This is a genomic window from Pseudothioglobus sp. nBUS_23 (assembly GCF_051201565.1).
GTDB lineage: Bacteria > Pseudomonadota > Gammaproteobacteria > PS1 > Pseudothioglobaceae > Pseudothioglobus.
This window is the reverse complement of record NZ_CP179200.1, coordinates 747,042-862,384: the sequence shown is the minus strand read 5'-3', so window position 1 is coordinate 862,384 and position 115,343 is coordinate 747,042. Positions and strand designations below refer to the sequence as shown.

The following is a 115,343-nucleotide window of genomic DNA, read 5'->3' as shown; positions in this document are numbered from 1 at the left end:
ACCTCTTAACAACTCTTTCTTTACAAATTCTTCCATATTTTTCATAACCAGATATACAACCCCATCCATTCGATCCAGCTGTTGAATATGCATTTGATGGAACTTTTTCACAACCATTTTTAGCAATAGTTAAACGGTAGTTAAAATCACAACGCCAAGTATTGCCAAAAACAGTAGCATTGTTAGGCGCTTTTAACTTTGGTGTTTTCAGAATACATCTATCACCACTTTTTTGATAATTTGCCTTGCAGTCCCAAGAATTACTATATCTAGAGGAATAACCATTTAAAGGTACTTTTTGACAGCCATTTCCTGTTTCGTTAAGTGTGTAATTTGAACCGCAGACCCAAGAATTTCCAAAAGAAATTGCATGATCAGGAATGAAATCAGCCTCAAGCACACAATTATTGTTATCTTGAACATATCCTCCTCTGCATTTCCATCCTTTAGCAGTAAGGTTGGTAAAGTATGAGTTATCAGGCTTGGTCTTTTGCTGCTTTGTTTTCTTTAATATGCATCCTGATCCAGATATATTTTTTTCATAACCATAATTACAACGGAATGAACTTTCAGAAGTTTTATATGAATTTGAAGGGAGTGATTTGCAAGCATTTCCTGAACTATTTTTTATATAGTTGAAATTACAACTCCAACCAGATGCTGTCTTGAAAGCATTTTTAGGAACATATGTATCGGCTTCACACTTTTGTCCTTTTTTTACATATCCCTTTTTACAAGACCATCCATCAGAGGATGGAATACTGCAATCAAGTTTTCTCTTATTTGCCTCATAGGAATAACACTTATGGTTAACCTCCCTGCTAACACCAAGACAGATTCCTTGATTATTCCACGTGTTAAATCCAAGGTCCTCAGCAAATTGAATACAGCTCTGAGCATGAGCAGAGTTAAAAAAACTTAAAAAGAAAAATAAAATAAATGATTTCTTCATAGCAGAATTGTACTTAATTTATATTGATTTAGATCCAAAATGCTCTACAATTTGTACTATAAGACTTTTAGTGCATTTTCATGAGAACAATTCCCCCTCAAATCTGGAACCATGAGATAGAGAATAATGGTGAAAAGAGAGTAATGGACCTTCTTGAAGAGATCAATTTAAGTTCATGCGATGTTGCAATGCATTCATTAAATATCCCAGGAGGGAGACGACAAGGGTGGTCTGAAATTGATTTTCTTGTAATCACAAAAAGAGGGATTATTGGTATTGAAGTCAAAGCAGGCCCTGTCAGATATATTGAGGGTTATTACAGGATTTATACTGATAAAAGTTGCAAAAAAGAAAGATATAAAAAGAAAAAATCTCCTTTAGTACAGGCTAGCGATGCAGTCGAAACACTAAGGAAAAAATGGTTTAACGATCGATCTTTTTTTAAGATCCCTTTTGTTAAAGTAGCTATTTTATGCAGTAACAATAGAGTAATTAATGATTGGCCTGAGATGCAGGATGAGTACTGTCTCTATGAGGAAAACCTTATAACACCAGTGATATTTAAAGAATACTTGAATATTGCAATCGATCACTTTATTGCAAATGACTTTCCAAACAAGCCAGCTTCAACCTTATCAGATGAGCAAGTAAATCAAGCTTCCATTCTTTTAAGACCAGATTGGGATAAGTCATATGTTGATCAACAAAGTGTTATTTCAAATTTAAATAAAGAACAAAAATCAATGACTGAGGGTCAATACCAAGTTATTGATATGTTCTCAAGTCTTGATAGGCTTTTAATAGATGGTGGTGCCGGCACAGGTAAAACATTTTTATTGCTTTATGGTGCTAAATTTGAATCTACTAACAATAAAAAGATTGCAATCATTACAAAGCCCAATAGATTAATCAATTTTTTAAAGCAAGAGGTTTCTTTTGATTCATCTATTGAGTGTCACAATTTAGAAAGCTTATCAGCTATTAAAGATGATTCATTTGATGTTGTCTTAATAGATGAAGGTCAGGACTGGTGCAATAATGATGGCATTGATCTCATAGATAAAGTCTTAAAAGATGGACTTGAAAATGGTCGTTGGAGGTGGTTTGGAGATTTTGAAAACCAGTTTGACAACAACTCTTCCTTTGATAGTTCCCATCTTGATTATATCAAAACATGTACAGGAAATAATTCACTGATTCCTCTTGATATTAACGTTAGAAATACTCCTAATATTGTTAAAGCCTTAGAAACTATTTCTAAAGCAAGAGTTGGCAGAACAACTGCTAAGGGAGCTGGACCTGAAGTGAGACGAATTGACAATGATGCTTTGGAGAATATCATTACCAATGGTGACATTATTGATATTAGTCAATCAACAATTCTTTATTCAAAAAAAGAGAATCTAGACAAAATTAATTATATTTCAAGGCTTCAAAAAGAAGGCTGTACGATTGCTCAAATTGATGAATTTAAAGGAATGGAATCAAACTATGTCTTTATTATTGGGCTGGGTGAGGTTTCTAATGTTGAGGTTTTTCGTGATCAATATTACAAATCAGTTTCACGATCAACAGGTATTTGTTATATTGTTGAGAATGATCAAGTTAAAAAATATTTATTGGAGCTATTGAATGCATAAATCTGAACTTAGACAACAAGTAGCAGATGAGTTTAAATCACTAGTTTTTGGCCCTCGAGGTGGAAATGATGAGTTTATAGAGGGCAATAGAGGCTTAACTTTAAGATACCTTACTGGCATCTTATTTCCGCAGGGTGAAAAAAGAGCTGATCTTTCTTCAGATGATGAATCATTTAGTGAAGAGGATGGATCAATTGAAGGCAAAACAAGAGAGGATTTTAGTGGAGATTCCGATAATCCCTTGTCCATGGCTAATGAAGAGCTCCCTTCTTCAGTTGGTATTACCTTTGTAATAAAAAAAGGAGCCGATTTCACCATTCATTGTTCTGCTGCAAGATATAAATATCAAGCTAAAAGTGAAGATTCGCCAGTTGGCTATAGAAGAATTCCCCTAGAAGATTCAGTCATTAAAGCTAATTCAATTAAGAAAAATCAGGATATTTTTCATGATGGTGAAGAATATAAAGCCAAAGTACATATTTTCAGAAGAAACTCAAAAGATCGTAAGGATTGTGAAATTGTTACGGTAACTCTTGTGAATGAGTTAAATAAAAATGACAAGAGTCAAAGAAGTATTAAAAATGTTGAAAAACGCTTGTATCAAGTAAATCTAAAATGCACTAGTTCTGAAAATCATATCAAACCCTACGACTTTAACAAAGTTGAGCTAAATGATATGGAAGAGAATATCCTGTCTCTACAATATAGTGACAATCCTATTTATGCCATTGGGCATGGTGCCTCTGTTGATTGGCATGAGGATAATGGATTAATTAATCAAGTAGAAATCTCGTATATACCTTTTGAAACAGTTTATAGACCAATATTTGACACCTTAAAGGGGTCTGATGGCTCAACTTTTGAAAACTCATATATATTCAATATTGCAAATCTAGCTGACAATAAATTTGATAAAGATAAATTAATCTCAGGGTTTTATGAGCTATGTCAATTTTATGAGCAATGGATTGATAGTGAATCAAACTTACCACAAAAAAGTTTTAAAAATGCTCAAAAACACCTTGTTAATGAAATGAAAGAGTGTTCTCAGAGAATGCGTAAGGGCATAAAGGCTCTTGAGAATAATGATAACTTTTGGGAAGCTTTTAGATTGTCTAATAGAGCAATGCTTATTCAAATGCTCCAAACCAAAAAAAATAGAGATTTACGATCAGTAAGAGAAAAAGAAAATAAGCCATGGCCAATTGATTGGAATGAAAATATTGATAACTCTCTTGATCTTGACCAAATAAACTCAGAAGATAGCCCAAGATGGAGGCCATTTCAGTTAGCCTTCTTTTTAATGTGCTTTTTAGACTTTGAAGAAGAAGGTAAAGAAAATAGAGAAATTGCAGATTTAATTTGGTTTAGTACCGGTGGAGGTAAGACAGAAGCATATCTTTTTCTAGCTTGCTATGAGCTGATTAGAAGAAGGACAAGATATGGCACTCCTGAAATAGGATATGGCACTGGAGTGTTGACACGATATACACTCCGTTTTTTAACCTCAGATCAATTTTCACGAACAACTTCGCTTGGATGCGCATTAGAAAAAGTCCGACTAGAGAACGAAGATTTATTAGGTGATGAACAATTTAGTATTGGTCTATTTGTTGGAAGCAAAGTTTCTTATAATCGAATTGAGGATGCTAGAGAAGGCTTTAATCAACTGGTTGACAATGTAACAACTCATTTGTTTCATGTAACAGAATGTCCATGCTGTGGAACGAGCATAATACCCAGCAATATCGAAAAAGATGTAGATGGTTTTTACCCTGGTCTTGGTATTAGAGTTACAAATAATGCTGTCATTTATCGATGTCAAAATTTGAAATGTACCTTTAACAAAATTAATATCCCTGTTAAAACTGTTGATGAAGAAATATATAAAGCGCCACCCTCCTTCCTTTTAGGAACTATTGATAAATTTGCTGAGGTTGCATGGAAACCTGAGCCGGGTGGTATTTTTGGCATTAGACCAAAATCTAAGCAAAATACTATTCCACCTACGCTAATAATCCAAGATGAAATACATTTAATTTCAGGACCATTGGGCACAATAAGTGCTATCTATGAGGCAGGTTTTGATTCCTTAATAAGAAAAGCTCAGAGAGATCACAATCTTGCTGACACTGGTCCAAAATATATTGCCTCAAGTGCTACCGTTAGAGACTCCAAAACACAGCTTCAGAGGCTCCTTGGAAGGGAGTCCAAAATATTTCCACCAAGGGGTCTTAGAATTAAAAATTCTTTCTTTGCTAATACTGATGCCAATCCAAGTAATGGAAGACTCTATCTTGGAATTATGCCCCAAGCCTTTAGATCAACAAGTGCTGCGCACGCAGTGAGTGGAGCTTTTCTTCAATCAGTCAGATATATCGCAGAAAAAGATGATTCAAAAGAGGCATTAGATTTTTTATGGACTACACTTTGCTATTGCAATAGTTTAAGAGAGTTAGGTTTAATTAATAGCTCAGTAAATCAAGAAATCTTAGATAGAATGAAAGTTTGCTGTGATGCTCAAAATCAGGATCGTGATGAAATTCAACCTCTAAATAAAGAGGAAATAAGTGCCAACATAACAAAATCAATTTCAGAAACAAGTGATGCTTTGAGAACTACAAATAATGACTCATCAGTCATTGACTTTGTTCCTGCTACAAATATGATTTCAGTTGGTATTGATATAGACAGACTAGGCTCTATGATTATTAATGGTCAGCCCAAAACAACTTCTGAATATATTCAAGCAAGCAGTCGAGTTGGAAGAAGCCCTGATAATATTGGCCCAGGACTGATAATTGCTTTATATTCTCCTGCGAAGCCAAGAGATCGAAGCCATTATGAACAATTTAAAGCCTACCATCAAAAACTCTATCAACTTGTTGAGCCAACTAGTGTCACCCCTGGCAGTGCCCCAGCACTTGAAAGAGCTCTACATGCTAGCTTAGTAATCCTCATTAGGCATGGTGTTAGTCATATGAAAGATAACAATTCTGCTGGATTATTTAGCAAAGGTCATGAAGAAATTGAACCTTTATTATCAGACTTTAAAAAACGTCTAGTAAACATATATGATGAAAATAAATACAATTATGAAAGATCAATAATTGAAAAGCATATAAAGAAAGTCCTGAATAATTGGACAGATTGGACCAAACAGAGACTTTATTATAATGCTGGCAAAGACAAATCTATGCATTCACTGTTAATAAACTTTAATCAAAAAAATGACAATAGTTCAGGATTTAGAACAATGCATTCTATGAGGAATGTTGACTCTGAAGTTCAAGTGAGGGTCGAATGATTGACAATCTAAAAAAAATGCGAAGGGCTCAAACTATTCAACCCTTTGGTGTTGGTGCAATTATTGATATTGATGGAGAGTCATTTGTTGTTAATGATATTTCAAAATGGAGGAGACCATCTCAAATAGTCGAGCTAGAAAGACTAAATAAACTCTTGGGGTTCAAAAAAGAACTTAGAAGTTTCTCTAGTTTTGAAAATCCAGAGGAATCTTTAACGGTTAGTCGCTTTCCTCAATGGCATCATTGCTCAAAATGTAGCAGTCTTCAGCTTTTAGATAAAGCTCTTCTTGAAAAGCATGGTGAGCCAAGGTGCGGAAATTGTAAAAGTAAATCCAAGCTTTCTCCAATGCGATTCATAGCCTATTGCAATAATGGTCATTTAACTGAATTTAATTGGTGGTTATTTGCTCACTCAAATCAACAGCAAGCAAATACTGGAAATTGTACTGTCTACGACCAAATATTCTTTACTACAACAGGAAAGCATGGTGGTGATTTTGATCAGATGATTGTCAAATGTAGAGCGTGTGATTCTCCAGGTGTTTCCTTAAAACGATTGCAAGATAGGGCTATTCCGGGTCACTTAGTGTATGCAAATAATCAAGCATGCTGTGGAACACAACCTTGGATGGTTCACCCAAAAATGTCTAGGGATAAAAGAATGGAAGTTGCCACAACTTGCAAAGAAGTAACCATGAAATTTGAACCAAGAGGAAGTTCATCAATTCATAGGCCTAAGATACTTAGCGCGATAGATATTAGTCTAAAGGCCAAGGAAAGTAATGATTTTGACTCTTCGGCGCTCAATTTACTTCTTGAAGATATTATTGAAGAGATAGGACTAGATCTATGTATTTTGAGCCTTGAGTCAGATGACAATAAATACGAAACCAAGATAGAGAGGTATGCAAGTCAGGCCAATATTAGCTATGAAAAAGCACTTGAATTTTTAATTAATTCAGCAAAGAAAAAATTAGAGAATGATTTTGGTGATTCTAATGATACAGAGGAAGAAGTTGATAAAAAACAAGAGAACCTTCTTAAAGATGAATTAGATTTTTTTAAAAAACGAATTGATGTCCATCAAGATAACTTCGATATTACTTTTGAATCTACAGCAACTGGAAGTAAATTTACTAGTCTACTGTTTTCTCATATTGCCAAAATAAGAAGATTAAGAGAAATTAGAGTTTTAACTGGATTTACAAGAGGGCAAGGTTTAGTTGACGTATCTGTCGACATAAGTGAAGAACGAAACTGGCTTCCAACAATAGAGGCTTTTGGAGAAGGTATTTATTTTGAGTTGAATAAATCAACAATTACAAAATATTTTAAAGAGCATGGTGATGAGTTTTCTAAGCTAGTTAGAGGTCAGCAACAGGTATTAGAAAAGCTTAATGATAACTATCTTTTGGACATTCCTGACTCTGACTTATTTATTCTCACTCACACCCTTTCGCATCTATTGATAAGGCAACTCACCTTTAACAGTGGTTATTCTTCATCAGCTCTTAGAGAGAGGGTCTTTGTTGATCCAGATTCAAACTATGCAGGAATAATGATTTATACCTCAGAATTAGATGCTGAAGGCACAATGGGAGGGCTTGTTGATCAAGCTCGAATAGAGGCAATAAATCTGGTTTTAGATAAACTTAATGAATCTGCTATCTGGTGCTCAGCAGATCCGGTTTGCAGAGAGACAGATTCACAGGGGTTTTCTGGTTTAAATAGATCAGCATGTCATTGCTGTTCACTAATTGCTGAAACCAGCTGCACCTTTCAAAATGCAATGTTGAACCGTCTCACTTTGGGCGGCCTTGGAAAAGAAAGGGACGAGGTTTCTGGTCTTTTTAACTTTATTCAAGAGCTTATCTAATGAAATTTCCCGCATTTGCAGATTTAGACCAAGACCAAAGGAACGTCTACTCAGAATCTCCCCAAGATAAGGGTGTCTTAATAGTTGGTCCTCCAGGGTCAGGAAAAACTGTTCTCGCAATGCATCGGGCTACAAGACTGGCAAAATCAGGAAATGTAATTGTTGGAATGTTTAATAAAACCTTAAGGCAATACACTTCTAATTTTGAAGGTTTGCCAAAAAATGTTAAGGTAGTTCATATTAATGAATGGGCAAAGGAATGGTATGAATCTGCATTTGGAGAGAGAAGCTTTCCAACAACTTATCGTAAACCATGGGAGATTAATTGGTCGAAAATTGATCAAAATATAGCTAACGCAACAGATAGTCAAAAAAAGAAACTTCATTGGGGGCATCTAATTATTGATGAAGGGCAAGATTTTCCAAAAAAAATGTACTCCACCTTAATGAACTATGTAAATAACCAAAAAGATCCAACGCTTACTTTAAGTGTTTTTGCAGATGAAAATCAAACAATTACTGATGTTAATTCGACTATCTCAGAAATTAGATCTGAAATAAATGCAACTGCAAGAAACAGAAGATACTGGAGAGTAGATAAAAATTATCGGAACACTAAAGAAGTTGCAAAATTCGCTAGGCATTTTCAAGTTTTAGGAGCTGGAACAGTTAGTTTGCCTGATCATGAAGGAATTAAACCAGTTATATTTGTAAATAAAGATCTTAATAGTCAAATAGAGCATATCGCTAACTACTGCAACGTCCAGACAAATAAGGAGGTTGGTGTGGTGGTTTTAGGCAAAAATAAGGATGTTAAGTTTGTTTATTCCTCAATTAAAAAAATTCTTGAATCAAATCAATCAAAATATCATGTGCAAACTTATATTGGTAAAGATACTTTCAAACTCAATGACTGGGAAAGCTTACAGTTTGATAAACCTCCCTCTATAACTATTATTCATCAAGCCAATTCTAAGGGTTTAGAGTTTGATGTTGTATTTGTTATTAATCTTGCAGGCTTATATCTCAGCGCAGGTAATGAAATTGATGGTTTTAAGAAACTTTATGTAGTTTCATCTAGACCAAGAGAACACTTATTTTTTATGGTTGAAGGATCTCCTGATAATGGAGGCTTTAAAGATGTTTTAAGATTATTTCCTTCACATAGTGATAGTGAGCCTTTATGCACCTATACCACCCTTGAAAAGGATTTACAAAATCCAGTATTAGAAGATATGTTAAATGATGTTGACTGGCTTGCATCAGCTTCAACAGTAGCTAGGGATTTATATGGGGATTTAGCAAAAAAGCTATCTAAAATGGATCTTGAAACTACCAAACAAGTCATTATTGAGGCTGTTTCTGGTCAATTTGAATATGGCCATATTCCTCAATTAATTAACGATAGATTGAGTGCAACAAATAATCTAGAGGAGTCAATTCTTGATACACTAGTAGAATTGAACAATTTTTCTATAAAGGAAATTAAAGATAAAATCGAGCTTTGATAATGGATAAACTAAACACATATTTTGTACCCTTGGAAAAAACACTACTTCCGGAATATTTAAGCTCTGGTTTTATTGGGCTGACATCAAGCATTGAGCCTGATAGTGACATACAGTCTTTAAGCTTTCCAAAAGTTTCTGTTGTAGGCTCTATTGATGAAATTACGCATGATTTATGCTTAGAAATAACTTCAGTTAAGTCAGCTATACCGGCAAAAAAGAAAACATTTAAATATCTCATGCTAGATGGGCCTATAGCAATTTCAAATATAAAAAAAATTATATTCTTCGATCAAAAAACGAAAGATAACTTTATTGCTTCATTTTCAATGCTTCCTGATTTACCCATTGAATTATTTGAATTTGAAGTTCGTGAAAAAACAAGTAAATTAAAGCGCAGCAGGGTATTACCGCCTGCTTCAAAAATTACACAAAGAGCGCTTCATGTAAATCATCTAACTAGTTTAAATATAGCTGTGGTTGGTCTATACAAAAAACTAAATATTGATTTCAACTATTCTTCAAAAATTACAGGCAGCACCCCCTTTGAAATTTGTTATGAGCTAACAGAAAAAGTTCTGGATGAAGTTCAGCTCTCAAAAAAGATTCAGGAATATGAATTTCAGTTACTAAGACTCTATATTTTTAGCTTAAAAAAATTGGGCATTTCTGATAATGGCGAGTTAATCAATATCAAATTTTCATCACAAGAGATTATCAAAGAAATGACGCTTCATGCATCAAGTCAAAAGCCTATTAGATTTGTAACTCATGAAGAAACTATTAATCCAGTTATTCCGAGGATATTAGATAAAACTCAAAATATTTTAATTGGTATTGAATCACCATCTGAATTGGGTGATAAGGATCGCGTTTTACAACGATCAATTTTTCTTGCATGCATATCTGATAATCAAGAGTCACTTGACCATCATATAAATTCACTTAACGCAGGAAAAACTGTTGCAGCAATAGCTGAATTTTTAACTTTATTTAGAGACAAAACTAACTATCTTGCAGGTAGTTTATGGAGAAATAATAGAGATGAGCTTGATAAATATTTAATGCTTTCAGAGAATATTGCTAATTCTTCAAACTACTCTGTAATTTCATCTCTAGAACAAAATTTAAATGGCTTTGGCTCACAATCAAAGCTATTAATTAATGGCATTGAAATAGCTTCAAAAGAAATCAAACCTGACCCTGAATTGATGATTGTAGTTGAAAGACTTAAGTCATTTAAATTCAACCCAAAACCAGGGCCTAATGATTCAATTCAAATTAATGTTCAAAATAATGGCCTTAAGGTTCCAATTACTCTCTCTATGATGCCCTGCTCGGTTACAAAAGAAAAGCGCAACTTAATCATCAATGCATTAATTCCAAACAGTGCGAATTTATTTGACAAAAAATCATCGAGAGCTCAATTATTAGAAATAATTCATAGCCATATGGTTTCAATTGGAATTATTGGAAATAATCTAGAGATTTCTAGATCACAACTAGCAGATACTTTGGATCGTGACGAGCTTCAACATCATATTGAGCTCATTGCTGCTGCATATACTGAGATATTAAATAAATTCAGCCTTAGCTAACTTCAAAGCTTTAACTATCAGTCTTATTATAAGCCAGAGTCGATCATTCTTATTAACTCTGGCTTAATGAGATCACTTTTTGTTTTGGTCTTTTTTGGCTAGTTTTTTCTTCTCATAAATTTTTATCTTTTCAGATTGATTCTTATGTGATGAAATAACCCATCCAGCTTTAAAAATAGGATGATCTTTTGGTAGCTTTTTAATGGTAACTTTACCCATCTTATACCTCCGTTTTAGTACTTTAAGGGAAATCCTAGGGCGACAATAGGAACAAATGCCCAGCTCATTAAGTGAGCCAATCTAGACTTAATTTCAGCTATATGTAAATGTTGATGAGATATGAATCCAATCTGACTTAATCGTTCTTTTAAAGTATTCACCAAGCTGCCTAAGCATTTGATCATTAAACTTTAGAATGGATATTGGATTGCCTGACAGATCTTGTATGAACTCTTCAAAAAACATAACGACTGGAAAAGTTCTTCCATCATTGTTTGTAAAACCATGAAAAGGCTTAGCAAGACGCACTTCTTCTCCAAGAAGATTTGTAAGAGCTTTATCAATAGGACTTTTGTAGTCAGGCTCAAACTGCATTGTGCCAATATCAAAAGTTCTTAATACATACTCAACCCAAACTTCTTCTTCAGTCCTGCATTCATCAAATGCAGTTTCTGAAACCTTAGTTTTGAATTTTTCATCAGGATTGCCTATAACAACCGTTATATGGTTTTGGTAAGGGTGTGACATAATAACCTCCGTTTTAGTACTTTAAGGGAAATCCTAGGGCGACAATAGGAACAAATGCCCAGTTTGTAAGGTAAACCAGCCCTTTATGTTCTATATATAAATAGTGCCTGACTTTAAATAATATCGACGCATATCGGACTACCTAAAGTGAAGCAAGGAAGAGGAATCAGCTTATTAATTGACGTAATCAATCCATTGAAATTTTCAGGGTATGCGTTTGAGCCTCCAGTATCTATTTCAAATGATTCAGTTCTAATTTGAAAAAGCCACTGAGTTCCATCCAAAATTGATGGATCAATATAACTTTCTTTCCAATTTAAAACATCAAGTCGTTCAATACTTTCCAAGAATTTATTCCACTCTTCAATAGATGGGATACAAGTCATTGGTTCATTATTGAATGAGCATGGGTCTGGAGTAACATTAACTGCATTACCCTCAAGGATAAGTTTGTAGCCTAATGGCCAACTTCCGAGTATAAATTTAAGACTTAATATCTTCGAAAACTGACCAGAGTCAGAGTGATTTTGTTGTGACATATAAACCTCCGTTTTAGTACTTTAAGGGAAATCCTAGGGCGACAATAGGAACAAATGCCCAGTTCGTAAAGTGAACCATTTCTTAAATCAATCTCAAATATACACCTTCTCATTTAAGTATTCAATAGTAAATAAATAATCTTCATTGAAAACACATAAAAATGCGCTGCTAAAGCAAAGTCCGAAAATCAGACTATGGGTCGAAATAAAAGTCCGAAAATCAGACTATGGGTCGAAATAAAAGTCCGAAAATCAGACTATGGGTCGAAATAAAAGTCCGAAAATCAGACAAAAGATAAAAGCCAAAGTCCGATTATCGGATGTCCGATTATCGCATTCTCCGAAAATCGGAACGTATTAATAATAACAAAGCTTTTAATAATAAAGATTTATATATAAGGAAAAAAATAAAAAAAAATTAAAGGGAAAATCTTATTAAAAACTATAGGTTCTTCCAGCATCATTACCAAGGGTAATTCACAATCCCGCAATTTAACTAGTCTCAGGCAAACTTTTATGACTATTAATACTAATCGAAAACCAGACAAATATCAATTAATTAAGGCTGTATCCCCTATTATGAAAGGGTTTTAATCAAATTAAAAATCCAAAAAAATTAAAATATATTTGACATTTTCAAAATGGTTAATATATTAGACACCATTATTTTCAATTATTTATCATGACCAAAAATAGTGACTCAAGCAGTTTAGGAAAATCATTTAATAAAGTGATTAAGCTTAATGAAGTTAAACATCTTACTACATTAAGCACTGCCAGTATTTACAGGCAGATTAAAGACAACTCTTTTCCTAGACAAATAAAGCTTGGTGAGAGAAGTTCTGCCTGGTTTTACGAAGAAATCATACAATGGCTCGAAGATAAGCGCGTTGAGAGGGATGGAGAATCAAAATGATCTCATTAGGTGATAATCGATTGTTTATCAAAACTGACAAATACAACTGGATTCTTATTGAAAAATCCTCGGGAAAAAGAGACAGACATCACTATTTTTCAAATCAAAAGCAACTATCAAGGTTTATAGGGGAATTGAAGCTCAAAGAAAGCTTATCAAGGCAAGGGCCTCAATTAATAGAAATATCCTCTGTAACCCCTTCATATTCCTCTGTAATCGAAGAAAAAATTGAAAGATTAGATGCATATATCGATCAACTAGTCAAAAATGAATGAAATTAAAAAATGCTCACCTGAAAAGTTGATTTGACTATTGATTTAATTTAAAAAATTCCTGCCAACCTTTATCTCCAGATGGAACAAATTCTTCATTTTTAATTTTATTAAAAATTCGTTCAAAATTATGCACTTTTCCCTTGAAATCTATACCCATATCTTTAAGTATTTTTCTCACACTCGCATCTTTTTTTGAGCCATCTTGCCTCCATCTCTCTTCTAGATACCCTGCAAGTAAATAAGCTTCTTTAGAATTTATTGTAAAGGTTGGCATTTCCCAAGGTCTTCTAATTTTATAAACCTTACCAGAGCTTGTTCTTTTAATAGTTGGACGAACTGACGCCTCATCTCCCTTTAATACCCATCCATTTGCATGACTCTGATTTCCTTTAACTAGCTGACTGACGAGTGAATACGATAATTTTTTAGTATTGGCAAAATCTTTTTGTTTGCCAGTAAATTTTTCACCATCGAATACATTGATAAACTCATATTCTTTGTTATACAAATTTACTGTTCCATCATAATTATCTAATACCCAGCCTTTAACTGACTTAACACTATCGTCAGTAAATAATTTTCTAACTTGTGTTGATTTAATATTTAAATATTTAGATAAATCATTAGACGATCCTTCAAATGTTTCTTGAGTATCTATATTCTTAAACCTCAAAATTTCTTCAGTTCCAAAGCGCTTAAACATGGCCTGTGCTTGTTTTTCTCTGACTTCCTTGCTAGGGTTTGAAACTCCATCACCTCCATCAGTATTATTAAAAAGCGTTCCTTCGCCCTGATCTGCCCTTCCAAATAGCTTGATTAAAGCTTTTTCAAGAAGAAAGGCATGCTTTTCATCATTTGTTTCACACACTTTTACTGGATTGATTTCAAACCCATCATTAAGTCTAGAATTAATTGTTTTCTGAAGTCTATCATTTGAGGAATTGTTGATATGTTGAAACATTCTAGATTTCTGCCCTTTGCCAACATATATAGTCTCACCGGATTTTGGATCTATGAACAAATAAATATAGAAGTTATCTTTATCACTCATAATTGTTTATTTAATACACTATAAAACGAGAGAGAGTAGCAACATCAGCATTCTTATAGAAACCATAGTAAGGGTTATCTTCACTAGGAAATACGTATGCCTTTAATTTAATTACCTCATAATAACCATATTTAGGCTCAAACTCATTGACTGAAAGATTTGGATTAAAATCTTCCACCTCCTCTGGCTTATGACTAAAAGTTAACTCAGGACCTTGTAAGACAAAGCCCTGATTAGAAACAAAAACATAATCCATACCATCAACCTTATTATCTAACTCATTCTTAAAAATGCAGCCATTAAGAGAAGTTTTGTAATTATAGGGACTAGGCCCCGGAACAGGCGCAGCACCTTTCCAAGTAATGCCATCATTAAGAAGAGCCTTCATCCTCTTGGAATCAGGCCCATTAAGCCAGGTTGTGTCAGAGCCGTCCTTTATATTCAATACACCAGAAGGTTTTAGATTCTTCATGATATTTTTAAATATCTCTGAATTTTCTTCTTTTTTAGACTGCTTTGACACTTTGTTTCCTTTAATAACTATTGGATAATATTATCATTTCATTTAGCCCTTTTGAGAATCATTAGACTTAAAGTATCAACCATTTAATTTTTTAGTTACACGCTTTTTAGCTTCATATTTACGCTCTTCCTGTATGCGTCTGCCGCGCTCAATCAGAATATCTTTATGCCCATCATTCAACGTTACGTTCACCGCCTGTCTTAAAGCGTCATTGAAACGCATATCTCTTTGACACTCTGCTATTTTCTCTTCATTTCTCTCCTCAATAGCCTTTTTAAATATTACTGAGAGGTAATTCGCTGCAACTCCTAAAGTCTCCTTATGCAATGCGACTTGAGTCTCCTGTAATTTAGAGTTTTCAATCTCCTCATAAGAAGCCAAGGTATCAGTTTCTGAGTAGCCTATAAAGGCCAATGCGCGACCCACAGCGATGGTCTCACAGACCTCATAATGAGATGTGTTGTTTGTATTAGTTGAGCCTTCAACTTCGTGAGCATGGCCCGTTCCTTTGATTGTGCCATCGACCACAGCATGCGCTTTAAAAATTACATGACCTAACTCGTCCTTAACAATCTCTGTGAGTATTTGAGCGGTCTCAAAAGTTGAACAAAATGCTTTGACTCTTGAGCTGATTTTTGAATAATCTGCTTCTTTTAGATTGGCTATTTTATTTAAATTAAATGTAGTCATATTAACCCTCCACGTGGTTTGTTCGACCCAAGCAAAAGCCATGCTTGTAGTTCTCTTCTTTTCTCTTGCTTCCATTCTCGCGATAAGTAACGCTGTACCCATCTAGAAGACCATCCTCATAATTGTCCTCGTAATGCTTTTGACCGTTTTCATACCAACCTATTCTCTTTCCCTCTATCCTGTTATATTGATAGAATGATTTTTGACTCATTTGACCATTGTCATACCATTGTATTTGCTCCCCATCAAGCTTATTATCTTTCCAAATATATTTTCTTATTAGGGTGCCATCCTTATTCCAAGTCATGTGAGTGCCTTCAGCCTTACCGTCTTTATAAAAGGATTTTTTGAACATCAAACCATTTTCATGCCAGCCAATCCATTTGCCATGACGCTTTCCATCTTTATATCTTTTTTCTGACTTTAATTGTCCACTCTCATACCATTCCGTCCATAATCCATGAGGTTTACTATTTTTATAAGTAACTTCTCCTGATTTCTTGCCATTGTCAAAATAGGTGGGTAGTGTTCCATCCGTTAGATATGCCTGCATACAGTTCTCCTCCGATAACTAGTGGTGTAGTTAAATGATTGATTGGTTATAAAAACCAAAAGCTTATTGTGTGACAACAGAAACTGATTTAGTGGCTTAGCGTGCCGATTCCCAGTTCACTTGATGAAGGGATTATTTGTGCGTTTCTGAGGGGTGATATTATACAACATTATGACTTAAAAGTCAAGTGCAAAAGCTCTTAAACCCCTATATAACATGCTTTAGAGATAAATTACAACTCATAATGTATTCTTGTCAAGATCCTGATTATAAAAATGTTCATCTATATAATCTTGTTTCTCTTGTCCAGTTAATGGAACGCTTTCACTTCCACTTCTCTTGAAAAAGTTTCCGTTTAAAAAACTTAATAGTTTGCTTGTTTCTTGAATAATACAAGGCTTATCTGATGGCTTACAAGTTATATGAAATACGCATACCTCATCTTTTATATCAACAAACTTATACGAAATATTTTCATTTACAAACTTCTCTAAGAATGCCTGATTTAATTTACGAGAAAATTCAATAGTAAACTTGTCTTTCTGCTCAGTAAGCGTTCTACCCTTCCCTCCAAAATAATGATTCAGTTCAGGGTTTAGTCCAGTAATATCATGATTTGCATCCTCAACCCCAATCAAGAGGTCCCCACCATTAGTATTAATGAATGAATTTATAACCTTCATTACACCTGCGCTAATTCTAGAAGACATCACTTCAAATTCTTTTTTCTTTATATCGCCTACTGGCAATCGAAATGTTTGTTTAAACTCTCTATCTGGACCCTCTTCCCCTCGAATTATTGAATAAACTTGGTCAATATCATTTAGTTTTCCAATGACTGAAAGCATATCATCCAACTTGTAAATGTTTTCATTTATTGTGGATCTGGGATTCTTCATAAAGCTTTCATTGAGATTATTAACTTCTCTTAGAAGCTCATTGATTTTTTGATTAGCTTTAATTGTTGAGTCGAGTAATTCATTTTTTTCAGGCATTAATATTTTTAGGTTGCCAAGATTTTTTGGTGAAAGGAGTTTGTTTTTGCCTTTAAACTTTAAATTTGAACGATACAACTGTCGCCCAACCTCAGAATTCAAAAATATTTCTATATACTTAGCTAAAGAACTATCTTTAACATAATAAAATAAATAATCATCAGACCTATCATCAAAAATTTCTTTAAACAAAACCTCAGGCTTGTTAACACATATCCCAATCTTATCTGCATACCGATCTTTATTTGTTCTAAGTACACAAATAATCTGACCAGAGGTATTTGTCTCTCTTCTAGATAACTCATCTACTTTTTGTGCAAAATTTTGAAAATCATCTTCATGGTTAAAACTTACCAAGTCCTTTAAAGAGTGTTCCTTATATCCCTCGCCATAATTATGAAAGATATTTATTTCAGACTTATCTAGTGATTCTAATTGTTCATAACCATAAAAGTCTTCTAGCCTCATAAAATATCCATCGGATAGTTTATTTTCATCATCTAATTGAGATGGCTTTTGGAAAAAGTTAGCAATAAATGGGCAAACATATTCATTATTAATATGTATGAAAAGGGCGTTTGCTCCTCCTAAATCATCAGGGCAACTATGATAGGCATCAACCCTTGGGTGTCGCCTTAAAGCATCAAGAACAGCAGATTTCTTAAACTGATTGTCGTCAGAATTTGATGTTTGAATCCTTAAATATAATAATCCAGTTGGATGAATAGAATTATAAGAAAAAGCATTTCGAATTGCATTTACTGCTACTTTAGCATCTAAAGAACTCAAATCTAAATAATCAAGTTTATTTGCAATTATTTCTGAAAGATCAGATGCTCTTACTCGCCCTTTACCTGATAAAAATTTTTCTGATACTTTCTCTACATAAATTAGAGGCCCTCTCTCATCATCTAGAGCCCCATATTCAAAGTCTCCTTTCTGCATCTTACTAAAAATATCATTTGGAACAGTGGGTTCTGAGTAACTTAACACGTCAAATTCTTCAGAATTTGGACTTGAAAGAGAATCATAAGTAAAGGAGAAAGAAAAGTCCAAATTAGCAAGATAAATTAGGCTATTTGGATTGTTTTTAGAAATAATATAGGCATAGAAAGCTCTGCTGCTTCGAGAATTACTATTTAGATTTTTAAAATATGCATTCACATAAAAACCAAGCTTGTTAAGCAGCCCCAAGAATACCTCATCGAAATGAAAGCCAGTTGGTCTATGTTTCAGGTCATGATTAGTAAGTATTAGATAGCCTGTTTTATTTAACATTTTCAAAATTGTAAATAAAAACTCTATAGAGTTATCATAAGAATTAAAAACATACTCTTTATTTCCCAGCACATACTTAGTGGATTCTTTGCTAATCCGCCTAGAGACAAGAGATATTAATTTTGGGTTCTCTATTCGAATATTATCAACATAGATATAATCATAGAGATTTTCATCTTCGGTATTAAGCTCCGAAGATAATTCACCATCAAATGCTCGGTTTTGTTCATTCACTTTAAGAAAATATTTTTTACTATTTCGACGCTCAGAAAAAGTTAAATTTAGATCATTAGTGCGCTCTCGGAGCTCTTTCAGAGTAATCCCTGGGTTTTCTTCTTTTATCTTTGATCTTGCCTTATCTCTTGCATTCGATATAGGAATACTTCCATAATAAAGGCCTTTTGCATTACTTCCTTTGATGGAAATTAATTTGGAAACAATCTGTTTTCGAAAAAGTGATTCAGTATTTAAGTTGTGCATTGACCTAATTAGTTTATTTTTAAGCAAAATAAATTAGTTTATCTAAATTATATTGCAATCGAATGTTTCTTAATTTAAATATAGTTTAATTTTGAAGTAACTTTCTAAAGTGTTTTCCAATCTCACTAGCGAGCTTAACAGGAACTGCATTTCCTATTTGGGTATATCTTGGAACCTCTCTTTCAAAGTTAGATTCACGGGGGTTACCCGCCCTTCTAATTCCACCAGTTGTTCTTTTTCCAGCAAACTTATACCAATCAGGGAAAGTTTGCAATCTTGCCCATTCACGAACAGTCAGACTTCTAGCTTGAGAATAATGAACAAAATCATCAGGCAATGAGGTCACAGTTATTTTAGGGCCATTATCTCCCCATTTTTTTGGAAGTACGCGCTGCGCAAACTTTTTAGTTTTAAGGTGCTCTGGTATCTTTCCCTGGTTTTTGATCATATGACTAAATTTTTCAACTACCTTATCCGAGTGTCTGCTGTATTTCATTTCTGTCAGTTCATCCCCTTTTTTCATTAAGACACCTGAATGGATATTTGTACGGTAACTTTCCTGAAGTCTATTTAATGGATCTTTTCTGTATGACAGTGACTCACCGCCATATTCAAAATTGTCATCAACTAAATCAGATAATAGATCCTCTATGTCAGGATAGTCATTTGTTGGCTCAGGAAGTAAACCTCCTTCTAATGCGTCTAGAGCAGACATTGAATTGAAATTAAAGTCATTTCTAATCCCGATTATTAGAACTCTGGGTCTATTTTGCGGAACGCCATAATCATTAGCTTTTACTAATTTAAACTTGACTGTGTAATTAGATAAACTATCAAACGTTTTAAATACATCCTTGAAGATTTCACCTTTCATTCCATCTTTAGTCCATTTTGCATTTAACAATCCCCGAACGTTTTCGAATAGAAAAATCTTAGGCTGAATCTGACTAATAAAATAGGCCATATCCTGATATAGATGATTAGATGGCAACTGTTTTTTGTCTACAGAATAAGACCTTCTGATGCCTAAAGCAGAGTAGCCTTGGCAAGGAGGACCTCCAGTTATCAAATCAACTGAGTTTTCTCTAAAGTCACGTTTAAAATCGACTTGCAGATCATTTAAAAGCGAATCAAAATAATCCTTTTTCAGAATAACTTCTTTTATATCTTTTGAGTGATATTTCTCACGCAAATGAGGATATTCTTGATCTCTATTAATTAGGTAAGTTTCTAAAGCATCAGAGTTTAGCTCATTCACATAAAGAGGATAAAATCCCGCTTGCTCTAATCCCAAAGAAAGTCCACCACATCCAGCAAATAAATCAATAAAAGTAAGCTTCTTGTTGAGATTTTTAATCATTTAAAAATTATAGTTCAAATTTAGCTCAAAACAGACTCTGTTGAAAAGCCAAAGTTGAAATTACTTCTTTGTTTTGAAGGTTATCTAAATAATCTGACCATTCTTGCATCATTAATCTTCGCTCATTTAAATACTCAGCATGGTTGTATGCCGCTCTGACTTTATTTGCTGGTAGATGTGAAAGCTGAATTTCTATTAAGTCATCTTTATAGCCTAGTTCATTAAGCCTAGTACTAGCCATAGATCTAAAGCCATGAGGGGTCATCTTCTCTTTACCTACACCTACCCTTCTTAAGGCCAGTCTGAGTGAGTCAGGAGTAATTGGTTTATTTTTATTTCTATCTGTTGGAAATACATAGTCACTATCTAAATTTACATTCCTTAAATTTTGAAGGGCCTTAAGCACCTGAAGACTCATAGGAACCAGATGAGGTTTTTTAGTTTTCATTCGTTCCTTGTTAATTCTTATGAGATGATCATCAAAATCAATCTCGCTCCATAACATGCCTGTTAGTTCTGTTGGTCTTAAAAAGACATGGGGGGCAATAACTAGTGCTGCTCTTACCTCATAAGTCCCCTCATGCTGCTCTAACTTATCAAGAAGCCATGGAATCTCTTTAGGATCAGTAATTGTTGCATAGTGTTTTTCAAGTTTCTTTTCAAAGATGTCATTGGGCAAGTCTCTTACTGGATTAATCTTGATAATATCCATACCCACTGAATACTTAAAGATACCATTCAAGATACTTCTTACCTTCTTGAGCATATCAAGCTTTCCTGTCTCCTGAATCTTAAGCAGTAAATTTCTTATTTCTGATGACTTAATGTCTTCGATAGGCAAATTACCAAGTTTAGGCAGTAAGTAGTTGTTTGATCGTTGTATGGTGTCTTCAACATACCCTATGCTCCACTGATTCTTATTTTTATTGATCCACTTATGAAACATATCTTCAAAGGTAGCTCTAATTCGAGGATTAAGCTCCTCCTTAATTTGTTTTGGATTTATTCCCTTAAAGAGGAGTTGTTTGTTCTTATTTCGAGCCTGACGAGCCTCCAAAAGAGAGACCAATGGATAAGGTCCAAGTGACATCATCGTCGCTCGATTATTAAATCGATAGCGATGTCTCCATAATTTTGATCCATTCGGATTAATTTCTAAAGTAAGCCCTTGAGAATCAGCAACTCGATAAAGTTTCTTTTTTCGCTTAAGATTTCGTATTTTTGTGTCTGTAAGCACCGTGTGATGAAGCCTTGTATTTTTTTGAGTGTTTCAAATCTACTCACAAGTCTACTCACTTTAGTACAAGATGTCAAAAATATTTATGAGATGTTATGAAAATCTAAAAATTATAAAACCCCTTATTTAAAGGGCTTTAAATGCTAATTATGATACGTTATGATTCTTTATGAAAATCAAAGTGTGGTGGAGGGAATGGGATTCGAACCCATGAAACCGTGAGGTTTACACGCTTTCCAAGCGTGCGCGATCGACCACTCTGCCATCCCTCCTAAACTTTTGATTTTAACCTTTCGAGGACTCTATCATTGCTTCTATCTGTTCATCCTCTATGCGCGTCATAAGCGGCTTAAATTTATTAATTTGGTGCCCTAAAAGAGGACTCTTCATGTCATCCCAGTTCAGAGAGTCAACATTTAGGAATACTTCTGATTTCTCTGCCATCTCAGGGAGTACAGGCTTTAGATAAGTCATTAACACTCTGAAAAGGTTAATTGCTAGTGAGGTAATCTCGTGAACCTCTTGCATCTTGCCTTCTTCTTTCGCGAGCTGCCAAGGCTTCTTGTCATCAATGTACTGGTTTGCTTTATCCGCAAGCTTCATAATCGAGCGCATGGCCTGACCAAAGTTTCTATCTTCGTAGTGACCTACTATCTCGCTGCTAGCAGCTACAAACTCATCATAGAGCTCTTGCTCACAGCAAACTTTAGAGAGCTCTTTGTCAAACTTCTTAACCACAAATGATGCACTCCTTGAGGCAATATTAACTACCTTACCAACAAGGTCCGAGTTGACGCGCTGCTTGAAGTCTTCCAGATTCAGATCAATGTCATCGATCTTTGATGAAAGCTTGTAGGCATAGTAATAACGAAGATACTCAGGATTGAGAGATTCTAGATAGGTTCTAGCAAGAACAAAGGTGCCACGCGACTTACTCATTTTTTGCCCATTCACCGACAAGAATCCGTGCGCAAAGACAGCGTTTGGTGTTCTAAAGTTAGATCCAATCAATGTAGCCGGCCAGAATAGAGCATGGAAGTAGACAATATCCTTACCAATGAAGTGATAGAGCTCAGTATCAGAGCCCTTCTCAAAGAAGTCATCAAACTCAAGGTCAGAGTTATCGCAGAGCTTCTTGAAACTTGCCATATAGCCTATTGGGGCGTCTAGCCATACATAAAAGTACTTGTCCTCAGTTCCAGGTATCTTGAAGCCAAAGTAAGGCTTGTCTCTTGAAATATCCCACTGCTCTAAGCCCTGATCGAACCATTCAGCCAGTTTGTTGCTGACCTGTTCCTGAAGATGGCCTGCCTTAGTCCAATCTTTGAGTTCTTTTTCAAATTGTGGTAAATCAAAGAAGTAGTGCTCTGAATCCTTCTCTATCGGAACCGCGCCAGAAATGACCGATCTAGGATTTTTGATTTCAGTCGTTGAATAGGTTGCGCCGCACACTTCGCAGTTATCGCCATACTGATCTTCTGCGCCGCACTTAGGACAATCACCCTTAATATATCGATCCGGGAGGAACATCTCCTTTTCAGGATCAAAAGATTGCGAGATTACCCTCTTCTTAATGTAGCCCGCATCATTCAAGCGATTATAGATTAATTCTGAAAAATATCGATTCTCATCAGAGTGCGTTGAATGGTACTGACTAAAGTTAATGTGAAAATCACTCAAATCAGCCTGGTGACGCTCGCTGACTGAAGCAATGAGCTCTTCAGGCGTAATGCCCATTTCAGCAGCCTTAAGCATGATTGGGGTTCCGTGAGTATCATCAGCGCACACGTAGTAGCACTCATTACCCTGCATATTTTGAAACCGAACCCAGATATCAGTCTGAATAACTTCGAGCATATAACCCAAATGAAGATCGCCATTTGCATAAGGGAGTGCTGAGGTAACTAGAATTCTACGTTTAGTCATAAATAGTCTTCAATAATCCTAATATAAATAAGGATTTGTGGGATAGTTGTACGATAAAATATCGCTATTTTACCGACCGAGGTCAACAAATTGTCAACTATAACCGAAGATAAAATTCAAACGATTCTAAGCGGCATCATCGATGAAAACACAGGCAAAGACCTTGTCTCATCTGAGAATGTAAAGAAAATCTCGATTGATGATGAGATTGTGAATGTTGAACTGCTGCTCAAATACCCTGCAGCGAACTTCCATGAGGATCTTAAAGGAATCGTCGAAGAAACGCTCTCTAAGGAAGGAGTCAACTATTCGAATATTTCAATTAATTCAAAGATCCCTTCTTACGAAACGCAAGGCGTTGAGGCACTACCGGGGGTTAAAAATATTATCGCTGTTGCCTCAGGAAAAGGAGGCGTAGGTAAGTCAACGACTGCTGTCAATTTGGCTCTTGCTTTGCAGTCTGAAGGCGCTAATGTTGCAATACTGGATGCGGACATTTATGGCCCCTCTCAGCCGCGCATGTTGGGCGCTAAAGATCTTAGGCCCCAAGAGTCTGAAGGCGGCAATATGAAGCCTGTTATGGCTCATGGCCTGCAGTCCATGTCGATCGGTTTTTTGGTTGATGAAGCCTCTCCCATGGTGTGGCGCGGTCCAATGGTCACACAGGCTCTTGAGCAGCTTCTAAAGAACACAGAGTGGGACGATGTCGACTACATGATCATAGACATGCCGCCTGGAACTGGTGACACTCAATTGACTCTCTCTCAAAAGATTCCGGTGAGCGGAGCGGTCATTGTTACAACGCCTCAAGATATTGCGCTTATTGATGCGCAGAAAGGTCTTGCGATGTTTGAAAAAGTTAACATTCCAATCCTTGGTATCGTTGAGAATATGTCGATTCATATCTGTTCAAAATGTAACCACGCTGAAGAGATTTTTGGTCATGGCGGCGGTAAACAGATGGCTAGCAATTCTGAGACTAACTTTTTGGGCGCACTTCCACTTCAATTAGACATCAGGACAGATGTTGATGAGGGCACCCCTAGTGTTGCCAAGGACCCTGAGAGTCAGGTTTCTGCGATGTATCAAGAGATAGCCAGGCGCGTTGCTGGAACTCTTTCACTCAAGAACGAGTCCGTTGGGGCATTTCCAAAGATTACTATCGAATAAATAAGCTCTAGTGGTTCTCTGAGACCTGGTTGATGGTGTATTTTGGTATCTCAATGACTATGTCTTCTTGATCGATGATTGCCTGGCAGGATAGCCTTGAGTCTGGATCCAGGCCCCATGCCTTATCAAGAAGATCGTCCTCGACCTCGTCTGACTCCTCGATCGAATCAAAACCTTCACGAATATAAACGTGACATGTCGTGCACGCGTTAGACATCTCGCAGGCATGCTCGATCTCGATGTCATTATCTAGAAGCGCTCTACAGACGCTGGTGCCTGTTTCTACATCAAGGACAGTACCTTCAGGGCAAAAGTCATCGTTAGGAAGGATAATTATTTGTGGCATAGTAATATTTTATAGTTGATCGTTAAATTCATCAATTCGGTGTCCTTTCATAGCGCTCATAATGGATTGATTCATCCTCATTTCTACAAACTTTGCACTCACCCTTTCAAGCTCCTGGGTTGCCTCTTTAATCTCATCTGCACCTGTGGAGTCAATAATAAGAGACAAGTCCTTTCTCGCAGATAGAATTGAGTCAAGCATTGCTTTGTCTAGGAGTGATTGATCCGCCTCAAGCGCAGCGTCAATTGCTTCAATAGTTCTGTTGGCATCCACTCGCTGCTCCTGGAGCATTCTTAGCTGAATATCTTCCTGTGCAAAAACAACCGAATCTTTAAGCATTTTTTCCATTTCTTGATCACTTAGGCCATAAGAAGGCTTTATCACTATCTCAGACTTAACGCCTGAGGTCTCCTCTTTAGCAGAGACCGATAAGAGTCCATCAGCGTCGACCTGAAACTCGACCAGTATACGCGCCCTTCCAGCAACCATTGGAGGTATGCCTTTGAGCTCGAATCGGCCCAGAGAGCGGCAATCCTTCGTGAGCTCTCGCTCGCCTTGATAGACATGAATACCCATCCCGGTTTGGCCATCTTTATAGGTGGTAAATTCTTGCGCCCTAGTGATAGGGATTGTTGTATTTCTATGAATCACCTTCTCTACAAGACCGCCCATCGTTTCAAGGCCCAAGGAGAGAGGCAGGACATCTAGAAGCAGGACATCATCCTTACTTTTGTTACCAGCCAGGACGTTAGCTTGAATTGCTGCACCTTTGGCCACAACCTCATCTGGATTAATAGAGCACAGCACTGGCTTTTTGAAGAGCTCACCCACCCTCTCTCGGATTACGCTCATGCGCGTTGAACCACCCACCATGATGACCTCTTTGACATCCTGAGTGTCAATACCGGCATCTCTTAGCGCTCTTTTGGTAATTCGAAGCGTTCTTTTGACAAGGTCTTCAGTCATGGCTTCAAAATCAGATTTGGTAATTTGATAGTGCTTATGATCAATTTCAAACTCGGCAACATCTTTTGTAGATAGCTGCTCTTTTGAAGATTTTGCGAATTGCCTAATGATCTGAATTTGACTTGCAGACAGATTCTGCAAGGCAAGCTTATTGACGCAATCTTCAAAGATTAAATTATCAAAGTCGTCTCCCCCCAGGCTAGAGTCTCCGCCCGTAGACATCACCTCAAAAACACCTCTATTAAAGCTTAGTATTGAGATATCAAACGTACCCCCTCCTAAATCATAAACCGCGTGAATACCCTCTTCTTTTGTCTCTAGACCGTAAGCAATGGCGGCCGCTGTGGGCTCATTGAGTAGTCTCAATACATTTATTCCAGCGAGCTTTGCAGCGTCTTTTGTGGATTGTCTTTGTGCATCATTAAAATATGCAGGAACCGTTATAACTGCCCCTTTAAGTTCATCGCCAAGGGCTTTCTCTGCTCTATTCTTAAGACTATTGAGAATTCTGGATGAGACCTCGATTGGCGTCAAAACGCCCATTGCCGTCTTGAAACCAACTGAGCCATCAAGATTAACTAAATCATAAGGAAGGTTTTTAATAGCTTTAGCTTCATCATAACTAATCCCCATAAAACGCTTAATTGAAAAGATTGTGTTTGAAGGGTCCTGAATAGCAAAGTTGAGAGCCTCTTTCCCAATCGACACTTCTTCACCACTGAAGTGCGCTATTGAGGGAAGAATGACCTCTCCATCGGTATCTTTTAAAAGCTTTGTCGCGCCACTCATAACACTAGCTACCAAAGAGTTGGTTGTGCCTAAATCTATACCACACGCAAGGTTATGGCGATGAGGAGCTGTCGATTGACCAGGTTCTGAAATTTGAAGTAATGCCATTATTTATGCCCTATAACCATTCATCCATCAACTTGCTTGACTCACTGAGTAACTGTTCATAGAACTTGAGCTCTCTGACATCTTTCTTGATCTCCAAGTGCCCTTTATTTTCCTTAAAAGCATCTGAGATCAAATCAATCTTTGATTGAATTTGTTCTTCTACTTTGTCCAAGTAGTCCTCTAAATCATCGGGGTTCTGTTTTAATCGCAACAACTCTAACTCTTCCCTGAGCTCAATCTGAGAAATCAAGAAGTCATGGTCCATCGAAGTATCTCTCTCATCGAATGCATCAATACCCTCAAGCTTTAATAAATAACTGGCCCTATTGAGCGGCGATTTGATAGACTCAAAGGCAGTGTTCAGTAGTGATGTATTTTGGAGTGCTTGCAACTTTTCTGAATCACCTCTGCTGGCAAACTGATCTGGGTGAAAGCGAGCTATCTCTCTTTGATAGGCCTCTTTTAAGCTGGATTCATCAATGAAAAACGATGTTTCAAGGTCAAATAACTCAAAATAATTTTGCATATAGCCAATGCCCTAGAGACCCATGAAAACTATCTAAACGGTGAAAGATTCTCCGCATCCACACTCAGCCTTAGAGTTTGGATTGTTGAACTCAAATCCCTCATTGAGCCCTTCTTTTTGAAAATCAACCTCAGTACCATCAATATAGATAAGGCTTTTGGCATCGACAATCACTTTCACGCCTTTATCATCAAAGGTCGTATCATCATCGTTGACCGAATCAACAAACTCCATATTGTAACCAAGACCAGAGCAGCCTGTGGTTTGCACTGACAGTCTAACGCCGACACCTGAACCTCTATTGGATAGGTAGTCGCTCATTCTTTGGGCCGCTTTGTCAGTCAGTGTTATTGCCATAATTTTTAGCTAGCTTTGTTCTTAAGATCTGTGATAGCAGCTTTGATAGCATCCTCAGCTAAAACCGAGCAATGAATCTTCACTGGAGGCAGTTCTAACTCATCTACAATTTCCGTATTTTTAATTTGCGAGGCTTCATCTAAAGTTTTGCCTTTGACCCACTCTGTTAAAAGAGATGAGGACGCAATTGCAGAGCCGCAACCATAAGTCTTAAATTTAGCCTCTTCAATGACTCCGTCATCGTTGATCTGAATTTGTAGACGCATGACATCGCCACACGCTGGCGCGCCAACCATACCAGTTCCAACATTGACTGCATCTTTATCTAAAACTCCTACGTTCCTAGGGTTTTCATAGTGATCTAATACTTTCTTACCATATGCCATAAGTTACTCCGAATTTAACTGACAATTTTACGCTACAGCTTGCTGTAGATTTTTTAAATCTTTTCAAATTAGTGAGCAGCCCACTGCACAGAATTTAAATCGATTCCATCCTTGTACATATCCCATAATGGCGATAGTTCTCTTAATTTTTCAACTTTTTCACGAACCAGAGTGATGGCATCATCCACATCTTTTTCTGTCGTGTAACGTCCTACACTAAAGCGAATCGAGCTGTGTGCAAGCTCGTCACTCAGCCCAAGTGCACGCAGCACATAGGACGGCTCAAGACTCGCAGATGTGCATGCCGACCCAGAGGACACAGCCACGCCAGAGATAGCCATCATCAGTGACTCACCCTCGACATAGTTGAAGCTAATGTTAAGATTCCCTGAAATCCTTTGATCTAGATCACCATTGACGACGACCTCTTCCATATCCGAAAAACCATCGTAGAGTCTTTGTCTTAACCTTAAGGTTCTCTCGCTCTCCTCTTTCATCTCAGCTTTGGCAATGGCAAAAGCCTCACCCATACCAACAATTTGATGGGTAGCGAGCGTTCCAGAGCGCATACCTCTCTCATGACCACCACCGTGCATTTGAGCTTCTAGTCGAACTCTTGGCTTACGAGAGACATAAAGAGCTCCCATACCTTTGGGCCCATAGATCTTGTGAGCAGAAAAACTCATTAAATCTACTGGAAGAGAGGTTAAATCGATTTCTATTTTGCCAACCGACTGAGCAGCATCTACATGAAAAAATACTTTATTTTCTCTGCAAATCTCGCCAATAGTCTGTAGATCTTGAATCACACCAATCTCATTATTAACATGCATGAATGAGGCCAAAATTGTGTCTTCTCTGATCGTACTCTTGAACTCTTCAATATCTAAAAGGCCGTTGGCCAGAGGGTCCAGATAAGTCACCTCAAAACCCTCTCTCTCAAGCTGGCGACAGGTATCTAGAACAGCTTTATGTTCTGTCTTTAGAGTAATGATATGTTTACCGCGCTTGTGATAAAAATTTGCGATTCCCTTGATTGCCAGGTTGTTAGACTCTGTTGCGCCTGAAGTCCAAACAATCTCTCTAGGGTCAGCACCCACCAAATCAGCGACCTGAGAGCGAGCCTCATCAACTGCTTTTTCAGCTTGCCAGCCATAATAGTGTGAGCGCGAAGCTGCATTACCAAAGTCACCCTCCATAGTCAGATATTTAGCCATTTTTTTAGCAACACGAGGATCAACCGGAGTGGTTGACGAGTAGTCCATATAAGTTGGATTAAGCATTACAATATTCCTTTAAAAAATTAATTAACGTTAAGTGACTGATTCAAGCGATAGTCATCCATCACCTGCTGAAGGTTTCGAGTACTTAAAAAACCTCTAATTTGGTCGCTCACCTCACACCATAAATGATGCGACAGGCACTGCTTACCTCGGTTACAGTCTTTTGAGCCGTGGCAACGTCTTAGATCAATATTTTCGTCGACCGCTTCAATGATTTGCGTAAGTGATACCTCGTCTGCATTCACATTCAAAAGGTATCCTCCGCCAGGACCTCTAACACTCTTAACAAGCTTAGCTTTCCTGAGTTTAGCAAAGAGCTGCTCTAAATAGGAGAGTGAAATATTTTGTCTCTGTGAAATCATGTCCAGGGTAACTGGCCTTGTTGATTCGTTAGATGCTAAATCCAACATAGCCGTCACCGCGTATCTTCCTTTAGTGGTTAATTGCATAAGATTCTCAATCTAAAAATAAAGTTTAAATTATACTATTAACCTAGTAATTTAGTCAAGTATATAATTCAACTCAAAGTTTAGTTTTTTTCAACGCTTTTAGTCGGCTTTTTTGGGGAAACTTTTTCAAGTTGCTTTTCCATCTCTGAGAGGCGATCGATAAGGGAGTTAACGGCCTGGAGAGTTGGATCATTTGATATGCCTGACGCCTTAGCTGCATAAGAGTCAAATGAGTCTTCATCTTCTGTTTTTTGCCTCACAATACGGCCCGGAATACCAACCACAGTCTCGTTATCATCAATCGACCTAACAACGACAGAATTGGATCCAACACGCACATTATTCCCAAGGGTTATGGGTCCTAAAATTTTGGCACCAGCACCAATCACAACGCCATTTTTAAGGGTAGGATGCCTCTTGACTTTATCCCAAGTTGTTCCGCCCAAGGTGACGCCGTGATACAGCATACAGTCATCACCAATGATAGCTGTCTCTCCTATCACCACACCCATACCATGATCAATAAAAAAACGCCTTCCAATGACAGCGCCAGGATGGATCTCGATGCCAGTAATCCATCTGGCAAGTGTGGATATAAAGCGTGCAAGCCAGCGCAGCTTATAGCGCCATAAAAAATGAGTGAGTCTATAAAGAATGACTGCCTGAACCCCTGAATAACAGGTCAGTATTTCAAATACATTTCTTGCTGCAGGGTCTCTAGCAAAAACGCTGCGTACGTCTTCAATAATTCTCATCAATGAATTATACCATTATTGATACTTTTGAGATTTTGAGAGTCTAAATAATAAAGCTTACTGATAAGAGTGTGATGACTTAAAACGTTTATAGCCCCACATATACTGTTCAGGTATTTTTCTGACTAAAGATTCAATCGATTTATTCATAACTTTGACACAAGATTCTAGATCATCACCATCCTTGCTCAGGTTCACAGGCTCAAAATTTAAATCATAACCTTTTCCTTTATCAAGCCTCTTAGCCCAGAACATCAAGACTTGTGCATTGTGCTTTTGAGTAAGCCTTGCAAGGAGAGTCATAGTGTTCACCTCTTTATTAAAAAAAGGAGCCATAATGCCGCCATCTTCACCTGGATCTTGGTCAGGAAGCATTCCAACTAATTCGCCGTTACTCAGAGCTCTTTGAATTTTTAGGATGCCTGACTTATCAGCGCTAGCCATTGTCAGATTGCCCTGATTTCTTCTGGCAAAGAGGTACTCGTTCTGTTTCTCACTTCTCAGAGAACGATACATAAAGGTAACCTTTCTTTTTTCAGCGATAACTCTTCCAGTTATCTCCCAACACCCAATATGAGGAACCAAAAGGATAGTTTTTTTTGAGTCATTAAGGTATTGCTCACCATTAATATTCCTAATGAGATTTGCATTCTCTTTGAATGACTGGTTCCAAATTAAACCTGACTCTGTTAAATTTTTTCCCGTTTCAATCAGAGATTTCTTTAAGAGAGCTTTCAAATGAATCTGATCAAGATTCGGAAAACAAATCTCTAGATTTTGCCTAGATGCATTTTTCGCATCTGAATTAAAAATAAATAGAAGATGGCCCAACAAAGTGCCAAAAGTATGATTAGCCTTTAGCGGTATAAAAGAGCAAAAGGCTAGGAAAAGGCGAATCATTTCTAGTTATAGAGCTGATCAATTGCCGCCTTGTAATCAATAATAATTTTTTGATAAGTTCCAGCAGCTTGCAAGTAGGTCATATTTGCCTGGTTTGCATTAATCTTGGCTGCAAGTACCAAAGATTTTTGTCCTCTAGCTTCACTAAATTTTATCTGCTCTTCGATAACCTTTTCCTCAGCAAGAGCGCCCTGCTCTAAATACAATTCTACAAGTTCAGACAGAAGGTCTACCTGTGCCAATAAATAATTAATTTGCTGGACACTGTTCATTTCTGCCTCTGCTCTTTTAGCGTCAACATCAGACATTTTAATTTCGGTATTCTCAACTGCAATCAGCTCTTTTCTTGATCCCAATGGGTATGAGATATCAACTCCGATGTTCCAGGAATAGTCTCTGTTACCAAAGCTTCCAAAGTACTTATCGTTTTCTCCTAGAGAAGACAGCCCTAAGTTTAGATTCACGTTAGGCATGGTTTTGTTCTCGTTTGTTTCAAGCTCTCGTTGAAGTTTAGCTTTGTCAAAATCATACTTCTGCATTGCTCTTGAGTTTTTAACAAATTCTCGCACGTCGACGCTCACCAAATCTTGCTCTTCAAACAAATTCATATCTACAATCATTTCTGACTCTTTAAAACCAATCAGGTTGGCCAACTCTCGCCTCTCTATAATGAGCTCTTTGTTTGATTGAAGAGACTGCTGTTTTGCTTTGACAAAATTATCCTTCTCTTGAATCAGAACAGTGATATCTACAAGAGAGTTTTTAAATTTGTCTTCTGTCAAATCTAATTGCTGTTTGGCAAGGTCAAGAGCGACTTTGTGATTTTTAACTATTTCTTGTTTGAGAGCCAAATCAATAAACTTAGAGAGCTTAGAGGCTAAAAAGCTTTCAGCTTGCTCTTCTAGACTCACCTTCTTTGCCATAAGTTCAATGGATGCAAGGTCAAGATTGAGTTTGTCGTTTAAACCATCTTTGTTTTGAAGCAGCGGCCTGGTGTAGTCAACTGAAAAAAGGTTCGAGTGAGTGGCATTGCTGTCTTTATCGTTTCTAGTTAGAGAATGTTTGAGATTAACGCTAGCACCTGAGTTGTCAACTTTTCTTGTCGCGCCTATTTCATACTTTGTAGAATATAAGTCTTTATAGAGCCTCGAGCCAACATCTTCACCTCCAGTGAAAGTTTCACTTGCGCCAGCTTTAATGTTCCAATCTGTGTAAGCTGCTAATGATTTCTGATTAAGGAGACTTGACTTTTCTGATAGAGAAAGCTGAACAAAGTATGGGTGGCTCTCTATAAGTCTCTCACTAAATTCACTCAGCGTGATAGCACTTGCATTAATAGATATTAGAAAAGTAAAAGCAGATAAAACAGTACGATAAAACATCATTTCCCCTTTTGAATTTAATAAATCAAATTTAACAATATCGCTAGTTTAGAGCATCAAAAACCTATTTTAGTGAAGTTTTGATGAATTTTAGGCAAAAGATTTAAATAAATTAATTTGGCAAATGAATCTTGATTTCATTGATTATCTCAATGAGTTTTTTACCATTCGTATTTATAATGACGCTAGCAACCTCTCGATATAGAGGGTCTCTAGAATCAATAATATCTGAAATTGTCTTTCTACGATTCGTACTATTTTCAAGAAGTGGTCTTGTTTTTGATTTTGCCGTCCTTCTTAAAATTTGCTCTACAGATGATGATAAATATATCACGGCACCAGTCTTCTTAATTACTTCTCTATTCTCTTTTGACAAAACTGCACCACCACCAGTTGCAAGCACGATATTAGGTTTTCTGCAGAGATCCTCTAAAACATCTGACTCTCTTTTTCTAAAGCCCTCTTCACCCTCTACATCAAAAATGTGATCAATGCTGACGCCTGTCTTATCTATAATTTCGTGATCTGCGTCATAAAAACTTATTTTTAAATTCTCAGCAAGGCGCCTTCCAACTGTTGTCTTGCCTGAGCCCATAGGGCCTATTAAGACAATGTTGTTGCATTTTTCCTGCATATTAAAAAATTAAAATTATGGAGTCAGTTTATAGAGAGCTCCGCAATAAGGGCAACTCGCATTGCCAAACTCATCAAATTGCAAAAAGACTTTAGGATGCATATTCCATTTTGAAGCATTTTTTGGCGGACAGTGAGCAGGCAAGTCCTTTTTAGAGACTAGAGCAACATCTGACTGATTGGAGCTTATTGAATTCACCCGCACATACCTTTTTTGATCCAGTGCAAATAATCAGCATTCCTTCCATGAACACAATCAAAGTATAAAGCTTGGAGCTTTTCGGTTATTGGGCCACGTGAACCAATACCTATTTGATTTCCATCAAGGTCTCTTATCGGTGTGACTTCGGCAGCAGTTCCAGTAAAGAAAGCCTCATCAGATGCATATATTTCATCGCAAGACAGTTTCTTTTCTACAATTTCATAACCTAAAGACTTGGCTAGTGTGACGATTGTATCTCGCGTAATTCCAGGGAGTGCAGAGGTCAAATGAGGCGTGTAAATAACCTCATCCTTGATTACAAATATATTTTCACCACTTCCTTCTGATACAAACCCTTCAATATCAAGCATTAGAGCCTCATCAAAGCCATGATCTAGTGCCTCTTTAAGTGCCATCATCGAGTTAATGTAGTTTCCGTTTGTTTTTGCACCGCTCAGAGTTGGATGCGCTGGATGCCTAACATAAGAAGAAGTTCTAATTCTTATACCATTCTTCATGTTGTCTTCACCAAGGTAGGCTCCCCACTCCCAAGCAGCAATCATGGTATGCACTTTAAGGTTATCAGCTCTCAGACCCATGCCTTCTGAACCATAAAAACACATCGGTCTAATGTAGGCAGATTTTAGATTGTTTTTCGTGATTACCTCTCTTTGAGCTTGATTCAGCGTATCAGCATCATAAGGTATTTTCATACCCAGAATTCTTGTCGAATTAAATAGTCTTTCCGTATGCTCCTCCAGTTTAAAGATAGCAGGACCATGATTAGTTTCGTAGGCTCTTACACCTTCAAATGCGCCCATTCCGTAGTGCAAAGTGTGCGTCAGTACATGAACTTTTGCCTCTCTCCAATCCAACCATTCTCCATCCATCCAGATGAAGCCATCTCTGTCTTCCATTGTCATCATAAAACTTTATCAAAATTAAACATTAATCACGAAATTATACCCATCTCATATAGATATTCATTCAATATCTCTCATTTGATTTTTTGCAATTAAATTAGCTAGTTAAACCTCATAATAACTGAAATATAACTGAAAATAATTTGAGAATTCAATCATAAATATCTATAAATTGGCTAGGTATAATTTGTTATCTCTTAAGAAAATTTGTATCAATGGAATTTAATTTTTTTACATTTATATTTTTGTTTGCTATCCTAACCTCAGTGGTTGCTTTGCTTTGGTTGAACTTTAGGCAAGACAGAGCCATCACTATCTCCTTCGACAAAGTACCTGAGGGCTTTAATGAGACGATCAAACTCGAAGACCATCAGAAAGCAGGGAACTACACTAGGGCTAAGCTCAGACTCAATCATTTTGAAATCATTTTTTCAACCATTGTTCTTTTGTTATGGACACTGGGGGGAGCCATGAACTTGATAGATGGCTTTTGGTCAGAGAGAGTTATGGATCCAGTTTTGATGGGCACTTTCTTTATCTTAAGCATTATGCTGATTGCTAGTTTTATTGATTTGCCATTTAGCATTTATAGGAATTTTGTTCTTGAACAAAAATTTGGTTTCAATCGGATGACTATTGGTACGTTCGCTGGCGACCTGATCAAAGAGTTAATTTTAAGTCTTGTTCTTGTGCTGCCTTTAATCTATGCGATTTTATTCTTGATGAATTTTGAAACTATTGGAAAGTATTGGTGGATCTATGTATGGGCTATCATCACCGTCTTTTCTTTGTTTATGATGTGGATTTACCCTTCTTTTATTGCTCCATTTTTTAATAAATTTAATCCTTTGGATAATGAAACTTTAAAAGCAAGAATTACAAACCTTCTAGAGAGAACTGGGTTTGGGAGTGATGGTATTTTTGTTATGGATGGATCAAAAAGATCATCCCACGGAAATGCCTATTTCACAGGGATTGGTAAAAACAAAAGAATTGTTTTTTTCGATACACTTCTTAAAGGAATGGAAGATAAGGAGATTGAAGCGATACTGGCCCATGAACTAGGCCACTTCCATCATAAGCACACGCGACAAAGAATGATCAGTTCTTTTATCTTTAGCTTTGTAAGTCTTGCGCTTTTGGGATATCTCATTAATCAGCCTTGGTTTTTCAATGGACTTGGAGTTAATCAGCCCTCTTCCCACGCTGCTCTCGTTTTGTTTAGCTTGACACTGCCAGTCTTTAGCTTTTTTATTACCCCAATCAGCAACCTGATGTCTAGAAAGCATGAGTTTCAGGCAGATGCCTTTGCGGCGAGCCATACCGATGCAAAAGACTTGATTTCATCTCTCATTAAGCTTTATAAGGAGAACTCTTCTTCACTATCTCCAGATAAATATTATTCTGCTTTTCATGACTCTCACCCTAGCGCGGTTCTTAGAATTGAAAGATTACAATAAATCCTTTCCAGAGTGCCATTAACAAGAAAACAAAAATGGCGCATCAATAAAGTACAATCGGAGAAGATTGCTCGTGCTGACAAAGCAGCTTTAAAAGCTGAATCAGAGCTCGATGATGAAAAAGAGTACCAAGGAATAGTAATAACGAGATATGGTCAACGTCAGCTCGTTGAAGATGAAAATGGGATAGTCTTTCAGTCTGTAAGCAGACAAAACATTGGGTTCTCTGTTGCAGGTGACAAGGTTCTTTTTCAAAAAACAAAACACGATGATGCTATTGTGACTGCTATCTATCCTAGAGACAGCGAGCTCAAAAGACAAGACAAATTGATTGCAGCCAACATTGATCAATTATGGCTTGTTGTTGCCATAGAACCTCACTATGAATTTGAACTCATCGATCGCTACCTGATTATGGCTGAAAACTCCAATCTTCCTATAGGGATTATTGTTAATAAGATTGAACTCTCAACCAATAAGAGTAAAACTGAGGACGACTTTCTAAATTATCAATCTCTTGGCTATGATGTTCATTTCTTAAGTGTTAAAAAGCAAATTAACCTTGGTTTTTTTAAGGAGCAATTAGTTAACAAATCTCACATTTTTTTAGGTCAATCTGGCGTTGGGAAATCCTCACTCATTAACTCCTTGATTCCTGATTTACAGCTCAGAGTCAACGAGATTTCAAGCAAAAGCAAACTGGGCAAACACACGACCACCAATACGACCATTTACCATATACCTAGCGGTGGTGATTTGATTGACTCTCCAGGGGTTAGAGAGTTTCAACTTGACAGCTTAACTGAACTTGAAATCAAGAGCGGCTTTAAAGAGTTTAGGGCTTTATCTGATGCCTGCCGCTTTAGAGACTGCAGACACATCAATGAGCCCAATTGCGCCGTTAAAGTGTCACTAGATCAAGGCAAAATTAATCCAAACCGTTACCAGAGCTATCTGAATATACTGGCTTGACTCTTTTTAAAAAATATAACTCGGTCTGAAAACTGCGTTATCTCAAGCTCTAAAAGACTTGCCAAGCCCGTTAATGATTTATCATTGTAAAAGCCGATATGTGAAGGGTCATTTTTGTAGTACCATGAGTCAAAATCTATATCCTTCGTAAGTGTTTGCGTCATTACTGCAAGAATGCCTTTGGACTTTAGAATGGAAGCTAGTCTCTCTAACTCAAAAACTGGGTCGGAGAGATGCTCTAAAACTTCAGTTAGCGTAATAAAATCAAATGATTTCTTAAAGACTGATTGATTCTTAGCATAAAACTTGTCATATACATCCATTTGATGCCCCTTCTCTTGCATCATCAAAGAGAGTGTTGGTCCTGGCCCACAACCAAAATCAAGGCCATATGAGTCACTTGAAATAATCTCATTCAGTGGCTCAGTGAGCTGACCCAGGAATTGACGATAACGAGGATCTTTTGGGTTGTTGTTGTGAGTGTCGTACCTCTTTCTCTCTTCAGACTCTGATAAGTGATACTGAGATGGGACAAAAACAAACTCACAGTTTAGGCATTGCAAATACTTACGTAAATGATCTTTATGAAAAAGAGAATAGTTTTTAGATGAGCATAGCGGACAAGTGCTTTGAGCTGCCACTTAGTCCGCTATCAGTCTTATTGATTAATGAGAGTGCCCACCAGCAGAATGGACATGGCCGTGCGAGAGCTCTTCGGCTTCAGCATCTCTTATGTCTTCAATGCTGACAGAAAAATGAAGGGTTTCACCCGCTAAAGGGTGATTTGCGTCAACAGTGATCTTTTCTTCATCTTGCTTTGTCACAGTAACAACAAATGCATTTCCATCTTGGTCTTGGGACTGAAGTTGCATTCCAACTGTAACTTCGTCAATACCCTGAAGAGCGGATCTTGGAATTTCTTGAATTGCGTCTTCCATTTTAAGTCCATACCCTTCCTCAGGCTCAACAGAGACATCCATTTTATCACCTTTGCTTGCCCCTTCCAGAGCAGACTCTAAGCCAGGGATAATGTTGCCGTGACCTTGCAAAAAGTCCAAAGGCTCTTTGCCTTCAGATGAATCTATGACATCTCCTGCATCATTTTTAAGAGTGTAGTGCATTGAAACAACTTTATCCTTACTAACTTTCATATTTTCTCCAAAAATAAATAAAAAAAACTTTCCAGAATGGAAAGTCTAAAAGAACAATGTTACAGTGTGAAAATTAGGCATATTTTACCACAGGATTATATTTTTCAGCCTATCAACTCTTTCATTGCGCGGTCAACGCTGGGATAGTCAAAAACAAAACCATCATCAAGTAATCTTTTGGGGATAACAGATGCACTGAGAGTCAAAACCTCAGAACCTTTACCTAGAAGGATTTTCAATTGCCACTCCCAAACCGGGATTAAGAATGGCCTCTTTAAGGCCTTAGCTAGAGCCTTACCAAAAATTTTTTGAGGAACGGGCTCTGGAGAGGTGACGTTATAGACTCCTTTGCTTTCAGGATTCTCAATAAGAAAATGAATTGCTTTAACTAGGTCTTTTATATGAATCCAGGAAAAACATTGGTTTCCCGACATAATTGGGCCACCCACACCAAAATAGTATGGCCAATAGAGTTTTTGGAGCGCGCCACCCTGTCTTGAGAGAACAACGCCAAATCTTAGGATAATGACATCATCTGATATCGATTTTGCTGCGTCCTCAATGGCAATATTTAAGTTTGTCAGGTAACCATCACCTTTTGGATCCTCTTCAGTTTTTGGATCATTGCAACTTGATTCTGCATAAAAGCTAATGCCTGAAGCGCATATCACTCTGGGTTTGGTGCTTAATGACTGAACTACTTCAGAGAGCATTTGGTTTGTATCCACCCTGCTTTGCCACATCTCTTTGACAATTTTATTGGACCATCTTTTTGAAATCGTGGAGCCTGAGAGTTGAATGACTAAATCACTGCCCTCAACTAATAACGCAAGATGCTCAACCGATTGAAATGCCTCTCTATTAAAACAATGAACCTGATGCTCGTTTGAAAAGCTTTTTTGAAGAGCATTTCCTATTAAGCCTGTGCCGCCCAGAATAACAATTTTCATTTTGACTTAGTCCAGCCAGCTGAATTGTCAATCAGTAGCTGACTCAAAAAATCAATGTGGTCAGTCCTGTCATTAAGTGCTGGTATATAGCCAAAACTTTCACCACCTGACTCCATAAAGTACTCTTTGTTCTCCTCACTGATCTCCTCAATGGTCTCAAGGCAGTCGGCGGAAAACCCAGGACAAATCACCTGAACATTTTTGATGCCTTTGCTGGGCAAAGATTTCAATGTTTGATCGGTATATTCCTTCATCCACTCTGCTACGCCAAGCCTTGATTGAAATGTCATCTGGTACTCGTTGGGCTTTAAATCTAATTTTTGAGCTAAGCGAAAGGTTGTTCTGCAGCATTGGCATGGGTAGTTATCTCCATTGTCAAAATACCTCTTAGGAATGCCATGATAAGACATTAACAGAAAGTCAGGTTTGCCGTGTTTTTTTTGATACTCCTTTACGCTGTTTGCAAGTGCATCAATATACATCTCCTCTTCACTGTAGTTGCTGATGAATCTGAGGTCAGGTACATTTCTCCAGACTAACAACTCCTTAGCCACTGCATCAAAAACGGAGCCGGTAGATGAGGCTGCGTACTGAGGATACAAAGGAAGAACAATGATTTTTTTACAGCCTTTTTCCTCTAACTCATCCAGCGCTGATTTCATTGAAGGGTTTCCATAACACATACCGAGTGCGACCTCATATTGCCCAGGAGCTCTTTTTTCAAGTTCTGAAATAATAGCTGCCTTTTGGCTTTTCGCTATCGATAAGAGTGGGGAGCCTTCACCATGAGTATCCCAAACCGTTTGATAGGCTTTGGCAGACTTTCTGGGTCTTAAATTTAGAATGACGGCATTAAGAATTATTTTCCAGACCCATCGTGGCGGGGGTGGCTCAATAACCCGCGTATCAGACAAGAACTGTCTTAGATAGGGCTTAACTGCTTTCTTGGTTGGCGCATCTGGAGTGCCCAAGTTAGATAATAGAATTCCTATCTTGGAATGACCAGCAGTTTGATGTATTGACGAACATTGGTACAAAGGCTTGCCTCTAATATATTTTTTTCAACGTGATAAGATACCCTATAAAATAGTCAACTATTTCAATTTAAGATTTTATCCTAAATGACATGAATATTTTATTGCTGGTTGCACACGGAAGCAGAAGAGAGGAATCAAACTTGGAAGTTGAATCTTTATCAAAAAAAATGCTCAAATTTAATTCAAGTCAATTTGACCAAGTCATGCCTGCCTTTCTTGAGTTTGCCTCCCCTTCCATCCCAGAGGCTATCGAAAAATGCTCTGAAATGGGAGCACAACGAGTTACCGTATTGCCCTACTTTCTCTCAGCTGGGGTTCACATCAATAGAGACATCCCAGATGAAGTAAACAAAGCCTCACAAGATTTTCCTGATCTTGAAATTAATGTAACGAACTATTTTGGATCCAGAGAGGAAATTGCTGAGCTTTTAATGAAGACTGCAATGGAAAAATAAATTAAGGTTTTTATATCTTAAAACCTTTCTGAATCCATTGATTGTTTGTTTGATATACGGTTCCAATGAGCCCCATATTTTTCTTTTTTGAAAGATAGACGGGAATGTCTTCAAGGACAGGTTTAAGCCTTCCCTTGTTCTCGAAACTTTTCTGGAAATCACTTGCAACAAAAATATCCAAAAAATTTCTGACTAAATCGCTAGTGATATAAACGCCTCCTAGTGCGCCAACTGTCAAGGCCATACTGCCAGCTACAGAGCCAAATATTTTACAAAACATCTGAACAGTTTCATCTGCCAATGGGTCATTATCTCCATTCACCGCTGATGCAGTTATATCGGCTGGAGACTGGTGAACCATCTCTTTGCCGTTAATATGACAAAGCGCCTCATAAAGATTCATAATCCCAGGACCCGAGAGAATTCTCTCAACAGCCACATGGCCAAACTTTTTAGTTAATAGAGTCAGGATTTCAAACTCAAGACTGGTATTCGGGGCAAAGTCTGAGTGGCCACCTTCGCCTGCAATAGGGAGCCAGCCAGAGGTTGACATAATTAAACCGCAGACACCTAATCCGGTTCCTGGTCCAATGACTAGTCTTAATTTTTCTGACTCAACAATGCCTTTATTGATCACGATAACGTCACTATCTTCGAGCGTAGTCGTAGCAAAGGCTTGCGCTGTAAAGTCATTGATCCACTGCACATCAACTCCTTTTAGGGCACTTTTAACATCTTTTTTGCTGATAACCCAGTGGTTATTTGCAAGCTTAAAGACGTCGAGATGAACTGTGCCAGCAGTTGCAAAGCAGGCTGATTGAATTTCTATACCTGTGAGATCAGAAAGGTAGAAAAGAATTGCACTTTGAATATCTTCAAAGTCTGTGCACTTCAAACTTTGTATATTTTCCATCTCAGAAGACCCAGGAGAGACCAGCGCAAACCTAGCGTTAGTTGCTCCAATATCTCCAACTAGATTGTAGAGCTTGCTACTAATGGTTCCTGTCTCCGTCAAAAATACAGACCATGTATAGGTCTTCTTCGCCAGTATTGTGGACACGGTGAAACACACCATCCTCGATTAGGATCATCTCGCCACCTGAAATATTAAATTCGTTATCATCGAGCTGCATTCTTCCTGTCCCACTCATAATCATATAAACTTCCTCTTTTCCTGGATGAGAATGCCCTCGGGTGGATTTTCCTGGATGAAGAGTCGTTGAACTGACGACAAGATTTTTAAGCGAGGTGTTATCTTTAAGGAGATAGGTTTCGTTGTCTTTGACAATCTCACCATCGATATTATTAATTTTCATAAACTATTTATAAAATTGGCATAAAGATACTAATATTATCCCTTGCTTTTTTAAAAACAAATAAGTCTTTCGCTAATATACCAATTCGCTACTTTTATGGGCTCCAAAAAATATCGAGACCTTGCTCTAGAAAAGCATAGATTGGCATTTTACTCGAATCCCTTATGCTCATCGCTTCCTCAAGCGTATGAAGCTTGGCGGAACCATTTAGATGAAGAATAACCCTCTTAGCCTCGAAAATAGATTTTGCAGTTAGGCTAATCCGTTCATGTGGCGCCGTTTTAGGAGTTGTTGCAACCAAGTGACTCTTAGTATTTAAGTCCATTCCAATCGGTAACTCTTCAGAGCATGGAAAGAGTGATGCTGTATGGCCATCTGCACCCATCCCTAAAATAATGAGGTCAAAAGGCATAGCAATAACCTTGAGAGCCTCTTCGCTCAATGAAGCACCCTCCTTTGCACTTTTGGCATCATTTTTAAGGGGGATAAAATTAACCTTTGCTGCTTTGTTTTTTATGAAGTGCGTTTTAACTAGCAGTTCATTGCTGTCCTTGTGGTCAGAGTCAACCCAACGATCATCAACAAGAGTCAGGTCTACTTTAGACCAGTCTATATTTAGAAGGGATAATTCTTCAAACAGCGGCTTGGGTGTGCTTCCTCCAGAAACTGCAAGACTAGCGCGTCCTCTCTCTTGAATAGCCTCTATCAAAATTTCACTGATGTTTTGACTCAGATCAAACACCAAAGATTCGCTACTATTGGTACTATAAAAACCAACATGCTCTGGCAAAAAATAAGTTTTACTACTCCTCATACCAGATATGACCGTTTCTTGAAATGAGCTCTTCGCTCTTATCTGGACCGTTACTTCCAGAACTGTAATAGTAAAGCTCCTGATTTGATTTGCTAGCAGCATCCAAGGTCTCATCGCACCATTTCCATGCCAATTCGACCTCTTCTCTACAAAGAAATAGGCTCTGATTGCCATTGAGAATATCCATCAGCAAACTTTGATATCCGCTCGGTATATTAAGGAGCTTTTGTGTTTTAATAAAATCTAAGCTCATAGGATCTAAGCGCACGGTTGAGTGCTTATCGACGCCATGAGGTTTCGTAAAGACCTGGAGCGATATGCCCTCAGTCGGATGAAGGCTAATAATCAAAGTATTGCCTTTAAGGCTCTCTTTGTTCTCATTAAAAATATAGTGGCCATCAGACTTAAAGTGAACTACAATCTGCGTTGTCTTTGAGGCCATCCTTTTCCCGGTTCTAAGGTAGAAAGGAACTCCCAGCCATCGCCAGTTTTGAATTTCAGCTTTGAGGGCAACAAAAGTCTCGGTATTGCTGTCTTGATTTGAGCCATCTTCATAAATATAACCTGGCGCCTTAACCCCATCAATTTCGCCGTCAGTATATTGCGCTGCAACGAAGTTGGACGAGATACTGTCTTGATCAAGCGATTTTAATGCTTCCAAGACCTTTACCTTTTCTGATCGGATACTCTGGTCATCGAGCCTGTTGGGCGGCTCCATCGCGATCAGGCACAATAGCTGTAGAAGATGACTTTGCACCATGTCTCTGAGCTGTCCCATTCCATCGAAATAACCCCATCGGTCTTCAATACCAACTGACTCTGCCGCCGTTATCTCAACGTACTCGATTCCCTTACTATTCCACTGACTTGAAAACAGTGAGTTTGCAAACCTAAGAGTAATTAAGTTTTGAACTGTTTCCTTTCCTAAGTAATGATCAATACGATAGATCTGCGACTCATCAAAATGCCTCGTGAGTTTTTCATTAATCTCATTAGAGGTCTCCAAATCATAGCCAATGGGTTTTTCAACAACAATTCTGCAATCAGGAGTAATCAAATTTGAGTCTTTGAGACCGTCACAGACCATTTCAAAAAGGCCGGGTGAAATAGCTAAATAATAAGCCGCAGGCTTTGCCCAATCACTGAGCTTTTGGCTGAGGTCTTTATAGCTTTCGTTTTTTGATAAATCACATCTGCAATAGCTGAAGCGCTCTACTAATCGAGAAACCGCTAATGGATTTAAGTATTCAGGAGACACAAATTCATTAAGTGCTTTTTTGACTTCGTCTTTTATATCTGTATCTGAAATATCCTTTCTTCCAACACCTAAAATTTGCAAGGAATCGCTCAGCATATTATCTCTTTCGAGGTAATACCAAGCTGGAATAAGCTTACGAATTGAAAGGTCCCCTAGGGCTCCAAAGAGAACAAAGCTGTCAATTTTTTTTAATGATTCAGACAAGTCAGTATGCTCCTATATTCTAATCCTTATCCTGAATCCATTCGTTATGGAAAAACTCCCCTCTTTTTCCATCAACTCTCTCGTAAGTGTGCGCACCAAAGTAATCTCTCTGAGCCTGAAGTAGGTTTGCTGGTAAGCGAGCGTTCCTGTAGCCATCAAAGTAGGAAAGGGAAGAGGTCATAGCTGGGATCGATATTCCATTTGAAATGGCAATAGACACCACTCTTCTCCATCCCTCTTGCGATTTATTAATCTTGTCCTTGAAAAAGGGATCTAAGAGTAAATTTTTAATGTCTGGATTTCTGTCATAAGCATCCTTTATCTTTGATAGGAAGACTGACCTGATAATACAGCCACCTCTCCACATGAGAGCAATTGCGCCATAATTAAGGTTCCAGTCAAACTCTTTAGCAGCCCTTGATAGAAGGGTATACCCTTGAGCATAAGATACCATTTTCGAGGCATAAAGTGCGTCATGGATGTCTTTAAGGGTTTGCTCTCTGTCTCCATCAAACTTAATGGGTGGGCCATCAAACATGGCTGATGCCTCCACTCTCTCATCTTTTCTTGATGAAAGATACCTGGCAAAGACGGCCTCACCAATTAGTGTGAGTGGAGCGCCAAGCTCCAGAGCTACGGCAGCGGTCCACTTACCGGTCCCCTTTTCTCCAGCAGTATCAAGAATATTGTCTATTAAATAGCTCCCATCCTTCTCTTTAAATTTAAGGATGTCGGCCGTAATTTCGATGAGATAGCTGTTGAGCTCGCCCTTATTCCATTCTTTGAAGACTTCGTGCATTTCATCATTCGTCATGCCCAAAACGTCTTTCATGATTTCATAGGCTTCACAAATGAGCTGCATATCACCGTACTCGATGCCGTTATGAACCATCTTAACGAAGTGCCCAGAGCCTCCTTCCCCTATCCAGTCACAGCATGGCTCGTTATCACCAACTTTGGCAGATATGTTTTGAAAGATTTCCTTGACTTCTGGCCAAGCAGAAGCCGAGCCTCCTGGCATAATAGATGGGCCCTTTAATGCTCCTTCTTCCCCACCAGAGACACCTGCGCCAACAAACTGTATTCCTTTAGATTCTAATTCCTCAGTTCTTCTTGATGTGTCTGGGTAATGAGAGTTTCCACCATCAATAATGATGTCACCCTGATTTAGGAGCGGAATCAGTTTTTGAATGTAGTCATCTACAACTGAGCCTGCAACAACCATAAGCATAATTTTGCGAGGCGTTTTGATTGAATTAACAAAATCATCAAGACTCTCAAATCCAATAATCTTATTGTATTTTGCTCTATTATTAACAATATTATTAATTTGCGGAGAGGTGCGGTTATGGACAGCCACAGTGTATCCATTACTCTCCATATTTAAAGCCAGACTCGACCCCATTACTCCAAGGCCTATAAGGCCAATATCTGCATTGATATTATTCATAGTTCACAACAACAATATTGTCAATATAAAACCTAAAAACGAAGTAAAGTTTAAACTAAAGATTTTTTGATATTGTGTCAAAGTGTTGCAAAGTGTGTTGCAAAAAATTAAGCCTGGTCTAATCAAAAGGATACTCTAGCTCATTAATTTCAAGGTTAGGCACTAGTCTTTGATTCCTCTCAAGACTATAAATTTCAAGCATATCTTTGTACTCGATCTCAAAATCAAAAATATCAATATTCTCTCTAAGTCTATAGGAATTTTCAGTTTTAGGAATAGATACAACTTTTTGCTGATATAGCCACCTTAATGCTATTTGCGCAGGCGTTTTTGAGTACTTCTCAGAAAGTGATAGAATGACATCATGTCTTGCAACATCACCTCGGCATATTGGACAATAGGCTACTGGAATGATCTCAAAATCCTGCATGACCTCTAACAACTTAGCCTGAGATAAAAATGGATGGTACTCAACCTGATCACAATAAATATCCTTAAAGCCTAGTGAAATGCATTCATTGACAAGATGGCTATTAAAATTTGCAACACCCACCTCTCTTATTTTCTTAGCGTCTTTAAGTTTGTACAAAATTTCTAGCATATCACTTAAGTTAGTCTCAAACTTAGGCCAATGTATTAAAAGTAAATCTACATAGTCAGTCTGTAAATCTTTAAGACTTTTTTCAAAGTGTTTAACTATATCTTTGTTTTGTAATGGCGGCCCATTCCCCCTTGATGGAGTCCAGCTTGTGGTATTGATTTTTGTAGTAATAAAAATCTCTTCTCTATCAACTCCTGAGTCAGATAAACCCTTGCCTACTTCAGATTCATTCTCATACATTGATGCACCATCAATGTGACGATAACCCATCTCAAGAGCTTCTTGAACAATGCTGCTGCAGGTTGAGCCCTGCATGTCCCATGTTCCAAGACCAATGAAGGGAATTGAAGTGCCAGATTTAGTAAAAGCTTCGCTCATACTGGCATTGTATCAATATTTATCTAATTCTTAAACCTGAATTAGGATCAAATAAAATTGCTTTACTGGTATCGACCTGCAAATCAAAACCTTTTCCAGCAGTATTTCCGGCTTCTGGACTCAGTCTCGCCATCACTTCATTGTCATTCCATTTACCTATTGCAACGGTATCAGCACCCATTGGTTCCAATACGTCTACATCAAATTTGATTTGATGAATGAAAGAGTTTTTTTCTACAGATGGCTCAATTTCAGTGAGCATTTCTGGCCTAATTCCAAGTAGAACAACATCCAATTTTGAATTTTTAATTGCATCTTTACATGGGATTGAGAGCTCGTATTTTTGACCACCACTCTCAATGATTAAATTTTCATCCTTAACGATACATTCAATAAAATTCATACCCGGTGAGCCCATAAAATCAGCCACAAAATGACTCACTGGATCGTTATAAATTTCGTAAGGCGTGCCAACTTGTTGTAATTCACCATCCTTAAGAACGGCAATTCTATCTGCCAGAGTCATTGCTTCAATTTGATCATGAGTTACATACACTATAGTTGTGCCAATTCTTTGATGCAATTTTTTAATCTCTGTACGCATTTCAACTCTTAACTTTGCATCTAAGTTAGATAGTGGCTCATCAAAAAGAAAAACCTTTGGAGATCGAGCCAAAGCCCTTCCCATAGCAACCCTCTGTCTCTGACCTCCAGAGAGTTGACCGGGCTTTCTATCTAATAAATGGTCAATCTGCAACAAAGAGGCAACTTTTTTCAGAATCACTTCTTGCTCATTTTTTGGCATCTTGTTCATTTCTAATCCAAAGCAAATATTTCTTGCTACATTCATGGTTGGATACAAAGCATAAGATTGAAATACCATCGCGATATCTCTGTCTTTTGGTGACTCTTCAGAGACATCCTTGCCATCGATAACAATTTCGCCACCAGTCAAATCTTCAAGACCCGCAATCAAGTTCATTAGAGTTGATTTACCGCAACCTGATGGACCAATAAGTATTAAAAATTCGCCATCTTTAATATCTAAATTGATATCTTTTAACACCTCGGTTGTGCCAAATGATTTATTAATACCGTTAAGACTGATGCTTCCCATTTTTTATCCTTTATTCTTTAATTTATTTAAATAGTATTTGATATTGATATTGATATTTATCCTTTAACAGCTCCTGCAGTTAATCCCCTAACAAAGTATTTACCTGCAATAACATAAACCACTAAAGTTGGAAGAGCGGCAATAATTGCTGCTGCCATGTCAACATTGTATTCTTTACCACCAACCGAAGTATTTACAAGGTTGTTGAGTGCAACTGTAATCGGCTGTGTTCCTGACCCTGAGTAAACAACACCGAATAAAAAATCATTCCAGATCTGAGTAAATTGCCAAATGATTGTGACTACAAAGATTGGAGTTGATAAAGGGATAAAAATGTGGCGGAATATCTTTAGAAAACTTGCTCCATCTAGTTTTGCAGCTTTCACTAGTTCAGTCGGTATACCTACATAATAATTTCTAAAAAAGAGTGTAGTAAAAGCTATTCCATAGATAACGTGAACTAATACTAGACCAGTTACAGTATTTGCAAGGCCTAAGCTGCCGAGTAGTTTAGCCATTGGTAGAAGAATTACCTGGAAAGGTATAAAACACCCAAACAACAGTGCGCCAAATAAGAATTCGCTGCCCTTAAACTTCCATTTAGCGAGGGCATATCCATTGAATGCTCCCAAAATAGTAGAAATTATGACTGCAGGAAATACAATTCGCACACTGTTCCAAAAATATGGAGCAAGGCCTTTACACTCGCTTCCCGTGCAAGCAGTTGCCCAAGCCTTTTTCCATGCATAAAGCGTTGGATCCAATGGAAGCGCCATCAAGTTGCCACTTCGAATCTCTTCAATATCCTTAAGTGAGGTTGTAAACATCACATAGAGAGGAGCTAAGTAGATAAAGGCAAATAAAAACAATATAAAGTAAATAATTGCTCTGCCAAAGTTTATATTCGTTAAATTAAATTTATTCATTATTCTTTCTCACGTAATTCTGAGTAGAGATAAGGTATGAGTACAGCTAATACTCCAAAAAGCATAATCATCGCGCTGGCGGCACCAATACCAATTTGAGATCTATTAAAGGTATAGGTATACATAAAGTTTGCTGGCAAATCAGAAGCATATCCTGGACCTCCTCCAGTTAATGCCTGCACAAGGTCAAAGCTTTTAATGGCTATGTGAGTGAGAATAACAATAGCACTAAAAAATACTGGTCTCATCAGCGGCAAAATAATATGCCAATAAAGACGTACTGTAGAGGCACCATCCATTTTTGCAGCCTTCGTGAGATTCTCATCAACACCCCTGAGACCTGCTAAAAAAAGCGCCATCACAAAACCACTTGACTGCCAAATTGCAGCAATCACAATACAATAGATGGCCATATCTTGTTCAACAAGCCACCTAAATTCAAAACCAGAAAAACCCCAATCATTCATCAGTTTTTCAATACCTAGCCCAGGGTTTAGAATCCATTTCCATGCGGTTCCTGTAACAATAAAGGAAATCGCCATGGGGTATAAATAAATAGTTCTTATTGCGCCTTCAACTCTAATTTTTTGATCTAGAAATATAGCTAACAATAGACCTAGAACTAAGGCAATAACAATAAATAAAATAAGGAAAACAAAGAGATTATCAACTGCAACATCCCATCTTGGGTTACTAAAAAGCCTTGAGTATTGATCCAATCCAACAAAATCCCATTGAGGCATCATTCGACTTTTTGTCAATGAGAGCAGTCCGGTCCAGACTATAAAACCATACATACAAACAACCATCGCGACTGCAGTTGGTGCCAAGACGATTTTTGGCAAGTTCTTTTCTAAAAAATTTAGCACAGTAATTCTGATTTTATTATGAATTTATAAAATTAGGGCGCTTAATTTAAGCGCCCTGATAGCATTGAAGAGCCTTACACTAAAGGAGACAAGGTAAAGCCCTTAACACTGATTTACTCTTACATCGCAGCTGCCATAGAAGCAACTAGCTGAGCAGCACCTTCTTCTGCACTCTGGTCAGAGTTAAAGAAGTTAGTAGCTGAATCAACAACCGCTCCAGCTACCGCTGAAGGTAATGCCATACCGTGAGCAAAGCTTGGAACTAATGAACCACTTGCTGAAGATGCAACAAATGCGTCCATAGAGTCATGAGCACATGTATCAAACTCATCTCTCGAAACACCTAAACGTGCAGGAATTGAACCTTTATTAAGGTTAAATACTGTTTGGAAATCAGTACCTAAGATTTCTGCAGCCATAATGTTTTGAGCTCCTGTTCCAGATGTTGTGCCTTGTGCAAAGAATGCAAAAGAGTCAACGTTGAATGTGTGAGCACCTGAAGTACCTGGAGCTGCGCTACATACAAAGTCAGTACCTACATTCTTACCTGCAACCTTGAATTCACCTTTAGCCCAGTCACCCATGATTTGCATTCCTGCTTGACCTTCAATTACCATTGAAGTCGCAACGTTCCAGTCACGTCCTGGTGCATTTGCATCAATGAATTGACGTAGGTTTCCAAAAGTTTCAAAAACTTCTACAGTTGTGTCACTGTTAAGAGCATCCATGTCCATCTCTACGAAAGCCTTGTTGTAGTAGTCTGCACCACCAACACCAAGAACAACTGCTTCAAATACAGTTGCATCTTGCCATGGCTGACCACCGTGAGCTAGTGCAACGTAACCAGCATCTTGAAGCTTTTTAGCTTGAACCATGAAGTCGTCCCAAGTTGTTGGGATAGTCGCGCCTGCAGCACGAAAAACTTCTGGGTTAGACCACATCCAGTTTACTCTGTGAACGTTTACTGGAGCAGCAACATATTTGCCTTCGTGCTTCATTACGTCAGCAACAACTGCTGGTAATAACTCATCCCAGTTGTTCTTTTCTGCAACACCATTAATGTCAGCTAAGAATCCTAGATCACCCCACTCTTGAATTGAAGGGCCTTTGATTTGTGCTGCTGTAGGCGGGTTACCTGAAATAGCTCTTGACTTAAGTACAGTCATAGCGTTTTCACCACCACCACCAGCTACAGCGAAGTCAGTCCAACCAACTCCAGCGTCACTTAGTTTGCCTTTTAAATAATTTACACTTGCAGCTTCACCACCACTAGTCCACCAGTGCAAAACCTCTACATCAGCTGCACTAACAGATGTTGTAGTTGCTAGTAGCGCTGACGCAGCTAGCGTTGTTAACTTAGTATTCTTCATATTTTTCTCCATTAAATTATATGAATCACATCCTGCACACCATTGAGCAGAATTGAAATCAGTTTATTAGTGGGGTTGTATCAAACTGTATCCATTTGTTACAAAATGTTACAATTTGAATCGAAATATGAATTTAAAAATCAGGTAGTTAAGTTAAATCAAAATCAAATGGCACTCTAGAGGAGTGGTGATGCATAATTGGAGAGTCCTTAGCAGTGTCAATTACAAAACTGTACCAAGATTCATATTCTTCTCCACCCTTGCTAGGTAGACAAAAAATATAACTACCAGTCATTAAATACGTACTTTCCGAGAGTTCTGTTCTGATGGATTTTTTGACATTAAAGTCAATTGAGGCCTTACCGCCAATTGCTGCACTAAAGTAACCAGATATTTGATCTCTAGAATTCATTAGGACTGGTTTAAAGGTAGGCAATAGAGTGCTATCTATATGATAGAGTCTCGTAATTCCATCCAAATCTCCATTATTGAAACATTGAGCCCATTGCTCTAATACAGATTCAGGTGCCATAATTTGATAAACATCATTTAAACAAGATTGCTATTTTAAACTAGGATTAGCTTGCCTTATAAATAGATATTAACTTCTATTCTTTTTCTTTCTTGAATCCCTGATAGACCTGTAACAGGACAATAAGAATAGCGATAATAAACAGAGACAAACTAATTGGCCTTTCCCAAATGAATGAGAATGAACCATCATTGATTAGGACTGCTCTTCTCAAATTCTTTTCAAGCATTCCGCCAAGAATAAATCCAAGTATTAGAGGAGGCATTGGATAGTTCAACACTCTTAAAACTAATGAAATTAATGCAACTATCGCCATGAAGTAAATATCAAACGAATTGAATGAAATCAAATAGACGCCAGTTACTGAAAAGAACAAGACTAGCGGAACAAGAATGTTTTTAGGTATTGCTAATATTCTTGCAATATAGGGTATTAACGGTAAATTTAAGACCAATAATACAACGTTACCAATATACATAGAAATAATGACAGCCCAAAAAAGTTCTGGCTGCTCAACATATAACCTTGGACCAGGTTGAACACCAAAGGACAGCAATGCTCCTAACATAACAGCAGTAGTTCCAGATCCAGGAATTCCCAAAGTTAATAATGGTACAAAAGATCCTGTACAGGCAGCATTATTGGCCGTTTCAGGAGCTGCCAAACCCTTAATCGAGCCTTTACCAAATTTTAGTTTATCTTTAGCAGAAGCTATACTTCTCTCAAAACCCCAAGCCAAGAAACTAGCGATTGTAGCTCCAGCACCCGGCAGCACACCCACAAAAAAACCTAATACAGATGTTCTTCCGATTGTTGGAACCATTTCTTTTACTTCTTTCTTAGATAATTTAATTGAACCCAGACTCGCCTTACTCACATCAGAAGACTTGAAGTTAATGTCCATTTTTTTGAAAATAATCATAAACGCTTCACTCATCGCAAAGGTTGCCATGACTAAAAGCACAAAGCTGATACCATCCATTAAATTAATATTTCCAAATGCAAAACGCGTAATGTCAGACAATGAGTCTTGTCCAACAGTTGAAAGCGCCAAACCAAGCGCTGTCATAATCATTGCCTTTAAGAATTGACCCTTACTTGCGAAAGCTGCAATAGATAGCAACCCCACACACATTAAGGCAAAATAATCTGCTGACTGGAAGCTAAGGCTAACTTTAGCTAGCTGCGGTGCAGCCACTAATAAAAATAAAGCAGCAATTGTTCCGCCAGAAAATGATGCATATGCAGCTATAGCAAGCGCCTTACCTGCGTGACCTTTTTGGGACATTGGATAACCATCAAATGAACTCGAAACGGTTCCAGCAACTCCTGGAGCATTAATTAGAATTGATGATGTAGAGCCACCAAAGATGGCGCCATAATATACCCCTGCCATCAATATCATGGCTGAGGCTGGATCAAAACCATAAGTAATTGGAATCATTAATGCTATCGCAGACATTGGTCCAAGTCCTGGAAGCATCCCTATGATGGTTCCAGCAAAACAACCCATCATAACCATTAGAATGTTATAGCCACTGAAAGCAGTGTTAATACCCATCATCATGCCTTCTATCATGATATAACTCCTAAAAACTGTAAAAATGGATCTCTAATGTAGACATCTAGCAACCCATGAAGCATAAACTGGAGTCCTGCCACTACTGGGAAAGAGCTAAAAATAATGACCTTGTAGCTTCGAACACCCAAATATAAATAAGATATAACCAAAAATAAGTTGGTTGAGACAAAAAACCCAATTGTTTTAATTAAAAGTCCGTATGAAAAAACTAGAGCAAATAAAATAATAACACTGACCCATTCATACTGCCCCATATCCTCTTTTTCATTTTTTGATAAGACTAGCGTGAGAAGTGAAACTAAAATACCTAAATAAGAAATAAGCTTAGGAAAAGTTCTTGCATTAAAGTCTGCATTTTCATCAAATGCAAACACTCTAATCTCACCAGCAAGATAAGAATAAATAAGAAAAATAAGGAGAAAGACAAAAGCACTTATCCTTGTATAGTTGATAGTCATTTGCCTTCCTCCCTTTAGATATTCAGATTAGATAACGCCTAATTGTTTCATTAGGTCAGTCATTTCTTCTGTTTGCTTTTCTAAGAAGCCCATAAAGTCAAATCCAGGGTTATAGATATTGACATAAGCGTTACGCTTACGAACAACTTCCCACTCTGGAGTGCTTTGCATGTCTCCTAGCATTTTAGCAATTTCATATCTATCAGCTGCATTCATATTTGGTGGACCGAAGAAACCTCTCCAGTTTACAAAGTATGCATCATAGCCCTGCTCTTTAAGTGTTGGCACACTTGGAGCATCAGCTGAACGTTCATTTGCAGTAATACCTAAAATGCGCACTTGGTCACCTGCAGCTAACGCTTCACTGAATCCAGTAGATAGAATTTGACCTTCACCAGATAATAGTCCAGCTAAAGCAGCACCACCACCATCATAGGGTATATAAACTACATCATTAGGATTTGCCCCAGCTGATTGAAATGCCAAAGCACCAATCAAATGGTCCATGCTTCCGCGTGTTGATCCACCAGCCATCTTCACTGACTTAGGATTTGCATTGTATGCATCAACAACGTCTTGGAATGTTTTGAATGGTGAGTCTGCAGCAACAGCTAAGGCGCCATAATCACCAATAATACCAGCAATTGGAGTTACATCCTTATAGGATAAAACGCCACTAGCAGCGCTATCAGAAACGTAACCAGAATGACGACTAATTGAACGAAGTACAATTGGAGTTGATTGAACCATAACTGTATTTTCAGGCATTGTTTTAATCATCCATGAAAGTGCTTTACCACCGCCTCCACCTGACATGTTTTCAAAAGATGCAGACTCGAGCAGACCAGATTTAACTAAGGCCTCTCCAGTTCCTCTTGCACATCCATCCCATCCACCACCGGCGCCTCCAGGCACAACAAAATGCAATTTTTCAATTGCAATTGCAGAACTTGAAAGAGCGCCAATCATGAACAAGAAGGATATTAATTTTATGAACATTTTTTTCATAATTTAACTCTCCGTTTTAAAGATCCACTCAAAATTAAGTGGATTAACAATTAATCAAATATTCAAGGAGATCAAAAAATATTTTCTTAATTGATAAATCGATGATAGTCTTTGAATCTTTCAAAAACCTGTCAGATTTTTACTATTTTTTTTCGATTTATAAATTAAGATTGTAACTATCATTGAGCCAGTTTTTAACCCAAGAAATTGCATCAGGATCAATCTGCGTGGCTCTTTCTTTAAATTTTATAGCCTTCAAGCCAGTAGACTGAGGATAGACACCTAGAGAGTTTTTTGAGATCTGAGAAAAGTTTTTCTGGTTAATAATATCCTCAAATGCTTGAGAAAATAGATCAATAATCTCATCATCAGTATTCTTGTTTATGACTACCATTTTTTGTGCCGAAAATCCAGCAATAAAGAAGGCCTTCCATGCATCCCAAGCACTTCCAGATGGTTCTTCATTATGAACTTTTACATAAACTTCTCGAAACGTTGGTATGTCTGGGAAGTTTGGATCCCTAATGATGTAACCATTGTCATCCAAAATACCCCAAGTCATGATTGGTACTGCATGCCCATTCTCAACAAGAGGTGTCACTTTCGCTAAGAAAGATGATGAAGTTTGATAGTCAATATTGACATACCCTTGTTCAAACATCAAACGTCCATCGGCTCGGCCTTTGATGCCAAAAATAGGATCAACATTCATACCGAGCATACTCCAAGCCAAAAGAGGAACAAGATCAAGTCGTGTTGGTCCTTGTGAGGCATATACAAAATTAACATCTAGAGCTGACTTTAAATCTTCATTCCAAAGAGACCCTAGTTCAGAAGGAAGATAAGCAACACCCCCAGTTGAAGATGCCAATATCACTTCCCAGTCATTGTAGTTGTATTTAACTCTTGGGTCGTCAAGCAAAAATGGAAATTGGGTAGAGCCGGATGTAGAAAAAATAACTTTTCCATTAACTGGAGCCTCTGAGCTAAACCAATTGGCACCCTTTGTAGAGCCGGCTCCAGGCATATTAATGACCTCAACATCTGGCCTTCCTGGCAAATTTTCACTAAGCAAAGGAGCGTAGAACCTTGCCAATACATCAGCACCACCCCCAGCAGAAAAAGGCACAACCCACTTAATAACTTGCCCTTCATAATTTATCAATGCAGATGAACTACTTGAAACAAGCAATAAAAAAGAAAAAAGTAGGGAGGAAATCTTAAACCCTAAATTTAAAGTTTTTTTCATGGTCCCTATTCCTAAAGTGAAAAATATTTTCAAATATTAAAAAACTTAGTATACCCATAATAGATTTTTTAGCTGTCAGGAACCTTTCAGAATTAGAAATGAATCTACCTGGATATTTAAATTCATTTATACTTTTTTTTGGGGAGTTTAATTTGAAATGAGAATTGTACTGGTAGAAGACAATCAAATGCTTGCACAGGGCATTCAAAAAGTTCTTTTGGATGAGGGGCATTCAGTTGATTATTTCATTGATGGTAGTTACGCTGATCAACATCTTGAGCATGAAGGTGCTGATCTTGCAATTATTGATATAAATTTACCAGGCCTAGATGGAATTTCACTGACAAAAAATATTAGAAAGCGTAATCAAATTTTCCCAATTATTATATTAACAGCTCGAGGAGCTACAAAAGATCGTGTCATTGGTCTTGATGCTGGTGCAGATGACTATCTAGTCAAGCCCTTTAAAATGGATGAACTAGATGCTCGAATAAGAGCACTATCAAGAAGAATTAATCCTGTTTTAGCGCCTCGTGAAAAAATTGGAACAATAGAATTTGATAGAAATTCTCGAAGAATTTTTCATAAAAACTTTGAGATAACACTGAACAGAAGAGAATTGACCTTGTTTGAAATTTTATTAAATAAAAAAGGTCAATACATTTCTAAGTCACATCTTGTTGATACACAATACGGTGTTGGAGCAGATGTAAATGCCAACGCGATTGAAATCAGTGTATCTCGCTTAAGAAAAACTCTCTCAATTTATAACATTACAATAATAACTGCTAGGGGCATTGGGTACATGATGGATGATTCTGCAGAATGAGAGAAAATAATACATTCTCACTCAGAAGTAGGCTGCTTTTTGTAATCATAATTCCGTTATTGATTATTGTATCAATAGGAACGGTAGCACTCTATTTTGACTCTCAAAAAAAGTCTCAAGAAATCTTTGATAACCTTCTTCATACAATTTCTCAAGTTATTCTAAGAGACGCTGTATTAAGAGATGGTGACCTCTTAACTGAACAGCTTTTAGAAACTCTGACCGATTCATTAAATGACCAAATCTTTTATCAAGTTAGAGACGAAACCAATACCCTATTTGTTGGCTACTCAAATCCACCTGAATTACCGACAAAAACTGATATTAAGCCTTATCAGCCAATTTATTATGATTCAATCTACAGAGATCAGGATGTAAGAGTAATTTTTTCAAGAGAATTTATCTCTACAAAAGATATTCCAGGATGGGTCAATATTTATGTATGGCAAACTAGACTTGGGCAAAAAGAGCTCCTTTTAGAGCTTGCTAGTGATGCATTTGTGACAATGCTTATTATGCTTCTTTCAACTGGATTATGTGTTTGGTTTGGTGTTCAATTTGGACTTCAGCCTCTTCTAGAGCTTCAGGCAGCTATCAGAAAAAGATCTGCAGATGATATTAGTGAAATCAAGAGGTCTGTCCCAACAGAAGTTTCTAGCCTTCTGAAATCAATGAATAGTTTGTTTAGTCAATTGAGGCAAGCTTTTACTGAGAAAGATGACTTTATTGCTAATGCTGCACATCAATTAAGGAATCCAATAGCTGGTATTCAAAGCCAAGCTGAGGCGGCTGAGCGGTCTAAAAATCTCGAAAGCATGAGATCAAGAGTCAAGGACGTTGCAGAAGCAGCCAAAAAAACCTCTAGACTAACTCAGCAATTATTATCTATGGAGCATATATCTCAAAGATCAATTAAATCAGAATTTAAACGACTTAATCTTGTAAAACTCACTCAAGAAGTGTTAACGAAATTTGCCCTCAGGGCAGACAAGCAGAATGTATACCTTTCTCTTGATTGTAAAGACAGTAAATTATTTATTCAAGGCAGTGAAACTTTTTTAAGTGAGGCAATCGACAACCTTATTGATAATGCTCTACTGTATGGCTGTCCAAATGGAGGTTTGATTCAAGTTAGCCTTAAAGCCGATAATAACTTGGCTGAACTTGAAATTAAAGATGATGGTAATGGAATCAAGCCATCACTCCTGCCAAATGTCTTTGATCGGTTTTTTCATGATTCAGAAGCCAAAAGTCAAGGAAGTGGTCTTGGTTTATCTATAGCAAAAACTATTATCGAACTCCATGAAGGCAACTTAACTTTAAACTCAAACAAAAAAGGAACATCACTTACTATTGGTCTTCCATTAATTAAGAAGTCATCTTAAATAGAATTTAAGACCTCATAACAAGCCCCCATTGTGTGATAATCTGTCTTGCCCGCAGGGCTTTTCAGATTGTCATACTTATCATTATTCTGATCAAGTATTCGGAACCAAGCGCCATAGTTGTGGTCTATCATATATTTCCAACTGAAGCTCCATATCCTTTCATACCAATCCCAGTATGTATTATTCTTAGTTCGTTTTGCTAATAAAGCTGCAGCTGCTATAGACTCTGCCTGGACCCAAAAATATTTATCTGAGTCACAGACATCTCCATTAGGAGCAAATCCATAATATAGTCCTTGATTTTTTTCATCCCAACCCATTTCAACTGCATCTTCAAACAGCTCTATAGCCCTTGGAAGAAGCCAGTCTTCGGTTACATGCCTTTCAAGTATCAAGAGTAATTTAGACCACTCGGTTAAATGCCCTACTTGAAAACCCCATGGTCTAAATAAATCATCTGGCTTACCTTTATTAAAAGACCAATCAATCTTCCAATCTGAGTCATAATGCTCCCAAATCAAGCCGTCAGCTTGCTTAGCCTGCCTATTACAAATGTTATCAGCAATGATTAAAGCTCTATCGAGATACTTCTTATTCTTTGTAGCCTCAAAAGCTGCTATTAAAGCCTCACAAGAGTGCATATTTGCGTTTTGCCCACGGTAATCTAATAATTCAGACCAGTCAGAGCTTATTTCGTCAGAGTAGAGGCCAAAATCTTTATCCCAAAAATGCCTTTCCATTAGATCAAAAGTTTCTTGAATGTATTCTTTAACCTCAAGGACTCCTGCCTTATAGGCAGTCGAATACGCCAATAAAACAAAAGCCAGTCCATAACAATAGTTAGTTGAATCATATGCCTTATTTTTATCTAAAATCCAGGCATATCCTCCCGTTTTTTTATCTAAATGCGACTTTCTTAAAAAATCTATACCGTGCTTAATTATGTTGAGATATTTATCATTTTTTAGGTAGATACTTGCCATTGAGTAGTTAAAAATAAATCTTGTACTACTTACCAAATGCCTTGTACTAGAGTTATAAATACTCCCATCATCTCTAAAATGATGAAAAAAACCCCCAATTTCTTTATCAATACAAATGGGATGATAAAAATCCATAATTGATTTAGCATGATTGATTAGGAAATCTTTGTCTTTAAAGGTTGGGTATCTTTCTGAATTCATTAGACTGGAAAGTACACTTCAACCACTAGCCCGCCACCTGAACGGTCACGAAGCTCTAGCTCACCACCGTGAATATTAGCTATACTTCTTGCAATACCAAGACCAAGGCCTGAATGGTTTTCGCTTAATTCATGATCAATTCGATAGTATGGCTTAAATACTTTTTCTTTCTCATTGTCAGTTAAGCCTGGTCCTTTGTCTTTAATTTGGATATAGATTCCAGTTTTCTTTTTTTGACCAGTAACCTCAACACTCTTTCCGTAGGTTAGTGCGTTATTGATTAAGTTTGAGAACAGGCGCTCGATTGCCAACGCTCTTCCTTTCATTGAGATAGTCCTTTTAAAATCAATTTTTATTGGAAGGCCTTTTATTTCTTCCTTTTTTAATATTGATGCTAAAAGAGTTGTGAGCTCTATAGTGGAAGTATTTTCATGCTCAATACCATCAGTCATAATTTTTAAACTTCCTTTAACCATCGTCTCTAGATAATCCAAGTCGCCAATTAAATCCTCTTTTACTGGACTATCCTCAATTTGTTCAACCCTGAGTCGAGCTCTCGTTAACGGTGTTTTTAAGTCGTGAGATATTGCTGCGAAAGATCTTTCTCGTTCAGCAATAAATTTTTGGATTCGTCTAGCCATTGAATTAAAGGCACCAATCGTTGCCACCATCTCTTTAGATCCTTTTTCTTCCATTTGACGCGGATTACGGCCCTTACCTAAAAGATCGGCCTGGTGAGCTAGAGTTTTCAGTGGCGTTACAAGCCATCTGACAAATAAGAAGGTAAGAAGAAGGATCGTTAATGAAACTGCTAAAAGGTTGAATATCCTCTCTCCATTAATCCAGTCAATACCCAACAATAATTCGCCATTTGGAACCACTGTGGTCAAATACATCCACTCATCTTCGTCCACTGGAAACTGAATGACTACAAAAGGACTCTTATCACCGGGCTCTAAAAGGGAAAATCTTTTCCACTCGGGCGAAAGAGAAACCATCAAGTTATCTCCAGTTAGTATTTTTAGGTTATCAAAATCTACAAAAACTATCTCCATGCTATCGATTTGGCCAATCTGAGCTGCCATACTCTTCTCTAAATTGTTTCGAACCAAAGTAGAGAACTGAGATTCTTGAATTGGAATAAGATCGATGTATTGTTTATTGACAGATACAAAGAAGCGAGTTCCACCCATATCCCTAAGCTGGTCAAGAACAATATGTCGATATTCTTTTGGAAGCTCCTCAAAGAATTTAACTGTCTGTGCAATTCGTGCACCCATAGCCTGAGAGACCTCTATCATCCTCTCTCTTTCTGAAGTTTGGAGTTGCCCAACCCAGAGCCAAGCACCAAGTATTTGAGCTAAAAAGATCCCTACAAATAAAACCGATGTCATTCTTCCAACGACAGTTGTAGGCATAAAATGGGATATAAAGTTAAGCACTATTCTTAACTTTTTAGGAGGAGGACATAACCCTTTCCTCTAACACTTTGGATAATTTCCCCATCAAAATGAGCACTTAATTTATGTCTTAATCTACTCACAATTGTATCAATCGAACGGTCCAAAGGGTCTATTTTTCTTCCATGAAGCAACTCTCCAATCTCATCTCTACTCAGGACTGTTCCAATTTGTTTATGAAAAACGCAGAGCAGATCAAATTCTGTTCCAGTAAGCTCTAACTCTTGGCCACCTATAAAAGCACTTCTGGCAGCATAGTTCATCACTATGTTGTTATCAACATCCTCTTCTTTTATTTCGGAGCGTCTCAATAGAGCTTTGATTCTTGCAAGAAGTTCTCTAGGGTTAAAGGGTTTCCCCATGTAGTCATCAGAACCCAGTTCCAAGCCCAATATTCTATCAAGATCGTCACTCGCGGCAGTCAACATAATGATAGGAATATTTGATTTTTGGCGTACCCTTTTGCAAACCTCCAGTCCATCGATACCCGGAAGTCCTATATCCAAAACAATTAAACTGAAGTCGCTTTCATCTGCCTTTAAAAAACTTTCGCCATCAGTAAAAGCTCTAACTTCAAATCCATTTTTAGTCAGATACTGCTCTAAAAGCTTTAGAATTTCTGGATCGTCATCGATGATTGCAAGCTGTTTCATTGCCTAATTTTTCCCCCCGAAAATCCGTCTATTATAGACAATGACAATATATATGCAATTTAGTTAAATAAAAATGACCTCAGAGAGATCATTTTTATTTCTTTATTTAAAGTATTACGGTAAGAAATATTCACCTATTTGTGTCATAACAGTTGTTGATGAAACATCAGCACCACCCGCCTCTCTAATCTCAACAATATCGGGTCTCTCTCCAAAAGTTTTAACAAACGATGGATCCTTCGCCTCAGCCAATACAAAGACGGCTGTTTCGTCCGGATTTGCTCCTGCCCAAATCATCTTTGCTCCTTGCTCATTCATCTGAGGCTCTAGGCTTTTTGCCATTTCAGACCAAGTTTTCCAGCCCTTAGATATATTAATCGTTACCAACATGCGTACCATTTGACTTCTCCTTATAATTAAAAAATTTTAATCCCACCTTTTTTGACGAAAAAAAACGCTTATCCAGGCAAATCCCCAAATAAACGTCATTGTCAGAACTCAAAGCCAACGTTGGATTTAAGTTTGTATTAATTATATATCACTTATTAATTTGTTTAATATTTTTAATTCTTAAATCACCAATAACTCACTCCATCTGGTTGTATATCTGCTTGATCTAAAGTCAGCTCTTGGGAGCCATCTATTATTACCTAGCTCACTGGCATACTTGATTGACTCATTAAACCGATTATTTACACTTCTGATCGTATTAGATTTTTTACGCTCCATTATCTGAGTTGGGCTATTTTGATTCATTGAAAAGAGATCTTGTTGCTGATAATTTTTAGCTAAATTTCCGAGCACTAAACCTCCTTTATAGAAAGAATATCCAGGCTTATAAATGAGTCTTAGTACTTCTGATACTAAGGGAATAATTTGAGACTGGTCTTGAATGGCACTTGTCATCCCTATAGTTTTTGATAGGTGGACACAGGGCTTATCTTTCTTATGCGGATTTGTATAAATAAAAACAGTAATAGTTGTCGTTGAAAGCTTATGGTTATTTAGTTTATTAACGGCCTTTCTAGTGAGATTAGTGAGCGCCTGATTTAACTCATCAAAGTCTTTTAAATCACACCCAAAAGAACGGGAAGAGACAATCTGTTTTCTTATTGGAGGAATAGACTCGATAGGAATGCATGATTTGCCGTAAAGCTCTTGATGAATTCTTTTGCCATTAACACCAAGAAGGGTTTCAATAACACCAACGTCAGATTGATAAAAATCATAGCTGTTATGAACTCCAATACGGTTTAGTTTTTTAGCGCTTTGTCTTCCTACGCCCCATAAATCACCTACTTCAACAGACTGTAGTAGCTTGCAATACCTCTCATATGGTAATTCATCTATATCAAAAACGCCATCAAATCTTGGGTACTTTTTAGCAATACGATTGGCGAGCTTTGCCAAAACCTTAGTGCTTCCAACGCCGACACACACCGGAATTCCTGTCCAGCTTTTGACGCGCCGCCTTAAAGACTGCATATGACTCATTAAGTTAAATGGAAGTTTTTCTAAATCGATAAAACTTTCATCAATAGAATAAACCTCTTGAACAGGTGAATATTCTCCAATAATCTTCATGACTCTAGAAGACATATCTCCATACAAAGGGTAGTTTGAAGACTTAACTACAACATCATTCTTAGCAACTAGGTCTTTGACTTTAAAAAAAGGTGCTCCCATTTTAATACCTAGAGCTTTGGCTTCATTAGAGCGCGCAATAATGCAGCCATCATTATTAGAGAGCACAACTATGGGCCTTCCCTCTAATTTAGGCTCAAACACCCTTTCACAGGAGGCATAGAAATTATTACAGTCGACTAATGCAAACTTAGTCTTATTATTCATATTGATGGATGACTGATGTCACAACACCCCATATAATCAGTTCGTCATCACCTCCAATCTTGATATCTTTAAAGTCAGGGTTTTCAGCCTTAAGAGTTATGCTTCCTTTGTACTTATGAAGACGCTTAACAGTAAACTCACCATCGACAACTGCAATCACTATCTTGCCACTTTTAGCAGTTAGAGATTTATCAACTATCAAAATATCCCCTTGTTGAATACCCGCCCCTATCATCGAATCACCTTGAGCCTTTACAAAAAATGTAGCCTCCTTATGGTGAATTAAATGTGTATTCAAATCAAGCGTATCCTCCAAATGGTCATCCGCCGGAGAAGGAAAACCTGCCTGGACCCTAGAGGTAAAAATTGGGATCGACAATTCAGTTGGATTGTCATTAGCCAAAAGAACTTCGACATCTGATTTAACCTGAGACTTATAGATCTCAATAACAGGGTTGATAGTATTAACGAGGCTAACAGGAACCCTAATAACCTTAGTTTCTTCCTTAAAGCTACCTGAATTTTTTTTTCGGCCAGCACCCTTCCTGGCGCCTCCATGATTTGCTGTATTCATACCTAACTTGATTTATGTAACAATATTCAAGTTTAGATTATAAATAACTCCATATGGCAAGTCAATGACCACTTTAAGAAAAAAGTTATATGCTCGACAGCTGGCGTAATTGCTTAGCTGCATCGCTATGACGACTAATTAATTCGGAACTATCTTGACCAACAATACAACCATCAACAACCTTCCAGTTTCCAGCAACCATAACCCTATCTGCCTTTTGTGCACCACAAAGTAGTAACGCCGCTAAAGCATCATGACTACCGGAAAACCTCATTTCATCAAGCTTAAATAGTGCTAAATCTGCCTGTTTACCCACTGCAATCTCACCAATATCATTTCTTCCCAGAAGCGCAGCAGAGCCTTTAGTAGCCCAATGATAAGCCTTTTGGTGGGTAATCTTAGATGCGCCATAACGAAGTCGCTGTAAATACATTGCTTGTCTCAACTCAGCAATCATATTAGAGCCATCATTCGAGGCAGAACCATCTACACCAAGACCAATAATAGAGCCAGCTTCTTCAAGCTCGAGGCTATGGCATATACCAGAAGCCAGCATCATATTAGAGGTTGGACAGTGGCAAATACCAACACCCGCCTGGCCTAATTTTTGTATCTCTTCTTTATTAAAATGTATGCCATGAGCTAGCCAAGTTTGATCAGACAACCATCCCACACTTTCAAGGTAGTCAACGGTTCTTAGTCCAAATTTTTCTAAACAAAAATTTTCTTCATCTATCGTCTCTGCAAGATGAGTATGAAGCCTAACATCATGCTGCTTTGCAAGCTCAGCAGTTTCAATCATTAAGTCAGTGCTTACTGAAAAAGGAGAGCATGGAGCAAGAGCTATTTGAATCATTGCGCCATCACTTTTGTCATGATGAGTTTTAATGAGACGCTCACTATCAGATAGAATTTGCTCTTTAGTTTGAACAACAGACTGGGGAGGCAAACCTCCATCTTTCTCACCCAGACTCATGGAGCCTCTCGTCAAAACAACTCGCATTCCTAATTTTTTAGCTTCCTCAACCTGAATATCAATAGCGCTTTCAAGCTGACTTGGGAAAAGATAATGATGGTCACTTGCTGTAGTGCAACCCGACAACAAGAGCTCTGATAATGCTAGTTCAGTTGATACTGAGATCATTTCAGGTTGAATATTTGCCCAGACCTTGTAAAGACTCTTGAGCCATGGAAAAAGCTCTTTATTTAATGCCTCAGGGTAAGCTCTAGTAAGAGTCTGATAAAAGTGGTGATGCGTATTGATGAGTCCAGGAAGCAAAACACTGTCACTAGCATCATAAACCTCATCAATTTGACTTTTAGGGCTTTGACCTTGCGGCACCAATTCTAAGATTTTTTCACCTTGAATAACGACACCCACTTCAGCATTCTCTGCGAAGACTGCCAAAGGCTTTTTGATCCAAACTATTGATTGAGTTTTAGAGCTCATATAAGGTCTGAATGTAAACTAAATAAAACGATGATACACAATCAAAAATTAAAGAGAAACTCCTTTTTCATCAAACCAGTGAGTATTATCTTTATCAAAACCAACCTTGATAGACTCACCGCTCTTGATGCTGGTTTGAGTATTAAGCTTGATTGATATTTCTTGGTTGTCTATAGTTGCGCCGTAAAGGTAACTATCAGAGCCCAATTGTTCAACAGTTTTAACGTCAAGAGGAAGAGAGTTCTGATCCTGAATTTTTAAGTGCTCAGGCCTAATACCAAAAGTTTTTGCACCCTTTGGAGCAAGCTTTTTAATGTCTTCTGGTAACGAAAAGCTATCTAAAAAATTCATTTTTGGCGACCCAATAAAGCCTGCAACAAACAAATTGGCTGGCTTATTGTATAAATCTAGCGGAGAACCTGTTTGCTCAATGATGCCATCATGCATGACTACAATTTTATCGGCCATAGTCATCGCTTCAACTTGGTCATGGGTGACATAGATCATGGTATTACCAAGCCTTGCATGGAGCGCTTTGAGCTCAACTCGTGTTGCAACACGCAGCTCAGCATCTAGATTAGACAATGGCTCATCAAAGAGATAGATTGATGGCTCTCTTACGATAGCCCTTCCAATTGCAACACGCTGTCTCTGGCCACCTGAGAGCTGACCAGGCCTTCTTTTAAGGTAGTCCTCCATTCGTAACTGATTCGCAGCCTTATTAATCCTCTGCTCAATGTCATCTTTATCTAGTTTTAGATTTTCAAGGCCAAAAGCAAGGTTTTGACGAACTGTCATGTGCGGGTATAGAGCATAGGACTGAAAAACCATGGCAAGACCCCTCTTGGCAGCCGATACATCATTAACTTTTTCATCATTTATCAATATTGAGCCTTCCGTTATAGCCTCAAGCCCCGCTATCATTCTAAGAAGAGTTGATTTACCGCAACCCGAAGGACCAACCAAGACGCAAAATTCGCCATCAAGAACTTCAAGATCGAGCCCATGAATGACTTCGGTTTTGCCGTAAGATTTTTTAATATCAATTAGTTTAAGATTTGCCATAATTTATTTCATGCCTGTTGAGGCAATACCTGTTGTAATGTACTTTTGAAGAAACACAAAGACTAGCGTTGTTGGAATCAAGCTCACAACGGTCATTGCCAATGCATAGTGCTCTCGAGCTAGATACTCACCATTAAAGTCCAGTAAACAAAGCTGAATGGTGTAGGCAGCTTTTGTTGTCGAAACGGCTATCATGGGGAGAATCAAATCATTCCATCGCCATATGATTGAGAGAATACCCAATACGGCAATAGCTGGGAGCGCTAATGGAAATATAATGCGCCAATAGATGGTCCATTCACTAGCTGCATCCATTCTGGCAGCCTCTAACAGCTCATCTGGAATTGTGAGCATATACTGCCGCAACATGAAGACCCCGGTGGGTGTTGCAGCCCCTGGAATAATAACCCCCCAGAGAGAGCCTGATAGTCCCGTCATGGTAACCATTTTAAAGATGCCAACAATCAGAACAGAAGCCGGAACCATTAGAGTTGCCAAGATAATAACAAAGAATACAATCTGGCCATTAAAGCGATACTTTGACAGCGCAAAAGCGGCCATCGAGTTAATAAGAAGCGTAATGATAGTGGCAACAATTGTGACGAATACAGAGTTATTTAGGCATCTGACAGCATCGAAGCTTCCTAGAGCTTTGTTGGTAAGTGGGTCCGTATAGTTTATCCATGAAGGTTTCAGGCTCTTATTGATAATGATCTCGTTCTGAGGAAGTTTTGTAATTCCTCCTTTTGGATTCGACACGAGTCTTGCATTCACTGTCTCCTTCGTAGGATTGATTCTACTAACCGAATACTCAATGAGCTCTCCTGTCTCAGGGTCTGGCATAGAGACCAAAATTTGAGCAGTGAATCCATTACCTTTATATGGCTTAAGTCCAAGGTATTCAGATAGCAATCTAGCATCTTCATCGTTTAAAGTGTCGACTATGGACTGTGGGTCATAATCTTTTTTTGCACTAGGAAACATGCTGGGGTATTTAATAAGCCATTCAGGTAGATTTTGATTGGCTATCAAGTCTTTCGCAAAGACCGAGACTAATCCAAAATGTGACCTTAGTGCGTAGTACTCATTCCCTGTAAAATTTTTAATGTAGCTGACAACATCCTTTTCTGCTCGCTCTTCATCATCTAAATTCTTCCAAAACATGACCCATGGCTCAAGGTCTTTCATGATTAAAATTTCTTTTCCATCAGGACCATATGTTGTCGCTCTTGCAACTCGCTCATAATCCATAGGAAGGAAATTAGTGTCGTATTTTTGAAGCAGGAATTGCGACTTGATAGAATTCATCACGAGCCACAGAACTGGCAGAAATATAATTAAAAAGCCCAGAAACAAAAAGCCATAAGATATCCAATCAGTTAGACTGGCTTTCTTTTTTCCTTGCCTTCTTGTAAAAAATTTAATGACATCCGTCATAGCTTAACCTGTCTCCTAGTTAAATAGAATTGAAGCAAAGATAGAATAATCAAAATCAGAGCTACGATTAGAGATGCCATCGCGGCAATACCCAAACCAAAGAATGTTTTTTGCCCCCTAATTCCAGCATTTTCGACAATATACGAGACCAAAGAAATCCATCCAACCTGGAGTGCATACAGCTCTTCGAATGCCTGAACAGCCTTAATTAGCGATAGCACCGTCACTACTAACAGAATTGGCATTAATAGAGGCAATGTAATCCGCCAAAACACTCTTCTTTCCGACGTCCCATCCATTTGTGCCGCCTCATAAAGATCCTTAGGGATTGACTGAAGGCCAGCCAACAGTATGAGCATGTAAAAGCCCATGTGGGCCCAGGTATAGACGAAGATAGACCAAAACATGGTCCATGCAGGATCAACAAGCCACTGAATGGGTTCGCTAATCCAATTCCAATCGATCAAGGTTTGAGAAAGCATTCCCTGTCTCTTTAAGATTAGGGTCCATAAGAAAGCAACAACAACTGGGCTGAGCATCACTGGATAGAAAAAAACAGCTCTCCAAAAACCCCTTCCAATGATCTCTCGATTGAGCACAATCGCAGTGAATAGTGCAATAAGGATCATAATCGGAACTTGAAGGATAACGAAAACAAAGGTGTCATAAAGAGCCGCCTTAAACTTATCATTTTCAACATTGATTCCGCCCGTATCAATTTGAACTTCTTGGGTAATCCGTGCAAGGTTATCAAGACCTGAGAAGTCTCGAGATTCAAAGTTTATGCTAGTCCCATCGGTTACTGAGAAACCAAAATTCATAAACAATGGCAGGAAGGTAAATAGACCAAATATCAGAATATTTGGAAATAAAAATAAATATGGAAGTGATTTGGTACCGAATAATTTTTGAGTAAATTCTATTGGCCATCCAATACTGGCCATTAGTTTTGGAACAAAACCATAGACCTCTTTTGAGAGCACAAGGCCAATCAAAAGGTAGGCAGTAAAGAACAGAAACCAACTATTAAGATTTAAAACAGACTCAAACATTATCAGGGTTGAATGTTAAATAAAATTAAGGCCGCCTCAAGAGACGGCCTTAAAGTTTAGAACTTTAGTATAACTGAATAATGTTTATTCAGCTATCTTAGCTGCTACGTCAGCGTCAATCGCCGCCAAAGCCTCATCTAGGCTCATTTCACCAGTAATTGCTTTAGTTATGTAGTCAGGAACAATACCGTAAATCGCAAAGTTCTTGTTGTAGCCTTGGAACCAGTACGCCTGTGGCGTTGATTCAGCGGCTTTACCAGCATTCGCTGCAAAAGTCGAAAGACCCTCTGAAACTCTTTGGCTTACGCCTGAGTAGTCAATTCCAGCCTTCTGAAGACCTTGGTGAGCAGTAATGTTTCCTGTATTAGCAGCAAAGTATCCTGCTCTTCCAGCTTGTGACAAAAAGTCAATATAAGATGCTGCAACTTCAGGATGCTTTGAAGAGTTAAATGCGACAACTCCTGAACCACCAGGCATCGCACCACATCCGCCAGTACCGCAAGGGATTGGAACTACTTTCCACTCAAAATCAGTAATGTTTGCGTCATAGTTACCAAGCATCCATGACCCAGACATGTGCATAGCTACAGTTCCATCAAGGAATAGAGGTGCTGCATTTCTATAAGCAGTACCACCACCAGCAGGCCAACCTTCAGCAGGCATTAAGCCTTCTTCGTGCCATCCAACAAATGTTTCAGCAAAGTCTCTAAAGCCTTGATCTACTAAGATAGGAACACCATTTTCATGGAATTTAGCTCCATAAGAAAATGCTGGACCAGCCCATCTATGAGCAGTTCTGTCCATTGCAAGGCCTGATGTTAGACCAAGCTCTGACTTCACGACTCTTAGAGCGTCAGCCCAATCATCCCAAGTAGCACCTTCTTCTGGCATATCTACACCAGCGTCTTCAAACATAGTGACGTTGACATAAGGGCCAGTCACCGTTAACTGAGTTTGCCAACCGTAAATTCCATTATCACCAGATGGCTTTCTGTACCATGGAAGTGTTGCACCATAGTTTGTTTCCCAAGCTCCAGCGTCAACATAAGGTGTTAGGTCAAGGTAGTATTGATTAAGACCACCAAGGTTTGTAATACGTGCAACGTCTGGCGCTGAACCAGCTTCAAGTTGGTTCTCAAGTTGATCTCTAACCACATCATAACCGACCACTTCAAAGTTAACTGTATTACCTGTTGAGTTCTCCCAAACAGATGACATCTGTTCTAAGACATCACACTCATTAGCATCTTGGTAGCAGACAAACTTTATTTCTGCTGCATTTGCACTAAATGATGAGACGGCAAGCAAGGATGCCAACAAAATACTCTTTCTCATATTTCTCTCCAAATTTAATTAAAAAAATAACTCCATTTTCTCTTAAAACAAAAACTGCAAATTTTATGCCTTAAGTCTACTCTTAGTAGGAAACCACACAGAATAACTGGTAGTTTTAACTTATTTCGATATTTTTCATTTATACCAAAACTACTGTAAATATATACGAGTATCTGGACTATGTCAACTAATTTGAAAATAAAAGAAAAAAAACGAAAATAAATGAAAATAAATAATAAAATCTATAATATAATGGATTGATTATGGAAAAACTTAACAAACGACAACGTGACATCCTAACTCTTGCAGAGGAGGAAGGCTATGTTAGCGTTGAGAGTTTAGCAAAAACATTTGAAGTTACTCAGCAAACAATCAGAAGTGATATAAACAACTTCTGTGACAATGATTTATTAACGCGTGCACATGGTGGTGCATTTTTTTCTAAAGCACATCATTATGGTTACAAATCACGTAAATCGCTAGCTAGTGACGAAAAGAAAGATATTGCCAATGCAGTGGCCAACATTATTCCAAATAATTCTTCCGTTGTTCTTGGAAATATATATAGCACTGCTAGTGGGACAACAACCGAACAGGTAGCTGAGTCTTTGTTCAATCATAAAGATCTGAAGGTAATTACAAATGACATTAATATCGTTAACATTTTGACACAATTTGATAACGCTGAAATTTGGCTTGCTGGAGGAAAAGTTCGAAACATTGATTCTGCTGTTATTGGACTCAATACAGCTGAATTTATTAAGCAGTTTAAAGTTGATTTCGCGGTTGTTGGGGTTTCAGCTATTGATAATGATGGCGCATTAATGGACTTTGACTATGAAGATGTGCAGGTTTCTAAAGCTATATTTAATCACTGTAGAAAGCTCATCCTTGTGGCAGATAACTTTAAGTTTGATAGCACTGCGCCAATGCTCATCGGAAACATTTCTGAGGTTGATATCCTTGTAACTAACTTTCAACCTCCTGGCGAAATTATAAAAATTTGCAATACCAATAATATTGAGATTGTTGTAGCCTCTAAACCAGATCAAGAGGAAAGCTAAATCGAATCAGGAAACCAACTTTACATCACAACAATCTTTAAACTAACCTTTTAATAATTATATGACTATAGAAAATCTAGGCAAGCTCATTCATTTGAAAAAACTTTGCACTGATGCAGCACATTTTCAAATGCTTGCAGTAGACCAGAGGCCTCCAATCTTTAACATCATCTCAAAAGCCAAGGGCAGAGAGCATCAATATGGGGAAGTCGTGGAATGCAAGAAGCTCATTACTTCGAGTCTGTCTAAGTACGTTACTGCAATTCTAATGGACCCTAACTTCTCATTATCAAACCTGCTTCAATACAACAACTCAAAAGGCCTTGTTATTACGCTTGAGGACCACAGCTTCATAGAGACAAAGAGAGGAAGATTCTCAGAAAATATTCAAAACTGGAGTGTTGAAAAAATTAAAAGAGTTGGTGGTGATGCGGTTAAAGTTCTTGCATGGTACAGACCTGATGCTGAAACCGAATCTATTGAACATCAAAAACAATATGTAAAAAGAATAGGCGAAGAGTGCGAAAAGTATGGCATTCCTTTTCTTCTCGAACTACTTGTTTATCCATTCCAGGATGACGAAAACCACACCATAGAATATCAAGAGCAAAAACTGAAAAAATCTCAACATGTCATTGATAGCGTCAAAGAATTTGCAAAAGATGAGTACAAGGTTGATATCTTCAAACTTGAGAGCCCAGTGGACAGTAGTGAACTCGAGAATGAAATAACTAATGAAACTGAGCAAGCATTTAGAGATCTTGCAGATGCAACCAACAACAAACCATGGGTTGTTCTTTCTTCAGGAATGGATAAAAAATCATTTTATAAGTGCTTAGAGCTTGCATATAAAAATGGCGCTTCAGGTTACCTTGCAGGAAGAACTATATGGCTTGATGCGTTTAAAAGTTATCCAGATACTCAACAAGTAGAGAATGGGTTAAATGAAGATTCAGTCAATTATGTAAAAAAACTTAATGAATTGACAGCTGATAATGCCAAATCTTTAGAAACCTTCTTCAATAATGGATTTAAAATTAACAGTCCAGAAAAACTTAGTAGTCACTTTGGAGGTTTTTTATGATAGGTTATTTAGCACTTGCAAGAGAGACTTTTGATGTTGAGTATGCTGAGTCTAAATTTGAAAAAGCAAAATCACTTCTACTATCTCTAAAGCCGGATGCAATTGGCTTTAATGATCTTGTAACGAATGATAGTGATGCTGAAAGCGCCCTATCCTTTTTTAAAAGTAATAATTTTGAAAAAATTTTTCTCTTTCAAACAACCTTTACTGACGCCAAGTTTCTCTTAAACTTTGCTATATCGATTCAAAAACCGATATGCATTGTCTCTTTTCCAGAACCTAGAACTGGAGGAAGATTAAGATTAAACTCAATATGTGGGCTTAATTTAGCAATGCACTCCCTACTTAAAAATGATATCTCGCCTGATTTTATAATTATGGAGGAGGATGACAAGATTAATGAAATGTCTTTCAATAGTTTTATCAAAGGCGAAAGTAATGATAAAGAAACTTCATGGAACATAGCTTCTATTACTGATGAAAATGCGAAATTTGACTATTCAATAGACAAACAAACAATTGGAATTATTGGAACAAGACCTGAAGGATTTGACACCTGTGACTATGATTCAAATGAGGTGACCTCTAAACTCAATGTTTCTCTGGTTGATCTTGAACTTGAAGATTTATTTGATGAAGCCAAAGAAATTGAAGCTGAAACAATTGTTAAAACCAAAAGCACCGTCTCAAGCTATCTTGCAGGCACAGAGGAACTTGTCCAGGAGGAGTTTGACAAAAGCCTTTCTATCTTTCATGGTCTTGAAAACCTTAAAGACAAGCATAAACTTGATGCATTTGCAATCCGCTGCTGGCCTGAAACCTTTACTGAGTATGGATGCGCCTCATGCGGTCCAATGGCAATGATGAATGAAAATAAAGTCAGCTGTGCTTGTGAAGCTGATGTATTGGGTGGTATTAGTTGCAACATTCTTAACCAGATGAACAATAACCCTTCACTATTGGTTGACATTGTTGATGTTGATAAATCAGACAATTCCTTAGTTTTTTGGCATTGCGGCTTAGCCCCCATTAGTATGGCTAAAGAAGGCACAGCAAAATCTGGAATTCACTCGAATAGAAAAAAACCACTCCTTCATGACTTTAGTCTCAAAGAGGGAGAAATCACTATCTTTAGAGTATCTAAGGCTAGAGGAAAGCTACAATTCTTTGTGATGAATGGACAAGTTCTTGATCGACCTAACTCATTCTCTGGAACCTCAGGTGTCATTAATTTAGGTAAAGATAGTGCCGATAAATTAGAACGGATGTTTAAGGGTGGTTTAGAGCATCACGTGGCATTTACTTATGGTGATATTTCTGACAAACTTATCCATTTTGGCAACCAAATGAATATTCCAACATATACGCTATGACTGAAACGATTAAATATGCAATTATCGGTGCCGGGTGTATGGGTCAAGAGCACATCCTCAACATAGAATTAATTGAAGATGCTGAGGTTGTTGCGCTGTGTGATACTAGTGAACAATCAATTGAAGAGAGCCTCAAACTTCTTGACAATGAAGTCGCTATTTTTAAGGATTACACTGATCTAATTGAGGCAAACATTGCTAATGCATTCATCATTGCAACTCCCAACTTCACTCATATCGATGTACTCAAAGATGTAATGAAGTCCGGGGTACATCTTTTAATTGAAAAGCCTCTTTGTACCACTGTCAAAGACTGTCAAGAATTTGAAAAACTGGCTGAAAACTATCCTGGCGTTATTTGGACAGCAATGGAATATCGCTATATGCCACCTGTCCAAAGAATGATCAATGAGATTCACAATAATACAATTGGTGATTTAAAAATGCTTTCTATCAGGGAGCATCGCTTTCCATTTCTTCATAAGGTTGATGATTGGAATCGATTTGCAGTAAAGACAGGAGGAACTCTTGTTGAAAAATGCTGCCATTTTTTTGATTTGATGAGATTGATTGCTAAAAGTGAGCCCGTCAAAGTTTATGCAAGTGGCAACCAAGATGTAAACCATCTCGATGAGACCTATGATGGTATGACGCCTGATATTCTTGATAATGCATTTGTCATTGTTGACTTTGACAATGGTGTAAGAGCCCTCCTTGACATATGTATGTTTGCTGAAAACTCTGAGTATCAAGAGGAGCTTTGTGCTGTTGGCACAATTGGAAAAATTGAGACCGAAGTACCATCGAATGCTTCTGGAATAACAAACTCTGATATCAGAATTGGAATGAGAGTTGAACAAACTGCATTAAAAGAAAATATAACGGTAGACCCCAAAATACACAGTGCAGGACACCATCACGGATCTACGTACTATGAGCATACCTCGTTTATCAAAGCTATTCGGAATAATACCAAGCCAGAAGTATCACTGAATGACGGTCTAGTTGCTGTTGCTATTGGGGAAGCCGCAGAGCAATCAATTAAGGAAGGTAGGGTTGTTCAAATGAGTGAATTCAACCTCTAGCAACAATAACTCTATATTTTCATTAAAATTAATTAGATGATTACATGCGTTGGACCCATTTTTCTTGACAGAGTGATCAAGATTGATCGTTTTCCTGAAAAGCCAATTAAACTTATAGCAAATGGCCTTGAAAAGCGCCTTGGTGGTCCTGCTCCTGTTGCTAGCTTTGCCATTAAATTTTTGGGCGGCGATGCTGAGTTTGTTGGCCGTTTCGGGAGTGATGACGCTGCCGATTTCTTGAAGTCAGAATTTCTTGAGTCTAGCATTCCAATCGAAAAATCAATTATTGTTGAAGGAGCACAAACTTCTCAAAGTCATATATTTGAAGATAGTTTGGGAGAAAGGATGTTAGCCGTCTTTAACGAAAAGAAACTCACAAATGAAACAACCTTGCCAGGATTTAACTTTTCAGGCAATCAGTCATACCTCGTAGATACCAACTGGATTGAGGCAGCGCACTTTGTTTCTATTCAGTCAAACAAGCACCAGATTAATTGTGTAGTAGACCTTGACAATTTTAGTAACAGCAATCTGGTTGATGAAGTCGTTAATTCGGCCTCTCATCCGATCTTTTCAGAAATCGGATTGAGCCGTTATATGGAAAATATGCCAATTATTGATGCATTAAGAAGCCTTTATCAAAAAAACAATAAGTTTTATGCGGTAACGCTTGGAGACAGAGGTGTTTATTGGATTGAAGATGGAAACGTTTTTCATTGTGAGTCTCCTAAAATTGAAGTCAAAGAAACTAACGGCGCTGGAGATGTATTTCACGGCGCCTTTGCTAAATTTATTGAAACCAAAACTACGCAAGAAGCCATTGAACTGGCAACCGCATGTGCCACACTCAAATGCACTCGAATAGGTGGAATCAAAACCTTACCAAATAACAAAGAAGTTATCGAATTTTCTAAACAAATTAAACCATCTAAACCAATATGAAAAAAGTATTAATAACAGAATTCATGGAACAGGACAGTGTTGACAAAATTTCTCAAAATTTTGATGTTACTTATGACACTAGTCTCCACGAGAATCATGATCATTTAAGCTCTTTAATTGCTGATACTGATGCAGTCATAGTTCGAAATAAAACGCAGCTCACTGAAGAGCTACTATTAAAAGCAAAAAAATTAACTTTTGTTGGAAGGCTTGGGGTTGGCTTAGATAATATTGATACCGGGTATTGTTCCAGAAATAATATTATCGTACAGCCAGCAACTGGTATGAATGCAGACTCAGTTGCTGAATATGTAATCACATGCGCACTCTCGTTATTAAAAAATATACCAACTGCACATGATGGAACATCCTCAGGTCAATGGCCAAGAACCTCTATTGAATCACGAGAGCTCGGAGGAAAGACACTGGGGCTTCTTGGTTTTGGCGTTATAGGAAAGAAAGTTTCTCGATTAGCTCAAGTATTTGGTGCGAAGGTGATTGCCTATGACCCTTTTGTGCCTGAATCAGATGCTTCTAAACACAACGTATCACTTGTTGAGCAAGAGGAGCTCTTTAAGCTATCCGATGTCATTTCGATTCATCTTCCATTGACAGACCAGACAAGGGACTTAATCAACTCAAGCTCATTCAAATTAATGAAGCAAAGCCCTATTATTATTAATTCGTCTAGGGGATCCATTGTCAATGAAAATGATCTTCTTGACGCTTATAATGAAAAAATAATTAGTGGTTTTGCGCTCGATGTATACAGCTCCGAACCAGTTGAAGAAAATTTTTACAAGCACATCTCAAACTCAATGAACTGTATTCTAACTCCTCACAATTCTGGAGTCACAACTGAATCCAACGTCAGGGTAAGTCAATTCATTGCAGAAAAGACGATTAATTTTCTGAAGGACTAGTTATTCGACAAGGTTCGCCTAACCGCATCTTTCCATCCCGCCAACTTTCTTGCTCTAAGCTCTTCTTTCATTTTTGAATTAAATTGACTTTCTGATTGCCAAGAATCTGAAAACTCATCCATGGGTGGATAAAAACCAACCTGCATTCCAGCCAAGTATGCCGCTCCTAGAGCAGTTGTCTCAAGGTTTTTGGGCCTGTCTACCGGGAGCTCAACTAAATCTGAAAGCATTTGCATTGTCCAGTTTGATGCGGCCATTCCTCCATCCACTCTAATAGCACTAAGCTTACTTTCGCCTAAATCTTTTGAAATTGCGCTTAACAAGTCAGAAGTTTGATAGCAGACAGACTCAAGCGTTGCCTTTGTGATTTCTGCAGGTCCTGTGTTGCGCGTCATTCCGAAAAGTGCACCGCGACAATCTGGATCCCAATGTGGAGCACCCAACCCTACGAAAGCAGGGACAAGGTAGACATCTTGTGAGTCATCAGCCTTCATTGCAAGCGTTTCAGATTGTTCTGCTGACTCGATAAATTTAAGGCCGTCACGCAACCACTGAACTGCTGCTCCAGCGATAAAAATTGATCCTTCGAGAGCATAGCAGGTTTTACCATTCACTTGGAAAGCCAGAGTAGTTAGTAATTTATTGTTCGACTTCACAGGCTCATAGCCGGTATTAATTAAAACAAAACATCCAGTTCCATAAGTCGACTTGACCATCCCTGGATGAAAGCATGCCTGGCCTACAAGAGCCGATGGCTGGTCACCAATTGAGGCAGCAATAGCTATCTCTGAGCCAAAAATAGACTCATCAGCTACTCCGAAGTCAGCAGCATTATCATAAACCTCAGGTAGCATTGATGCAGGAACATTAAAAAGGTCTAGCAGATCTTTATCCCAGCAGCCCTCATGAATATTATACAAAAGGGTGCGACAGGCATTAGTAGCATCTGTTGAGTGGATTTTTTGATTGCTTAATCGCCACATCAGAAAGCAGTCTATTGTTCCAAAGAGGAGCCCACCTTTGTTTGCCTTTTCACGAGCACCATCAACATTGTCAAGAATCCAAGCAATTTTTGTAGCACAAAAATAAGGATCAAGCAAAAGCCCTGTTTTTTGGTTAACTAAAGACTCATGGCCAAGACTCCTTAAGCTTTGACAATAATCCGATGTTCTTCGATCTTGCCAAACAATGGCGTTATAAATTGGCATTCCTGTCTCTTTGTCCCAAACAACAGTCGTTTCTCTTTGATTAGTAATACCTATCGCCCTAATTTGACTTGGATCAATTTTTGATTGCTTAATAGCACTCCTACAGCTCTCAAGAGTTGAGGTCCAAATCTCCTCGGGGTCATGCTCTACCCAACCAGAATCTGGGAAAAACTGTGTAAACTCATTCTGACCTATTGAAATAATTTCATAATTTTCATCAAATAAAACGCCTCTTGATGAGGTTGTACCTTGGTCAATCGATAGGATATATTGTTTATTTTTTGCCATCTTTTTCTCTTTCTAATTTGAGTAATATTTAAGTCTAAAAAAAAGAATTTCCAAATAATGAAACTAGGTTTTACTATTGAAAACTTACTAAAATGTAGTATACATTATCTGTTAAAATTTATTTAAAAATAGCTTTAAAAGTCCTATTATAAAGAGCTATTCTGATTAAAACATAAGGTTCATAAAGTTATGGCAAACGAAAAAAGAGGCGATGGTACCGTTGGTAAAGCACTAGATGTTCTTAGTGAGGTTGCAGAAATTGGTTCTCCAGTTAGATTCTCTAGCCTGCTTAAAACGAGTAAGTATCCAAAGGCAACTCTCTATAGACTGCTTCAAACACTCTTGAATCAAGATATGCTTAGCTATAATGAGGAAGAGCAAACCTATAAGCTAGGGCTTAAGCTTGTGAGAATGGCTCATTCGGCATGGCTTCAAAGTTCATTAGCTCCAGTAGCAGTCCCTTTTATTGATGATTTATCTGAAAAAGTTGGAGAAACTGTTCATTTGGCAGAGCTTGACAATGGCCAAGTCTTATACGTTGACAAACGGAACCCAGCTTCCCCTATCGAGATGTATTCGCAAGCCGGTAAAGTTGGACCTGCCTACTGCACTGGAGTTGGCAAGGCGATGATGGCATTTTTGGACGAAGCCGAGCTAAATAAGGTTATTTCTAAACAGGCATTTCATAAATACACTGAGCACACAATTACTACTGCAAAAGCACTCAGAAAAGAGCTCGCTAATATAAAAAAAGAAGGGATCTCATTTGACAGACAAGAGCATGAGGAAAAAATTATTTGTATCTCTTCCCCTATCCTTACATCAAGCGGTAAAGTGATTGGTGGCCTCTCTATTACCAGTTCTATTGATATTCATAGCCTAAAAAGCCTTGAAAAATTTAAACCTCAATTACTAGAAACTTCCGAATTGATTGGAAAAGAGGCTGGAGCTTGGAGTTTTCCTGAAAAAAATTATTAAATGAAATATTATTTGTTATGGCATCCTTAAAAATATCTAAAGCTACTAAAAAATATGATGACTTAGAGGTCATTCACGGTATCGATCTTGACATTCAAGACGGAGAGTTTTGCGTCTTTGTTGGGCCATCAGGCTGCGGAAAGTCTACTTTACTCAGAATGATATCTGGACTAGAAGAGGTTACCAGCGGACAAATCCATATTGGTGACACAGATGTGACCACTCTGCACCCCGCAGATAGAGGTATAGCAATGGTATTTCAGTCCTACGCACTTTACCCCCATATGACCGTTAGGGAGAATATGGGCTTTGGACTAAAAATGTCAAAAGTGCCTTCAAATGAAATTGAAAAAAAAGTGAATGAAGCAGCTGAAATTCTTCACTTAGAAGAATATCTCGACAGAAAACCTAAGACTCTTTCTGGCGGTCAGAGACAGAGAGTAGCAATTGGAAGATCAATTGTCAGAGGCCCTGAAGTGTTTCTATTTGATGAGCCTTTATCTAACCTTGACGCAGAGCTTAGGGTTGAGATGAGAGTTGAGATTTCTCGCCTTCATCGTGAACTCGGAACAACAATTATTTATGTGACTCATGACCAGGTCGAGGCAATGACCTTGGCAGATAAAATTGTAGTCCTGAAAGATGGCTTAATTCAACAAGTTGGTACCCCATTGTCACTCTATGATGACCCAGAAAACGTTTTTGTGGCAGGTTTTATTGGTTCACCAACTATTAACTTTGTTAGGGGAGATATTAACGGCTCTAAGCTCTCAATTCCAAGCCTTAAATCGATCAAACTCGAGATTGATAAATCTGTTACCTCTTCTTACTCAGAAATACTCATTGGTCTTAGGCCTCAACACTTGACTCTTGCTGAGTCTGGCGACCTTGAGGTTGAGTTTACTGAAGCCTTGGGAGATATATCCTACATTTATCTCAAGACGCCTAATGGAGAGCGAATCGTTGTTGAGTCAAGGGAAGAAAAATTACCATCAACAGGAACTTTGGTTGGCGTTGAAGCTAAAGCCTCAAAAGCTTTGTTTTTTGACCCCAAAACAGAGCTTAGAATTAAATAAACTAGAGTTGCTCCCAGAACACTCCAGAAGCTGGAATTTTGATCGAGCCGACAGCAACTTCCTCTTCACTAAAATTAAACCAAAAGCGGTGATTTAAAGTGTCTCTCACTCTCACGCAATCAATCAGCTCTGTAGTTTGAATTCCCTGATCAGAGCAAACGCCTGAAAATATAACTTTTAAAGTGCCTTGGTCAGCCCAACCAGCAATATAAAGGTTTTTTCCATCTCCAATGATTGCTGGCCTGCCATCATCACAGAACTCAATAATTTCATCACAGTCAACCAAGGTCTCCATCCACTTTTTAAAGAAGCCATGATTTTGGATTGGAATGAGCGCATTAGGTCTTAGTGTTTCGACCCGTGCTACGGTTCCATTAATTCGTGGCACTACTGGTGGAAGATTTTCAGGAATTGACATATCTAAAGTCTTTGATCCTGTTCTTGGACCTGAAATGACAACTCCATCAAACCCTTTGATAGCGCTCTCAAGCTGCTCTCCAACATGCATTAAACCTGGCATTAGTAAGACTTGATAGCCGCTTAAGTTGCTTTCATTGGGAGACACTATATCTATTGACAAACCTAACGATCTGAGCGCTCTGTAATAGTCGTAGACTAACTCAAAATAACTGAAGTCTTTTCCTTGCGGGAGAACATCCCATGCCCAGCAACTCTCATAATCAAAAATTAGTGCTACTTTTGATTGAACTTGGTCAATTCCATCAAAATTGTTTAGTTCTGCAAAAACCTTGGAAGCCTCCTTTAATCCTGGGGCCTTAGCTCCATCTGGCCTATTCAGTCCAGCATGCATTTGCTCTTGAGCAAATGGAGCCTGTCTCCATCTAAAATAACTTACAACTTCAGCGCCATGCGCAATCGCCTCCCAAGTCCACAATCTAACAGCCCCCTCTGCAGGCTCAGGATTATACGGCGCCCAATTGACTGGACCCGGCTGCTGCTCCATAACCCACCAGCGCCCGTTTCCAACTGAACGGTATAGGTCATGATGAAATGACTGAAAATCAAGGTCTCCAAAGCGCATAAATTTACTCTTAAAGTCCTCACTTCGATTAGAGCGATCCTCCAAAAAACCCAGAGGATAACTGTCCCAACTCGCAATATCTAAATCTTTACCGACTTCATAATGATCAAAGTCAGTAATTCGGCCCATATAGTTATGAATTAATGGTGCTTGAGTATATTTCTTTAGGATTTGAGACTGGCTTCGATTAAACTTAACAACCTGATCAGAGCTGAACCTTTTGAAGTCGAGAGCATGGATTGGATTTGGATCGGTTACGGTTAAGTTAGGTAACTGAATTTGTTCAAAATCAATGTATTCCATCGACCAAAATACATTTTTCCAAGACTCATTGAGCTGATCAATCGTTTTATACTTTTTTGAAGTCCATACCCTAAAGGCTTTGAGAGCAGAATCACTATAAGAGAGCGTGGTGTCATGGCAGCCATATTCATTATCCAACTGCCAGGCTTTAATGAATGGATTGCTCCCATATCGCTTTGCAACTATTTCTGAAATTCTTATCGCTTCCCCAAGGTATCCCTCATGTGAAAAGCAATAGTGCCTCCTTGAGCCAGATCGACGAGCTCTGCCCTCAGCATCAACAATTAGCATGTCTGGCCATTTATCAACAACCCATCGAGGAGGTGTTGCGGTCGGAGTGCTCATGACTATATTTAATCCAGCAGAGCCCAAAATAGAAATAGCGCGATCAAGCCAATCGAAGTTATGAACATCCTCTTTAGGCTCAATTCTGCTCCAAGCAAATTCGCCAATTCTCACCCAAGACAAACCAGAAGCAATCATATCTTCAGCATCTTTCCGCCACTGCTCTTCTGGCCAGTGTTCGGGATAATAGCAGCTTCCTAATTTTGGGATCATGTTAACTTCACAATTCTACTTGATACTCAGCCAGACCGAGTGTGTCAGATTCAAAGTGAAACACTTTACCAGCCAAAGGCTGAACTTTCAAATCATCATCACTAAGACCCTGACTCGCTGACGTAACATAAATAGTATCGAAAGATTTGCCGCCAAATGCTGGGCACGTGACCTGTGATGCTGCAAAGCTCTCTACTCTATCTAACCAGCCTTCAGGGCTATATCTAGCTATCCTCGAGGCTCCATATTGAGCATTCCAAAGGAATCCTTCACTATCACAAACTGACCCATCAGGATGGAGACCTTGGGCCTTAAAATCAATAAATATTATAGGTTCATTGATTGGCCAACCTGTATCTTGATCTAAGTCCTGCTTCCAGATTTTCTCTTGCCTTGTATCTGCAAAATAAACAAATTTTCTGTCAGGTGAAAAGCAAATACTATTTGGAATGGTCAGATCTTTATGCAATTGTTTCAAAGTGCCTTTATAAAAACGATAGATTGAGCCCGCCTCTTTTTCTGCCTTAAGACCCATTGTGCCAATCCAAAAACCTCCCCATGGGTCTGCTCTTCCATCATTTGAGCGATTATGCTGCATATCAGCTTCTAAATCAACTAAAACTTTTCTATGGTCCGATTCGAGAGAAAGTTTAATGAGAGAGGAGGCAGAGGCTACGATTAGATTCTCCTCATCTATCCAGCCAGCGGCCGATACAGGTTCAGAAAAATTCCAAACCTTTAACTCATTTTCTTTCCAGCAAAACATCTTACAGGCGTTGATGTCGAACCAAAATAGTAGCTCGAGTTTTGGATGCCATAGAGGCCCTTCCCCCAAACCACATGAATCAACCGGCAAATGCTCTTTAATCATTTTTTGGCTTGGTCATAAGACTGAACAATAAGTTTTGATTTAATGGACACGCTCTCAGGACTATCTCCTGCTTTATAAATTCCTGAACCAATTCCAAAGCCAGTTGCACCAGCGTTAAACCATGAAGAGAAGTTTTCTGGGCCAACTCCACCAACCATAAACAGAGGTATGTTTTCTGGAAGAACAGCCTTTAAGGCAATTAAATTAGACTCACCCAAAAGTGTTGCCGGGAAAAATTTAAGCCCATCGGCGCCACAATTTAAAGCGGAAAAACATTCTGTTGGAGTAATCACTCCAGGATAACTTAACATGCCCCCTTGCTTGGTTGCATCTACAACTTTTGGATCGAAGTTCGGTGAGACAATAAAGTCAATACCAATCTCCTTAAGAATCTTAACCTGATTAGTATTAGTAACGGTTCCAGCACCAACAGATATGAAATCATTCATTTGATCATGGAGCAATTGGATGCTATCAAAAACATCCGGCGAGTTCATTGGAACTTCTATTTGAGTTATTCCAGAGTCTACAATAGTACGCGCAATTTCAAGCACCTCATCAGGCTTAACTCCTCTCAAAATAGCGATTATCTTTCTACTCATAAACCTTAACCAGAAATAAGATCTCCATAGGCTGAACTTAAACCAGACAATGTCGCAGTTTCAAGACTAAACAATTTACTTTCACCGCCAAGAACCTTTAGTCCTTCATGATAATTATTAGACAAGAGCTCTGACCCAATAAGGGTGACGTTTTTACCTTTCCAGTAACTTTGAGCACCATTAAGCTCAACCCCTAAAAGAAGACCAGATAGAGATGATCTTGCCTGATCCCGATCCAAGTTGTTGACAATTGACTCAGCACGAAGTGAAAAAAGATTTGATGCAATTAAGCCCGGATTCTTAAATCCATCATGAACGCCTTCTTCAAAGCTTTCTTGATCCCACCCTTTAATTGAGGTTGAGTGCCTAATAAGTGTATGGTTTGAGATAACTCCAAAGAGCTCTCCAGTCATAAAGGTTTTAAAGCTGGTTATTTGCCCTTCATTAATATTGACCCATTTTGCGTGCGTACCAGGTAGACATACGACACCTTTGAAGTTTGTATTTTTATTAATAAATCCAGCAATTTGAGTTTCTTCACCCCTCATAATATCTGCAGGGTGATTTTGCATGACGCCTGGGACAAGATGCACCTTGATCCTTTGATCATTGGTATTTGCAGTTGTTAGCTGATTGTTGTCTATTGGCACGCAGGGTGTTTTCAGGTAAGGAGTTTCAACCCAACCTTGCTTAGCCCCAACCATTCCACATGCCATTACAGTAGTCACTTTAGTATCATCAAGCCAGCTCTCAATAAGTCTTAATAGAACGGGTTCAAATTCATTTTGCTGAAGGTCCTTCATGCCTTCGTTAGACTCCCTAAAGGCTAGCACGTTATCCTCTTCTCCAATAGCCCATGCACGCATATGGGTTGTTCCCCAGTCAGCAGCAATCCATTTAGCTTTAATATCACTCATCTTCATACTATCCTGTAACTACAACGCCGCCATCAACCACTAGTGCCTGACCGGTCATCATTCTGGATGCTTTTGAGGCCAAAAATAGAGCTGAGTCAATTAAATCATTGGGGACTAAATGCTCCTTTAGTGACTGCTTTTTCATATGGCTGGCAAGGTCTTTGTCATTAGCCCAAAGCTTAAGCTGTCTGTCTGTTAAAACCCATCCAGGAACCAAGGTATTGACCCTAATACCATCACCCCCAAGCTCACGAGCCAAGGCTCGAGTTAAGCCCGTGATACCTGCTTTTGAGGCAACATATGCTGGGTAACCAGCATTGCCCATCAGGTACGATGCTGAGGACAAGTTAATAATGCTTCCACCACCCTGAGCCTTCATAGAATGAGCGACAGCTTGTGCAGTAAAAAAGTGAGGCTTTAGATTAATATTAATGGCCTGGTCCCATTCTTCAGGAGTTAACTCATCAAGCGAGTGTCTGGAGTCGTTTGCTGCGTTGTTAATAAGAACATTGATTGCACCATTGACCCTAATGGATTCTGAGATTGCATCCTTCAAATCGTTTGTATCTGTAATATCACAACTGATAAATAACGGTTTATGTTTATACTTCGAGCTGATTTGGTCCAAAAATTCATCACAATTTGACCTCTGAACGAAAGCCACTTTTGCCCCCTGCGATAGAAAACCTTCTACAATTGAGGCTCCAATTCCAGATCCTCCGCCAGTAATAAATACAGATGCGTCTTCAAGATCTTTAAAAGTTGCGTAATGGTTCATTAGTGTGATTCTCGGTTAGGAAGGCGAGTATCTTTACCCACCAAAAAGTCTAAATCTGCGCCTTTATCAGCCTGCAAAACTGTCTCAATATAGAGCTTTGCATATCCACGGGAGTAGTTTACTTCTGGTTGTTTTTTAGCCTTTAGACGCTCTTTAATTTCTGTTTCAGGAACTAATAGCTCGAGCACTCCATTTAGAGCATCAACTCGAATTCGATCTCCAGTCTCAACAATAGAGATTGGTCCGCCAACGTTAGCCTCAGGAGCAACATGCAAGACTATAGTTCCATATGCTGTGCCTGACATCCTTGCATCAGAAATACGAATCATGTCTCTGACGCCCTTTTCAACAAGCACTCTGGGCATTGGCATATTGCCAACCTCTGGCATACCAGGGTAACCCTTGGGACCGCACCCCTTTAAAACAAGAATAGAGTCTTTAGTGACTGGCAAGTCAGGTTTGTCGATATTTTCTTTTAATTCCTCAATATCCTCAAAAACATAAGCAATTCCCTCATGATTTAATAACTCTTCAGAGGCTGCAGCAGGTTTAATAATTGCTCCATTCGGTGCAAGATTGCCACGTAGAACTTTTATTCCTGCAGAGGACTTGAGCGGCTTCTCAATGGTCTTAATAACATCTTCATTAAGAATTTCAGCCTGATCAAAGTAATGGGTAATATCTTTGTTTAATATTGTGTTTGCTGGCTTAATAAAGCTCTTAATTTGCTTCATAACAGCTGGAATTCCACCGGCATAACAAAAGTCCTCCATTAAGAACTCTCCTGAAGGCATACAGTTGACCAGTAACGGAATATCTGCACCTTTTTCAAAGTCATCTAAATTCAGATCAATTTCTGATCTTCCAGCTAAAGCTAGTAAGTGAATCACTGAATTTGTTGAGCCACCAATTGCGCTATTCAAAGTAATAGCGTTCTGGAAACTTTCTTTAGTTATTACCTTAGATAAATTGAGCTCTTCTTCAACCATCTCTACAATTCTTTTTCCTGACAAATGAGCAAGTGTCATTCGTCTAGCGTCGACTGCAGGAAGAGCTGCATTTGTTGGTAAACTGAGCCCCATCCCCTCTACCAAGCTTGCCATGGTTGAAGCTGTACCCATTGTCATGCAAACACCTGAGGAGCGGCTCATACCGGTTTCAGCTGCCATGAACTCTTTAAGAGTCATATCACCTGCTCTTACTTCTTCCGAGAAGCGCCAAACATCTGTCCCTGACCCTATGTCTTTACCTTTATATTTTCCATTAAGCATTGGGCCTGCAGAGACCACAATCGTGGGAAGATCAACACTAGCTGCGCCCATAAGTTGGCCAGGGGTTGTTTTGTCACAGCCACCTAAAAGAACGACTCCATCCATTCCATAAGCACGAATGCTCTCTTCAACATCCATTGACAATAGATTTCGAAAAAGCATTGCTGTTGGCTTCATTTGCGTTTCACCTAAAGACATAACAGGAAATTCTAGAGGAACTCCTCCTGCCTCCCAAACACCTCGCTTGACTCCTTCTGCAAGATTCTTCAGGCCCGCATTACAAGGGGTAAGCTCTGACCAAGTATTGCAAATACCAATAATTGGTCTGCCATCAAACACATGATCTGGAAGCCCTTGACTTTTCATCCAGCTTCGATGAATAAAGCCATCTTTATCCATTTTTCCGTACCAGTTTGAAGATCGTCGATTATTTGATTTACTCATGCCGCCTTCTCTCCCTCTATAACCATCATGTTTGCTGGAAAAACTTTAGGTAATTGCAGGCCTTTAGTCATCAAATATTGTCCACTTAGCTTTAATTTTTTAGTCATGAGTCCTTGCTGTAACTTGCCTAGTGATTTTATTTCTTTTTTATTGAGAAGAGAAATATTATACATCGACTGAGATTCAAGGCCTGCAAGCACTAGTGGAGCAGATGAGCTGAGTTTTGATGCAACATTTTGACCCGCAAAAACTACAAAATGGTCTCCATTTGAATTCATTTGGATTTCCGCAATTACACTTTTATCAATGCAGGGAAGTCTAAGAATATTTGCATTCATCATCCAATCGCGATTCTCCTTCCACCATTGCGTTACAGATTTAAGGATTAGCTTATCTTCAGAAGACAGCTCTCTTGGATCCATCTCAAAACCCATATGTCTCTGAGCTGCAACCCATGCCCTAAATGAGATTGACAACTCTCGTCCAGATGTATGGCAAACTTTCGGGCCTACATGGCTTCCAGTGACAGAGGTTGGCAGCCATAGAACTGCCTCATGCTGAATGCGCAATCTTTCGAGGGCATCGTTACTATCGGACAACCAAACTCTTTGAGTATGCCCTAATATCCCATAATCAATCCTTCCGCCGCCTGAGGAGCAGGATTCAATTTCTAGGCCGGGATGTGCCCCTCTTAGATCACCTAAAAGACTATATAGAGCTCTTGTTTGAGATGCATCTGGATAAGGAAGCACTCTATTATGATCCCACTTGATATATTCAATTGGATACTCATTTAACAGTGAATCGATTCTTTCAAAAAGATATTCCTGCACTTTCTTGATAGAAATATCAAGAACATATTGTCCTCTTCCAAGAGATTGGCTTGCTTCTCCCATAATCCAGTCCGGATGAGAGCGAAATAAATCGCTATCTGGACTGACCATCTCGGGTTCAAACCAAAGCCCAAAAGTCATACCAGTAGAATGAATATGCTTTATAAGTGGATGCAGACCTTCTGGATATTTTTGATTGTCGACAAACCAGTCACCTAGACTAGATTTGGCGTTGTTTCGACTCTTGAACCATCCATCATCGAGAACGAATCTCTCAGCACCAATATCAGCGGCAAGGGTTACAATCTCTTTGAGTTCTTCAATGCTATGATCAAAATAAATAGCCTCCCAACAGTTATAGTGAACAGGCCTAATCGAATCTTTTGGAAGATCAACAATTGAGTTTGACACAAAGGCTCTAAAGTTACAACCTACTCCGCCTATTCCATCACTTGAATGGGTAATATATAGTTTTGCAGTTTCAAAGCTTGTCCTAGGAGTTAATTCACTATTCTCTGTATGCCCAAATTGGATTTGTTTGCGACCATCTTGGAGCTGCTCCGCAACCATACGATGACCACCAGACCAGCCATAGTGAAAACCATAGCAAGAGCCTGCATTCTCAGAACTTCCAACTGAAGGAATGATTAGTCCTGAAAAGTGAGCATGACTTGTGGTTCCAGTCCTAGATTCTCTTAGGTGAACGCCTGTAACCCATGGCGTAGTCTGCTTTCTGAATTCCCCACCCCAATGACCTCCATAATCGACCATCTCATCGCTAAGAAGAGAGACCTCTATAACGGGAGCAGATAACCACTCCATAATGACTGGATTAATGCTTTCAATTTTGGCACCTAAAGCAAATACATCATCCTCGATCAGAGCATCAATCGTGGCTGTATACGTTAGTCCAAGATCCTTATCTTTGTAAATTAAAGTGACTGAGTTATTACTTGCCTTGTCAGCAGAAAAAACAAAACTGGATGAAAGTAGCTGTCCACTCAAATCTCTGATCTTGCATCCTAGCTGTCCAGCAAAGTTAGCAGTTTGCTCCGGTAAAATTGAAAGCTCTGGGACTAGGTCTATAAGGTTGTCTCCCCAGTCTTTTTTTGATGCCTCAAACATTTCATCTGGACTTTCATGACTAGGCAATCTGTCGCCCCAATAAATAACGCAAGGCAATCGATTACCTAAAGAGGATAACACCAATGATTGATTTTGAGTATCAAGACGCCATTGTTTTATCATTTGACAGCACCCAGAGTTAAGCCTGCAATAAAGTGTTTTTGCATTAGGAAAAACATTAGAACTGGAGGTAGTGCAGCGATAATGGAGCCTGCAGAAACCAAATGCTGGTTATAAACCCACTGCCCGTTAAGAGAATTCAATCCTGCAGTAACAGGCATTGCTTCAGCGCCCTGAGTCAGCACAATAGCCCAAAAATAGTCATTCCAAATAAATGTAAAAATTAATACTGATAAAGCTGCCATTGCTGGGCGCATTAATGGAACAACAATGTACCAGAAAATTTTAAACTCAGAAACTCCCTCAACCCTAGCAGCTTCTATCAGTTCGTATGGCAATGCCCTTATAAAGTTACGCATGAAAAAAGTACAGAAGCCGGTTTGAAAAGCTATATGGAAGACCACTAACCCCCATACAGAGTTGTATAAGCCAAGAGAAAGAGAAAGGTCTCTTACTGGGACCATAAGTATCTGGAAAGGGATAAAGTTCCCAGCAACAAACATAAAAAATACAAACAAGTTAAGCTTGAAACGATAAACACCCAATGCAAAACCAGTCAGGCTTGATAACACTATAGCTCCAATAACAGTTGGTATAGTGATCTTGAAACTATTGAGTATGTAATAACCGAGTGGTGAATCTGTAAAAACTGCTGTATAGTTTTCAATAAAGTTAATTGAAGTGGGCATTCCCCAGTAGTTTCCAGAATTAATGTCTGCTCCAGAGCGAATTGAGGTTAGAGCAACTGCGAGCAGCGGAAGCAGCCAAATAATAATAGAAATTGGAAGCGCTATCTTGTAAAGAAGTTGGGTCGATGGTTTTGTTCTTTCGATTGGAGTAGGAAACATAATTAGCCGCCCTTCTCATCTCGATAAAGCCTATAAAGAATTGTCGCAATATAAACCATCATTATCAATAAAAGTACGACTGCAATAGCTGCACCATACCCCATTCTAAAACCGTACTCAGAGAACGCTTTTTCATACATATAATAGGCGAGTACGCGACTAGAACCCCAAGGCCCTCCCCCAGTCATTATATCAATCAGGTCAAAGGATCTTAATGCACCGATAATAGTTACAACAACTGCAATAAAAGTTGCAGGCTTAAGTTGAGGTAAAATTACGTACCAAAGCATTCTCCAACCTCTAGCATTATCAATTCGACCTGCTTCAATTTGCTCAGGGTCAACCGAGTTTAATCCGGTTAAATACAGAATCATGCAGTAAGCCGTCTGAGGCCACAAACCTGCCGCAATAATTCCATAGGTAACATAGTCCTCCTCAGCAAGAATTGCAATTGTATCAAAACCAAAAAACTCTAGAATGATATTGAGTAGTCCATTAGAGGGGTCATAAAACCAGCTAAAAACCAAGCCAACTACAACCTGAGATATGACAAAAGGAAAGAAAAATATAGACTTATATATTCGTATCCCTCTAACTGTTTGATTAAGAAATAATGCTGCAAATAGTCCTGCTGGTACTGCCAAAAGATACAAAACTAGCCAAATAACATTATTTTTTAATGAAACTATAAAATATTCATCATCTAAAAGTTCAATATAGTTTTCAGCCCCAATGTAGGTTTTTGTTCCTAAGCCATCCCACTGATAAAAACTTAAATTGATTGATTGAAAGATAGGAAAGATAACATAAAGGGAAAACATCAAAATGCCAGGCGCCAAAAAAATCCATGGTGCAATCTTTAGTTGATTATTTTTCCAGTAAGAATACATACCTACTTAAGATTAAAAAATTAAAAAAAAGTCCCGTGTCAAGAATACTTGAACACGGGACATAGTAAAACCTTATTGATTAATAAAGTCTTTGACGAGCTTTTTCTAGACGCTCTAGAATCTTCTCTAAACGCTCAGGCTTAACCATGAACTCTTGAAAAGCTTCCATACCAATAGAGGCCATTTCAGCTTTAGTGTCACGATCATAGAACTGAGCAACACCGCCTGGGGCGTCGTTATTCAGCATGCTAAATGCTTGGTTTAGGAACTTGTCATTCGTCACTCCTGCACCAGCATTAGTTGGCAGTTGTCCAAGCGCTTTGTTCCAAGCTGTCTGAACATCAGGACGTGCTGCATAAGCTAAGAAACGCTTAGCATCTGCAACGTTTTTAGCACCAGAAGTCAAGTGGATTGTGTCCGTAGGCGCTTCTTCAGCCATAGGTATCCCTGGAGTTATTTCAGGAAACTGGAACAGTCCAAGAGTGCTATCATCAAGACCTAGCTCTTTTAATGGAGCTACAGCAAAGTTACCCATAATGTACATTGCAGCTTCACCGTTAGCCATTGGAGCTAAAGCTTCCTGCCAGCTCAGTGCAGCATGATTTTCTAGGAAGAAACCACCATCAATCAACTGCTGATAGTTCGCCATTGTTGCGCGCACTCTCTCATCAGTCCATGCGATATCACCACTAGTAAGAGCCATATGGAAGTCATAGCCATTTGTACGAAGGTTTAAGTAGTCAAATACACCACCTGCAGTCCAAAGATACTTTGAACCAATAGTGATTGGAGTAATGCCGTTAGCTTTTAAAGTTTCACCAGCAGCAATAAACTCATCCCAGTTAGTAGGAACAGCAATACCTAGGTCTTCAAAGATATCTTGACGGTAATAAACTCCCCAGTTGTAGTAAGTATATGGAATACCCCATTTCTGGCCATCCATCGTCATACCTGGAGCCGATGAAGCCATCAATGAATATAGACCCTGATCAGCCCATACATCATCAATTGGTGCAAATAATCCTGCCTCAACAAATGGAGCCATTCTATTTCCTGCATACCAGAATGCAATGTCTGGTGCATCAGCACTCAGGAAGTTACGAATTGCAGCCTTATAGCCTTCATGATCAAACAGGTTATAAACAACATCGACATCTGGGTTTTCAGCTTCGAATCCATCTATAACAGCCTGAAATGCAGCCTTAGGTGCTGGATCTGAAGTGTCACCATTAATGACAAGTGTTCCAGCAACAGCAGAAGTACCAGCCAGAATACCGGCGAGTGCTAAAGCTATTTGGTTTTTAAATATTTTTTTCACTTTTTATCTCCTATTTTTTAAAAAAGTAAACTTCTTTTTTGATTACATACTTTTGTGAAGAAATTCACTTAAATATGACAAATCAAGAGTAAGTATACATCAATATGTATTCATGTGAATAATTTTGTCCAACTATTAGTACAATGTTCCATTATATGAAACTTAGTTAAAAAATTATAGGAATTTCAATACTATCACGTAATTAAATTCATTAAGTATTAGAGTGTAAAATATACGTATTCTTATTCAGGAGTAGCGTTATGGGTATGCCAGGACCATTTGAACTAATTATTATTCTAGTGATTGTGCTTTTAATATTTGGTGGCAAAAGACTTAAAAATATTGGCAATGATCTTGGAGGCGCAATCAAAGGCTTCAGATCTTCGATGAAAGAATCAGAATCCAAAGAAAAGGATGAAGTCATTGAGGCTAAAGTTGAGGCTGATGACGAAACGAATAAGAAGTAGCTTTAATTTCTAATTACTCACTCTTATGTTTGATTTTGGCTTCTGGGAAATTGCCATTGTTGGCATCATCACCCTTATTGTCGTTGGTCCAGAGAAGATGCCGTCTCTCGCGAGAAAGGCAGGACTTTACTTTGGCAAGCTCAATAGATTTTTCAATAAGGTAAAGTCAGACATTAACGAAGAGTTAAGAATGGACGAAATAAAAGAGCAAATGTCCATGGATGAGGAAAAAATTATAATCTCTGAAGTTACAGAAGATATTCAGTCCAGCGTAGATTCTCTTAGAGAAGAAAATATTCTTTCTGACAAGAAGACAAAATAACCGATGACTGATCAAAAGTATTCAATGGAGAAACTTCCTTTAGTTCAGCATCTAATTGAGCTTAGACGATCTCTGCTTCGCTCTGTCATTGCAATTACTATCTTTTTTGTTGTTCTGTTTCCTTTTGCTGATGAAATCTACAATTTCATAGCAGATCCTATTGTTCAAGCTATACCTGGATCAAATCTAATTGCTATCGGCGTTATTTCTCCCTTTTTAACGCCTCTAAAAATGTCCTTAATCCTGGCTATATATATAGCTATGCCCTATCTTCTCTATCAGTTATGGATGTTTGTAGCACCAGCACTTTATAGACATGAAAAAAGACTGGTGCTGCCCCTTGTTGTCTCATCAACGCTTTTGTTTTATGCTGGAATAGTTTTTTCCTTTTATATAGTTTTTCCAGTCATCTTTGGATTTTTAGCCGGAGTGGGTCCTGACTCGGTTAACTTTGCCCCTGATATTCAGTACTATTTAGATTTTATACTGAAAGTGTCTTTTGCTTTTGGTGTGGCTTTTGAGGTTCCAGTTGTTACAATCCTTTTAATCATTTTTGGTGTGACAACACCACAAAAACTCAAGAAAAATCGATCTTATATTATTATTGGATCATTCGTTATTGGTATGATTCTTACACCTCCCGATGTCATATCACAATTTTTAATAGCAATCCCCATTTGGCTTTTATTTGAGGGAGGTTTAATATTTTCTTCGTTTTTTAAAGTTCGTGAGAATGGTAAACAAAGAGGCTCTAACAGCTCCGAAAATGATTGGACATCTAAATCTCATAATGACATGATGGACAAGGTGGAGCAAGAAATGAATGACAATGTTAAGAATAATGAATTAAAGAAGTAACCTACAAGATTTGATTAGGAATTTCCTATATATCTATCTCCGATGTCGAAAGCCCCCCTAAATAATAAAATTAGTAATTAGTTTAAATTGGAATCGCTTGATTTCTATTTAATCCTGTATTTGGATCAATAATTGGCTCTGATGAATATTGAGCTAGATAAGCTGTTCTTGTTTTGGTTGATTGATTTACTCCGGAGGCATGAGGCGTAAGACTAGAAAATACTACGAGAGTTCCTGCAGAAACAAGCAAAGTCTTTGATTTGGCTTCATCGACCTCAATAAATAGGTCATTTGATTTATCTGACCATTGGTGGGTTAATACTTCTGGAGTGGTCTCTAAATTTGTAGGGATAACCGATAAGGGTCCATTCAACGAATGTGTTTCATCAAGCGCCAGCCAAGTTGTCAAATAGGGTTTATGTTCAAAATTTATGTATCCTGAGTCTTGATGCCAATTAAAACTTGATGGAGTTTTTGGCTCTTTCATTACGAATTGTTCATTGAAAATAAATGCTTCACCATCAAGTAACCTTGTCGCAACCTCCTTTATAGGTTTGCTTTTAAGGTATCTCTGAATCGTAGGGTAATATCTACTTTGATTTTTAAGAAATTTTCGGCCATCTTTTGAAATATCGCCGTAATGCTTATTATCATATGACTGTTTAAATCTATTTGAGTCATTATCAATTTCATTAAAGATGCTTTCCAGAGATTCCTTGAATTCTAACAATACTTCTGAACCAACAAAATCTTCAAATATAAGATAGCCTTGAGATTTGAATTCATTGACTTTTTGTTGTGTTAACTTTTGCATGCTGAAATTATAAGTCAACTTATACTAAAGTCCAAATTTCGTTTGATGTGTAAGTGAGGGTGTATACATCTATCTAAGATGTCATGATGGTATTTCTAGGACAAAAAAAACGCGCCAATAAGGCGCGTTTTTAGTTTTGCTTGATGGATTTTAGTTTGGATATTGACTATCAATACCTTCAACATAGAAATCCATTGTTAGTAGGTCAGGGAAGTTAGGTGGCGTTTCACCTTCTGCTAACCATGGGCTACCATCTTGCTTATTGATTGGACCAGTAAATGGATGAATTGCTCCCATTGATAAATCAATAATTGCTTGCATTGCTTCATTCTTAACCTCAGTAGGCATATTATTGTTCATTGGCGCAAACTTAACCATGCCTTGCTGAACACCTGCAAAGGTATCAGAAGAAGTCCAAGTTCCATCTCTTACTGCAGCAATTCTGTCTGCATAGTAAGGACCCCAATCATTAATAATTCCAGTTAACTGAGCATTTGGACCCCATTCACGCATGTTAGAAGCTTGTCCAAACGCATGAACACCTTTCTCTTCAGCAACTGTCATTGCTGCAGTAGAGTCAGTATGCTGCATTAAGACATCAGCACCTTGAGCAATTAGAGCATTCGCAGCATCAGCTTCTTTACCAGGATCATACCAAGAGTAAACCCATACAACCTTGATTTGAACATCAGGATTAACTGACTTTGCAGCTAAAAACGCTGAGTTAATTCCACGGATTACCTCTGGAATTGGGAATGATGCAATGTAACCGATAACATTGCTTTCAGTCATTCTTCCAGCAATCTTACCAATGACATGCCTTCCTTCATAGAATCTCGCTGAGTATACAGACACGTTATCCTCTAACATATATCCTGTAGCATGCTCAAACTTAACATCTGGATAACGCTTAGCAACCTTAATAGTTGGATTCATATAACCAAATGAAGTTGTGAAAACAATATCATTTTTACGGGCAAGACTCGTAATAACTCTCTCAGAGTCAGAGTTTTCTGCAACGTTTTCAATCGTTGTCACTATTACGTCATCACCCAACTTTTCCTTAGCATACTTAACCCCTTCATCATGCGCATAAGTCCATCCATGGTCACCAGTTGGGCCAATATAAACGAACGCTGCTTTGACAGGATCAGCTGAGACATTACTAGTAAATGCTAAAACTGCACTTAAAACAGACAGTTTTAAAATACTAGAGAATCTAACTTTAGACATACTTCTCTCTCCTTTTAATTGTTGAACAAATTAACTTACTTTCTTACTTCTTAAATACAATCACCTAACTAGGATGTTGAATGAAATATTCTACCCAAACAATTAGGGACTGTGCGATTTGTTTTATTTTTTAGTCGTATTCTTAAACTCACTAAAATGATAATAGTTGCAAGGTACGGCAACATCGATAGGTATTGAGCACTTATTCTAATATCGAAACCTTGAGCATGGAGCTGAAGAACAGTGATTCCCCCAAAGAGAATTGCACCTAAAATAATTCTAAATGGCTGCCATGAGGCAAACACAACCAACCCAAGTGCAATCCAACCCCTGCCTGCCGTCATGTCTTCACCCCAAATTGGGACTTGAACAAGGGACAAAAAGGCACCACCAACTCCAGCCATAGCTCCACCAAACAAAATGGCCATAAATCTATACCTGACTACATTGTGGCCAATTGCATGGGCCGCATCATGATTATCACCAATAGATCGCAAAATTAGGCCTTGTTTAGTCTTAAAAAGGAACCACCATACCAAATACACCATAAGGAATGCTAAGTAAACTAGCGGATTCATGGAGAAAACTAATGGGCCAATAAACGGAATGTCGGACAAAACAGGGATATGAATCGCCTTAATTAAAACTATCGTTTCCTCAGTATAGCCTCGTCCTGCAAATGCAGAAAAACCTAATCCAAAAAGAGTTAACGCAAGACCAGTTGCAACCTGATTCGTTAACAAAAATTGGGTTAAAAAAGCAAAAATAGAGGAAATAGCCATGCCGCCCAAAAGGGCAGCAAAGACTGCTAAGAATGGGTTTCCAGTATGGAACTGAACAATAAAGCCCAGAAGTGCGCCTACAATCATCATTCCTTCAACACCGAGATTTAGGACTCCTGAGCGCTCTACTAGGAGCTCACCAATTGCTGCAAAAATAAGTGGAGTCGAGGCAATACTGATTCCAATGATGATATTTATAAATAAGCTTTCATTCATAGTCTTTTAATTTTTAGTTTTATTTAATACAACTTTGTATTTAATTAATATGTCGCATGCAAGAAAATAAAAAAGCAGCATACCTTGAAAAATTTGAGTGATTGAGCTCGGGAGATTGTACTCAATCTGAACCTCCTCTCCGCCAACATAACTGAGCGCAATTAATAAAGATGAAAATAGAATTCCAATGGGATGAAGTCGCGCTAAGAAAGCAACAATAATTGCGGTAAACCCATAAAACTGAGGGAGTCCTGGAGTTAATTGACCAGCAGGTCCAGACGCCTCAAAGAAACCAGCCAATCCAGCTAATCCGCCAGATATAAGCAAAGAATACAAAACTGTTTTATTGTCATTAAAACCTGCAAATTTAGCTGCCCTAGGGGCGCTTCCAGTAATCTTAATCTGCATCCCAAACATATGCTTCTTGATACCAAACCAGGCAACGAGTGAAATAATAATAGCAATAATAAACCCAATATGTAGACGAGTGCCCTCCCATATGATTGGCAGCATAGCGCTGTCATGAAATATTCTACTTTCTGGGAAGTTAAATCCTGCAGGATTTCTCAGAGGACCTTGGAGCATTGCACTGAGAAACAATACAGCAACATAGGTCAACATCAAAGTTACCAATATTTCATTAACCTGATAACGAATGCGGAGAAAAGCAGCAATACTTGCATAGAACATCCCACCTAAAATTGACGCTATAGCCATTAAAGGTAGGAGCCAAAAACCCTCAACATTATAGAAATAAAGTCCTACTGCGCCGCCCGCAATACCACCAATTACATATTGACCCTCAGCTCCAATATTCCATATTCCAGCCCTAAAGCCTATGGATAATCCAAGACCAATAATCATTAATGGAGCTGCCTTTACAAGTAATTCTGGAAATAAATAGGAGTCGGTAAGTGGCAAAACAAAGAGCGTGAAAAAAACGCTTGAAACTTTGATGTCATCCAAAATAAAAATAAATATTATTAGTGCTGATAACGCTGTAAGTGTCATTGCAAGCAATGGAGATAATAAAATCATCGCTTTAGAATTTTCAACTCTTGGGATAAGTTTAATCATTAGCTTTCAACTCCTACCATGAGCTGCGAAATCTTCTCTAGGCCATTATTTTTCATATCAACTGCCTCTGAAAGCTTGCCTTCTGACAAAACATGAATCTGCTCACAGAGACTTAGGATTTCATCTAAATCTTGTGAAATAATCAAAATAGCTGAACCATTGTCTGCGAGTGAGATTAATGACTGATGAATGTTATTTGCAGATCCTGCATCCACTCCCCAGGTAGGCTGAGAAACTATAAGCAGTTCTGGGTTTCTGATGAGCTCTCTTCCGACCATAAATTTTTGTAAGTTTCCTCCTGAGAGGGACTTAGCCAGCATTTTGCTAGAAGGCGTTTGAACATTAAAATCATCAATGACCTTCTCAGAATAACTAGCAACGCTACTCCAATCGATCACCCCACTTGAAGTCATACCAGAAGAGTCTGGCCTACTCAACAACATGTTCTCATCAAGACTCATATCAGGTACTGCACCATGCCCTAAACGCTCTTCTGGAATAAAGAACATTGAAAGCTGTCTTCGCTCATGGGAGCCCAATAAGCCGACATCTTGACCATTAAAACTGAGAACACCATCGCCTGAAGATTTTTCTCCTATTAGGAGCTCCATCAACTCGTCCTGACCATTGCCAGCTACGCCAGCAATTCCAACAATACTCCCTTGCCTAATAGTCAAATTAATATTTTCTAAATCTACTCCATACAAATCGTCACTTTTTTTGCTTAAATTATTTATAGAAAAAATCTCAGATCCAACGTTTATTTTGCTTCTAGCAAGCTCGGTAAGTTTTTTTCCAATCATCATTTCAGCAAGTTCTTTTTGGGAATGATCTTGAGGTACACAGCTTTGAACTAACCGACCTCCTCTGAGAATAGTCGCTTCACTACAAATCTCACGAACCTCTTCGAGTTTGTGCGAAATATAGAGAATAGAACAACCATCAGCTGCAAGCTTTTTTAGAGTAACAAACAAGTCAGAAACTTCTTGTGGTGTCAAAACTGAAGTAGGCTCATCCATAATTAATAATTTTGGATTTTGAAGTAAGCAGCGAATGATTTCGACCCTCTGTCTTGCGCCAACAGAAAGGTCACCAACAACTTGTTGAGGATTCACATCCAGCCCATATTGCTTAGAGTACTTTAAGATTTCATCAGTAAAGTTTTGGTTAAGCCCGACTCCATCCAGTCCCAAAATAATGTTCTCTTCAACAGTTAAAGACTCAAATAATGAAAAATGCTGAAAGACCATTGCAATTCCATTCTCTCTGGCCTCAAATGGATTTTTAGGGCTATAACTATTTCCACCCCACCTCATTTCACCACTATCTGGCATCAATGAGCCATAAATTATTTTTACTAATGTTGATTTTCCAGCACCATTTTCCCCCAAAAGTGCATGGATACTGGAGTCCTTAATGTTCAAAGAAACAGTATCGTTTGCCTTAAGGTCACCATAAGATTTAGTAATATTGGAAACTTCTAATTGATAATTCATAGCGCTTCAATTTGATTTTTATTTTCAATAAAATTAATTAAGTCCATTGCAATGGTTACAGCAATCGCAGTGGGAGACTTTAAAAATTTTTGTTTTTCACCAATTGGGCAAGTAAATTTATTAACCACTTCTTCAGGATAATTCTTTTGAATGAATCGATCTCTAAATTTTTTCCCCTTAATTGTTGAGCCAATCATACCCAAATAACTGAAGTTGTTTTGAAGAATCATTTGTTCTGAAATCTCAAAATCAATTTTGTGACTATAGGTGATTACTAAACAGTAAACATTGTTTGGGAGTTCTGAAACACTCTCAACTATATCATCACAGATAATTTTTACTTGCGAAGTATCTCCTTGAAACTTATCAAATTGTTCTTGGCGATCATCGATCCAAAATAATTTAACAGGGAGATTGATGAGGATAGGCATTAGAGCCCGAGATATATGTCCAGCGCCAAAGACTGCTACTGGTAATAAATCACTTGAAGTTACCTTTTCCAAACAAATATCAGTCTTTAAACCTGCCTCATCCTCAAACTCAACGAGCGTTGAGCTTTGAGTGTTTTGTAAAAGTTTTGATGAATAGTCCTCTACAAATGTAGATAATTTTTTGTTATTAGATGAAGAAAAAAAGTGTTTTTTTGTGAAGAGAAATTTTTGTTTATCTAGCTGTGGATTTTTGTCATTATCAATGCTAGTGCCCAAGATAAAATTTTCGCTCTCTTGATAGAGGCTGGATACTTTTTCAACCCATGAGTCTTTGTCTTTAAGAGATGAATTATTAGTTACGAAGCTTTCGAATAGAACCTTTACATAGCCACCACAACACTGCCCCAAAGTCGCCCCCAAAGGGTATTTTATGAGTTGATTGCTATTGCCTTTGAGTTCAAGCATTTCTTTAGCAAGGGATAATGCTTTAAATTCGAGATTTCCTCCTCCAATACTGCCAAACACAGCGTCATTTGACGTGTAAACAATCTTATCACCGTTAGTGCATGGAGTAGAGCCTTTAGTGGCAATGATTGTTATGACTACAAGGCCATTGTTTAATGCAATTGATGTCCTTAGGTGCTTAAGCCAACTATTCATAATTATGTTTTAAGAACTTTTATTTAAGCTGAAAAATACTCGCTCAAAACTTGCAGGTGCATTAAGCCCACTAATATTTTCATTGTTTGCATTAAAAATAGCATTTTTGATAGAAAGCCAAGTTGAGATTGCAAGCATTAAGGGTGGCTCACCAACCGCTTTTGATTTGTGAATGGTATTTTCATGATTGGAGATATGGGGCTTAATTTTTACCTCAAAACGCTCTGGAGTATCTCCTATTGCAGGAATCTTATAAGTCGAAGCTCCTGTTGTTAGAAGAGCGCCCAAATCATTCCATTTTAACTCTTCTGAGCAAAGCCAACCCATGCCCTGAATGTAGCCACCAACTATTTGACCGATATCGATAGCAGGGTTTAGAGAAGCTCCCACATCATGCAAAATATCAACAGCTAAAAGCTTATACTCACCTGTTAAGCAATCTACTATTACTTCACTAACACACGCACCATAGGAGTAATAGAAGAATGGACGACCTTTTTGAGTAGCTGGGTCAAAATGAATTTTAGGTGTTTTATAAAAACCATTACTAAATAATTCCACACGATTCAAATAGGCCAAAGAAATAAACTCATCAAAAGGAATTTGTTTCTTGTCTACTAAAATTGTTGAATCTTCAAATTTGATTGCACTCTCACTGGCATCAAAATATTCTTTAGCGAAATTAATTAAATTACTCTTAATTCGAAGACAAGCTTCTCTTGCTGCCATACCATTAAGATCTGAGCCAGATGAGGCCGCGGTTGGAGAGGTATTTGGAACTTTTGCTGTTGAGGTTGCAGATACTTTGACTCTTGAGACATCTACACCGAATTCATTTGCGACGACCTGAGCTACCTTGATAAATAACCCCTGACCCATTTCTGTACCACCATGATTCAAGTGAATACTGCCATCTTTGTATATACTTACCAAAGCGCCCGCTTGATTCAGAAATTGTGTGGTGAATGAGATTCCAAACTTGACGGGCGAGAATGCCAGTCCTTTTTTTAAATATCTATTGTCCTTATTGAATTTATCGATTTCTTTTCTTCTCGAGTGATAATTACTATCTGATATCAATTCATCTGTAATTTCACTAATAATGTTATCCTCAATCACCTGACTGTATGGGGTTACATTATTTTCATTTTTTTGATAGAAATTTGACCTTCTGACCTCTAAAGGATCTAGACCCAGTGTATTTGCAATCTCTTCAACTATATTTTCAATTGCAAGCATACCTTGTGGTCCTCCAAAGCCCCTAAATGCAGTATTTGAAGCAGTATTTGTTTTGCACAAATAACCTGTAAAGGTAGCGTTTGGAATGAAATAAGCATTGTCTGAATGAAAAAGTGCTCGGGAAACAATTGCCATAGAAAGATCTAATGAATATCCACATCTAGCAGCAAGGTCCATAGTTATGCCTTTAATTAAGCCTTGGTCATCAAACCCAACCTCATAATTTGCAACAAAATCATGACGCTTTCCAGTCAACAACATATCGTCCTTTCTGGACAATCTTGCTTTGACAGGTCTTTTTGTTTTTTCTGAGAAAATAGCACAAACACATGCCAATTGAGAAGCATCTGTCTCTTTGCCGCCAAAGCCTCCCCCCATTCTCCGAGTAACGACCTCAATCGCATTCTGAGGAACGTTTAATACATACGAGACTAAATGCTGCACTTCGGTTGGGTTTTGAGTTGAGGAATGAATCACCATTTCGTTGTCTTCAGTTGGAATTGAAATAGCCACCTGACCTTCTAAATAGTAATGCTCTTGGCCCCCTATTTCTAATGATCCAGTTAGTTGGTTGCTGGCACTTTTAATTGCTGATTTGGAGTCACCCGAACTAACGACAATTGGATCATCTAGAAAGCTTTTTGCTTTCATTGCTTGTTGGATAGTTACGATGGGTTTTAACTCTTCTATTTCAGCACTCACCAATAGCGCTGCTTTTTTTGCTAGATCGTGACTGTCAGCTAAAACTGCAGCAATTGCTTGTCCAAAAAATAAAACCTCTTTTGATGCAAGAATAGGCTCGTCATGGCGAATAGGTCCAATTAATAAATGTTCTATTTCTTCTGCAATTAAAACACTATGGACTCCTTGTGCCTTCTTCGCATCATCAACATTAATACTTTGAATCTTTCCATGAGCGACGTTGCTGAGAGCAAAAGCGACATGGAGAGTTCCATTTGGTTCAGCAATATCATCAATATACTGCGCGCTTCCTTGCACATGCATTCGAGCACTATCATGCTGGAGTGGAAGACCAACTGGGCTTTTTGTTTGACCTAAATTTTGTGCCTTTTGACTGATGTTAACTCCCACTTTTAGGATTTCGATTCTGAGAAATGAGCAAGATCTTCAACTGCATAACCTTGAAGCATCAAAGAAGACTTTTTCGCTAGACCAGCTGAAACTTTTAGACGATACTCAGCAGACGCTCTTACGTCAGTGAATGGAGAAAATTCTCGATTCAAGGCCTCATATGCCACTTCAAGAAGCTCATCTTTATCCCAACTCTCTTTAAAAACTTTTTCAAGCTCAGTTGCTCTTTGAGGAATCCCTGACATACCTCCCATCCCAATCTTTACTGATAAAGACGAAGACTCGATACCCTTTACATTAATTGCCATACAAACTGCTGAAATGTCGTCTTCATATCTCTTTGATATTTTATGAGTAATGAGTCGCTCTCCATTGGAGGGCATTGGGATTACAATACTTTCAATAAATTCTGAAGGTTCTAGCAATGTTTTTTTATAGCTTACGAAGAAATCCTCAAGTGCAATTATTCGACTCGACACCCCTTTTCTAAGTTTTAACTTTGACTCAAGAGCTATAAGAACTGGAGCCATATCGCCAATGGGTGAGGCATTAGCTATATTGCCGCCAATAGTTGCCCAGTTTTTAATAGGTAATGACGCAAACCGCTCAAGAAATGAGTCTAAGTCTGGCCAGTTTTTGACTAATACTGATTTTGCTTCTTCATAGCTAACAGCTGCACCAATTTCGATTTCTGAATCTTGCTCATTAATCTGTTTGAGCTCTGAGACTCTATTGACGCTGACAATATGGCTAAACTCATTCTTAGATTGGGTAATCTCTAGATTTAAGTCAGTTCCAGCAGCAAGAATATTTGCAGATGGGTTTTCAGATAAGAGCTCAGAAAGATCATTAACATTTGATGGCGCATCAAAGAGAAGTGTCTTATTTCCATCGTTAAATCTTAAGTTAATATTTTTCTGATTTTTAAGGCCATTTAAAGCTTCGACAAACTCAGATTGATTCCTTTCATAAAAATCAAGTTGGCCTTTCTCTTTTTCTCTAAAAGATTTGTATGCAGCACTAATAATAGGCTTATAACCGGTACATCTACATAAATTTCCAGATAAAGCATCATTTATCTTTGTTGAATCCAGCGACTTTTCATTATGATACAAAGCAAATAGAGACATCACAAAACCAGGTGTACAGAATCCGCACTGAGATCCATTTTCTGTAATCATTGACTTCTGAACTGGGTGAAGATCTTCACCCTCTGATAAACCCTCAACCGTAATTAAATGCTTTCCTATAAGCGTGTATGCAAGCGCAATACACGTGTTGATGCTTTTGTACTGAATCAAATCCTTATTGTTAATGTTTACAAGTTCACCAACAACAGCAGTACAAGCACCACAGTCTCCCGAAGCGCAACCCTCCTTAGTACCAACCAATTGATTACTTCTTAGCCATTCAAGCACAGTAGTATTGGGGTTAATTTCTCCCAAGTCAAATGGAACATAGCTTTGATTCAATAAAATTGACACTAGCTTCCTCGATAGGTTGAATAACCGAAAGGTGATATTAATAAAGGCACATGATAGCTTTCATCAGCATTCGAAATATAAAAACGAATCACAACATCTTTTAAAAAAGGGCAGTCTATGTCTTTTTTTGCATAATATTGATCTATATTAAATTCAAGCTCATAACAACCCTCTTCAAATGCATCTCCTGACAATAAAGGCTCATTGCATCGACCATCTCTGTTTGTTTCTGCTGAATTAATGAGTGTCAGGGAAGAATCATTTCTCTTATAAAGTTTAATCTCAACTCTTTCAGCAGGACATCCCATTGATGTGTCGAGTATGTGTGTAGTCAGTTTTCCCATAGATTATTCCTATTTTTTATAAGTTCTTTGGCCCATGATATAAACCTCATCTATAAGTCTATCATCCCCAAGAGTCATTAAATTAAATAGTGTCTCTTTAATACTGGATGAAATTTTGTTTTTTTGACTTATTATTTCAGTAGCATTTAAATCAATAACAATAAAATCAGCCTCCTTGCCTGGCTCTAAATTACCAATGGAGTCATCCATATTTAAAACCTTTGCAGCGCCCAGAGTAGTCAAATAAAACGCTTTCACTGGGTCTAAATTAAAATCATTCATTCGGCTCACTTTATAAGCCTCATTCATGACTTGAAACATTGAAAAACTATCTCCTCCACCAACATCTGACGCCAAAGAAACATCAATACCGTAACTCTCTAATTTCTCTAGTTCAAACAACCCACTCCCCAGAAAAAGGTTTGACCTTGGACAAAGAGAAACCTTGGAGCCAGTCTCAGCCATTTTTAGATATTCATCATCTGTGTTGTGAATGCAATGCCCAAAAACAGAATTGCTACCTGTAATTCGAAGATCATCATAGACACCGAAATAATTATCAGAGTCTGGAAACAGTTCTTTGACCCAGCCTATCTCCTCATCATTTTCATTTAGATGAGTCTGAAGCAAGACGCCCTTTTGTCCATCTTCATCTGGGTATTCACTCAACAGCTTAGAGGCCTGCTCTAGTTGAGACTTTGAGGATGTAATGGCAAATCTTGGGGTGACGGCATATCTCAACCTCCCATTATTGTGCCATTTCTCAATCAGTTCTTTCGAATCAATGTAACTGTCTTCAGAGCTGTCACAAAGCATTTCAGGAGCGTTTCTATCCATCATTACTTTTCCTGCAACCATCCTTAAATTTCTTTGTTGTGATGCATTAAAAAAAGCATCAACTGATTGCTTAAAGGAAGCACAAAAAGTCATCGCAGTTGTTGTGCCATTTTTAATGAGCTCGTCTAAAAACAGGTTAGCTATATGATCAGCATAATCCTCATCTGCAAATCTTTGCTCTTCAACAAATGTGTACTGATTTAACCACTCTAATAAGCTAGTTCCATATGATGCAATTACCTTGTACTGAGGGTAATGAACATGGGTATCAACAAAGCCAGACATGATTAAACGATCCTTAAAATGAATCAAATTACTTGATACGTCATAACCTGATTCAATGTCTGAAAAGTTGCCAACATCAATAATTTTTCCTGAATCAATATCAACAACCAACAGGCCATCCTCAAAATAAACAGGTGTTAGACTCGCACTTCTCTCAACGCAGTGATAGATTGAACTTCGAAAGTAGCTATTGTTGCTCATTAATTTGCCTCAATCCAAACGCCTAACTTCTCTCTCTCCTGGTCAGTCATGTTTGTAGTGTTAACTATTGGCATTGCTTTAGATAAAACTGCCTGCTTATATATTTGATCTTTATGCGTCATAATTTTTTCGATGGTGTCAAGCATAATGCCTTTTGGAGCAATCGCAAAAGCTTTGTTTGAAGGCTCTTCCGCGTGACAACTAACGCAATGTTTTTCAATAATCATTTGAGCTTCAGCAATAGTAACTTCGCCTTTATTCTGAACCTGAACTTTGCTTTGTGATGGAGCCAGTACATAGATTAAAGCTAACGTTGATAATGCAATAACAGCGATTAGGCTATTCTTTGCTTTACCAACCCCCCTTAAATTAAAGTAATGACGGACCATGACTAAAATTCCAATGACTGCAATTAATACGAGCCAGCCATATTCTCCGCTATATATAGTAGGATAGTGCCCACTGATCATCATAAATAGCACTGGCAAGGTGAAGTAATTGTTGTGTCGAGAGCGAATATAGCCTGTTTTTCCGAGTTCCAAACTAACCTCTGTGGAGTTTTCACAAGCCTCAACAAGCTTTTTCTGCACCGGGATAATTACAAAGAAAACATTGGCAACCATAACCGTTCCAACCATAGCGCCAATTTGCATATAGACAGCCCTAGGATTGAAAATGTTGCTGTAGAAAAACGCAAAACATGAAACGACTATAAATATAATTGCAATAAATACTGCTGATTTATTAACCAATTTTGACTTACATAAAAGGTCATATATCAGCCAGAAAAGTATTAATCCTAATAAGCTTAAACCAACACCATAAATTGCAGATATTGAGCTATTCGTAGCTAATAAATAGGTGCTCGCATTAAAATAATATACAACCGAGAGGAGCGATATTCCTGACAGCCAGGTCACATATGCCTCCCACTTAAACCAGTGCAATGGCTCTGGTAGAGTTTGAGGGTATTTCTTATATTTCTCTAGATGATAAAAACCGCCTCCATGAACTGCCCATAAGTTACCTGCAATTTCATCTCTGTTATTTAATCGATCAAGCTTGTTTTCGAGCCAGTTAAAATAAAATGATGCTCCAATCCAAGCAATTCCAGCAATGACATGGAGCAGCTTTAATGCCAAATTTAGCCAGTCAAGTAAGTATATTTGCATCATAAGCCTAACTCCAAAACCACTTTAATGTCACCTAAAGAAACCTCTTCACACTGCTCAATCGTATCGAGCTCTTCATTATATTTTCTGTCTATGACAATAAATTGTGAATTGTCATTCATACTGATAAGAGGAAAATGCCAAACACCCCGTGAATAACTTATCCCTTGATCACCGTTAGTTATAAAAGCTTTAAGTTTTTCAATTGATGGCTTCTCTGCAGGAGGCGCTACTACCACTAAAAATGGTGATGAATGCCTTGGTATAAAGGTTTGACTGAAAAAAGGATGCTTCTCTAACATTGAGATATGAAGAGGAAATTGTCTGCTTTTAGCTACAAAGATATGAACACTTGTATGACCTTGCTCTTCATTTGTATCCAATAAAGCAACATCAGAGTATTTACTAGCAAAGCCATTATTGATTGTTTTTGATTCTTTATTATGGATGGATACAACCTCACCAAAATCAGCAAAATTGTTTTCAGTCAACTTTTCAGGAATAAGTGTAATATTTTTCATATCTAAATAAATTTACCAATAAACTTCAAACGAGCAATCCCGCCATCAGGATAAATATCAATTCGAACATGGCTAAAGGGCTCATTATGCAATATGTCATTTTTTTCAAAAGTGTGGATTTGATTCATGCCCAGTTTTTGTTGGTCTAACAGTTTTTTCCAAGACATACTGTCTTCTAGAATGACCGATTTCTCTACATCAGAAATATGTGCAGTAGAAATAGAGAATTTATGGGGAAAGTTACCCTTGAAATGTTTTGTATCTACAATGATTTTATCAACCTGCGCAGGCTTTGATAGCGCTAGAACTCCCCAATCATTTCCCGGTTCTCTTCTTCTTCTAGTTTCCCAGCCATCAGCCATACTCAATGGCTCATGCTTCTCTAATATATTACTCAATCTGCCAAAATGCTCATCATTTGCGTAAATAGCTCTAGCACCATTCTCTTTAGAAAGAACATTAACACCATCAAAACTAGGATCTCTTTTTTCTTCCCAAAATTCACCATAAGCCCTAAACCTGGCAATACCTCCATCTGGGTGAAGTGTAATTTTTAAATGTGTAATTGGATTATTCACAGGGCATTCAAAACGATTGTGCGAGTCCCCCATAATTTCTTTTTTGCCAAGAAGATCAAACCATTCTGAAACTGCACTACCGTCAACAACTAAATCGTCTGTTGTGCCTCCAGGGACTGAGCAGCCCTGAATTGAGATGCCAGGAGCAAAATTTCCAGTAAAGTGGGTTGTATCGATATTAAAACTATTGATAGATGCTTTCTTACCTAAACGAATAAAGCAAAAATCATTCTTTCCATCTCTTCTGCGTCGGCTCTCCCATCCATCCATCCATTTTCCATTGTCATCATATTTACCTTCAACCCAGACTGGATTACTAGATTGAAGCATTCGAGAAGAGTCAGCAAAGAACTCATCACTACAATAAATTACCTTAGTTCCATTATCAGAACAAGCAACATCAATGAGCTTATTGTTTTCCATAAATCTCCTTAATTCTAAGCCAGGCTATCTTGTTAATTTGTTCCAAAGCATTAGCTCTTTCTTCCTCTTTAGAATTATTTTTCCGCATCATAAAGCTTGAAATAATTTCTGATTTATTTTTCTCTTTTACAGCCATTATGAATGGAAAGCTAAACTTTGAAAAATACTCTTCATTAAGCTTTTCAAAAAGCTTAATTTCGTCATCAGTACAATCATTTAATCCTGCTGATTTTTGTTCAGTTGTTGAGAAATCTGTTAACTCATTATTTTGAGCCTTTTTTCCCGCCAACATTGGATGAGCAGTAATTAAATTATTTTGCATATCAGTATCTGATGCAAGCATAATTTCACAAAGTAATTTGTGGAATGTTTCTAAGTTGTCGTACTTTTCATCTGTTATTACCTTCTCTATAGATTGCTCTACAAACCATGGCGAGTGTTCATATAAATTTTTAAAAACATCTAAAAACTTATCTGTCGATTGTTTTGCTAATTCATGAGGTAACTTCATATCTTTAAATCTAAAAATTCTTATACCAATGATCTGCTATCCCCCTTCTAGAGCAGAACCAAACATCATTAAAAGTTGATACATATTCAAGAAATTTTCTCATAGCCATAATCCTGCCAGGTCTTCCTAAAATTCGAGCATGCATGCCCACTGACATCATTTTTGGGGCTACCTCTCCCTCTAGATACAAGGCATCAAAACTGTCCTTGAGATAATTAAAAAATTGGTCTCCCGAATTAAATCCTTGTGGGGATGCAAAGCGCATGTCATTGACATCTAAAGTGTAAGGAATAACAAGGTGCTTTTTATCAGTCTCAAAATCATTAGCCCAATAAGGCAAATCATCATCGTATGCATCACTGTCATATAAAAAGCCGCCCTCTTCAATAACGAGTTTTCTGGTATTGGGACTGTTTCTTCCGGTATACCACCCCTCAGGTCGCTTACCTAAAAATTCTGTCATGATTGCTATGCAGTCTTGCATATGTTCACGTTCAACACTTTCTTCAACAAATTGATAATCTATCCATCTAAAGCCATGGGCACAAATATCATAATCATGCTCAGCAAGATAATCAGCTAGCTCTCTATTTCTGGCAATCGCAAGTCCGACAGCAAAAATAGTAATTGGAATATCAAATTCCTTGAAAAGCCTAAGTATTCTCCAAACTCCAACCCTAGACCCATATTCGTAGATTGACTCCATACTCATATGTCTTGCACCTTCATATGCCTTAGCACCAATTATTTCAGAAAGAAATGTTTCAGAAGCATGGTCTCCATGAAGAATAGAGTTCTCCCCACCTTCCTCGTAATTCAAAACAAATTGAACTGCAACCCTTGCTTTGTTTGGCCAGTTTGGATGAACTGAGTCTTTTCCATAACCAGTCATATTGCGAGGATAGCTACTTAAACTTTGGGAGACTTTCTTATTCATGATTTTTAGCTAAATATGTTGCTGTAACTTCTGTTTCTAATAGTTTTTTTAAAATCAAGTGACTTGACGCAGTTATCTAGATGTTTTTTAATTGATCTAGAGGCTCTATTCAAGTCATTACTTTTAATTGCCTGAATGAGATCACTATGCTCTGCATAAGAGCAAAAGCTAGATTCTGGATTCGAGTAAACTGATGCTGCAAGAGTGCTTAATGGAATTAGAGGCTTAAGGCTCTCCACTATATATTTGTTTCCACATAACTCTGCCAGAGTTAGATGAAAGTCGCATGATAGTTTTGTATGCTCATCATTTTGAGAAGTGTTGTGCAGGCGTTTCTCTTCAGAAATCAAATCATCTATTGCAGAGAGATCTAAATTTTGACTCTGGTGCTTATTAACCAGTATTGTAATGACAGCGTTTTCAATAGCCTGCCTCGCTTCATAAATCTGAGTCGTCTCTTCTTTAGTTGGGCAAGCCACCCTGACTCCTTGGTTCTTCTTATGTTGCAGCAGGCCTGAATCAACTAGCTTATCAAATCCCTGTCTAACAACTGAGCGACTGTAGCCAAACTCTTCCTGCAAAGATATTTCTGAAAGTCTTACACCAGGCTTTAGGCGATTCTTTAGAATTGCTTCAAAAACTAGGTCAACCACCTCATCAGAATTTTTATGAATTTCAGTATTCATTAACTCAGCCTTAATCATTTAATCTAAAGCTTTTATTATATGCCTAAATTTGTTGACAATTATTGTAAACAATCATTATTTATTATAAAAATATTACAGAAAAAAAACACCAAACTTAATTTAAGGATACCAATTTAGGAAGATTGAAAAATATATCGATTTTTTTTTGACAAAGACCATTTTCAAGAATAGAATATTCATAACTCGGGAATTTAATTTCTATATACTTTTAAGAACAAAACTTGAGTTAATACTAAAGATATTTTGACTGTCTTTTTTTTAATGACGGTTTTTTTCTATTAAAAATTAAGATTAATAACTAAGGAGAGTACACAATGAAAAACATGAAACGTTCACATTTTAGTGGATTGCTCAAAAAAACTGGCTTAGCGGTTATTGCTTCTACGTTTCTTTTAGCAGCACCAATTGCTCAAGCTGATGGTCATGTCAAGCCAGCAGTCGTTTATGACACTGCCGGAAAAAATGACAAGTCATTCAACGAGGCTGTTTATGTAAACGGTGTAATGAAGTTTATGAATGACACTGGTATTGCGGTTACAGAATTAGAGCCAACTAACGAGGCAATGATGGAGCAAAGCCTTAAGAAGTTTGCTCAGCGTGGCTATTCACCAGTTATTGCTGTGGGATTCACTATGGCTAATGCAGTTGCAGCAGCTGCAGCTGAATATCCAGACACTCAGTTCACTATTATCGATGGTGTAGTTGATGCTCCAAATGTTCAAAACGTCATCTTTAAAGAGCATGAAGGCTCTTTCCTAGTTGGAGTCATGGCAGCTATGGCGTCAAACTCTGGGACTGTAGGTTTTGTTGGTGGAATGGATATTCCATTAATTAGTCGTTTCGAATGTGGCTACAAGCAAGGTGTTGCTCATGCTGATAGCTCTATGAATGTTCTAGCTCAGATGACAGGATCAACTCCTGCAGCTTGGGGCAACCCAACTAAGGGTGGTGAAATTACTCGTAGCCAAGTTGAAAATGGTGCTGACGTAGTTTACGCTGCTGCTGGTGGAACTGGAATCGGTGTATACCAAACAGCTGCAGATATGGGTGTGTTAGCAATTGGTGTAGACTCAAACCAGAACTACATGCAACCAGGAACTATGCTGACTTCAATGTACAAGAAAGTTGGTTTAGCTGCATATGAAAGCTTTGCTGCTGCTGTTGATGGAACATGGTCAGGTGGCTTTAAAGTAAATGGAGTAGCTGAAGATGGTGTTGGTGCCGCAATGGACGAGTACAACGCTGATCTGGTTTCTTCTGACATGCTTGCCGCTGTAGATGCAGCAAGAGCTGGAATTATCGATGGCTCTATTGTTGTTCATGACTACATGTCTGATAATAGCTGCCCTTTATAACAAGCAGTTTTTTTTAGATTAAAACATCCGGCTCTAGGGCCGGATGTTTTTTTTTAACTTTTATATATAAAAGTTTCAAATCTATATAACTATAATAAATCTATTTCTTGGTTAAAATAAGTAGCTATGACTGAGTCGAACATTGCCATTGAGCTAATCAATGTTGATAAACATTTTGGTGCTGTGCACGCTAATGACAAGGTCAACCTGAGTGTCCAAACTGGAACAATTCATGGAATTGTTGGTGAGAATGGTGCCGGTAAGTCAACATTAATGAGTATCTTGTATGGCTTTTATCAGGCGGACTCTGGACAAATTAAAGTTTTCAATAAAGACTTCAGAGCAATAAGTTCAAAGCAATCTATTGAGGCAGGTATTGGAATGGTCCATCAACACTTTATGTTGGTAGATAACTTTACGGTCCTTGAGAATGTTGTTCTTGGGAGTGAAGGTGGCGCATTGATTTCTGAAAGCCTTGCCAATGCAAGAATTGAACTCACTAGACTTGCAAAAGAATATGGTCTAGAGGTTGATCTAGATGTTGCTATTGAAGACCTTTCAGTGGGCATGCAACAAAGAGTAGAGATATTAAAAGGACTTTATAAAGGCGCTAAAGTTTTAATTCTTGACGAACCCACTGGAGTGTTAACGCCTCAAGAATCAGACGAACTGTTTCGCATATTTGAGGCACTCAAAAAGCAAGGCGTAACAATTATTTTGATTACTCATAAGCTTCGTGAAATCATGAGCATAACCGACAATGTTTCAGTAATGCGTGCTGGCAAAATGGTTGCTCACAGGGAGACAAGTAAAACCAATCCAGAAGAGCTAGCAGAACTCATGATTGGAAGAAAAGTTCTACTCAACATTAAAAAATCTAAAGCAAAGTCTGGAAGCCCTGCTCTGATTGCGAAAAACCTTGAAATAATGAATGAACAAGGCTTAAAGAGAGTTTCAGATGTCAGTTTTGAAGCTCGCTCAGGAGAAATTTTAGGAATTGCTGGTGTGACTGGAAATGGTCAAGGAACTCTTTTAAAAGCCTTGGCTGGAATACTTCCAATTTCAAAAGGCTCAATTGAGATAATGGGCGAAACGATTACCTCTAACAACACTTTAAATCCCGAGCAATTAAGAAACCTAGGCGTTGCCCATGTCCCTGAAGACAGGCAAAGAATGGGAATGATCTCAGAATTTACTGCCAGCGAAACTGCATTATTAGGCTATCACAATGACAAAACAATCAACCAAGGGGTTTGGCTAAAGCGTGCTTCTGTGAAAGCTAACTGCGAATCAATGATGGAAGCATTTGATGTCCGTCCAAGCAACCCCAACCTGATGTCTTCGAATTTTTCAGGTGGTAATCAGCAGAAACTTATTTTAGCTAGAGAGTTTGAGAGAGACCCAGACCTTCTCATTATTGGCCAGCCTACCCGAGGTGTCGATATTGGTGCAATCGAGTTTATTAGAAAAAGAATTATTGAGATGAGAGATGCTGGCAAAGCGATCATTTTAATCTCAGTTGAACTAGAAGAGATAATGTCATTAAGTGACCGGATTGTTGTAATGTGTGACGGTGAAATTACAGGAACAGTAAACGGATCAGATGCAGATGAGGCGACACTTGGAATGATGATGGCTAATGCGCTTGAATCTGAAGATTCATTAAAGGGAGCCAAAGTATGACTCGTGAGAGACGCTTATCATGGATTAACGGATTATTGTTACCCTTCCTCAATGTTTTAACCGCATTTATTGCCACGGCTATTGTATTTATTCTAATTGGCGTAGATCCTATTGAGGCAACAAAAATCTTGATTTATGGTGCACTCGGATATGATGAGGGTTTAGGCTACACGCTTTATTATGCAACCAACTTTGTATTTACTGGTTTAGCTGTAGCGGTTGCCTTTCATGCTGGATTATTTAATATTGGTGGTGAAGGTCAGGCATATGTTGGCGGCCTAGGCACTGCTATAGTTGCGTTATACTTAAACCCTGCATTAAGTGCATGGATAGTCATCCCTCTAGCAATTTCTGGAGGGCTTCTCTTTGGCGCTCTATGGGCTATTATTCCTGCCTATTTGCAGGCTTATAGAGGAAGCCATATTGTTATAACAACGATTATGTTCAACTTTTTAGCCTCTGCATTGATGGTTTATGTCTTAGTCAATGTTTTAAGAGAAGTTGGTGAAATGTCTCCAGAAAGTGCAGATTTTATCAAAGCCTCTTGGCTGCCTTTTGTTCATGATGTTTTTGCTAGTTTTGGCTATAAGATTGCAAAATCACCACTTAATTTATCTATCCTTGTGGCACTATTTTTCTCAGGATTGGTTTGGTTTTTTCTTTGGCATACTCGCTGGGGCTATGCTATTCGAGCGGTTGGAAAAAGTAACGATGCTGCTGTCTATGGTGGAATCAACCCAAAAAAGATTATTATTGTCACCATGTGTATTTCTGGCGCTTTAGCAGGTCTGGTAGGAATCAATGAACTTATGGGCGTTCAGCACCGCCTATTCCTCAATTTTAATTATGGCTATGGTTTTGGTGGTATTGCTGTAGCTCTGATGGGTCGTAATCATCCCGTTGGAATTCTGATTGCGGCCTTTCTCTTTGGAATCCTTTATCAAGGGGGTGCAGAGCTAGACTTTGAACTTCAGAATGTCTCTAGGGATATTGTTGTTGTTATGCAGGGACTTGTTATTCTATTTTGTGGTGGCCTTGAGTACTTGTACAGGCCAATTTTAATTCGCTTTTTAGCTCCAATTGAGGCAACAGAATGAGTGATATCTTTTTAAGTACGGTTTTAACCTTAGATGCTTCTGTTCGCGTCTGTGTCCCTCTCATTTTCGCTTCAATGGCAGGACTATTTGCAGAACGCTCTGGAGTAGTCGATATTGGACTAGAAGGTAAATTACTTATGTCAGCATTTATTGCTGCAAGTGCCGCAGTAGTATTTGGCTCACCATGGATTGGGCTACTGGCAGGAATCATTGCCTCTTCAGTGCTAGCGATGGTTCATGGCTTCGCATCGATTACTTATAAAGGTAATCAGATTGTCAGTGGCGTTGCAATCAATATCTTGGCAGCTGGACTGACCATGATTCTTAGTCTTGCCTGGTTCAAAAAGGCTGGAATCACTCCTACTTTAAATAATGACCAAAGATTCCTTTCGATTGATTTGCCTGGCCTTGATCTCATCGACCATGTTCCAATTTTAGGAGTTATCTATAGGGAGCTAATCAGCGGTCATAACATCTTGGTATACCTTGCTTTTGTCATTGTCCCAATGGTATGGTGG

At 38.1% G+C, this 115,343-nt stretch carries 110 protein-coding genes and 1 tRNA gene (2 of these 111 cut by a window edge); 28 read left to right on the top strand and 83 right to left on the bottom strand.

Annotated features, from left to right (window positions below; genetic code table 11):
* A protein-coding gene (locus ACMAZA_RS04255) for a hypothetical protein (protein WP_435190349.1) crosses the window boundary here: on the bottom strand, positions 1-952 show its beginning. 2,159 nt of this gene lie to the left of the window's left edge; the window shows 952 of its 3,111 coding nt (coding positions 1-952); the start codon lies at positions 950-952; its stop codon lies off the left edge, out of view.
* A gap of 80 nt (positions 953-1,032) precedes the next feature.
* Between ACMAZA_RS04255 and ACMAZA_RS04250 the strand changes: the two genes are divergently transcribed.
* Genes ACMAZA_RS04250 through ACMAZA_RS04230 form a run of 5 tightly spaced genes read left to right on the top strand, consistent with a single transcriptional unit; the run spans position 1,033 to position 10,882 of the window.
* Positions 1,033-2,592, top strand: a complete 1,560-nt coding sequence (locus tag ACMAZA_RS04250; RefSeq protein WP_435190347.1) for an NERD domain-containing protein — start codon at positions 1,033-1,035, stop codon at positions 2,590-2,592.
* A complete protein-coding gene (locus ACMAZA_RS04245; RefSeq protein ID WP_435190346.1) occupies positions 2,585-5,899 on the top strand; it encodes a helicase-related protein in 3,315 nt (1,104 codons plus the stop codon). The genes ACMAZA_RS04250 and ACMAZA_RS04245 overlap by 8 nt, the downstream gene beginning before the upstream one ends.
* Positions 5,896-7,776, top strand: coding sequence for a DrmB family protein (drmB, locus tag ACMAZA_RS04240; RefSeq protein ID WP_435190344.1), 1,881 nt, complete (start codon positions 5,896-5,898; stop codon positions 7,774-7,776). The genes ACMAZA_RS04245 and drmB overlap by 4 nt, the downstream gene beginning before the upstream one ends.
* Complete coding sequence (locus ACMAZA_RS04235) at positions 7,776-9,284, top strand: DEAD/DEAH box helicase family protein (protein ID WP_435190342.1); 1,509 nt, start codon at positions 7,776-7,778, stop codon at positions 9,282-9,284. Before drmB ends, ACMAZA_RS04235 begins: the two co-directional genes overlap by 1 nt.
* Positions 9,285-9,286: 2 nt before the next feature.
* Positions 9,287-10,882 (top strand): hypothetical protein, encoded by a 1,596-nt coding sequence (locus tag ACMAZA_RS04230; RefSeq protein WP_435190340.1) that lies wholly within the window; start codon positions 9,287-9,289, stop codon positions 10,880-10,882.
* A gap of 72 nt (positions 10,883-10,954) precedes the next feature.
* Here the strand turns inward: ACMAZA_RS04230 and ACMAZA_RS04225 are convergent, their stop codons facing one another.
* The 3 genes from ACMAZA_RS04225 to ACMAZA_RS04215 all read right to left on the bottom strand — a co-directional run bounded on the left by ACMAZA_RS04225 (position 10,955) and on the right by ACMAZA_RS04215 (position 12,168).
* Positions 10,955-11,101, bottom strand: a complete 147-nt coding sequence (locus ACMAZA_RS04225; RefSeq protein ID WP_435190339.1) for a hypothetical protein — start codon at positions 11,099-11,101, stop codon at positions 10,955-10,957.
* A 93-nt stretch (positions 11,102-11,194) separates the two neighbouring features.
* Positions 11,195-11,629, bottom strand: a complete 435-nt coding sequence (locus ACMAZA_RS04220) for a hypothetical protein (RefSeq protein WP_435190337.1) — start codon at positions 11,627-11,629, stop codon at positions 11,195-11,197.
* Positions 11,630-11,742: 113 nt separating this feature from the next.
* Positions 11,743-12,168, bottom strand: a complete 426-nt coding sequence (locus tag ACMAZA_RS04215; protein ID WP_435190335.1) for a hypothetical protein — start codon at positions 12,166-12,168, stop codon at positions 11,743-11,745.
* Between the two features lie 682 nt (positions 12,169-12,850).
* Here ACMAZA_RS04215 and ACMAZA_RS04210 point away from each other — a divergent pair.
* Positions 12,851-13,084, top strand: coding sequence for a helix-turn-helix transcriptional regulator (locus tag ACMAZA_RS04210; protein ID WP_435190333.1), 234 nt, complete (start codon positions 12,851-12,853; stop codon positions 13,082-13,084).
* Positions 13,081-13,359: a hypothetical protein gene (locus ACMAZA_RS04205; RefSeq protein ID WP_435190331.1), complete on the top strand. Its 279-nt coding sequence runs from the start codon at positions 13,081-13,083 to the stop codon at positions 13,357-13,359. Before ACMAZA_RS04210 ends, ACMAZA_RS04205 begins: the two co-directional genes overlap by 4 nt.
* A 34-nt stretch (positions 13,360-13,393) precedes the next feature.
* Here ACMAZA_RS04205 and ACMAZA_RS04200 read toward each other — a convergent pair whose 3' ends face one another.
* From ACMAZA_RS04200 to metG, 9 genes are all read right to left on the bottom strand, one after another.
* A complete protein-coding gene (locus ACMAZA_RS04200; protein WP_435190329.1) occupies positions 13,394-14,410 on the bottom strand; it encodes a hypothetical protein in 1,017 nt (338 codons plus the stop codon).
* A 10-nt stretch (positions 14,411-14,420) separates the two neighbouring features.
* Entirely contained in the window at positions 14,421-14,933 is a 513-nt protein-coding gene (locus ACMAZA_RS04195; RefSeq protein ID WP_435190327.1) for a hypothetical protein, read from the bottom strand.
* A 75-nt stretch (positions 14,934-15,008) separates the two neighbouring features.
* Positions 15,009-15,623, bottom strand: a complete 615-nt coding sequence (locus ACMAZA_RS04190) for a hypothetical protein (protein ID WP_435190326.1) — start codon at positions 15,621-15,623, stop codon at positions 15,009-15,011.
* Between the two features lies 1 nt (position 15,624).
* On the bottom strand, positions 15,625-16,176 hold the full coding sequence (locus ACMAZA_RS04185; RefSeq protein ID WP_435190324.1) for a toxin-antitoxin system YwqK family antitoxin: 552 nt from the start codon (positions 16,174-16,176) through the stop codon (positions 15,625-15,627).
* 239 nt (positions 16,177-16,415) lie between these two features.
* Positions 16,416-18,929 (bottom strand): RNA-binding domain-containing protein, encoded by a 2,514-nt coding sequence (locus tag ACMAZA_RS04180; protein WP_435190322.1) that lies wholly within the window; start codon positions 18,927-18,929, stop codon positions 16,416-16,418.
* A gap of 85 nt (positions 18,930-19,014) precedes the next feature.
* The gene (locus tag ACMAZA_RS04175) at positions 19,015-20,289 is read right to left on the bottom strand and encodes a DNA cytosine methyltransferase (protein ID WP_435190320.1); all 1,275 of its coding nucleotides are present in this window, start codon (positions 20,287-20,289) and stop codon (positions 19,015-19,017) included.
* Positions 20,290-20,314: 25 nt separating this feature from the next.
* Positions 20,315-21,526 (bottom strand): tyrosine-type recombinase/integrase, encoded by a 1,212-nt coding sequence (locus ACMAZA_RS04170; RefSeq protein WP_435190318.1) that lies wholly within the window; start codon positions 21,524-21,526, stop codon positions 20,315-20,317.
* 184 nt (positions 21,527-21,710) lie between these two features.
* Positions 21,711-21,798 (bottom strand) — tRNA-Ser (locus ACMAZA_RS04165).
* 13 nt (positions 21,799-21,811) lie between these two features.
* Complete coding sequence (metG, locus tag ACMAZA_RS04160; protein ID WP_435190316.1) at positions 21,812-23,452, bottom strand: methionine--tRNA ligase; 1,641 nt, start codon at positions 23,450-23,452, stop codon at positions 21,812-21,814.
* Positions 23,453-23,542: 90 nt separating this feature from the next.
* Between metG and apbC the strand changes: the two genes are divergently transcribed.
* Positions 23,543-24,622, top strand: a complete 1,080-nt coding sequence (gene apbC / locus ACMAZA_RS04155; protein WP_435190314.1) for an iron-sulfur cluster carrier protein ApbC — start codon at positions 23,543-23,545, stop codon at positions 24,620-24,622.
* 7 nt (positions 24,623-24,629) lie between these two features.
* On the opposite strand, the gene fdx is transcribed toward apbC, so the two are convergent.
* From fdx to ACMAZA_RS04090, 13 genes are all read right to left on the bottom strand, one after another.
* The gene (gene fdx / locus ACMAZA_RS04150; protein WP_435190312.1) at positions 24,630-24,968 is read right to left on the bottom strand and encodes an ISC system 2Fe-2S type ferredoxin; all 339 of its coding nucleotides are present in this window, start codon (positions 24,966-24,968) and stop codon (positions 24,630-24,632) included.
* 9 nt (positions 24,969-24,977) lie between these two features.
* Complete coding sequence (gene hscA, locus ACMAZA_RS04145) at positions 24,978-26,831, bottom strand: Fe-S protein assembly chaperone HscA (protein ID WP_435190310.1); 1,854 nt, start codon at positions 26,829-26,831, stop codon at positions 24,978-24,980.
* A 10-nt stretch (positions 26,832-26,841) separates the two neighbouring features.
* Positions 26,842-27,357: a Fe-S protein assembly co-chaperone HscB gene (hscB, locus tag ACMAZA_RS04140; protein WP_435190308.1), complete on the bottom strand. Its 516-nt coding sequence runs from the start codon at positions 27,355-27,357 to the stop codon at positions 26,842-26,844.
* A 33-nt stretch (positions 27,358-27,390) separates the two neighbouring features.
* Positions 27,391-27,714: an iron-sulfur cluster assembly protein IscA gene (iscA, locus tag ACMAZA_RS04135; RefSeq protein ID WP_435190306.1), complete on the bottom strand. Its 324-nt coding sequence runs from the start codon at positions 27,712-27,714 to the stop codon at positions 27,391-27,393.
* A gap of 5 nt (positions 27,715-27,719) precedes the next feature.
* On the bottom strand, positions 27,720-28,100 hold the full coding sequence (gene iscU / locus ACMAZA_RS04130; RefSeq protein WP_435190304.1) for a Fe-S cluster assembly scaffold IscU: 381 nt from the start codon (positions 28,098-28,100) through the stop codon (positions 27,720-27,722).
* Between the two features lie 68 nt (positions 28,101-28,168).
* Positions 28,169-29,383 (bottom strand): IscS subfamily cysteine desulfurase, encoded by a 1,215-nt coding sequence (locus ACMAZA_RS04125; RefSeq protein WP_435190302.1) that lies wholly within the window; start codon positions 29,381-29,383, stop codon positions 28,169-28,171.
* 20 nt (positions 29,384-29,403) lie between these two features.
* Positions 29,404-29,832 carry an Rrf2 family transcriptional regulator gene (locus tag ACMAZA_RS04120; protein ID WP_435190301.1) on the bottom strand — a complete coding sequence of 143 codons (429 nt, stop codon included), beginning with the start codon at positions 29,830-29,832 and terminating at the stop codon, positions 29,404-29,406.
* Between the two features lie 80 nt (positions 29,833-29,912).
* Positions 29,913-30,587, bottom strand: coding sequence for a serine O-acetyltransferase (gene cysE / locus ACMAZA_RS04115; protein ID WP_435190300.1), 675 nt, complete (start codon positions 30,585-30,587; stop codon positions 29,913-29,915).
* A gap of 57 nt (positions 30,588-30,644) precedes the next feature.
* Positions 30,645-31,487: a lysophospholipid acyltransferase family protein gene (locus ACMAZA_RS04110; RefSeq protein WP_435190298.1), complete on the bottom strand. Its 843-nt coding sequence runs from the start codon at positions 31,485-31,487 to the stop codon at positions 30,645-30,647.
* A 2-nt stretch (positions 31,488-31,489) separates the two neighbouring features.
* Complete coding sequence (locus tag ACMAZA_RS04105; RefSeq protein ID WP_435190296.1) at positions 31,490-32,869, bottom strand: TolC family protein; 1,380 nt, start codon at positions 32,867-32,869, stop codon at positions 31,490-31,492.
* A 112-nt stretch (positions 32,870-32,981) separates the two neighbouring features.
* Positions 32,982-33,503, bottom strand: coding sequence for a shikimate kinase AroK (gene aroK / locus ACMAZA_RS04100; RefSeq protein ID WP_435190294.1), 522 nt, complete (start codon positions 33,501-33,503; stop codon positions 32,982-32,984).
* A 15-nt stretch (positions 33,504-33,518) separates the two neighbouring features.
* Positions 33,519-33,701, bottom strand: coding sequence for a zinc-finger domain-containing protein (locus ACMAZA_RS04095; RefSeq protein WP_435190292.1), 183 nt, complete (start codon positions 33,699-33,701; stop codon positions 33,519-33,521).
* Positions 33,698-34,627: a branched-chain amino acid transaminase gene (locus ACMAZA_RS04090; RefSeq protein ID WP_435190466.1), complete on the bottom strand. Its 930-nt coding sequence runs from the start codon at positions 34,625-34,627 to the stop codon at positions 33,698-33,700. The genes ACMAZA_RS04095 and ACMAZA_RS04090 overlap by 4 nt, the downstream gene beginning before the upstream one ends.
* Before the next feature lie 215 nt (positions 34,628-34,842).
* Between ACMAZA_RS04090 and ACMAZA_RS04085 the strand changes: the two genes are divergently transcribed.
* Together ACMAZA_RS04085 and rsgA are read left to right on the top strand one after the other, a co-directional pair.
* Positions 34,843-36,087, top strand: coding sequence for a M48 family metallopeptidase (locus tag ACMAZA_RS04085; protein ID WP_435190290.1), 1,245 nt, complete (start codon positions 34,843-34,845; stop codon positions 36,085-36,087).
* Positions 36,088-36,099: 12 nt separating this feature from the next.
* Complete coding sequence (gene rsgA, locus ACMAZA_RS04080) at positions 36,100-37,059, top strand: ribosome small subunit-dependent GTPase A (protein WP_435190289.1); 960 nt, start codon at positions 36,100-36,102, stop codon at positions 37,057-37,059.
* Here rsgA and ACMAZA_RS04075 read toward each other — a convergent pair.
* The 4 genes from ACMAZA_RS04075 to hemH all read right to left on the bottom strand — a co-directional run bounded on the left by ACMAZA_RS04075 (position 37,038) and on the right by hemH (position 40,197).
* Positions 37,038-37,700, bottom strand: coding sequence for a class I SAM-dependent methyltransferase (locus ACMAZA_RS04075; RefSeq protein ID WP_435190287.1), 663 nt, complete (start codon positions 37,698-37,700; stop codon positions 37,038-37,040). The genes rsgA and ACMAZA_RS04075 overlap by 22 nt on opposite strands.
* A 24-nt stretch (positions 37,701-37,724) precedes the next feature.
* Positions 37,725-38,210 (bottom strand): FKBP-type peptidyl-prolyl cis-trans isomerase, encoded by a 486-nt coding sequence (locus tag ACMAZA_RS04070; protein ID WP_435190285.1) that lies wholly within the window; start codon positions 38,208-38,210, stop codon positions 37,725-37,727.
* A 104-nt stretch (positions 38,211-38,314) separates the two neighbouring features.
* Entirely contained in the window at positions 38,315-39,160 is an 846-nt protein-coding gene (locus ACMAZA_RS04065) for a TIGR01777 family oxidoreductase (RefSeq protein WP_435190283.1), read from the bottom strand.
* Positions 39,157-40,197: a ferrochelatase gene (hemH, locus tag ACMAZA_RS04060; protein WP_435190281.1), complete on the bottom strand. Its 1,041-nt coding sequence runs from the start codon at positions 40,195-40,197 to the stop codon at positions 39,157-39,159. The genes ACMAZA_RS04065 and hemH overlap by 4 nt, the downstream gene beginning before the upstream one ends.
* An 89-nt stretch (positions 40,198-40,286) precedes the next feature.
* On the opposite strand from hemH, the gene ACMAZA_RS04055 reads away from it, so the two are divergent.
* Positions 40,287-40,652, top strand: a complete 366-nt coding sequence (locus ACMAZA_RS04055; RefSeq protein ID WP_435190279.1) for a sirohydrochlorin chelatase — start codon at positions 40,287-40,289, stop codon at positions 40,650-40,652.
* Positions 40,653-40,662: 10 nt separating this feature from the next.
* Here the strand turns inward: ACMAZA_RS04055 and glk are convergent, their stop codons facing one another.
* The 15 genes from glk to ACMAZA_RS03980 form a co-directional block, all read right to left on the bottom strand.
* Positions 40,663-41,712: a glucokinase gene (gene glk, locus ACMAZA_RS04050; protein WP_435190277.1), complete on the bottom strand. Its 1,050-nt coding sequence runs from the start codon at positions 41,710-41,712 to the stop codon at positions 40,663-40,665.
* Entirely contained in the window at positions 41,645-41,968 is a 324-nt protein-coding gene (locus tag ACMAZA_RS04045) for a cupin domain-containing protein (protein ID WP_435190275.1), read from the bottom strand. The genes glk and ACMAZA_RS04045 overlap by 68 nt, the downstream gene beginning before the upstream one ends.
* 94 nt (positions 41,969-42,062) lie before the next feature.
* A complete protein-coding gene (gene pgl, locus ACMAZA_RS04040) occupies positions 42,063-42,782 on the bottom strand; it encodes a 6-phosphogluconolactonase (protein ID WP_435190273.1) in 720 nt (239 codons plus the stop codon).
* Positions 42,772-44,244, bottom strand: coding sequence for a glucose-6-phosphate dehydrogenase (zwf, locus tag ACMAZA_RS04035; protein ID WP_435190271.1), 1,473 nt, complete (start codon positions 44,242-44,244; stop codon positions 42,772-42,774). Before zwf ends, pgl begins: the two co-directional genes overlap by 11 nt.
* A 19-nt stretch (positions 44,245-44,263) precedes the next feature.
* On the bottom strand, positions 44,264-45,694 hold the full coding sequence (gene gnd, locus ACMAZA_RS04030; RefSeq protein WP_435190269.1) for a decarboxylating NADP(+)-dependent phosphogluconate dehydrogenase: 1,431 nt from the start codon (positions 45,692-45,694) through the stop codon (positions 44,264-44,266).
* Positions 45,695-45,812: 118 nt separating this feature from the next.
* The gene (locus ACMAZA_RS04025; RefSeq protein ID WP_435190267.1) at positions 45,813-46,673 is read right to left on the bottom strand and encodes an aldo/keto reductase; all 861 of its coding nucleotides are present in this window, start codon (positions 46,671-46,673) and stop codon (positions 45,813-45,815) included.
* A 19-nt stretch (positions 46,674-46,692) separates the two neighbouring features.
* Positions 46,693-47,790, bottom strand: coding sequence for an ABC transporter ATP-binding protein (locus tag ACMAZA_RS04020; protein WP_435190265.1), 1,098 nt, complete (start codon positions 47,788-47,790; stop codon positions 46,693-46,695).
* Positions 47,791-47,846: 56 nt separating this feature from the next.
* Positions 47,847-48,716: a carbohydrate ABC transporter permease gene (locus ACMAZA_RS04015; protein ID WP_435190263.1), complete on the bottom strand. Its 870-nt coding sequence runs from the start codon at positions 48,714-48,716 to the stop codon at positions 47,847-47,849.
* A complete protein-coding gene (locus tag ACMAZA_RS04010; RefSeq protein WP_435190261.1) occupies positions 48,716-49,585 on the bottom strand; it encodes a carbohydrate ABC transporter permease in 870 nt (289 codons plus the stop codon). Before ACMAZA_RS04010 ends, ACMAZA_RS04015 begins: the two co-directional genes overlap by 1 nt.
* A 119-nt stretch (positions 49,586-49,704) precedes the next feature.
* Complete coding sequence (locus tag ACMAZA_RS04005) at positions 49,705-50,955, bottom strand: ABC transporter substrate-binding protein (protein ID WP_435190259.1); 1,251 nt, start codon at positions 50,953-50,955, stop codon at positions 49,705-49,707.
* A gap of 148 nt (positions 50,956-51,103) precedes the next feature.
* On the bottom strand, positions 51,104-51,487 hold the full coding sequence (locus ACMAZA_RS04000; RefSeq protein WP_435190258.1) for a hypothetical protein: 384 nt from the start codon (positions 51,485-51,487) through the stop codon (positions 51,104-51,106).
* Positions 51,488-51,563: 76 nt separating this feature from the next.
* Positions 51,564-53,066, bottom strand: a complete 1,503-nt coding sequence (locus ACMAZA_RS03995) for a tripartite tricarboxylate transporter permease (RefSeq protein WP_435190256.1) — start codon at positions 53,064-53,066, stop codon at positions 51,564-51,566.
* Positions 53,063-53,527: a tripartite tricarboxylate transporter TctB family protein gene (locus ACMAZA_RS03990; protein WP_435190255.1), complete on the bottom strand. Its 465-nt coding sequence runs from the start codon at positions 53,525-53,527 to the stop codon at positions 53,063-53,065. Before ACMAZA_RS03990 ends, ACMAZA_RS03995 begins: the two co-directional genes overlap by 4 nt.
* A 27-nt stretch (positions 53,528-53,554) precedes the next feature.
* Positions 53,555-54,535, bottom strand: coding sequence for a tripartite tricarboxylate transporter substrate binding protein (locus ACMAZA_RS03985; protein WP_435190253.1), 981 nt, complete (start codon positions 54,533-54,535; stop codon positions 53,555-53,557).
* A gap of 157 nt (positions 54,536-54,692) precedes the next feature.
* A complete protein-coding gene (locus ACMAZA_RS03980; protein ID WP_435190251.1) occupies positions 54,693-55,784 on the bottom strand; it encodes a tricarboxylate transporter in 1,092 nt (363 codons plus the stop codon).
* 157 nt (positions 55,785-55,941) lie between these two features.
* Between ACMAZA_RS03980 and ACMAZA_RS03975 the strand changes: the two genes are divergently transcribed.
* Both ACMAZA_RS03975 and ACMAZA_RS03970 read left to right on the top strand, forming a co-directional pair.
* Positions 55,942-56,613 carry a response regulator gene (locus tag ACMAZA_RS03975; RefSeq protein WP_435190249.1) on the top strand — a complete coding sequence of 224 codons (672 nt, stop codon included), beginning with the start codon at positions 55,942-55,944 and terminating at the stop codon, positions 56,611-56,613.
* Positions 56,610-57,998: an ATP-binding protein gene (locus ACMAZA_RS03970; protein WP_435190248.1), complete on the top strand. Its 1,389-nt coding sequence runs from the start codon at positions 56,610-56,612 to the stop codon at positions 57,996-57,998. Before ACMAZA_RS03975 ends, ACMAZA_RS03970 begins: the two co-directional genes overlap by 4 nt.
* Here ACMAZA_RS03970 and ACMAZA_RS03965 read toward each other — a convergent pair.
* The 11 genes from ACMAZA_RS03965 to ACMAZA_RS03915 all read right to left on the bottom strand — a co-directional run bounded on the left by ACMAZA_RS03965 (position 57,995) and on the right by ACMAZA_RS03915 (position 70,062).
* The gene (locus tag ACMAZA_RS03965) at positions 57,995-59,185 is read right to left on the bottom strand and encodes an AGE family epimerase/isomerase (RefSeq protein WP_435190246.1); all 1,191 of its coding nucleotides are present in this window, start codon (positions 59,183-59,185) and stop codon (positions 57,995-57,997) included. The genes ACMAZA_RS03970 and ACMAZA_RS03965 overlap by 4 nt on opposite strands.
* The gene (locus ACMAZA_RS03960) at positions 59,185-60,603 is read right to left on the bottom strand and encodes an ATP-binding protein (protein WP_435190244.1); all 1,419 of its coding nucleotides are present in this window, start codon (positions 60,601-60,603) and stop codon (positions 59,185-59,187) included. The genes ACMAZA_RS03965 and ACMAZA_RS03960 overlap by 1 nt, the downstream gene beginning before the upstream one ends.
* A gap of 29 nt (positions 60,604-60,632) precedes the next feature.
* Positions 60,633-61,298: a response regulator transcription factor gene (locus ACMAZA_RS03955; protein WP_435190242.1), complete on the bottom strand. Its 666-nt coding sequence runs from the start codon at positions 61,296-61,298 to the stop codon at positions 60,633-60,635.
* Positions 61,299-61,412: 114 nt separating this feature from the next.
* Positions 61,413-61,697, bottom strand: a complete 285-nt coding sequence (locus ACMAZA_RS03950) for a hypothetical protein (protein ID WP_435190240.1) — start codon at positions 61,695-61,697, stop codon at positions 61,413-61,415.
* 171 nt (positions 61,698-61,868) lie between these two features.
* A complete protein-coding gene (locus ACMAZA_RS03945) occupies positions 61,869-63,149 on the bottom strand; it encodes a Y-family DNA polymerase (protein ID WP_435190238.1) in 1,281 nt (426 codons plus the stop codon).
* On the bottom strand, positions 63,142-63,723 hold the full coding sequence (locus tag ACMAZA_RS03940; RefSeq protein ID WP_435190236.1) for a LexA family protein: 582 nt from the start codon (positions 63,721-63,723) through the stop codon (positions 63,142-63,144). Before ACMAZA_RS03940 ends, ACMAZA_RS03945 begins: the two co-directional genes overlap by 8 nt.
* Before the next feature lie 85 nt (positions 63,724-63,808).
* On the bottom strand, positions 63,809-65,173 hold the full coding sequence (locus ACMAZA_RS03935; RefSeq protein WP_435190234.1) for an 8-oxoguanine deaminase: 1,365 nt from the start codon (positions 65,171-65,173) through the stop codon (positions 63,809-63,811).
* Between the two features lie 48 nt (positions 65,174-65,221).
* Positions 65,222-66,238 (bottom strand): ABC transporter ATP-binding protein, encoded by a 1,017-nt coding sequence (locus ACMAZA_RS03930; RefSeq protein ID WP_435190232.1) that lies wholly within the window; start codon positions 66,236-66,238, stop codon positions 65,222-65,224.
* A 3-nt stretch (positions 66,239-66,241) separates the two neighbouring features.
* Positions 66,242-67,675 (bottom strand): carbohydrate ABC transporter permease, encoded by a 1,434-nt coding sequence (locus ACMAZA_RS03925; protein ID WP_435190230.1) that lies wholly within the window; start codon positions 67,673-67,675, stop codon positions 66,242-66,244.
* Positions 67,672-68,727 carry a carbohydrate ABC transporter permease gene (locus ACMAZA_RS03920; RefSeq protein ID WP_435190228.1) on the bottom strand — a complete coding sequence of 352 codons (1,056 nt, stop codon included), beginning with the start codon at positions 68,725-68,727 and terminating at the stop codon, positions 67,672-67,674. Before ACMAZA_RS03920 ends, ACMAZA_RS03925 begins: the two co-directional genes overlap by 4 nt.
* Before the next feature lie 84 nt (positions 68,728-68,811).
* Positions 68,812-70,062 carry an ABC transporter substrate-binding protein gene (locus tag ACMAZA_RS03915; protein ID WP_435190226.1) on the bottom strand — a complete coding sequence of 417 codons (1,251 nt, stop codon included), beginning with the start codon at positions 70,060-70,062 and terminating at the stop codon, positions 68,812-68,814.
* 263 nt (positions 70,063-70,325) lie between these two features.
* Between ACMAZA_RS03915 and ACMAZA_RS03910 the strand changes: the two genes are divergently transcribed.
* The 6 genes from ACMAZA_RS03910 (at position 70,326) to ACMAZA_RS03885 (ending at position 76,533) form a co-directional block, all read left to right on the top strand.
* A complete protein-coding gene (locus ACMAZA_RS03910; RefSeq protein WP_435190224.1) occupies positions 70,326-71,126 on the top strand; it encodes a DeoR/GlpR family DNA-binding transcription regulator in 801 nt (266 codons plus the stop codon).
* 61 nt (positions 71,127-71,187) lie between these two features.
* A complete protein-coding gene (locus tag ACMAZA_RS03905) occupies positions 71,188-72,210 on the top strand; it encodes a tagatose 1,6-diphosphate aldolase (protein ID WP_435190223.1) in 1,023 nt (340 codons plus the stop codon).
* A complete protein-coding gene (locus tag ACMAZA_RS03900; protein ID WP_435190221.1) occupies positions 72,207-73,583 on the top strand; it encodes a hypothetical protein in 1,377 nt (458 codons plus the stop codon). The genes ACMAZA_RS03905 and ACMAZA_RS03900 overlap by 4 nt, the downstream gene beginning before the upstream one ends.
* Complete coding sequence (locus tag ACMAZA_RS03895) at positions 73,580-74,668, top strand: Gfo/Idh/MocA family protein (RefSeq protein ID WP_435190219.1); 1,089 nt, start codon at positions 73,580-73,582, stop codon at positions 74,666-74,668. The genes ACMAZA_RS03900 and ACMAZA_RS03895 overlap by 4 nt, the downstream gene beginning before the upstream one ends.
* Positions 74,669-74,704: 36 nt before the next feature.
* Positions 74,705-75,610: a carbohydrate kinase family protein gene (locus ACMAZA_RS03890; protein ID WP_435190217.1), complete on the top strand. Its 906-nt coding sequence runs from the start codon at positions 74,705-74,707 to the stop codon at positions 75,608-75,610.
* Entirely contained in the window at positions 75,607-76,533 is a 927-nt protein-coding gene (locus ACMAZA_RS03885; protein WP_435190215.1) for an NAD(P)-dependent oxidoreductase, read from the top strand. Before ACMAZA_RS03890 ends, ACMAZA_RS03885 begins: the two co-directional genes overlap by 4 nt.
* Here ACMAZA_RS03885 and glpK read toward each other — a convergent pair.
* Complete coding sequence (glpK, locus tag ACMAZA_RS03880; protein WP_435190213.1) at positions 76,530-78,029, bottom strand: glycerol kinase GlpK; 1,500 nt, start codon at positions 78,027-78,029, stop codon at positions 76,530-76,532. The genes ACMAZA_RS03885 and glpK overlap by 4 nt on opposite strands.
* 189 nt (positions 78,030-78,218) lie before the next feature.
* On the opposite strand from glpK, the gene ACMAZA_RS03875 reads away from it, so the two are divergent.
* Together ACMAZA_RS03875 and ACMAZA_RS03870 are read left to right on the top strand one after the other, a co-directional pair.
* Entirely contained in the window at positions 78,219-79,007 is a 789-nt protein-coding gene (locus ACMAZA_RS03875; RefSeq protein ID WP_435190211.1) for an IclR family transcriptional regulator, read from the top strand.
* Between the two features lie 17 nt (positions 79,008-79,024).
* The gene (locus ACMAZA_RS03870; RefSeq protein WP_435190209.1) at positions 79,025-80,083 is read left to right on the top strand and encodes an ABC transporter ATP-binding protein; all 1,059 of its coding nucleotides are present in this window, start codon (positions 79,025-79,027) and stop codon (positions 80,081-80,083) included.
* A gap of 1 nt (position 80,084) precedes the next feature.
* On the opposite strand, the gene ACMAZA_RS03865 is transcribed toward ACMAZA_RS03870, so the two are convergent.
* From ACMAZA_RS03865 to ACMAZA_RS03820, 10 genes are all read right to left on the bottom strand, one after another.
* Positions 80,085-81,986 (bottom strand): beta-galactosidase, encoded by a 1,902-nt coding sequence (locus tag ACMAZA_RS03865; protein ID WP_435190207.1) that lies wholly within the window; start codon positions 81,984-81,986, stop codon positions 80,085-80,087.
* Positions 81,987-81,993: 7 nt separating this feature from the next.
* Positions 81,994-82,857, bottom strand: coding sequence for an SMP-30/gluconolactonase/LRE family protein (locus ACMAZA_RS03860; RefSeq protein ID WP_435190205.1), 864 nt, complete (start codon positions 82,855-82,857; stop codon positions 81,994-81,996).
* Positions 82,854-83,459 carry a 2-dehydro-3-deoxy-6-phosphogalactonate aldolase gene (locus tag ACMAZA_RS03855; RefSeq protein ID WP_435190203.1) on the bottom strand — a complete coding sequence of 202 codons (606 nt, stop codon included), beginning with the start codon at positions 83,457-83,459 and terminating at the stop codon, positions 82,854-82,856. Before ACMAZA_RS03855 ends, ACMAZA_RS03860 begins: the two co-directional genes overlap by 4 nt.
* A gap of 5 nt (positions 83,460-83,464) precedes the next feature.
* Positions 83,465-84,376, bottom strand: coding sequence for a 2-dehydro-3-deoxygalactonokinase (locus ACMAZA_RS03850; RefSeq protein WP_435190202.1), 912 nt, complete (start codon positions 84,374-84,376; stop codon positions 83,465-83,467).
* Between the two features lie 7 nt (positions 84,377-84,383).
* On the bottom strand, positions 84,384-85,154 hold the full coding sequence (locus ACMAZA_RS03845) for an SDR family NAD(P)-dependent oxidoreductase (protein ID WP_435190200.1): 771 nt from the start codon (positions 85,152-85,154) through the stop codon (positions 84,384-84,386).
* Positions 85,154-86,869, bottom strand: a complete 1,716-nt coding sequence (locus tag ACMAZA_RS03840) for an IlvD/Edd family dehydratase (protein ID WP_435190198.1) — start codon at positions 86,867-86,869, stop codon at positions 85,154-85,156. The genes ACMAZA_RS03845 and ACMAZA_RS03840 overlap by 1 nt, the downstream gene beginning before the upstream one ends.
* Positions 86,866-88,950, bottom strand: a complete 2,085-nt coding sequence (locus tag ACMAZA_RS03835) for an alpha-galactosidase (protein ID WP_435190197.1) — start codon at positions 88,948-88,950, stop codon at positions 86,866-86,868. The genes ACMAZA_RS03840 and ACMAZA_RS03835 overlap by 4 nt, the downstream gene beginning before the upstream one ends.
* A complete protein-coding gene (locus tag ACMAZA_RS03830; protein ID WP_435190195.1) occupies positions 88,947-89,795 on the bottom strand; it encodes a carbohydrate ABC transporter permease in 849 nt (282 codons plus the stop codon). Before ACMAZA_RS03830 ends, ACMAZA_RS03835 begins: the two co-directional genes overlap by 4 nt.
* 2 nt (positions 89,796-89,797) lie before the next feature.
* Positions 89,798-90,685 carry a carbohydrate ABC transporter permease gene (locus ACMAZA_RS03825; RefSeq protein ID WP_435190193.1) on the bottom strand — a complete coding sequence of 296 codons (888 nt, stop codon included), beginning with the start codon at positions 90,683-90,685 and terminating at the stop codon, positions 89,798-89,800.
* Between the two features lie 79 nt (positions 90,686-90,764).
* Positions 90,765-92,003 (bottom strand): ABC transporter substrate-binding protein, encoded by a 1,239-nt coding sequence (locus ACMAZA_RS03820; protein ID WP_435190191.1) that lies wholly within the window; start codon positions 92,001-92,003, stop codon positions 90,765-90,767.
* Positions 92,004-92,263: 260 nt separating this feature from the next.
* On the opposite strand from ACMAZA_RS03820, the gene tatA reads away from it, so the two are divergent.
* The 3 genes from tatA to tatC are packed head-to-tail and all read left to right on the top strand — an operon-like array spanning position 92,264 to position 93,650.
* Positions 92,264-92,470 (top strand): twin-arginine translocase TatA/TatE family subunit, encoded by a 207-nt coding sequence (tatA, locus tag ACMAZA_RS03815; protein WP_435190189.1) that lies wholly within the window; start codon positions 92,264-92,266, stop codon positions 92,468-92,470.
* 25 nt (positions 92,471-92,495) lie between these two features.
* On the top strand, positions 92,496-92,792 hold the full coding sequence (tatB, locus tag ACMAZA_RS03810) for a Sec-independent protein translocase protein TatB (protein ID WP_435190187.1): 297 nt from the start codon (positions 92,496-92,498) through the stop codon (positions 92,790-92,792).
* Positions 92,793-92,795: 3 nt separating this feature from the next.
* Positions 92,796-93,650, top strand: a complete 855-nt coding sequence (gene tatC, locus ACMAZA_RS03805) for a twin-arginine translocase subunit TatC (protein WP_435190185.1) — start codon at positions 92,796-92,798, stop codon at positions 93,648-93,650.
* A gap of 82 nt (positions 93,651-93,732) precedes the next feature.
* Here the strand turns inward: tatC and ACMAZA_RS03800 are convergent, their stop codons facing one another.
* The 16 genes from ACMAZA_RS03800 to ACMAZA_RS03725 form a co-directional block, all read right to left on the bottom strand.
* Positions 93,733-94,464, bottom strand: coding sequence for a phytanoyl-CoA dioxygenase family protein (locus ACMAZA_RS03800; protein WP_435190183.1), 732 nt, complete (start codon positions 94,462-94,464; stop codon positions 93,733-93,735).
* Positions 94,465-94,614: 150 nt separating this feature from the next.
* Complete coding sequence (locus ACMAZA_RS03795) at positions 94,615-95,697, bottom strand: BMP family ABC transporter substrate-binding protein (protein ID WP_435190181.1); 1,083 nt, start codon at positions 95,695-95,697, stop codon at positions 94,615-94,617.
* Positions 95,698-95,765: 68 nt separating this feature from the next.
* On the bottom strand, positions 95,766-96,695 hold the full coding sequence (locus ACMAZA_RS03790) for an ABC transporter permease (RefSeq protein WP_435190179.1): 930 nt from the start codon (positions 96,693-96,695) through the stop codon (positions 95,766-95,768).
* 6 nt (positions 96,696-96,701) lie between these two features.
* Entirely contained in the window at positions 96,702-97,772 is a 1,071-nt protein-coding gene (locus tag ACMAZA_RS03785; protein ID WP_435190177.1) for an ABC transporter permease, read from the bottom strand.
* Entirely contained in the window at positions 97,772-99,268 is a 1,497-nt protein-coding gene (locus tag ACMAZA_RS03780; RefSeq protein ID WP_435190175.1) for an ABC transporter ATP-binding protein, read from the bottom strand. Before ACMAZA_RS03780 ends, ACMAZA_RS03785 begins: the two co-directional genes overlap by 1 nt.
* Positions 99,265-100,359 carry an XdhC family protein gene (locus tag ACMAZA_RS03775; protein ID WP_435190174.1) on the bottom strand — a complete coding sequence of 365 codons (1,095 nt, stop codon included), beginning with the start codon at positions 100,357-100,359 and terminating at the stop codon, positions 99,265-99,267. Before ACMAZA_RS03775 ends, ACMAZA_RS03780 begins: the two co-directional genes overlap by 4 nt.
* A 9-nt stretch (positions 100,360-100,368) precedes the next feature.
* Positions 100,369-102,690: a xanthine dehydrogenase molybdopterin binding subunit gene (gene xdhB / locus ACMAZA_RS03770; protein ID WP_435190172.1), complete on the bottom strand. Its 2,322-nt coding sequence runs from the start codon at positions 102,688-102,690 to the stop codon at positions 100,369-100,371.
* 2 nt (positions 102,691-102,692) lie between these two features.
* Positions 102,693-104,174: a xanthine dehydrogenase small subunit gene (xdhA, locus tag ACMAZA_RS03765; RefSeq protein WP_435190170.1), complete on the bottom strand. Its 1,482-nt coding sequence runs from the start codon at positions 104,172-104,174 to the stop codon at positions 102,693-102,695.
* A complete protein-coding gene (uraH, locus tag ACMAZA_RS03760) occupies positions 104,174-104,518 on the bottom strand; it encodes a hydroxyisourate hydrolase (protein WP_435190168.1) in 345 nt (114 codons plus the stop codon). Before uraH ends, xdhA begins: the two co-directional genes overlap by 1 nt.
* Before the next feature lie 9 nt (positions 104,519-104,527).
* Positions 104,528-105,841 carry a guanine deaminase gene (gene guaD, locus ACMAZA_RS03755; protein ID WP_435190166.1) on the bottom strand — a complete coding sequence of 438 codons (1,314 nt, stop codon included), beginning with the start codon at positions 105,839-105,841 and terminating at the stop codon, positions 104,528-104,530.
* Positions 105,841-107,016: a urate hydroxylase PuuD gene (locus tag ACMAZA_RS03750; protein WP_435190164.1), complete on the bottom strand. Its 1,176-nt coding sequence runs from the start codon at positions 107,014-107,016 to the stop codon at positions 105,841-105,843. The genes guaD and ACMAZA_RS03750 overlap by 1 nt, the downstream gene beginning before the upstream one ends.
* The gene (locus tag ACMAZA_RS03745; RefSeq protein WP_435190162.1) at positions 107,013-107,534 is read right to left on the bottom strand and encodes an ureidoglycolate lyase; all 522 of its coding nucleotides are present in this window, start codon (positions 107,532-107,534) and stop codon (positions 107,013-107,015) included. Before ACMAZA_RS03745 ends, ACMAZA_RS03750 begins: the two co-directional genes overlap by 4 nt.
* Before the next feature lie 2 nt (positions 107,535-107,536).
* The gene (gene alc / locus ACMAZA_RS03740; protein WP_435190160.1) at positions 107,537-108,535 is read right to left on the bottom strand and encodes an allantoicase; all 999 of its coding nucleotides are present in this window, start codon (positions 108,533-108,535) and stop codon (positions 107,537-107,539) included.
* Complete coding sequence (uraD, locus tag ACMAZA_RS03735; protein ID WP_435190158.1) at positions 108,522-109,046, bottom strand: 2-oxo-4-hydroxy-4-carboxy-5-ureidoimidazoline decarboxylase; 525 nt, start codon at positions 109,044-109,046, stop codon at positions 108,522-108,524. Before uraD ends, alc begins: the two co-directional genes overlap by 14 nt.
* 10 nt (positions 109,047-109,056) lie before the next feature.
* The gene (puuE, locus tag ACMAZA_RS03730) at positions 109,057-109,983 is read right to left on the bottom strand and encodes an allantoinase PuuE (RefSeq protein WP_435190156.1); all 927 of its coding nucleotides are present in this window, start codon (positions 109,981-109,983) and stop codon (positions 109,057-109,059) included.
* 5 nt (positions 109,984-109,988) lie between these two features.
* A complete protein-coding gene (locus ACMAZA_RS03725; protein ID WP_435190154.1) occupies positions 109,989-110,669 on the bottom strand; it encodes a GntR family transcriptional regulator in 681 nt (226 codons plus the stop codon).
* Between the two features lie 335 nt (positions 110,670-111,004).
* Between ACMAZA_RS03725 and ACMAZA_RS03720 the strand changes: the two genes are divergently transcribed.
* The 4 genes from ACMAZA_RS03720 to ACMAZA_RS03705 all read left to right on the top strand — a co-directional run.
* Complete coding sequence (locus ACMAZA_RS03720; protein ID WP_435190152.1) at positions 111,005-112,045, top strand: BMP family lipoprotein; 1,041 nt, start codon at positions 111,005-111,007, stop codon at positions 112,043-112,045.
* 126 nt (positions 112,046-112,171) lie between these two features.
* A complete protein-coding gene (locus ACMAZA_RS03715) occupies positions 112,172-113,728 on the top strand; it encodes an ABC transporter ATP-binding protein (RefSeq protein ID WP_435190150.1) in 1,557 nt (518 codons plus the stop codon).
* Complete coding sequence (locus tag ACMAZA_RS03710; protein WP_435190148.1) at positions 113,725-114,825, top strand: ABC transporter permease; 1,101 nt, start codon at positions 113,725-113,727, stop codon at positions 114,823-114,825. The genes ACMAZA_RS03715 and ACMAZA_RS03710 overlap by 4 nt, the downstream gene beginning before the upstream one ends.
* A protein-coding gene (locus tag ACMAZA_RS03705) for an ABC transporter permease (protein ID WP_435190146.1) crosses the window boundary here: on the top strand, positions 114,822-115,343 show its 5' portion. Its footprint extends 453 nt past the window's final position; the window shows 522 of its 975 coding nt (coding positions 1-522); its start codon is at positions 114,822-114,824; its stop codon lies beyond the right edge, outside the window. Before ACMAZA_RS03710 ends, ACMAZA_RS03705 begins: the two co-directional genes overlap by 4 nt.

Coding starts and splice junctions, on each gene's coding strand:
- ACMAZA_RS04225 (WP_435190339.1), bottom strand. CDS start 11,101: ATGGGTAAAGTTACCATTAAAAAGCTACCAAAAGATCATCCTATTTTT.
- ACMAZA_RS03960 (WP_435190244.1), bottom strand. CDS start 60,603: ATGCCTACAACTGTCGTTGGAAGAATGACATCGGTTTTATTTGTAGGG.
- aroK (WP_435190294.1), bottom strand. CDS start 33,503: ATGCAGGAAAAATGCAACAACATTGTCTTAATAGGCCCTATGGGCTCA.
- ACMAZA_RS04220 (WP_435190337.1), bottom strand. CDS start 11,629: ATGTCACACCCTTACCAAAACCATATAACGGTTGTTATAGGCAATCCT.
- ACMAZA_RS04245 (WP_435190346.1), top strand. CDS start 2,585: ATGCATAAATCTGAACTTAGACAACAAGTAGCAGATGAGTTTAAATCA.
- guaD (WP_435190166.1), bottom strand. CDS start 105,841: ATGAGCAACAATAGCTACTTTCGAAGTTCAATCTATCACTGCGTTGAG.
- ACMAZA_RS03795 (WP_435190181.1), bottom strand. CDS start 95,697: ATGTCTAAAGTTAGATTCTCTAGTATTTTAAAACTGTCTGTTTTAAGT.
- ACMAZA_RS04180 (WP_435190322.1), bottom strand. CDS start 18,929: ATGCACAACTTAAATACTGAATCACTTTTTCGAAAACAGATTGTTTCC.
- ACMAZA_RS03975 (WP_435190249.1), top strand. CDS start 55,942: ATGAGAATTGTACTGGTAGAAGACAATCAAATGCTTGCACAGGGCATT.
- ACMAZA_RS03925 (WP_435190230.1), bottom strand. CDS start 67,675: ATGACGGATGTCATTAAATTTTTTACAAGAAGGCAAGGAAAAAAGAAA.
- drmB (WP_435190344.1), top strand. CDS start 5,896: ATGATTGACAATCTAAAAAAAATGCGAAGGGCTCAAACTATTCAACCC.
- cysE (WP_435190300.1), bottom strand. CDS start 30,587: ATGAGAATTATTGAAGACGTACGCAGCGTTTTTGCTAGAGACCCTGCA.
- ACMAZA_RS04020 (WP_435190265.1), bottom strand. CDS start 47,790: ATGGGAAGCATCAGTCTTAACGGTATTAATAAATCATTTGGCACAACC.
- ACMAZA_RS03830 (WP_435190195.1), bottom strand. CDS start 89,795: ATGTTTCCTACTCCAATCGAAAGAACAAAACCATCGACCCAACTTCTT.
- ACMAZA_RS03885 (WP_435190215.1), top strand. CDS start 75,607: ATGAAAAAAGTATTAATAACAGAATTCATGGAACAGGACAGTGTTGAC.
- ACMAZA_RS03785 (WP_435190177.1), bottom strand. CDS start 97,772: ATGATTAAACTTATCCCAAGAGTTGAAAATTCTAAAGCGATGATTTTA.
- ACMAZA_RS04000 (WP_435190258.1), bottom strand. CDS start 51,487: ATGGCACCTGAATCTGTATTAGAGCAATGGGCTCAATGTTTCAATAAT.
- ACMAZA_RS04125 (WP_435190302.1), bottom strand. CDS start 29,383: ATGCTTAATCCAACTTATATGGACTACTCGTCAACCACTCCGGTTGAT.
- gnd (WP_435190269.1), bottom strand. CDS start 45,694: ATGAATAATATCAATGCAGATATTGGCCTTATAGGCCTTGGAGTAATG.
- ACMAZA_RS03835 (WP_435190197.1), bottom strand. CDS start 88,950: ATGATAAAACAATGGCGTCTTGATACTCAAAATCAATCATTGGTGTTA.
- ACMAZA_RS03995 (WP_435190256.1), bottom strand. CDS start 53,066: ATGATAGAAGGCATGATGATGGGTATTAACACTGCTTTCAGTGGCTAT.
- ACMAZA_RS03900 (WP_435190221.1), top strand. CDS start 72,207: ATGATAGGTTATTTAGCACTTGCAAGAGAGACTTTTGATGTTGAGTAT.
- ACMAZA_RS03920 (WP_435190228.1), bottom strand. CDS start 68,727: ATGTTTGAGTCTGTTTTAAATCTTAATAGTTGGTTTCTGTTCTTTACT.
- ACMAZA_RS03775 (WP_435190174.1), bottom strand. CDS start 100,359: ATGAATAGTTGGCTTAAGCACCTAAGGACATCAATTGCATTAAACAAT.
- ACMAZA_RS04005 (WP_435190259.1), bottom strand. CDS start 50,955: ATGAAGAATACTAAGTTAACAACGCTAGCTGCGTCAGCGCTACTAGCA.
- alc (WP_435190160.1), bottom strand. CDS start 108,535: ATGGAAAACAATAAGCTCATTGATGTTGCTTGTTCTGATAATGGAACT.
- iscA (WP_435190306.1), bottom strand. CDS start 27,714: ATGGCAATAACACTGACTGACAAAGCGGCCCAAAGAATGAGCGACTAC.
- ACMAZA_RS03825 (WP_435190193.1), bottom strand. CDS start 90,685: ATGTATTCTTACTGGAAAAATAATCAACTAAAGATTGCACCATGGATT.
- ACMAZA_RS04105 (WP_435190296.1), bottom strand. CDS start 32,869: ATGTTTTATCGTACTGTTTTATCTGCTTTTACTTTTCTAATATCTATT.
- ACMAZA_RS03890 (WP_435190217.1), top strand. CDS start 74,705: ATGATTACATGCGTTGGACCCATTTTTCTTGACAGAGTGATCAAGATT.
- ACMAZA_RS04190 (WP_435190326.1), bottom strand. CDS start 15,623: ATGACTACATTTAATTTAAATAAAATAGCCAATCTAAAAGAAGCAGAT.
- ACMAZA_RS03935 (WP_435190234.1), bottom strand. CDS start 65,173: ATGAGCTCTAAAACTCAATCAATAGTTTGGATCAAAAAGCCTTTGGCA.
- ACMAZA_RS03715 (WP_435190150.1), top strand. CDS start 112,172: ATGACTGAGTCGAACATTGCCATTGAGCTAATCAATGTTGATAAACAT.
- ACMAZA_RS03745 (WP_435190162.1), bottom strand. CDS start 107,534: ATGAAAAATATTACACTTATTCCTGAAAAGTTGACTGAAAACAATTTT.
- ACMAZA_RS03980 (WP_435190251.1), bottom strand. CDS start 55,784: ATGAAAAAAACTTTAAATTTAGGGTTTAAGATTTCCTCCCTACTTTTT.
- ACMAZA_RS04250 (WP_435190347.1), top strand. CDS start 1,033: ATGAGAACAATTCCCCCTCAAATCTGGAACCATGAGATAGAGAATAAT.
- tatB (WP_435190187.1), top strand. CDS start 92,496: ATGTTTGATTTTGGCTTCTGGGAAATTGCCATTGTTGGCATCATCACC.
- ACMAZA_RS04200 (WP_435190329.1), bottom strand. CDS start 14,410: ATGAGTGATAAAGATAACTTCTATATTTATTTGTTCATAGATCCAAAA.
- ACMAZA_RS03875 (WP_435190211.1), top strand. CDS start 78,219: ATGGCAAACGAAAAAAGAGGCGATGGTACCGTTGGTAAAGCACTAGAT.
- ACMAZA_RS03950 (WP_435190240.1), bottom strand. CDS start 61,697: ATGGTACGCATGTTGGTAACGATTAATATATCTAAGGGCTGGAAAACT.
- ACMAZA_RS03930 (WP_435190232.1), bottom strand. CDS start 66,238: ATGGCAAATCTTAAACTAATTGATATTAAAAAATCTTACGGCAAAACC.
- ACMAZA_RS03910 (WP_435190224.1), top strand. CDS start 70,326: ATGGAAAAACTTAACAAACGACAACGTGACATCCTAACTCTTGCAGAG.
- hscB (WP_435190308.1), bottom strand. CDS start 27,357: ATGCAAAATTATTTTGAGTTATTTGACCTTGAAACATCGTTTTTCATT.
- ACMAZA_RS03940 (WP_435190236.1), bottom strand. CDS start 63,723: ATGAATACAGCAAATCATGGAGGCGCCAGGAAGGGTGCTGGCCGAAAA.
- uraH (WP_435190168.1), bottom strand. CDS start 104,518: ATGGGAAAACTGACTACACACATACTCGACACATCAATGGGATGTCCT.
- ACMAZA_RS03865 (WP_435190207.1), bottom strand. CDS start 81,986: ATGATCCCAAAATTAGGAAGCTGCTATTATCCCGAACACTGGCCAGAA.
- ACMAZA_RS03990 (WP_435190255.1), bottom strand. CDS start 53,527: ATGACTATCAACTATACAAGGATAAGTGCTTTTGTCTTTCTCCTTATT.
- ACMAZA_RS03720 (WP_435190152.1), top strand. CDS start 111,005: ATGAAAAACATGAAACGTTCACATTTTAGTGGATTGCTCAAAAAAACT.
- ACMAZA_RS04110 (WP_435190298.1), bottom strand. CDS start 31,487: ATGATTCGCCTTTTCCTAGCCTTTTGCTCTTTTATACCGCTAAAGGCT.
- ACMAZA_RS03965 (WP_435190246.1), bottom strand. CDS start 59,185: ATGAATTCAGAAAGATACCCAACCTTTAAAGACAAAGATTTCCTAATC.
- ACMAZA_RS04185 (WP_435190324.1), bottom strand. CDS start 16,176: ATGCAGGCATATCTAACGGATGGAACACTACCCACCTATTTTGACAAT.
- ACMAZA_RS03850 (WP_435190202.1), bottom strand. CDS start 84,376: ATGAGTGATATTAAAGCTAAATGGATTGCTGCTGACTGGGGAACAACC.
- ACMAZA_RS03985 (WP_435190253.1), bottom strand. CDS start 54,535: ATGAAAAAAATGTTCATAAAATTAATATCCTTCTTGTTCATGATTGGC.
- ACMAZA_RS03955 (WP_435190242.1), bottom strand. CDS start 61,298: ATGAAACAGCTTGCAATCATCGATGACGATCCAGAAATTCTAAAGCTT.
- tatA (WP_435190189.1), top strand. CDS start 92,264: ATGGGTATGCCAGGACCATTTGAACTAATTATTATTCTAGTGATTGTG.
- ACMAZA_RS04085 (WP_435190290.1), top strand. CDS start 34,843: ATGGAATTTAATTTTTTTACATTTATATTTTTGTTTGCTATCCTAACC.
- ACMAZA_RS04090 (WP_435190466.1), bottom strand. CDS start 34,627: ATGACAATGGAAGACAGAGATGGCTTCATCTGGATGGATGGAGAATGG.
- ACMAZA_RS03970 (WP_435190248.1), top strand. CDS start 56,610: ATGAGAGAAAATAATACATTCTCACTCAGAAGTAGGCTGCTTTTTGTA.
- ACMAZA_RS03870 (WP_435190209.1), top strand. CDS start 79,025: ATGGCATCCTTAAAAATATCTAAAGCTACTAAAAAATATGATGACTTA.
- metG (WP_435190316.1), bottom strand. CDS start 23,452: ATGACTAAACGTAGAATTCTAGTTACCTCAGCACTCCCTTATGCAAAT.
- ACMAZA_RS04025 (WP_435190267.1), bottom strand. CDS start 46,673: ATGAGCGAAGCTTTTACTAAATCTGGCACTTCAATTCCCTTCATTGGT.
- ACMAZA_RS04015 (WP_435190263.1), bottom strand. CDS start 48,716: ATGAATAAATTTAATTTAACGAATATAAACTTTGGCAGAGCAATTATT.
- ACMAZA_RS04210 (WP_435190333.1), top strand. CDS start 12,851: ATGACCAAAAATAGTGACTCAAGCAGTTTAGGAAAATCATTTAATAAA.
- ACMAZA_RS03710 (WP_435190148.1), top strand. CDS start 113,725: ATGACTCGTGAGAGACGCTTATCATGGATTAACGGATTATTGTTACCC.
- ACMAZA_RS04055 (WP_435190279.1), top strand. CDS start 40,287: ATGAATATTTTATTGCTGGTTGCACACGGAAGCAGAAGAGAGGAATCA.
- ACMAZA_RS03905 (WP_435190223.1), top strand. CDS start 71,188: ATGACTATAGAAAATCTAGGCAAGCTCATTCATTTGAAAAAACTTTGC.
- ACMAZA_RS03855 (WP_435190203.1), bottom strand. CDS start 83,459: ATGAGTAGAAAGATAATCGCTATTTTGAGAGGAGTTAAGCCTGATGAG.
- ACMAZA_RS03790 (WP_435190179.1), bottom strand. CDS start 96,695: ATGAATGAAAGCTTATTTATAAATATCATCATTGGAATCAGTATTGCC.
- hscA (WP_435190310.1), bottom strand. CDS start 26,831: ATGGCATTACTTCAAATTTCAGAACCTGGTCAATCGACAGCTCCTCAT.
- ACMAZA_RS04120 (WP_435190301.1), bottom strand. CDS start 29,832: ATGCAATTAACCACTAAAGGAAGATACGCGGTGACGGCTATGTTGGAT.
- ACMAZA_RS03800 (WP_435190183.1), bottom strand. CDS start 94,464: ATGCAAAAGTTAACACAACAAAAAGTCAATGAATTCAAATCTCAAGGC.
- ACMAZA_RS03750 (WP_435190164.1), bottom strand. CDS start 107,016: ATGATGCAAATATACTTACTTGACTGGCTAAATTTGGCATTAAAGCTG.
- ACMAZA_RS03725 (WP_435190154.1), bottom strand. CDS start 110,669: ATGAATACTGAAATTCATAAAAATTCTGATGAGGTGGTTGACCTAGTT.
- ACMAZA_RS04065 (WP_435190283.1), bottom strand. CDS start 39,160: ATGAAAATTGTTATTCTGGGCGGCACAGGCTTAATAGGAAATGCTCTT.
- ACMAZA_RS04215 (WP_435190335.1), bottom strand. CDS start 12,168: ATGTCACAACAAAATCACTCTGACTCTGGTCAGTTTTCGAAGATATTA.
- fdx (WP_435190312.1), bottom strand. CDS start 24,968: ATGCCACAAATAATTATCCTTCCTAACGATGACTTTTGCCCTGAAGGT.
- ACMAZA_RS03915 (WP_435190226.1), bottom strand. CDS start 70,062: ATGAGAAAGAGTATTTTGTTGGCATCCTTGCTTGCCGTCTCATCATTT.
- ACMAZA_RS04045 (WP_435190275.1), bottom strand. CDS start 41,968: ATGAAAATTAATAATATCGATGGTGAGATTGTCAAAGACAACGAAACC.
- ACMAZA_RS03860 (WP_435190205.1), bottom strand. CDS start 82,857: ATGATTAAAGAGCATTTGCCGGTTGATTCATGTGGTTTGGGGGAAGGG.
- glpK (WP_435190213.1), bottom strand. CDS start 78,029: ATGGCAAAAAATAAACAATATATCCTATCGATTGACCAAGGTACAACC.
- iscU (WP_435190304.1), bottom strand. CDS start 28,100: ATGGCATATGGTAAGAAAGTATTAGATCACTATGAAAACCCTAGGAAC.
- tatC (WP_435190185.1), top strand. CDS start 92,796: ATGACTGATCAAAAGTATTCAATGGAGAAACTTCCTTTAGTTCAGCAT.
- ACMAZA_RS04070 (WP_435190285.1), bottom strand. CDS start 38,210: ATGAAAGTTAGTAAGGATAAAGTTGTTTCAATGCACTACACTCTTAAA.
- ACMAZA_RS04230 (WP_435190340.1), top strand. CDS start 9,287: ATGGATAAACTAAACACATATTTTGTACCCTTGGAAAAAACACTACTT.
- ACMAZA_RS04205 (WP_435190331.1), top strand. CDS start 13,081: ATGATCTCATTAGGTGATAATCGATTGTTTATCAAAACTGACAAATAC.
- ACMAZA_RS03945 (WP_435190238.1), bottom strand. CDS start 63,149: ATGAATAATAAGACTAAGTTTGCATTAGTCGACTGTAATAATTTCTAT.
- ACMAZA_RS03845 (WP_435190200.1), bottom strand. CDS start 85,154: ATGAACCATTACGCAACTTTTAAAGATCTTGAAGACGCATCTGTATTT.
- ACMAZA_RS03780 (WP_435190175.1), bottom strand. CDS start 99,268: ATGAATTATCAATTAGAAGTTTCCAATATTACTAAATCTTATGGTGAC.
- ACMAZA_RS03895 (WP_435190219.1), top strand. CDS start 73,580: ATGACTGAAACGATTAAATATGCAATTATCGGTGCCGGGTGTATGGGT.
- ACMAZA_RS04235 (WP_435190342.1), top strand. CDS start 7,776: ATGAAATTTCCCGCATTTGCAGATTTAGACCAAGACCAAAGGAACGTC.
- puuE (WP_435190156.1), bottom strand. CDS start 109,983: ATGAATAAGAAAGTCTCCCAAAGTTTAAGTAGCTATCCTCGCAATATG.
- ACMAZA_RS04175 (WP_435190320.1), bottom strand. CDS start 20,289: ATGATTAAAAATCTCAACAAGAAGCTTACTTTTATTGATTTATTTGCT.
- uraD (WP_435190158.1), bottom strand. CDS start 109,046: ATGAAGTTACCTCATGAATTAGCAAAACAATCGACAGATAAGTTTTTA.
- pgl (WP_435190273.1), bottom strand. CDS start 42,782: ATGAGGAGTAGTAAAACTTATTTTTTGCCAGAGCATGTTGGTTTTTAT.
- ACMAZA_RS03840 (WP_435190198.1), bottom strand. CDS start 86,869: ATGAGTAAATCAAATAATCGACGATCTTCAAACTGGTACGGAAAAATG.